Here is a 115343-nt window from a genome sequence, read left to right on the forward strand (position 1 = left end):
TTAGTTTATAAAAAATTTTTTATAGGTGGATTCATCATGGAATATTATAAAATTATTTAAAATAGTGGTAAAGAATCGAAAATAGTGCTTATACTGGTTGTTAGTTTAATAAGAATAACTAAAAAAGTCGATTCCTTGAGATGGAAATCGGCTTTTTTAATAGGTGACATTTCCTTAGCGTTGTAAATCCGCATTTTCCTGACGCTACCCCAATAGGGGGTAGCATCGAGAAAACCTTCAAGAAAGCCACGCTACGAACTGCATCTTAAAATTCATTCCCCAGAAATAGGAATCAAATTTGAAGAAGCCGACCAATAAAGGTCGGCTTTTTTCATACTATTTTAGCAGCAGCCTCCATAACCGCCCCCGTAACCATAGCCACCGCCGCCGTATCCACCAACAAAGCTAGCTCCAACAATGATTAAGAGTATAAACAAAACGACTATAAAGGCGAAACCTCCACCAAATCCAAAACCGTCATCACAACTTGATTCACAACGTGACATATAGAAACATCTCCTTAATTGTTTTTAAGGAGGAAATTAATTGGGTAATATCACCTTATGCTCTAATTAGGAAAATGACACAATAGTCTCCATCTCTGTTCATTGGATAAAAAAACACCCCGTAAGGTGCTAAAAGGGTAATGCGGTATATACTGTACTTGCCATATTTATTGGGTGTCGGACTAGTGCTGGCTTTGATTAATCTTGCGGTACACCTGGCCTGGAGTGAAAATGCTTCAGGCTTTTTTCTTTTTAGGGAAAGTTGGGATTCCTTTTTTTTCTGAATGAGTGAGAATTTTTTTTTATAATTCTTTTCCTTCTTCTTTAGTCATGTTCACTTTTTGTTTAGCCATGATTCATACTCCTTTTTATGTACTTTGATTGTACAAGTATGGTTGAAATTCAGAATTATTAAACATCTTCCTTTCTACTGGAATAGTTCAGATTTCAGGTTCATATGGATAGTGTACATAGGGTATTTTCACTTTTGTGAGGGGAAAGTGCATATGAAAGAGGGAAGCCAAACATTAGGTCAGATAAAAAAAGGGATATCAAACCAACAATCTCACAATCTTTAAATGAATGTGTACATAACTTATCGTACATTTTTACGAAAGTGTTACGTGAGATGGAAGAAGAATTAAAAGAAGTTGAGAGCATGAATGTAGCAGACACAAAAGTGTCTGCTACAAGTGTAAAATAATGAAGGATGACTTGAAATGTCATGTGGTAACAGAATATGCACAATTAAAAAATTCGGTTACTAAACTAAATGAAATGAATAACTATCCAACATGTGTTTTAAGTTGCAATACAACAAAAACCTATGCATCCTGCAGGATCACAGCGATGGCCATTTAGCACAAAACACCAAACAGAAGTTATGACATTACCAAAAAGTAGCCCAGATAGCCTCCATAACATGCCAGATTCGTCATTAATCTCCCTTCTTGCCGACCAGGTATTACGTGAAGCAAGGCATTTACATGATTAAGGCATTGGAAAAACGATTGAATGCTAAGAAAATGTGAACAGTAAAAAAATAACGACCTATATGTATGGAAAAAGTGATAGTTAGGAGTGGTTGGATGGGATTTAACCTCTAACTCAAAGGCATGGAATGATTATCATTCCATGCCTTTATTTGTCTGGATCCTTTTTGATTTGTCCAAAATGAATTCGGATTAGGATACTTCTTCAGCTTTTGTAGATTTTCACTTTACAAGCGCCTGGTTGGCAACCTACATAGGATAGAGAAGATCCTATCATCTCATTTTTAATCAAAGTATCTTTGTTTGTTAATATTTACCAGAATCCAAAGCAACATCTTTGTCGATTTCCAAACAGACAATTCCGGTTCCGGCAACATCGACGGTTCCGGCTGGTGCAGCGGCGTCGATTGTCGCTCGTGCGACGACGATTCCGGCTGGTGCAGCGGCGTCGATTGTCGCTCGTGCGACGACGGTTCCGGCTGGTGCAGCGGCATCGATTGTCGCTCGTACGACGACGGTTCCGGCTGGTGCAGCGGCGTCGATTGTCACTCGTGCGACGACGGTTTGATGTATTGCGCCTATTTGTATTTCTTCTTCTAGAACGGCAGTTTGATCGTGGACTCTGGAACATGAAGTCACTTAAACCCCTTGAATTAGCCCTGTGTACCTCTCTTTGTATATCATTATTGCAAAAATTCGACATACTCATTACCTCCATTTCATAGTTAATGAGACAAAGCATATTAATGCGCTCTTTTCCCTCTATAAACTATGTGGTTTGTACGAGAGTGGTAATAGACAAACGCCTCACTGACAAAAATATCCTTGACAGCCCTTTTGGCATATGAGTATAGGAAAAAGAAAGGGGAAGGATGCCTGTGGATCATGCTAAGAAACTACCTGAATATAAGTTTTTTATTCATCCTTTGGATTTTTCTGAGCTACGCAGGGATATTTGGTGTGATGATCCAATTACTGCAAAGCTAAACGTAAACAATAAAAGGTATGACATCGATCTAGCTTATCGTGGCTCTCATATTCGTGGTTTTCGCAAAAAGTCGTATCATATAGCTTTTCACAAACCAAATACTTTTCGAAACGCAAAAGAATGGCATTTAAACGCAGAATATAAGGATCCATCATTCATAAGAAATAAATTATCTTTAGATTTTTTTAAGGAAATTGGATGTTTATCCCCGAAATCCCGGTTTGTTTTCTTAATGATAAATGGGAAAAATGAGGGCCTTTATCTAGAATTAGAATCCGTCGATGAGTATTTTTTAGAGAATCAAAAACTGCCAAAAGGATCTATATTTTATGCTGTGGATGGTGACGCTAACTTCTCGTTAATGAGTGACCTTGATCAAGATATAAAGAAATCGCTTGAGTTTGGATATGAGAGAAAATGTGGGATAGCTCAGGATGAGAATGCCTTACAGGAATTAATCATAAAAATCAATACGATCTCAAGATTAGACTTTGAAAAGGAGATTGTAAAATATATAAACGTTGAAAAGTATATTTGCTGGCTCGCAGGTGTTATTTTCACGCAAAATTACGATGGATTCGTTCATAACTATGCGTTATATCGGAATGGAGAAACGGGACTTTTTGAAGTCATTCCCTGGGATTATGACGCTACATGGGGAAGGGATATAAATGGAGAAGTCATGGACGAAGACTATGTGAGAATTGAGGGCTTTAATACGTTAACGGCACGGATTCTTGATGTGAAAACATTTCGAAACCAATACAAAAAAAGATTAGAAGATATCTTAAGTAACCAGTTTACTTTAGAATTTATGAAACCTAAAATCCAGGAAACTTTTGAGCTCATAAGGCCCTATGTTCTAAAGGACCCCTATGTAAAGGAACAGATCCATCTATTTGATAAAGAACCAGATTTTATATGCCAATATATTGAAGCGAGGGCAAAGTATATAAGCAGCCAATTATATAAATTAGATTAATTGTACAATAGGCGATACCCCACCACAGAGTGAAAAGGGTTAGTGATAGCAATATAGATCTTGCGGTAAGTCTGCTTAACCTTTAGGGGTTAGGCTTTTTTACGTTATAGCGTAAATCATTCAGAACCTTGTAGAACCGAGAGCGTTAATTAATTAGTCTATGGATTAGGGTTGACTGGATTAAGGTCAGTATCAGTATTGACACTTCCATTTTCATTCTTTGTGGTGAATCGCCGATTTTTGCTATTCATGGATGGCTAACGGGTGCTTAAGCTGAAGATCGGAGCTGCATTTAAGGCAGCCTTTTTTTATGCAACTATCGGGGCAGTTTAGTTGAAGAAGAAATGGTAAGATAAAAAGGATGAGTACCAAAGGGAAAGTAGGATGATATGGAATATATTTATGTAAAATGGATGACCTTTTTATACTTTCTTGGAAGAAATGAAATGGAATAAGAAAAATCCTGCTGCCAACGCTAAGCTCCTCCGAGATCCTAAAAAAATAGAGAAACACTGGAAGATAATGAAATATAGAAAATTGAAGACCTTTTAAAAAAGCAGAAAAAGAAGGAGAATCCTCCTTCTTTTTCTTTTTAATAAATCTTTATATTACCCACAAAGGAAGTTATATTTAATTCCTTATCTCCTTTGTATCTATTAATGACTTTCTTCCCTGGGGGAAGTTGTTCTACATTATAAATGTTTTCTCCTGATAGTTTATTGTTTTCTGAAATTATTCTTCCAGTTTTAGTTGAAATATTTAATCCTACCTCATTAAGAGTCTTTTCACCAGGTATTCCTACTTTTATGGTGCCATTATTAGATTTAATATTATTCTTTCCTTTCATATTAGAAAGGTCTGCGATTTTTATTCTACCAACTAAACTATCTACATTGATATTTCCGTCGATTGTTCCTAAATTAATAGTACCAACATTTGATGATACATTTAGAGATTCACCTTTGAAAGAATCTACATTAATTGTACCCACATCTGAATTTAGGGTTAGTTCTTTTATTTCGCTCGGATATCTAACATCTATTTTTCCAACTCCGGTACTAATTTGAACTTGGTTCATTGATATAGATGGGATGTACAGAACTAAGTTTCCTCTGCTTGTGTTAATTGGTGCAATTCGTCTCCAATTATTTACTTCTCTTACCTTAATAACAACTTGATCGCCTTTATATGTAACATCGACTTTGGGATCACCTAGAATAGATTTTTTACCTGAGTACTCAAAATCCATCCTAGAACCACCAGAACTGAGATGAACGTTGACAACATCACTATCCACAATAATTTTGGAAACATCTTTTAAGTCCTCCTTATGAACGAAGTCTTTTTTAAGGAAAAATTCAATAGTTCCTGCGGCTATTAACAATACTGAAACGCCTCCTGCAATTAGAGCACCCTTCATAATATTTACCTCCCTTTCTTTAGCTTATTCTAATCGTTGAAATATTTGAATCTGCATCCACCCACTTATAATTGATGCTACACCCACTCCGATACAAATCAATCCAATTATTAAATTTCCACATACATATATATGTATGTATATATTCAAAAAAATAAACTGCCTTATGACAGCCTATTTAAATTGAAGATTTCTCTGTGACAAGTTTCAAGAGAGGTTAGTATTTGGTCGTCAATAATTGGCAAACCAATACCGTTAAATAGTTCTTGCAAGTGTTTTACCTTTTGCATATATTCTTCTGTATTTACTGAAAAAATAATTGGACTCAACCAAATGTTCGATAGTATCACAAGTGTTTCAGCAGATTGTTTTGGATAGTGAACGGAAATTGAACCATCCTCTACACCTTCCTCAATAATTGATTGTATACTTGGTGCTCCTATTCTGACACATTCCATTAATTGATTGGCAATAAGTGTAGGACTTTTTAAAATAGATGGGATAGACTTGATCGCATCAACCTGTCCCTGATTATTAGTAAAGGAAAGCTGAAAAGCAGTTTTTAGTTTCTCTAAACCATTTAAACCATCCATTTTCTCTGCTTGTTCAAATGGATTATTTTCCGAAGCCAATCGTTTGAGAACAGCATCTATAATATCTTCTTTAGATTTAAAATGATGGTAGAACGCACCTCTAGTTAAATCTCCCAATTCATCAATAATGTCTTGGATTGTTGTCTGGTCCCATCCTTTTTCAAGGAAAAGTCTAGTTGCAGCATCTAATATTCTCTGTACCGTTATTTCAGGATATTTATTACGTGCCAATTTATCACCTCCACACATTTATACATTCATATGTATGTATTATATTTTGTAATTATTTGGATGTCAATAGATAGTTCCTTGTTAAACTAAAGGGTGCGTTAGCTGAAGATCGGAGCTGTCTTTAAGGCAACTTTTTCTTTATGCAACTAACGGGGCAGGTTAGTTCAATGATAAAAGTGGAAGTAAATCCAATTAATAGTATTTTTATGTTAAAGTTATACAGTTGATATTTTATTACATAATTTCATTAGGAAGGAAGAAAATCTGTATGACTGTATTTTTTAAAGGATATTTTTGTTATAAAGGAAGGGTTACAATGGGGAAAAGAATATTAGGTAGTATGTTGCTTTTATTACTAGGCATGGTTATTTTTACTTTTTTATCTGGCTTAAAAGTTGAAGCAGCAGATCCAGTGCATACTGTATCCTCTCAAGAAACAGTAGAATCGATTGCAGCGACTTATAATATATCGGCAGAGCAATTAATGAAGACGAATGGGTTACCGGATGGTAAGTTATATGTGGGTCAGAAGTTAAGAATCATTCAGACTGCTTATACTCCTTCCATCTATCAATGGGCAGAGAGAGGGAAACAAATTGGGAATTATGCGAAATCTTTTACTGGATTTAAAAAAACGGCTGGAGAAGAGACACCTATAAAAGGGTTTGATTCTAGCGGATTGATTCATTGGGTACTCTCCCGACAAAAGGTGCCCATCGACCGTTTGTCAGTTGAAGGCTATTATAAGCAAGGAATGGATACAGATACTCCTAAGGCTGGAGATGTTATATTTTTTCTGGAAAAGGGAAGTTCAAAAGTCGTGACCGCTGGGATCTATCTGGGGGGAAATCGGTTTGTTAATTCTGGATACGGAGCAGAGACAGTTCAGGTGAGATCTACCACAGAAAAATATTTTGCACAATACCAAGCCGCGTATAAAACGTATACACCTAAGGGAGAGCATGTCGTTCAAAATAATGAAACACTTAAAAGTATCTCGGATAATTACGGTGTATCGGTGGATACAATCAAAAAGCGTAACGCTTTACCAACTGATAGCTTGATGCAGGGGCAGTATCTTCAAATATACAGCAGTCCCTTGTATCCATTTTATGCAAATCAAGAGGCTTCCTATGATAAAGCTTATGATGTCATAAAGTATGCATATACTCTACGTGGATTTACCTATGTTTTCGGAGAATATGATCCGATGATTGGAATGGATTGCAGCGGTTTTATCTATTGGGTCATGAAGGAGCAGGGCATTTCCGTTAAACGTGGTTCGGCATCGGATTACTATTCCTTGCTGCCGAAACTCAAAGATCCAAAGGCAGGGGACTTAGTATTTTTTAGAGATACAGACTTAAGTCAAGAGATAACCCACGTAGGTATTTATTTAGGGGATGGTCGCTTTATTCATACAACAAAGAATACTGGCGTTCATATATCTGATCTTACTTCAAGTTATTTTACTCAGAAGTTCGAAAGTTTTGGGCAAGTCCAAATCAATATGGACTAAGATAGACACAAGAGAATTAGACTACTTGGATTTTCTAGTGATATTATCCCCTTAAGGTAGGCAGTGTAACAAGACCACGAACAAACATGGATGTTACAACTACTATCTAGAGGGGATTTTTAATGGGCTTAAAAAGGGCAAAAGTTTTGAGGAATATACAAATGAAAAGAAAATGAAAGTTGTTCAGATTTATCGGTTATTAATAGATGTTTTAACTGCGTAAGAATCGGAATTGTGGATTAGAAAAAAAGTTGTACTGTTTATAAAAAAGTCGTACCGTTTATAAAAAAGATGAACCGAAATGATCTAATTTCGGTTTTTCTTAATGAACTAAAGGGGCAGGTTAGTTGAAGAGTGCTCTTTGACCTTTGTTCAGCAATTGACCATATTCTTGAATAAAATAGAAGGGATTATTTGTAAGTAAGTCGAAGTTAATGTCAGAAGATGTTATTTAGTTTAGCATTGGGACGTACTACTCAACATTAAGGAGAAAGAAAATTATAAAGAAAGTGGGAAATCTATTGGATACAAAAGAGATATTGAAGCGATTCGAACAGGTGGCTACATACTATATTGAAGAGTTAAGTAAATATTCGCTAGATGAGTTTACAAGGAAGCCTTCTGAGGATGAATGGTTATTAGGACAAATGTACAATCATATAATAAAGAGCACCCTTCATCTTCATTTGAAAGCCATTAAGCAATGTGTTAATGGCACTACTTCCGATGGCGGTAAAAAAACAGAAATAGGCGAATCGATTTTCAAAGAAGGAACGTTTCCTCCAATCAGGTTAAAAGGTCCGGATACACCGGATTTCACACCGCCAAATCCTACAGGAAAAGAAGAAGTAAAGGAAGGACTGCTTCAAATCATTGAGAAAATGCAAGAGATAGAGAGAAAGCTCTCTGACATTCCGGCCAGCCAGAAAGTTCAGCACCGGAGAATGGGATATTTAAATGCAGAGGAATATTTTCAGCTAATCGAAATGCATTTCCGGCACCACTTACGGCAAAAAGAACGTATCGATCAGTTTCTTTTAAAAGTAAGTAATCTTTATTGTTGAAGCAGTTATTGACCGTCGGAATATCAGCAGGAGCCCAGTTGAGGGAGTTTAAAGAGCTGAGAGGATGCCATTCAAATTAAACCAATAAGCAGTTTACAACGAAGGTTGATTATGAAACTGTTGAATGACGAATAGAATTGTTCCGTTAAAAAGCGCTTTAATAGAGTAACGAAAAAATCCCAATTTCTCAATTTTAATGCTGAGAAATTGGGATTTTTAGTATCGAAATTTCCTTAACGATATAAATCCGCATTTTCCTGACGCTACCCCTTAAAAACTCCCATGAAAATTAAAAATGCTCAAAATCCAGAAAAAACCACAACAAAATAGACCCAGTAAAAACGCTTTTTAAAAAAGGCTGAGCCTTATGAGTGATCTGATTGAGTTTGGTAAATCGTTAAACAAAAACCTCCAATCATAGCAAATTAAGTAGAGGCTAGCGCGACGACCCAAAAAGGATTAATCTCCCATGAGTGCTACCCATAAAGGGCACGACAGTCGGTGGTACACCGTGGTCGTCGGAGTCAGACTAACGGATGGGCTCAAAGACACCATAGTTCAACGACCTTCTTCGCCAGCCATAAAAAACATTATCGACCTAGAAACCAATTTTCATTCTCTGTGGTGAAGCGCAGATTTTTGCGCTTCATGGATGGCTAACGGGTGCTTAAGCTGAAGATCGGAGCTGCATTTAAGGCAGCCTTTTTTTATGCAACTATCGGGGCAGGTTAGTTGGGAAAGAGTTAATAAAAGAGGGGAATAACCATATCAAAGAGAATGATTAAAAGTAAATAAAGGTATTTAAATTCTGATAAACCTTAAGAAGGAGTGTGGAGAGCATGTTTCATGCAAAAGACGTCTTATCCGATCAGTTATTAGCTAATGCTAATGATCCTAGCTGGTACCTTCCATTTTCTGACTCGGTCGAAAATTTGTCAGAGGAAGAAGCGTTTTGGAAGCCTAACGAAAATTGTAATAGTATTGCTGAAATTGTGCAGCACCTACTTTATTGGAATGAAACATGGCAAACTAGGTACCAAAAATCTCATGTTAATGCTGTACCTTCCATAGGTGATAATAATAAAAGTTTTATAATTCCCGAAAATAAAAGTTTTAGTGACTTAAAAGAACGACTTTTAGAGGTGTTGTTACAATGGCAAGATTTATTAACGGAAGAAAAAGTTGAGAGTGAAGTAAATGGCTTCCCTGCACATGCGAAGTGGTGGGAGATACTTGGAAATGTATCCACTCATAACGCATATCACATTGGTCAAATCATCTTTATTCGGAAGATACAAAAGAGCTGGAATTATAGCAAGAAGAAAAAGTGAGATATTTTATAGTTATAGAACTAACAGGTACGTTAGTTTAAGACTAGAGGGGCTGCTCTAATGAAGATAATTGGAGAAGATAATGTGAAGATAGATATGGTATTTGATTATGAGATGGGTAATGATTTAACTTCAAATATACAAGAATTGTTAAGCGAATGTTTTCAAGAAGACTTTCCAAAAAACAGAATTTATTTTAAACAATTACCTCATTTTAGATTTGTAGTTTTTAACGAAAAAAATCAACTTGTAGGACAGGTAGGAATAGATTACAGAGTGATGAATCTTAACGGAAATCCTATAAGAGTGCTTGGTCTAATTGATTTATGTGTCAGTCAAAACACTCGCTCACAGGGGATAGGCTCGATGTTACTTTTAGAAATTGAACAGTATTGTAGCAATAGAAATATTGACTTTTTATTGTTATTTGCTGACAACAAAACGTTGTATTTAAAAAATGGGTACAAGTCAGTTACGAACAAATGTAAATGGTTAAAAATTGACCATGTAAGTCAAATTACAAGGGATATAGGTTATGAAGTAATTGAGGGGTTAATGATTAAAGAAGTTGGTAAGTCTGGTTGGCAAGAAGGAGATCTAGATTTTTTAGGCTATCTTTATTAAGGGGTGCGCTAGCTGTAGATCGGAGCTGTCTTTAAGGCAGCTTTTTCTTTATTCCACTATCGGGGCAGGATATTTCATCAATAAAAAAATACATAATTTCTATAAGGGGGGAAATCATGAAAAAATATTTAGGGGTTATTTCGTTTGCTTTAATTATCATGGTTATTTGTTTCTTGGCTGCAAATATAACACAAGTAATTGATTCTGGAGTAACAACTTGAGTTTTAGTGGGAATGGCCAGAAGTGGATCTGACTATTCCCCAGAAAAAGTTTACCCGATCACTCCAGAAGCAGCATGAAACTTACCTTTTGATATTGTCATTCACGAGCATTGGCTTATTCGTAGGAATTCAAAGAAAGCACGAGTACTGGATGTAATGAACAAAAGGGCAATGACCCGTTCCGTTAGCAAAACCGGCCTCCACCCCTTGGATAGGCATGACGAAGGAATGAAAGGGCATATGAATATGACTCGTTAAGACATGGGAGGGAAAGCCTCCAAGGGCAGCGTGGAAAATGCGTGCAGTATATGTAATAATATGGGATTTTAAATAGATCCCCTATTTCAATCTGCCCTCATCTTATCAAAACGGTCCTATCTCTTTCGTTCATCTAAAGCAACCTATACCATGTGGTTTGAAATCCTGCGAATAAGCGAGTATTCGTGAGCATTATCTATTAAACTGAGGGAGTTCATTAAGAAGAATAAGTAAAAAAAGTCGATTCCTTAACGTAGAGGAGATCGACTTTTTAGGTTAATTGTCACACAGATTATGTACGCCAAATAAGCGCGTGATGTTCGAGAAAATGGAATGGAAATAAACAAGAGTTGCAGCTTGTTTTACCGAAGCAGCAACTCTTTGTTTTATAAGATGGGATATAGGAAATCCCATACATTTTAACTCATTATTTTAATGGTTGTCCTTCAAATGCGTTAACATTTAAAGGTGAAGAAAGGAATTCTTTAGCTTTACCAACAAACGAGGTGAAGTGCTCACTTGAATTATGGCTTGCAACCGCTAGATGATCTTGCCAAACTTCAACCATTGTAAATTCATTGTCTTTTTCTGTAGCTTTGTGAAGAGTGTAAGAAACATTTCCACTTTCCGCTCTTGAAGCTACGATTAGCGGTTGAATCTCCTCTAGAAATGCATCTTGTTTTGCTGGATTAATATTAAATACGGCATGAATGATAATCATTAAACGTCATCCTCTCTTTTGTTAAGCATAATAAACTTAATATATAATTAAAGTGAAAATAACATACTCGGTTGAAATTTAATGAATGGATTCTTTATTACATTACTTCCATTGTGCGACTTTATCAATTGGAAGACGAACTGATTGATGGCCATTATCTGCTGCTTTACCGATTGAAATTAGCATAACTGGTACGTATCGATCTTTATCTAATCCAAAAGCTTCTGCGATTTGGTCTTTTTCATAGCCACCGATTGGATTTGTATCATAGCCATAAGCACGAGCCGCAAGCATTAGTTGCATGGATACAAGACCACCATCAACTAGAACGACCTCTTTCATTTCTTCACTAGTGATTTTTTCGAAATATCCAGCAAATGAGGCTAATATGTTTTCTTTTACTTCTAAAGGCATAAGCCCTAAATCTACAGCTTTACCGTAGATTTCTTCGCCGTTATCAAAATTGTTCATATCACCAAATACGGCAATTACTGCGGAAGATGTTTCGACTTGATTTTGGTTAAAGCGAGCAAGAGGTGCAAGTGTTGCTTTTCCCTCAGGACTATCAATTACAAGGAAGCGCCATGGTTGCATATTAACTGAAGAAGGAGCAAGTGTCGCTAAGGTAAGTATTTCCTCCATTTCTTCCCTACTGATTTTTACGGATTTGTCGTAATTTTTTATGGAGCGGCGTCCAGTGACAATTTCTTTGAAATCATTTGTTAATTGTGCTGTAGTAGTCATAGTTGATAGTCTCCTCTTTTTAACTTTAGTAGTTTAATTTATAGTTATTCTCATTTCAAATTGTAACGAATCAAGTGTTAGACTTGGCTTATATTTTTTTGAATGCGTGTCAGCATATCTGTTAACTCTTGACGTTCTTCTTCTTTAAAATCTTTAAGCATCAAAGTGACAAAACGAGCCTTTTCAGCTTGGTAGAGAATAATTTGTTTGCGACCATGATCTGAAAGACAGACAAGAGTAAATCGATTATCCTCCGGATCTTTGCGTCTTAAAATCATCCCAGTCGCTTCAAGTTGTTTTAAATGCCGGGTAATCGCTGCACCGTCAATGTTAACCTCTTTTTGAAGTGCTGTTTGACTAATTTCATCAACTTGATAAAGCTGATATAAGATATCATGTCTTGATTGACTAATGCCCGTACAACTTTCAAATTTTGAACTTATCTGTTTGTTAAGGCAGTTCATTATATATAAAATAAAAGATTCATTAGAACATGAATTCGTCAAGAAACACCCTCTTTTCATACGTTAGACAAAATAATTGATAGCTCAATAGTTGATGTGTCAATTAATATACTATACCCTAAATAATAAAGCAAGTATTTTAGTACTGCAACTTTTGCTTAAATATGATCTAGACCAAAATGTTGCTCTATCTCCTTTTTGATTAGGCAATCTTTTCAAGAAAGCTCAGTAAACCTTTAGAGCTTTTTGCCAAGGTATAAGTATGATAAAACTGCCCTTAAATAAGGTGGAAAAGTTCATCTGATAGTCGTAGACCAAGACTATTCTTCGATTTATGTGCCATAATACAGAAAGTGAAGGAGCGAATGCTTCATCCTTTTCTGTATGCTACTTCAATCAATTAAATTTCATTGAGTACGATGCCTGTAAATGATATTCAAGTTCTTTGTCAGTTAGCTGAAGATCGGAGCTGTCTTTAAGGCAGTTTTTTTAAAGGGGCAGGTTAATTAAATAAAGTGCATGCGATAAGGGAGGATAATGTATGAGAGATAGAGGTTCGGTTGTGCTTGTAGAAAATAACAAGGTTGGACTGATTAAAAGAAATAGGGACGGTTCTGTTTACTATGTTTTTCCTGGTGGTGGAATTGAAGAAGGTGAAAATCCTGAAACAGGGGCAAAAAGAGAAGCCTTTGAGGAATTAGGTGTAAAAGTCAACGTTAATGAGTGCTTTGCAAAGGTTGAGTTTAACGGTACACAATACTTTTTCTTAGCTGAAATTATCGAAGGAACTTTTGGTACTGGACAAAGTGAAGAATACACCAATGAAAATAGAGATAGAGGTACATATTTGCCAATGTGGGTAGATATGAAAAACTATCACTCCTTGACGTTAAACCGAAAGAAGTTGCTTTAAAAGTACAATCCATTTTCAACTAACATGTTCTCAATAAGGAAGGTTGCGGTTGCAGCCTTTTTCTTATAGAACTATAGGGTGCGTTAGCTGAAGAGCGGTGCTGTCTTTAAGGCAGCTTTTTCTTTTATCGAGGCAGGTTTGTAAAAGAATGCAGGCACAAAGATTTTTCTGAAACTGAAAAAATTAAAATCTTGAGGGAGAGTAAAATGAAAGATATTCATGATGAAAGCACATGGCCCGTTTGGGCTAATGAGACAATAGACATTGTCGAACCAAATCCCAAGTGGGTAGAAAAAGGTAATCAGGAAAAAGCACTTCTTCTTAATCTTCTTTCAACTTTCGGCATAACGGAAATTCAACATTATGGAAGTACATCTATTCCAAATTTACCAGCTAAACCAATCATTGATTTAATGGCTAAAATTGATTCATTTCAAAAAATAAAAGAAATATCTTCATTGTTAGCTAATCACGACTGGAATTATGTACCACTTAACATAGACAATCGACCTTGGCAAAGATTTTTTGTGAAAGTAATTAACGACAAACGAGTAGTACATTTACATATTTTACTTGAGGGAGAAGAACGGTGGGATAATCAGCTACTTTTTCGTGATTTATTACGGAATAATCAGCAGTTTATTGATGAATACGCTATTCTTAAAAGAAATTTAGCAAAAAAATATAGCAATGATCGTGAAGCGTACACTAAAGAAAAAACAGAATTTATCAATTATGTTCTTAAATCTTAGTTGCGAACTAATATAAGTTTGTGAAGAAATGTACTTAAACTAACGGGTGCGTTAGCTGAAGATCGGAGCCGTCTTTAAGGCAGCTCTTTTCTTATGGAACTAAAGGGGCAGTTTAGTTCAACAACAAAGGGAAGTTTCCTTGAAGAGAACCGTTATTCTATTTACTTAGATTTTAATGATGAACCTTATTAATTCCTTTTTGGAATAAAGAACAATAAAATCTTAAATGGTAAAATGAATTTATTGAAAATTGCAATAAACACAGGGAAGGGGAATCACGTTTGGATACAAAAATGGCTCGAAATCGTGCTGAATTATCTGGAAAGTTAACAAATGTAATAGATTCCAGAACGTTAACAAACTCACACAAAAGGCTTGCAGAAATTATTACGGAAGGCATGGCAATTCTTGATGGAAATCGATTTTTCGATAAGTGTATTTGAGACGCTTTAAAGGCTTGATGACAGGGTAGCTGTTCTAGTCCATAGGGTTACTACCAATAAAAGTAAATTGATTCTATAAATTTGTGAAGTATTGGTGATAACTCCCTAAAATTCAAAAGGTGTTCTAAAAATACCAATCAACGAAGTTTATTGGGAACTTTTTCAGTTCCTTTGTAATATTCTTCGAATAATGACCTGCTCTGAGGGTAATCTAACTATTGGTGATATTTCATTTTGTTGAAATTTCATTATCACATTAATAGGAGGAAAATATTAATGACACAACATCAACACTCTCACAAAACAGGTGAATCAGTTATGGAAACAGGTCACTATATTGACGCGGATGGTGATCATGTTGAATTAACAGCAGGACAAAAATTTCCTAGTTGCCCTTCTTCAGGACAATCTACAAGTTGGAAACATGAACAATAAAAAATCGTTTTAAATAAAAAGACAGCTTACGATAAAGTAAGTCTGTCTTTTTATGTAGATAGAAATACATAGAAATATAAATAAACAAAGATTAGTCCTAATGACATTTTTCTCATTTCATCTCTTACTCTTAACTCACTCTCTCCTACTTCCCCTCACACTCACTTATACTCGGGGTTTGTGTAGTAACGGAATGTATTTGATTAGGGATATTTTCAGAATACTTTTTGAATTCTACGGATTTTTCATCAACAATTCTCCAAATTTATAATTTATTTTATTAATTCCATAATTTTTGCATATTTTTTTGTTACAGTTTTTTTGTAATAAACAGAGGGAGGAAGTAAGATGAAATCGAAATTATGGACTTTTACATTATTAATAAGTGCAGCCATCATTGGCGGCTGTAGTGCAAGTGGTTCAGATTCTGATGGAAATGCAATGGACAATTCCAACATGACCGAAGAAGAAATGGCCGATATGGAAGGCATGGATCATTCCAACATGACTGAAGAAGATATGGCTAATATGGAAGGTATGGATATGGAAAATGGCGATGCAAGTCATACAAATCAATTAGCATTAAATAACTCTACTGGAGAAAATGAACTTGCACTTCCGCCATTAGTTGAACCAAAGGATGGAATTGTTGATATTACTGCTCAACAAGGAACAACTGAAATATTTAAAGGAGTTCAAACAGAAACATTAGGATATAATGGTTCATTCTTAGGACCGGTTATTCGTATAAATAAAGGTGAAAAAGTAACATTTAGAACAGGGAATGAGATGTCGGAACCAACAACGTTTCACTGGCATGGAGTCGAGATACCTGGAGAAGGCGATGGTGGACCACATCAAGTAATACAACCTGGTAAAGCTAAAGATGTTGAATTTACAGTAAATCAAGGTGCTGCGACATTATGGTTCCATCCACATCCAGTAGGTGCCACTGCAGAACAAGTATATAAAGGTTTAGCAGGTTTCATTTATGTAGAGGATGAAAATTCTAAAAAACTTAGGTTACCCGATGAATATGGGGTAAACGATTTTCCAGTAGTATTCCAAGATAGACAATTTACTGAGGAAAAACAATTCGATTACCAAGCTGTTCTTAATGAAGATGGTACAATTGGAGATACATTATTAATTAATGGTACGTTGAATCCAAAACTTACCGTTGGGAAAGAAAAAGTTCGTTTACGTTTATTGAACGGCTCAAATGCGCGTAACTATACTTTTAAATTAAATACAGGAGATTCATTCCAACAAATTGCAACGGATGGTGGTTTGGTGAATGAACCAAATGAGATGAATGAAATTACATTAACTCCAGGTGAAAGAGCAGAAATTATTGTAGATTTTTCAAAATATAATGCAGAAAGTGACATTGCTCTTGTAAATGAAGAGGATACAATTTTATTACCATTCAAAATCGAAGGACAAAAAACAAACTCAATTGAGATTCCGGAAACATTAAATGATTATGTTGTTACAGAAGAGGAAAAAAATCTACCTGTTACGAAAAAGCTGGAGCTATTCGGTATGGGAAAAATGGTATATATTAATGGAAAACAATTTGATATGAACCGTATTGATTTCACGCAAAAACAAGGTGAAACAGAAATTTGGGAAATATATAACAAGCCTGATAAGATGGGTGGTATGACTCATCCATTCCATATTCATGGTACACAATTCAAAATTGTTTCAATCGATGGAAAAGAACCACCAATAAGTCAACAAGGATGGAAGGATTCCATTGGAGTTGAAGCTGGACAAACAGTAAAATTGGCAGTGAAATTCAATAATAAAGGTGTCTATATGTTCCACTGTCATATTCTTGAACATGAAGAAAATGGTATGATGGGTCAAGTTGAAGTTATTTAATTAAGCAAACCCCTCTAATTAAATATAGATTAATCTCCAAGCATTCGAGTTGGAGATTTTTTATAAATGATATGCTTATCTTTAACTGATATGAACGAAACTGTCAACCCACCACACCCAAATGGTTTTAAATGGGGTTTCATTCAGAAATGGATACAATCCTAAAAGTTGAAAAGGAAAACCTTAAAGACTTGGCACGAAGGCAAAAATGCTGACGGTGGTATACAAACTGATATGCGTGGGTTGGCTACCACATTTCATTCCATCCGTCACGGAGCTGCTGATCAGCGGCAGGTTAGTTCAACAAGCGTAGTGTATACGAACTGTGCATATTTAGATTTATTAACTTATCGATTTCCTCTCTTTCAAAAGTTGAATAAAAAGCACTTTCTATTCAACTTTTCTAGAAATATAATTAAACGGAAAGGAGGCAATAAGAATGAAACATAATTCTATGCACCAATGGCATAAAGAGCATAATAAACGGGTAACAGAATTTCACAAAAAACACGCTGCTCAAGTAGCTAATGGAGAAAACGGAAACGGTTGGTTAGCCAAGCTCGAAACGTCTTTTTTTAATAAAGTACTTGTTCCTCTTAAAGTTGTGAAATAACATCTTTTTTTCTGCTCCTGTTCTTTGAGGAGCAGTTATTTTTTGATTTTATGTAAATACTTTGTGACACAGTATGTGTCAACTCTGCAATAAGTCTTATAGAACTAACGGGTGCGTTAGTTGCGTAAGGAACACAAAAATGATCAATCTTTTTTATAAGAATAATCCAATTAATTAGTATAAAGGTATGTTTTGATCAATCTTTTTTCAAAACATGCCCTTTCTATTTATTCATATATCAAGGTTTCTTGTATTAATTTGATCAAACTTTGTTTCAAAGCTACAATTACGATCAAAAACAACATTAAAGTTCATAAAAATAATTAGAATGAATAATTGACAAAAAATGAGAATAGTAGTAATCTAACGTAAAACATACGCTACCGTATTTTACTGGAGAGATGACATGCAATTAACGAGGGAAGATTGGATAAAAGCAGGATTACAACAATTAGCTGTTGAAGGAATACATAAAGTTCGCATTGAAGCACTTGCTCGATTGCTAAAAATAAGCAAAGGGAGCTTCTATCACTATTTTCGTGACCATCAAGAGCTTTTAGATTCTATGCTCGACTATTGGGAAATACATGCAACAAAACTGATTGTTCAAAGTATGGAGCAACAGGATGCCTCATTAGAACAGCTATTACAGTTTAGTTTTAATCGAGATAAAAAAATGGAGATTGGCATTTATACTTGGGCTAAATATGATCCTGTTGTGGCAGCACGTTTAGTAGATATGGAAGAACAAAGAATTTCTTGTGTTGCAAAATTGTATCAAAAAATCGGTATAGACGAAAATGAATCAATTGATCGAGCGAGACTTGCCTATTTAACGTATGTAGGTTGGATGACAAGGTTTGAAGCAAATCCTAATTTTGATATTGATAAAATGGTTGAGTTTTTAATAAACGATAATAAATGTCCCTAATATGGTTATAAAACCTGAAGGGACAAAATTTTCACTATAACATACGGTGGTGTATGTTTTGTTTGAAGTTACGACATTGGGGGCGAATAAATGAAATTACTATTAATATTAGTAGCTGTAGGGCTCCTTTGGTTTATCAGTTTTTTGCATATTTATTGGGCTTTTGGAGGTCGATGGGGTTCTGCCGCTGTTCTCCCAGTAAAAGAGGGAGAGCATAAACCTGCTTTTACTCCGAGATTATGGGGAACATTATTCGTAGCCATTCTTATTCTAATGGCTAGTCTCATTATTGTTGTTCAAGGAGGTTATTTGCAGGGGTTCCAAGCAAATAGTTTTTCTAAAATCGGAAGTATTGTTTGTGCTTTAGTTTTCATTATTAGGGCAATTGGTGATTTTAAGTTTGTTGGATTTTTTAAAAAAATTAAACATTCTCAGTTTGCTAGATACGATACTTGGTTCTATAGTCCATTATGTTTATTCTTTTGCTTTGTCTATATCATTCTATTGTTTTAATATGAGTTATAGTTGTCGAGAATAAACTCTGATACTTTGAAAGTGATTGAACTTTTTTATAAAGACCAAACTTAAATATACTGAATAAGAATCTATTTTGATCGATCTTTTTTCAAAATAGATTCTTTTTATTTATCGTAAAATTTTGGTTTTCGAGATATATTTGATTAACCTTTATTTAAAAGCTACAATTACGGAATAGCAAAATTTCACAATATGAAAGTTGGAAGATTTGGTAGATATTCGTGATAATTTTACAGGGCAATGGGTAGAAGGAAAAAACAACACTTATAGGGGTATCGTCAGGGTAGAGTCAGGAAAATGCGCATTTACAACGCATTTTGATATAAGTCTTATTAGACATTATAAAGCCTAATTTAGAGGTACTTTGAATGTCTCTCAATAGTTTCTACTCTATTGAGATTGTGAAGGTTTCTACTTAAACTAACGGGTGCGTTAGCGTCATAAGAAGGCAGCCATTTGGCTGCCTTTTGAACGTGCGATTCTTTACATTATCATACATTCAAATCAAGTAAAAAAAAATTCCCTTGTTCAGCTAAAGTGTGCGTCGTACTAGAAAAGGGTCATTGATTATCAAGACCGCGATCTATATGAGCGAGCAAAAAATGAAGGCATCCTCATAAGAGAAGAAGAAGTCGTGTCAGAAAATAAATAATTCCCTATCAAAAAACCACACATCATGGTGTGGTTTTTCATTTTTCTTCCTTTTATGCTTCTTTTACATCTATTCCTTTCATCATCGAACGGTCTTGGAGGCTTTCGGAACGCATGCTATATGCCACAAGCTTCTTCTTGTCCTGTTTTACGACATCCACATGGTCGCCGTACACGAACACCAATAACCGAATATCCTTTTTGCCTTTTTTCGTATCGATGACCAATGGCTTCACACCGCTCTTTGGCTGTAAAAACAAGGAATCGTTTCCAGGAAATATATGATTTTTCTTCAAAACCATCGCGTGGTTAACATCCTGAATCACTTGGTACTTCTCTTCCCCTTCCAATCGTTTTCCGTCCATCGTGATCACGGTATTCCCGTCACTAAGTGTTGGATGCATCTTAAATTTATTCAAAAGCCAATTGACGACATCGGTTGGAAGGCAGGTAACAACTAGTTTAAATATCGTTAAAATAATGGTCAAAATTAAAACGGGTCCTGTCATTTTTTCATCATCTCCGTATGTTATAAATGCCTCATTATAAACAGCTGCCTCTATATTACCAAAAGAATGGACATTTTTTCTTCGAAAATATGTCCATTCTCGTAACGTTTTCCTTTTGGGCCGTGCGATATAAACTAACGGACAGGGGTTGCTTCCGCAAAGGAAAGGGGGTTCAACACATAACCTTGTTTAGACCGGATATCCGCCTGTTGGCGGTGGCCAAGCACTAAATAATCTGCGAATCAGTACAATTTCTCCTAAATGGCCCAAACAACTATGGAATATGAGCTGCTGGCTTCAGTTCCTGGATTAGGAGATGCAACCATTGTTGATTTGCTTTCAGAAGTTGGAAGCTTTTCACTTTATGAAAATCCACGCCAATTGATTAAACTAGCGGGATTAACATTACGTGAAAACTCATCTGGTCAACATAAGGGACAAAAACATATCTCCAAACGAGGAAGAAAGCGACTTAGATATATTCTTTTCAAAGTAATAGTACCACTCATTCGTCACAACGAGGGGTTTAAGCAGCTTCATGAATATTACACAACACGCCAACAAAATCCCTTACGCGGAAAGCAATCGATGGTGGTACTCTGTGGTAAATTGTTGAAAGTATTGCATGGTATTTGTAAAAAGAAAGTCCATTTTAATGAGCAGAATATGATGAAGGATCTCTACTGCCTCTCAGAGGAAGCGTAAGCATTTCTAACTATCGATTTATAACAAGAAGGATGACACGGAGAAGCCAGCAACATTACTAAACTAAGACCAAGAGTCCCCGGGGCAGCTTAAGCAGGCCTCTGCCTTATGAATAGACCGAACGAAGGAATGTAAGCGCAAATGACGCTAAGAGACATGGGAGGGTACGTCATCATAAGTTTCGCAGAGATCTATTGTGCATCACATAGTGGAGAAAATAGCTGATGATTTCCATTAGTTTTAGCGAAGCGTATGCTCAATTTAGTAATAAAAACCAGAATTTCAATACTCTGTTTAAAAGTGGAATGAAAAAATAATTACCCTAATACACCGAGTGGTGCAAACCGTTGATACATCAATGTTTATAGAGGGAGGTTAGTTCAAGAGTGCGTTTTGATCTTTGTTCAACAATTGGGCCAGATTGTTGAATGTTTTTTTTAAAAATTTTTTTTGTTTATATTATTTAAATCATTGGTCTCGGTGGAAAAGTTTAAGAGCATTCAGCTACTGTTTAAAACTTTTTGACATACAAAACAAATGAGGCATGAGTCCGATTGAATACCGAACTCATGCCTCATAAAGGCAGTCTTTTATAACTGTATACTTGACAGGTACCTGTTGATTAATCATATTTTAGTTCTGTATAGTGCAAGATTTTTGGATAACTATTAAAGAAGTATCTGAGCATAGAGTCCCATTTCTTGAATTTAGCACTCCCTACAAAGCCATCAATATGGTCTTCTAAGCTATTCCAATTAACAACGAGTAAAAAATGAGTTGGATTCTCTTTATTTCGAAGCAGTTTGTGAGATAAGTACCCCTCAGAACTGCTTAAGATAGGGAATGCTTCGTTAATTTTTCTGTATAAATTCCTCCACTAACTCTTCTTTGATGAATAACATGGCATGTTCGACAACCATTTGTTTATAAACTCCTTATTTTTTTAAGAAACGTTTTACTCCCTCGACAGCATAATCGTGATCAAGTTGAGGTGTAAGCCCTGCTACTGTTACACTCCCAATTACGCCTATGTCTTTAATACGTATAGGGAAAGATCCGCCTATAGCTTGATAATCAGATGATTGAAGAAGAGAGCTTTCATCATGGGGCGTTCCTTGCTTTTCGAATCTTGCTCCAATATAATGTGAGCTTCTGTTGTAATGATCCACTACGCGTTTTTTTCGATATAGCCAAAATACATTTTCTTCAGAAGTACCATCCATTAGATGGGTGAATAAAGGTACTCGATTACGCTCAATATGAATAGCTACTGCTTTGTTATTTTCTTTGGCATAATTAATTAATGTCATACCAAGATTTAGAGCATCTTCATTTGTAAATGTTTCAAATTGTAATTCCTTTTCTACGTTTTCTAGTTGTTGTAAGTTCATAAATAAACTCTCCCTTAAAATAATTTTTGTTTTTTATCTAATTTATAATTCAGTACGGATAGAAGAAATGCGAATGCCACCATAATGGCACCAATCCATGCCGTATCTAAATACGTTAAATAGTCTACTGCTAATCCACCAAAGGTAGATCCTGCAGCGATCCCTACATTAAAGGCTGATATATTTAGTGCAGATGCAATATCTATTGCAGAAGGAACCAATTTTTCAGCAAGCGTTACAATGTACGCTTGAACTCCTGGAGACATCATAAATGCAAATAAACCTAACAAAATAATAGATAAAATACTTAAACCTTTATTAGGTAGTAATATCATTTGTAATAAAAGTACGATACCTTGGAGTAAAAAGACGAAGCGTAATGATTTAACTGGATGCTGATTGGCCATTTTCCCACCTACTATATTTCCAATGGCAACGGCAACTCCATAAACTAAAAGCAGCAATGAAATAGATCCAGCTGAGTACCCACTGATTTTTTCCAGTATAGGAGCGAGGTAGGTAAATAACGAAAAAGTTCCACCAAAACCTAATGCGGTCATTAATAGTGCCAGTAGAATTCGTTCATTTTTCACAAGTTGCCCTACATCTTTAAGAGTAGGAGGATTTGTTTGTCTATTCACTTTATCAACGGCAAATACATTTACGATTAGCCCAATAATGCCGAGTACAGCTACCACACCAAATGTAGCGCGCCAACCAAACTGTTGTCCGATATAAGTCCCCATTGGAACACCAGCTATGGTTGCTACTGTTAATCCGGTAAACATAATTGAAATAGCTGTTCCTTTTTTGTTTTCTGGTACGATATCGGCAGCAACTGTAGCTGCAATTGCAAAAAATACACCATGTGCGATAGCAGTAATAACTCGTGAGATAATTAATACTTCATATGTTTCTGCAATGGCCGAAACTGCGTTACCTAAAATGAAAACAATCATTAAGATTAGTAAAAATCCTTTTTTCGGAATACGCCCTGTAATAGCTATTACAATTGGAGTTCCAACAGCTATTGCTACTGCATAACCAGAAATTAAAGCGCCAGCTTTTGTCACCGAAATAGATAGATCATCAGCAACTGTTTGAAGTAAGCCTACAATGACGAACTCAGTTGTTCCAATGGCAAAAGCACTAATGGCCAAAGAAAATAATGCAATGTATACTTTTGTTGACATCTCTTTAATCTATTCCCCCTCCTCAAATTTTAGGGTGTTTTCCATCAAAGCATTTTCGATATACGCGAACTACATTGAATAAGTTTTTTACTTAAAGCTTTATCTAATTTTTTATTCAACCGAAGGGCTGGACCAGCTATCGCAACTGCTGAAATCATATTTCCCTCAAAGATGACAGGAGCAGCAATACAGCGTAAACCTATTTCTGTCTCTTCGTCATCTACTGCGTATCCTTGCTTACGAATGACCTTTAGGTGTTCTTTTAATAAATGCAAGTCTGCAAATGTATTTTTTGTATTTTGCACTAATGTTAATTCTTTAAGGATTCTTTCGAGCTTGGTTTTGTCTAAAAAAGCTAATATGACTTTTCCTAGAGCGCTTAAGTGGACAGGAGCCCGGTCACCAACCTCTGAGTGTGCCCTCATAGAATGAGGTCCGTCAACAACTTGTACGGTGACTACATCCGTTCCATAAAGGATTCCAACATAGGCTGTTTCTCCAACTTCGCTACTCAACTCATGTAAAGGTGGAACCGATAACCAATTTGCTTTTGAGTTATAGGAAGTGGATAAAGATCCCATCTTATTAGTAAGACTATAGGAATTATCAATTTTTTTGACATAGCCCATTATTTCAAGGGTATATAACAAACGAAAAGCCGTTGATTTATTAAATGAGAATGTTTGTATAACTTCACGAAGTGTCATATCCTTTTCTTGCAAAGCATCTAAAATTAGAAGTCCTTTTTTCAGTGTAGCTACTTCGTATTGCTTCAATGGATTCACCTCTCTTTCGTACGTTGTTCATAATAAAATATTGAGAAATAAGATTCAAAAAAAGAGAAAAAGTTTCTATATTTGAAACAGAACCTTTGAATAACGATAGTATTAAGTAACATTTTCCTTCATTAGATTTAGCATTCAAAATATAAAATGAATTATTCACCCTTGATGGGATATGAATAGTGGGAGTTCCGGTAGATATTGGATATATTATATAGAGTTCGGCAAGGAAGTAAAAAGGAGAATAGAGAGAATGGAAGATAAACGAAGTACCTATACCTTTAGCTTTTGTATGAATAATATCAATAAATAACTAAACAGTGAAAAGCTATGGGCGACTTTTAACATCGCGCTTGTTTCTTTTGTATATACTCCGATTCCCCCTAATCTATACTGACCCTCCAATAGTGAAGCTTTTTTTTACCTATTAATCCTCCTATATTAAGACAGGTTTATCATCTGCCTGAAAACCTCACTATTCACCGAAGTTAAGCAATCATTTAATGTTTCCTATAGAACAGTTCAGTAAAAACGAAGTCATATCTAGCCGATTGTGATAATTAAGGTATAATGATAGGGGAAGATATTTTTTAACGGATTAGGTGAAGATGAACATGAAGCTAATCATTGCGGAGAAACCAGATCAAGGTTCAACGCTAGCGGCTCAATTTAAAACGAAGAAACAGCAAGGCTATATAGAAATCATGCCGAATGAACTTTTTCCCGATGGAGCTTATGTAACTTGGGCCGTCGGTCATTTATGTCAACTCGTTTCGCCGGAAACCTATCATTCAAAATGGAAAAAATGGTCGATGGAAACGTTGCCGATGATTCCTGAGAAATTTCAATATGAAGTGACCCGACAAAAGGCAAAGCAATTCAATGTTGTGAAGACTTTGCTTAGGAAAACGGAAGTCGATGAAATCATTCATGCAGGTGATGCCGGGCGTGAAGGAGAATTGATTGTCCGCAATATCGTTAATCTATGCAATGTCAATAAACCGATGAAACGGTTATGGATTTCCTCTTTGACTCCAAAAGCGATTTATGAGGGATTCCAAAATCTGAAGAGTGAGGAAAAAACCAGGCCGCTCTATTATGAAGCGTATACGAGAGCTTGCGCGGACTGGGTTGTGGGAATGAATGCGTCGAGAGCGTATAGTATTTTATTGAAACAAAGGGGCGTTTCGGATGTGTTTTCAGCTGGAAGGGTTCAGACACCGACTCTCGCCTTGATTGTGAAGCGGGAAATGGAAATTGAGCAATTCAAGTCTGAACCGTTCTGGGAAGTGTTCGCTGACTTCAAGATGGATGGAAAGAAATATCAGGGAAAATGGCAACAGAACAATGATCCGAGAATCAAGACAAAAGAAATGGCGGATAAAATTGCCGCTTTTTGCAAGGGTAAGGAAGCTGAAATAGCTGAAATGGATACAGAAAGGAAAGAATTTCAGCCGCCTTTGTTATTTAATCTCTCGTCATTGCAAGCGACAGTGAACAAGATTTATAAATATTCGCCGAAACAGACGCTTGATATAGTACAAAGTTTATATCAAAAAGGGATCGTTTCTTATCCTCGTTCAGATTCCAATTATGTGACGGAGGGGGAAGCCGAAACATTTCCCGATATTTTGCAAAAACTAAGCGGATTTTCGGAATATGAATCCCTGTTTCCCTTGCCACAACCGAACATCATGAATAATAAACGGTTTGTAAATGAAAAGAAAGTGACTGATCACTATGCCATCATCCCGACGGAGCAGGTAACCGATCCAAAGCGGCTTTCCGCTGAAGAACGGAATATTTATGACTTGGTGGTACGCCGCTTGATTGCGGCCCATTATGAGAAAGCCATTTTCGATTACACCACCATTAAAACGCTTGTCGATAAGCGTGCCGAATTCATTTCTAAAGGAAAGCAGCAGATTCAAGAGGGATGGCGCAAAGTGATTTTCCAAAATGACAAGGAAGACGATGATGTCATTTTGCCGTCCGTCTCAAAAGGGGATTCTGGAAAGGTCGCCAATATAAAGGTGAAAGAAGGAAAAACCCAGCCTCCTAAGCGCTATACAGAAGGTCAGCTGATCACTTTGATGAAGACTGCCGGAAAGCATCTGGATAATGAAGAGTTAGAAAAGGTGCTGATGAAAACCGAGGGTCTTGGAACCGAAGCAACCCGGGCTGGCATCATTACCATGCTCAAAGACCGTAAATACATCAATGTAAAAAAAAATCAGGTATTTGCGACAGATAAAGGGAAAGTGCTGATTACCGCGATTGGGGAGAAAATCCTGGCTTCACCCGAGATGACTGCCAAATGGGAACAGCGTTTAAGAGAAATCGGGGAAGGGAAGGCATCCGCTGGCGGATTTATGGAAGCTGTTAAAAAGATGTCAGCAAAAATAATCAGTGATGCCGTGGAATCATCGGAAAGCTGGGATTTTCAAGGGCTGGACACCGAGTCGATTCAACGGAGCGGCCCTAATAAGAGAAGTTCAGCATCTGTGGGCAGCTGTAAACTATGCGGTTCTAAGATTGTCGATAAAGGGGAATTCTATGGATGTGTAAGTTATCAAAAAACAAAGTGTAACTTTACAATCTCCAAAAAAATCCTTAATAAGAAAATTAGTCAAGCAAATATAAAAAAGCTGTTGGCGAGCGGTGAAACGGATTTGATAAGCGGTTTTAAAAAAGGGGAAAAGACCTTTGATGCCATATTATCTTGGTCCGACTCTGAAAAGAAGATCAGTTTTACATTCCCAACAGAACAAAACGTCAAGCAAACTTGAGAAGAAACATCATTAAAGGCGCCCTGAGACTTATATCATCTTGTTTCAGGGTCGTTTATATAGTAAAATTTTTAGATATGCGTTTGAATGGGAGGATTCCGAATGCCTACACCGAGCATGGAGGATTACATAGAACAAATTTATTTACTTATTGAAGAAAAAGGATATGCAAGAGTTTCCGATATTGCCGAAAATCTTTCCGTCCACCCTTCTTCAGTTACAAAAATGGTTCAAAAACTTGATCAAGAAAAATATTTGATATATGAAAAGTACCGAGGTCTCGTTTTAACTGCAAATGGGAAAAAAGTTGGTAAAAGGCTCGTATACCGGCATGAACTTTTAGAACAGATGCTAAGGTTGATTGGGGTCAAGGAAGAAAATATTTATCATGATGTAGAGGGGATCGAACACCACCTTAGCTGGAATGCCATCGATAGGATTGGAGACCTGGTTGAATTCTTTGAAGAATCTCCTGACCGTGTCGAGGATTTACGAAAGATACAAAAAAGAAATGAAGAAAATTCAAAATAAGCTGCCGCTGGCAGTTTTTTTTTATGTATTTGAAAATCATCTGTATTCCTGAACGAAGTTATAAAAGAGGATTTTTTAATTTTGAGCAGAATAGCTATAAAGAAGCCCCGTTATTTTGATTCTGGAAACTGAGTGTTTTTAATATAGTAGGAACTTGCTTAATTAGGAGGGGGAATTTCTGATGAATTTACATACATGGCATAAAGAATCGAAAAAGGAATGGGATGTTTTTGCACCTATGTGGGTGAAGAATTCGCAAGAAATGTGGGAAACGGGGAGCCGGAAAAACATTATTCCTTTCTTTTCTGAATATGTACCTTCGAAAGTGAAGGTGGCTGACATTGGCTGTGGAGATGGAGTTGGTTCCTTGAAATTGGCCGAAGCGGGATTTGAAGTAACCGGAGTTGATTTATCCAATGTGATGATTGAATTTGCAAAGGGGAAAACCGCTCAACAACCAGAACTTTCTTTCCTGCAAGGGGATTTTTATAATCTTCCATTCAAAGATGAAGAACTGGATGCGGCAATGGTCATTAATTCTTTGGAATATACGGGTGAACCATTAACGGTGATGAAGGAAATTCAACGGGTAATAAAGCCTGGCGGTTATGCCTGTTTTGGTATACTTGGTCCAACAGCTGAACCACGAAAAAAATTCAGTTTTCAACGGTTATTAGGAGATAAAGTCATCATGAATACAATGCAGCCTTGGGAATTTGAAAAAATGGCTTTAGAAACCGGATGGAAGGCAGTGGCTGATACCGGTGTTGCAAAGAGAGGGGTGGACTATACAAAACTGGGGCATTTTTCAAAGGAGTTAAAGCAAGCTGTATCGTTCATGTGGCTTTTCCTCCTTCAAAAAGAGGTGGGGCAGTGATGGAGAAGTATCAAATCGATCAATTTGTTGAAAAGACGAAACAGCAGGATAAAGGGCAAGGTTTATTCGAACTTGAAACGGAACGAATCCTGGAGATTAATTTGGAACAGCAGATCTGGGCAAAAATGGGGACGATGGTTTCTTATCGCGGACATATTAAATTCGAACGGGAAGGTATCTTGGAGCATGGTCTTGGTAAGCTCTTCAAAAAGGCTTTGACAGGTGAGGGTGCATCTTTGATGAAAGCGACTGGAAGCGGAAAGCTATACGTCGCGGATCAAGGAAAGAAGATTTCCATTTTACAGTTAAATGGGGAATCGATCTGTGTTAACGGAAATGATTTACTTGCATTTGAGCCGGGGATTCAATGGGATATAAAAATGATGCGGCGCATTGCCGGATTATTGGCGGGGGGATTGTTCAACGTAAGGCTCGAGGGGAGAGGCATGGTCGCATTCACTTCCCATTATGAGCCGCTTACTTTAATGGTGGAACATGGGAATCCAGTCTATACTGACCCGAATGCCACAGTGGCTTGGTCTGGGGAATTGCAGCCTGAATTCGTAACGGATGTTTCACTGAAGTCGTTTTTTGGTAGGGGAAGCGGAGAATCCGTTCAAATGAAATTCGAAGGTCAAGGATTTGTGGTCGTCCAACCTTTTGAAGAGGTTTATTTCGGCAATAAGGAATCATGAAACAAACAACCTGAGTCAGAAACTCAGGTTGTTTCCCATGATAATCGGAAGTGGCTGACCAAAAAACGATTCACTTAAACGTGAAAGCTTCTTTTTTCTTACCCTTTCAATCCCACTCATAAGGGGTTGATTGGTAGACATAATAGTTCAGCCAATTCGAGAACATCAGGCTGCAATGGCTCTTCCAGCGGTGAAGTGGTACCTTGGTCGGATCGTTATCAGGAAAGTAATTTTCAGGGAGTTGCGTATTGATTCCACGCTCCCTATCGCGCTTGTATTCTTCACCAAGGGTATCGGCATCATACTCAAAATGGCCGGTAACCATAATTCTTTTTCCATCAACTGAAGCAGCAATCAATACACCAGCTTGATCGGACTGTGCGAGAACCTTCAGTTCTGGATGGTTAACTAATTTTTGATAGTCAATATCCGTATGGCGAGAATGAGGGGCCATAAAATAATCATCGAATCCGCGGACTAGATTTTCATTCGGTTCAAGGACCTCATGGGTGTATATCCCGAAGCATTTCTCTGGAAGTTCGTATTTGCCTATTCCATAATGATGGTACAGGGCAGCTTGTGCCCCCCAACAAATATGTAGGGTGGATGTGACATTTTCACTTGACCAGTTCATGATACTCTGCAGTTCTTCCCAATAATTAACATCTGAAAATTCCAGCTTTTCTACTGGAGCACCTGTAATTATCAAGCCGTCATACTTCTTCGTGCGGATATCATTAAATGATTTATAAAATTGATCTAAATGAAATTTACTTGTGTTTTTTGATTCATGTGTGCTCAAGCGCAGGAATGATATATTTACTTGAATCGGAGTATTGCCAAGAAAGCGCAGTAACTGGGCCTCCGTTTTTTCTTTCTCTGGCATTAGGTTTAATATTAATATATTCAATGGACGGATTTCCTGATTGGTAGCTCTTTCCTCATCCATTACGAAGATATTTTCCTGTTCTAAAATTTCCCTTGCTGGCAGTTGTTCCGGAATTCTGATTGGCATGATTAGCCTCCTTCTTCAAAAATCATAATATTTTAATTATATAGAAAATTATTGAATAGAAAAGCTATTTTAATAATTTCTTGTAAATCCCGAAGGAAATGGCCTGGGAATGGTAAAATGGGAAGTTCATGAATACATAAACTATGAAGTTGGAGAGGTGTTTGGAGATTGTTTGATCCTACAGCATTTGAGAACATGAAAGTGGTTTTGGAAGGAGCGGTTTACGATCGTGACTTCATTGGAGATATATTGGTCATAAAACGTGATGATATAGTTAATCTCTCGACTATGTCCAGATCATATAAGATTGAGATGGAACTGAAAAAACCAAACGCGCCTATTTCGATTAGCGGTGCGATTGAGTTACAGGCTTCACTCAAGAACTTAAGTTCGGAGTTACTCGATGCAGCTATTGATGAAACTCATTCGGGCTGCACAGTCGATATTTTCATTACTTTTCCCAAAAAGCTGGATGAAGTGAATGCTGAACAATTGTTGAATGAACTGGAAAAAATTTGGGGAGATCAGAGGATCATTACAGTGACGACCAGCGATACGGTGAGTAAAAAAATGCAACACGTTACTTCTTCTATATATAAAGTTTCATTTGGAAGGCTTGTAAAAGAAGAACAAATGGATGATTTGGAAGACATGGTAGAGTATTTGATTCAATCCATACAAGCAGTGAAGATTCAGGGATGAAAGGAAAGGATAAAAGTTGGTAAACCTACCTTTAAATACGGTAAAATGAATCATCATACTAAAGGGAGAGATCATACATGTCCATTTACGAATTTGAAGTCAATAAAATCAATGGCGAAACCATCTCGCTTGAGGAATATAGAGGGAAAGTGATGATTATAGTGAATACCGCAAGCAAATGCGGTTTTTCGCCACAGTATGATGATTTGCAAAGCCTGTATGTGCGATATAAAGAGGATGGGGTAGTCGTGCTTGGTTTTCCTTGTAATCAGTTTTTGAATCAGGAGCCTGGTGATGATCTGGAAATCGACTCATACTGCAAATTGAATCATGGTATAACATTCCCGATGTTTGCAAAAGTGAATGTCAATGGCAAGGAAGCCCATCCCTTATTCAGCTACCTGACTGAAAATGCTCCTGGAGTGATGGGGTCCAAATCGATAAAATGGAATTTTACAAAGTTCTTGATTGATCGTAATGGAAATATAGTGAGCCGGTATGCACCTAAAACAAAACCTCTGGAAATGGAAGAGGATATAAAAAAATTATTATGAAGAATGATATCGAGTCCAACGGAAGCTCCAGTTGGGCTCTTTTTTTGAGGTAAGATATTTATATGCATCCGTATTTAAAATGGGACAGATGGTTGGGATGTTGAATATAATGGAAGACACAAATGAGGGGGGAAACCATGGAACGAATTGCATGGGTAATAGATAGTACGGGAACTTTGGACGAAGAATTATCATTGAATGAACACGTATACGTCGTTCCGATGGTCGTCATCATTGATGGGAAGGAATATGAAGATGGTGTCGACCTATTACCTGAGGAATTATACCGGCGGATGAGTGAGGAAAAAATCACCGCCACTACTTCACAGCCCTCGGTCGGCAGATTCCAAGAGTTATATAAGGAGCTTGAAAAACGCTATGATCGAATCATAGCCGTACATCTTTCAAGTGAATTGAGCGGGACAGTTTCCGCAAGCAGGCAAGCTGCACAAATGGTTTCGATCCCTGTTGACGTTTTTGATACTTTACTTATTTCCTTTCCAATGCTATTAATCTTGAAAAGGCTCATGCATTATATTGATAATGGCGATTCCATCAATGAGGCTTTCGTCAAAACGAGAATGTATGCGGATAACCAGGAAACCTATGTATTAATTGGTTCTTTAGATCAGCTTCATCGCAGCGGCAGGTTAACGAACGCACAGTATATTCTAGGAAGCCTATTGAGCTTTAAACCCATTATTTCAATCGAAAATGGTGTGCTTCATACTAAATCTAAACCTCGGAACCTTAAAAAAGCGGAAAAACAGATCTTCGCTGATTTTCGCAGATCAGTCGAGGCGGGAAAAGTAAAAGAATGCACCATATTATATGGTGCAGTGTCGGAGCAGGCACAAAGATGGAAAAAGATGATTACCGAAGAATTTCCTCATGTGTTGATCCATGTATCCCCACTGGGCAGTGCCATCGGGGTGCATACCGGTGAACAGACGATTGGGATCAGTTGGTTCAATGAAGATTAAAGCACACCATTTTTGAGAACCATGGTAAAATAGAAGGGACTTGGAGTGGTGATATGAAACAAACGATGATTGAATTGACGGAGAAGTATGTATATGACCAATTGAATTCTGATGCCAGCGGCCATGATTGGTTCCATATCGATCGTGTTCGTAAGCTGGCTTTACATATTGCAAAAGAAGAACGAAAAGGAAATGAGTTTATCATTGAATTGGCGGCTCTGCTTCATGATATCCCGGATGATAAACTAAACCAGGAAGCCGATGAAGGCTGGAAAAAGCTTGACGTTTGGTTTGATGAAATAAAGTTGGATATTGATAGTGTTGATGCCATCAAACAGATCATCAATACAATTTCATATAGTGCAGGGCAGTTGAAGCTTCCTTCGATCGAGGCTGAAATTGTTCAGGATGCGGACCGCTTGGATGCAATTGGTGCCATTGGCATAGCCAGGACATTTGCATTTGGCGGAAAAAAGGGACAACTTATGTATGATCCTTCATTGCCCATAAGGGAAAACATGACCAAGAAGGAATACAGGAGTGGCAAAAGCTCATCCATTCATCACTTTCATGAAAAATTATTGCGTTTGCAAGATATGCTCAATACTTGTACAGCCAAGAAGATTGCAAGTGATAGGCATGAATATATGGTTGGATTTTTAGAGGAATTTAATAAGGAATGGGATGTACGATTATGAAAGTTTTTAGCATGGAACATGTAATGAAAACCCAAGGGGAAAAGCTGCTTTTTAAAGATGTCTCTTTTTCCATTACCGAAGGGGAAAAAATCGGGATCGTTGGTATAAACGGCACCGGCAAATCGACATTATTGAATATCATCGCAGGCTTGGAAGACAGTGATTTAGGAACGAAGGATCATCCGAATGATTACACGATTTCCTATCTATCCCAAGATCCGCATTTTGATGAGAATTTGACGATCATGGAATATATGTATGAAAGTTCAACTCCTGTATTTTCATTGATTAAGGAATATGAAAAGACGCTCGTTCAACTCCAGGTAGATCCACAGAATAGTGTAATTCAGGACCGTTTGTTAAAGCAGCAACAGGATATGGACACGCTTGGTGCCTGGGATACAAGTGCCAATGCCAGAACGATACTGACCAAGCTTGGTCTTCCTGATCACTCAAGAAAATTGGGGGAACTGTCAGGTGGCCAAAAAAAGCGTGCGGCCCTGGCAAAAACCTTGATTGAGACCCCTGATTTACTGATTTTGGATGAGCCGACGAACCATCTCGATTTTGAAAGCATCACTTGGCTTGAAGAATATTTGGGGAAATATCAAAAGTCCGTTTTATTTGTGACCCATGATCGATATTTCCTTGATCGAGTGTCCAATAAGATTTGGGAAATTGCCCAAACGCAGCTTTTCGAATACAAAGGAAACTATGCGGATTATTTAGAATCAAAGGCCATTCGTGAAGAGAATGAAACGGCTGAAAGATCGAAAAAGGAAAGTCTATTCAAAAAAGAACTGGCTTGGATCCGGAAAGGCGCAAAGGCCCGTACAACGAAACAAAAGGCCAGGATCCAACGCTTCGAAACATTGGAATCAGGTGTAAAGGATAAGCAGAAAACAGAGAACCTGGAAATGGAATTAAGCGGTGCCCGCCTTGGGAAAAAGGTACTCGAGATGCAGGATGTTTCTAAATCCTTCGGGGATCGAACCATCATCAACCATTTTTCCTTCCTCTTCAAACCGGGTGATCGAATTGGGATCGTCGGTAATAATGGCAGTGGAAAATCAACCTTGTTAAATATCCTGGCCGGACGGGAATCTATAGATGAAGGAAACCTGGAAAAAGGGCAAACCGTGAAAATAGGGTACTATACGCAAGAAAGCGTCGATATGGATGAGAATTTGCGCATGATCGAGTATATTCGGGAAACGGCGGATTCAATCGCCCTTAAAGATGGTAGTTTCATATCGGCTGCGCAGATGCTTGAAAGGTTCTTGTTTCCAATGGGCTCTCATGGGACGCCTATTCGCAAGCTTTCCGGAGGGGAGAAAAGGCGTTTATATCTTCTTAATATTTTGATGTCGGCACCTAATGTCTTGCTTTTGGATGAACCGACAAATGATTTGGACACGCAAACCTTGACCGTTCTGGAGGATTATTTAGAAACGTTTTCAGGTGTAGTCATTACTGTATCACATGATAGGTATTTCCTGGATAAGACGTGCCATCAGCTTCTTGTTTTCAAGAATAAAGCTGAAATTGATTTCTATTACGGCAGTTATTCAGAGTTCTTGGAAGAAAAGACTGAAGAGGCCGTGCCAGTAAAAGCACCAGAACCTCAGATGAACCGGACCGAAAAGAAAAAGAAAAAACTAACTTATGCGGAAAGTAAGGAATGGGAAGAGATAGAAGGGAACATGGAACGGGTCGAGTTGCGCCTGAAAGACATAACATCAGAAATGTCAGCAGCGGGAAGCGATTTTGAAAAAGTCCGCCTGCTGCTTGAAGAAGAAAAGGAACTAACGGATAAATTAGACCATTTGATGGAAAGATGGACGTATTTAGCGGAAAAATTGGAAGAGGAATGAGCGGGATGACCGGTCCAAGGGAGCAAACTTGGACCGGTCTTTTTTTAGCCAATCTCAATTGCATGAGAATCTGTTGCCGATGTGATAATATCTAGTACATGGAAACGTCTTGTTAAAGGAGAGAAATGCATTGAAAATTAAGTCGATAGAACCTACACCAAGTCCGAATACAATGAAAATCAATTTAACTGAAGAGCTATTAGCTGGTAAAAGCAATAATTATAAGAAAGATCAAGCTGACCAAGCACCCCAGCTGATTAGAGATTTATTTACGATCGAGGGAGTGAAAGGGGTATATCATGTTGCGGACTTCTTAGCCGTTGAGCGAAATGCAAAATATGATTGGAAAGATATCTTGGTCCAAATCCGTCAAGTTTTCGGGGAAAAAACCGAAGAACAAAATCAACAAACGGCATTAAATGAACATTACGGTGAAGTAACTGTTGCCATTCAACAATTCAAGGGCATTCCGATGCAAATTAAAGCAAGTGATAGCCAACACGAAAAACGTTTTGCCTTACCGGATTATTTCATAAAGGGCATTTCCGCTGCTCAAAAAGAAGATGACAATGTAGTACTGCTTCGAAAATGGAAGGATTATGGCGTAAGATATGGTGATATGGAAGATATCGTGAAGGAAGTATCCGATGAGTTGATTGCAGCTTACCCGGAAGAACGAATTAATCGGCTGGTAGCCGCTGCAAAAGAAATGGTGGATACGAAGGAAGCAATTTTGAAACGACCAAAAATTAAACTGACTGCAGAAATGCTGAATGACGAAAGCTGGGAAAAGCGTTATCAGGCTTTAGAACAAATGGAAGATCCAACGGTTGATGATATACCCGTATTGGACATGGCACTCTCCGATAGTAAGGTCTCCATTCGAAGGCTCGCGGTAGTATACTTGGGTATGATCGAAGATAGAAAAGTGCTTCCGAGCTTGTATAAAGCATTGAATGATAAAAGTGCGGCCGTAAGACGTACGGCTGGGGATTGTTTATCCGATCTTGGCTTTGAAGAAGCGATGGGAGAAATGTCTCAATCACTTTCGGATAAAAATAAATTGGTTAGATGGAGGGCGGCGATGTTTTTATATGAAGTGGGAAATGAGACGACCCTCCCTTATCTTAAGCAAGCGGAACAGGACCTTGAATTCGAAGTGGCCCTGCAGGTCAAGATGGCCATTGACCGTATAGAAAATGGGGAAGAAGCAAAAGGTTCGGTTTGGAAGCAGATGACAGAATCAAGACAAGCGAATGACAAGTGATATTTGATGGGAATAACTTAATGGAATCTAAAATGGTTACAGGCAAAAGGCATGCGGATGATTTAATCCGTATGCCTTTTTATTATTGAAGCGGATCTTCAAGTCATTTGACATTCGTTCCCCTAGGTCGGAATCCAAAACATTCAAAATGGCTAATTTTTCGATATACAGAAGTTTTTATGATATAAATTTGATCTCTATTATTTTAGTAAAATGATTTTTGTAGATATTTTGTGTTGAATGGTTGCATTTGTATGTGAATATGTTAGAATTTTTAGAGTATACTAAAAATTATATTATATTGAATCATTAAACATTTAGTGAAAATTGGGGGTACAACAAATGTCTACATCAAATATGAGAAGTGACATGATTACAAAAGGGGTCGATCGAGCTCCACATAGAAGTCTGTTGCGGGCAGCAGGGGTTAAAGAAGAAGATTTCGGTAAACCGTTCATCGCGGTTTGTAATTCTTACATCGATATCGTTCCAGGTCATGTCCACCTTCAGGAATTCGGAAAAATAGTGAAGGAAGCGATTCGCGAAGCTGGCGGTGTTCCTTTCGAATTTAATACGATTGGGGTAGACGATGGAATTGCAATGGGTCATATTGGTATGCGCTATTCTTTGCCAAGTCGTGAAATCATAGCGGATTCCGTGGAAACTGTTGTATCAGCACATTGGTTTGACGGTATGGTTTGCATTCCAAACTGTGACAAGATAACGCCGGGAATGATGATGGCAGCACTTCGAGTCAATATTCCAACAATATTCGTAAGTGGCGGACCCATGAAAGCAGGTAAAGACAAAAACGGTAAGTCCCTTTCATTAACATCCGTTTTTGAAGGTGTGGGCGCTTATCAAGCAGGTAATATCAATGAAGAAGATTTGCAGGAAATCGAGCAAGTTGCCTGCCCTACTTGCGGTTCTTGTTCAGGAATGTTCACGGCAAACTCCATGAACTGCTTGGCAGAAGGCTTAGGACTTGCGCTTCCGGGAAATGGAACGATTTTGGCGGTAGCCGAAGAACGTAAGGAATTCGTTAAGAAATCCGCTAAACAGTTGATGGAGATAATCAAACAGGATATCAAGCCTCGTGATATCGTAACGATTGATGCAATTGATAATGCATTTGCATTGGATATGGCGATGGGCGGTTCGACCAACACCGTTCTTCATACACTTGCATTGGCACATGAAGCAGGTTTTGAATATCCAATGGAACGCATAAATGAAATAGCTAACCGAGTACCACATCTAGCGAAAATCGCACCGGCATCCGATTATCATATTGAAGATGTACATAATGCCGGTGGTGTAAGTGCCGTCATTAATGAGTTACTCAAAAAACCAGGTGCCTTTAATGGGGACTGCCTTTCTGTCTCAGGTAAAACGCTCCGCGAAAATGTTGCCGGTTGTGAAATATTGGACAAGGATGTTATCCATCCGTTAGATAATCCGCATTCTGAGCGTGGTGGGCTTGCGGTATTATTTGGTAACCTTGCTCCTCAAGGCTCCATCGTAAAAGTAGGGGCGGTTGACGAGTCAGTTGGTGGCTACCACAGGGGTCCTGCCATTTGTTTCGATTCCCAGGAAGATGCACTTTCAGGAATCATTACTGGAAAAGTAAAAGAGGGGAATGTAGTTGTCATTCGTTACGAAGGACCTAAAGGAGGGCCAGGTATGCCGGAAATGTTGGCACCCACTTCCCAAATCGTCGGGAGGGGACTTGGAGCTAAAGTCGGTTTGATCACTGATGGCCGCTTTTCAGGCGCATCTCGAGGTATCAGCATTGGTCATATATCCCCTGAAGCAGCTGAGGGAGGCCCGATTGCCTTTGTTGAAGATGGAGATATCATCGAATTGGATTTGAATAATCGTAAAATCGAATTGGAAATTTCCGATGAAGAATTCGAAAAACGCAAAGCCAATTGGAAAGGCTTCGAGTCAAAAGTCAGGACAGGCTATTTAGCACGTTATTCCAAACTTGTGACGAATGCCAGCTCAGGCGGCGTGATGAAAGTTTAGTTAAAAGGAAGATTAAAACATGGGGGCAGAATGAAAGTGGATTCTGTCACCATGTTTTTTTGTGAAGAACAATGAAATTTTACAAAGCTTTAAGCGTCATTTTTGCATATGCGCTCAAGAATATAGTATGATTATACTAATTGAAGAATTGTAACCAAGGAGGTTTTTTTATGTCGATGGCATATGATGAATATATGAAACAAATGGTGAAGCCAATGCGCGCGGAACTGGTGCAAGCAGGTTTTGATGAGTTGGAATCCCCTGAAGCGGTTGAAAGCTTTATGGAATCGGTAGAAGGTACGACACTTGTGGTCGTGAATTCAGTTTGTGGCTGTGCTGCCGGGTTAGCCCGTCCAGCTGCTACTCAAGCCGTACTTCAATCAGACAATAAGCCAGATCATTTGGTAACTGTATTTGCCGGCCAAGATAAGGACGCGACAGCTAAAATGCGGGAATATTTCGATGGAATAGAACCTTCTTCACCATCCATGGCTCTTTTAAAGGGAAAAGATGTTGTACATTTCATTCCACGCCATGATATAGAAGGACAGCCAATGGAAGCTATCATGGAAAATTTATTGGCAGCGTTCAGTCAAGTAAATAAGTGATGAAGCGGAATGCCCTGGAAACAGGGCATTCTTTTCAAATTTTAGAGAGTATGAAGGGGTAGGGTACATGTTTGTCACAACAGTAGGAAGAGCCGGTAAAGAAACGATGATATTAGCTAAAAGTTTAGCTGAAGAATTACAAATCCCCTTTATAGCCAGAAGAAAAAGATCGGTCAGAGATATCCAAGCGGAACAGAATGAAGATGATTGCCTTGTTTTTGGTAAAAAGCGGATGGAGTTATATCGATACCAGGAAAAAGAACCATTCTTTTTTCACCCGAACCTAGCGATGATCCGTATAAAAAGAATAATTCGCGGAGAGAGTGACCCATTTCTCATTGCCGGAGATATAAATGAAGGGACCGCTGTGCTTGATTGTACCATGGGTTTGGGCTCGGATGCGATAGTCGCAAGTTTCGCAGTGGGCGAATATGGACAGGTTGTCGCATTGGAAGGAAATCAATATTTGGCATTGCTCGTGGACCATGGGATGAAGACATGGGAGGATGCAGAAGAAAAGATGATTTCTGCGATGCGAAGAGTTGAGGTCATGTACGGTGATCATTACGAAATTTTGAAAGCATTGCCGGATAATCATTTTGATGTCGTATATTTCGATCCCATGTTTGAAGAAACGATTCAGGAATCGAATGGAATCAGGGGACTGACTCATTTTGCGGTAGGTAAGGATTTATCTGTGGAAATAATGAATGAAGCCAAGCGGGTTGCACGCAAGAGAGTCGTGTTGAAAGACCATTTTCGCAGCTCCCGCTTTGAGGAATTTGGATTTGAGATAATAAAGAGAAAAACATCCAAATTCCATTTTGGCTTCATTCAATCCAGTGATCACGATTTATAATCTGTTTCGTCCAGACCCATGGCACAGCCTTCTCGGCTTGAATCGGCAGCACCATAGTTCGAGCCATCAGGGTTGATTTGAATCGCTTGGACATTCCCTATAGAGTGGGGAACTTCATTAAAGGCGAAGCCCATCGCTTCCAAGTGGCCTTTGCTAGTCATATCCATTCCAGGCTCCCATTCAATATGAGGGCCCATTGGAGTGAAAATTCTAGGTTCCTCGATGGCTGCTTTCAAATCCATTTTTAAATCTAGTACATTAATGATCGTTTGTACGACTGAACTGATGATGGTCGGTCCACCAGGTGAACCTAACGTCAAGATCGGCTCGCCGTCTTTAAAGATGATGGTCGGGCTTTTACAGCTGACGGGGCGTTTATTGGGCTGTACTTCATTCATGCCGCCTGGAATGGAATCGAAATCAGTCAGTTCGTTATTCAGCATGAAACCATAATCGGAAACCATGATCCCTGATCCGAATGGATGTTCCACTGTAGAAGTGCATGCTGCGATATTACCCCATCTGTCACGGACAGTGAAGTGTGTCGTTTCACTGATATCTTCTTCATTAGGCTGCGGAATGACTTCCCTTTGTTTCACGGAATCATAAATCCAAGGGTTTCCGAAGTCAATGGCATTATTTCTTGTTTTGAAATTAATGAATGAGCGGCGTTTAGCTATATACTCATCATGCATGAGACCCGCCAATGGCAATTCGGCAAATTCAGGATCAGCGAGAAATGCCTTTTTATCTGTAAATGCCAGTCGCATCGCTTCTGCTATTAAATAATATTTTTCCCAAGAACGGACATCATATTGTTCTATATGGAAGCTCTCCAATATTTTCAGGATTTGGATGACCGTGAATCCGCCAGCGCTTGGTGCATTTGATGATGCAATTAGATAATCCTTATAAGTCCCATACATGGGTACATCGATTGTAGCTTTATATTCCTTTAAATCAGAAAGTTCCATGAACCCTCCAAGTTCCTGTATGCAGGAAATGATGCCCTCTCCGATTTCACCTTCATAAAAAGCGGAAATACCTTCACGTTGTAATATCCGATAGGTATTCGCCAGTTTTTCTTTTATGAGCAGATCGCCATCTTGATATGCTTTTCCATTTGGCATGAAGAACTTACGCGCTTCATCACCCAATCGATATTCAAAATTTTTAAGAGCATCGCAAAGAACCCAATTGACGGGAACTCCTTTTTCTGCAAATTCAATGGATGGCCCGATGAGGTCCGCTAATGGCTTGCTTCCATGTTCGTTGAGTGCTTCATCCATAGCTTTCAGTATTCCGGGGATGCCAACCGCTGTAGCTTTGATTGATCTTTCTTTAAATGGGATGACCTCCCCTTTATCATCAAGAAACATGTCTCGATGAGCGGCTTTAGGTGCCCTTACATGGCCATCGTATATTTTCGTTTCCTTATCTTTTGCGTTATATACCATAAGGAAACCACTTCCTCCAATACCAGTCATCATGGGTTCCACAATATTTAGGGCAAATTGGATGGCAACCGCCGCATCGACAGCATTTCCACCTTCACGTAATATTTTTTCCCCAATGGAAGTGGCTACGGGATGAGCTGTAACGACCATTCCGGCGTTCCCTTTATCTGTTTCCCTTTTGTAATCCTTATCTTTAATGATTTCATTGTTGTTTTCCAAAATGATTCCCCCATTATTCAGTCCTTTTATCTGCCAAAAGGTTAGGCTTATGTTTGAGTGAAAAGAAAACCTTGTCATTGTAGAAAAATGACAAGGAGATTTTTCGTAGGTATTCATTTATTCTTAATCAGCAAATGATAAATATACGAAAAATGCTAATGTTACAAGACATAAAGCCACCATGGCAGTCGAAGCCATATAAGACCCCTCCTTAAAAAGACTTGAATCTAATTAATTTCTCCAATAATCGTCAAAATCCTTCATTAAAATGTAAAATTGTTGATATTTAATAAAAAAGTTCTGGTTCATAAAGTTTATATAGGTATATATCCTTTTTTTTGATTTTCAAAACATGGGTAACTATATATTCGTAATTACCAAAAAATAAAAGTATACTAAATATAAAGACAATACAAAAAAAGGAGGGGGAGTGTGAGTTGAAAGCAGCGGTTTGGTTCAGGAAAAGTCTCGTCATTTTAGTATCCGTTTTGACGTTTGGTCTTGTCACTCCTTCAGATCTGGCGTGGCTAGCGGAAGCCGATTCGTTAAAGGATACTAAAAAGGGATTAGTGGAAGAAGAGGGATTAGCCTATCTTCCTTCGCAGAATTCAACTGAACGTGAGGAAGAATTCAACCGGGAAGAATTTTTATCGGACATTCTGAATAAAGCAGAGGAAAACGCATTTATGAAATTTGGCGAAAAGATCAATCCTAAAATTGGCGATGAGTTCAAAATGGCTATATTACCAAAAATGGAAGAAGCCATTACAGAAATGGCTGCACAATTTCCAGATGAAAAATTACAGCAATTAACCATCACTGAGCAGCCGAGTGCAGGCAGGGCCGAGAAGATATTTCATATTTATGATTCAATCAGCGGGAAGGATATCATCAGATTCCATGTCAGGCAGGAAAATCCTCCACTGGAAGGCTATTGGTTCAATTTTCACTATCATACCCATCATGATTCATTTGCCACCCATTATAATATCGGGAAAATATATTGGGATAAAAATACGCCGCCAGAGTGGACGAGTAAACAAAGGCTCTCATAGTGGTTGGTTTCGTTGATTTTATTTAAATGTAAGAGTAAGATGAAATGTAAATGATTTTCTAATAAGCATCAAATGATACGTTGTCATGCAACGTATTTATTTTGTGTTTAAATAAAAGTAGAGTTTTTATCATAACGGGGAACAATGTTATTTTAAAAGGTTTTCTAATTTTGCTGTTATAGTAGCAGAGGAGTCTTTATCATGTCAGAGTTGTTAAATAACATCATGCAAACGTATGCTCAATTTTTTGACTGGCATATGTGGGTGGAGGTTTTATCCGACCCGGTGAGCTGGGGATTGATTGGAACGCTCGTATTAATGGAAGGATTACTATCAGCGGATAACGCTCTGGTATTAGCTGTAATGGTCAGGCACCTTCCTGAAAAACAACGGAAAAAAGCCCTTTTTTATGGTTTATTAGGTGCTTACGCTTTTAGATTCATTGCGATAGGAATCGGTGTTTTCCTCATTAAGCTTTGGTGGGTGAAGGTGATTGGAGCCGCTTACCTTGGCTGGCTCTCATTTAAATACTTTAGGAATAAAAGAAAGAAACAAGATGGGATCGATGAAGATATCCAGGGAATGAGTAAAAACAGCATACTGATCCGTATGTTTGGTACATTATGGGGAACGGTTGCGGCAGTGGAATTGATGGATATAGCATTTTCCGTCGATAGTGTCTTGGCCGCATTCGGGGTAAGTGAAAAAGTCTGGGTCCTTTTGACAGGCGGTATGATTGGTGTCTTGATGATGCGGGGAGTGGCGGGGTTATTTCTAAAATTGATAGATAAGGTTCCTGAATTGGAAACTGCCGCATATGTCCTTATCGGATTCATCGCTATAAAAATGCTAATGGCCGTTGCAGGGATCGAAATCCCGTCTGCGATCTTTTTTGCCTTTATTTTGCTGATTTTCGGCACCACGATTGTACTTCATTTGAAGAAAAGTAAAAAGCTCAAGGAACATGGTTGAGCACAATTAAAAAAAGCTGACATCAAAAATGATGTCAGCTTTTTTTTAGGAAAATATCAAGTAATTGAAGAAGTCCGGTAAATGAAGTGAAGAAAAGCAAAGGCAATAAAAAGTTAAGCCAAAGAGAAGACATTAGCGGATGCAGCAGTATGCCAAAGAAAATGGAGAACAGAAAAAGGTCGAGAATGATGAACACTTTTAAACTGTAGATATCAAGGACTTCTTCAGCAAGTTCACGGTGCTCATCCAAAATGGCTTTTTTATTGTTGGTTTCCATGCGATCACCTTAAACCTTTTACGATTATATAATGTTGATATATGAAAAGACTGGATCAATTGTTCTTCTCCGAATGAATGTGCAACCGAAAATACCAAAAAAACATAGATTTTTAACACTAAGTCAATATGTTATACTAATATAATAGTATGTAAGGTTTAGAGATTTTAAATTACTTATATTTTCTTAACGATAATGAGCAATGAAGAAAGGGGAGAAGAGTGTGAAAAGGAAGAAATGGATATCCATAATTGCATTATTTGTCTTTTTATTCTCCTTGCTCTCCTATACGTTAGCGAAGGATGAATCGGTAAAATGGCGCAATTTAAACAAAGATAATCTTTTAAGACAAGCTGAACTTTTTAAGGGGAATAAAGAATTACAAAGGATATTTTTATTTCCGGAAGAGGAGTTCGATCAAAGGGAAGCACTCAAAATTGCTGGAACCATTAATAAACTGCCTCATTCCCTTTTGGTGAAAACTGCTGAAAGTGGTGTGAGAATCAAACTATTTGATGGTGATATAACAGAAAATCAATCCGCGGCCAAATTAAAGGGGAAAACTCCGCGTGGTTATTTGAATAAAGAAACAACTTGGGATGATGTGCCTGGTATGGGCGGATCACATACGGTATTGGTTAAAATCGGAGCAAGTGACAAGGGCAACGGACATGGCTCCGTTAATTTGGAACTGCATGAGCTGGGGCATTCAATTGATAATATAGTGTTTGATGGAATCCGTGAAGACATGGATTATTTGAAGATTTGGGGTAAGGAAGTGGATGGGCTGTTTCCTGGACAGACGTATTTTTCCAATTACCCTGAGGAATACTTTGCAGAAACGTTTGCCATGTTTTATGTGAACAATGAACAAAATCAATTGCTTAGACAAAAAGCGCCCGAGACTTATAATTTTATTAAACAATTAGATTAAACATTGGGCAATAATACGTTAAAATAAGGAGAATGAAAGTAGAAAAGGTGGTTTATCATGAAGCAATATTTAGATTTATGTAAGCATGTACTCGAAAATGGAACGCAAAAAGGTGATCGTACGGGAACGGGAACGATCAGCACCTTTGGATATCAAATGAGATTCAATTTAAAAGATGGATTCCCTGTACTTACAACGAAAAAAGTTAGTTTAAAAGCGATTATCCATGAATTATTATGGTTTTTGAAGGGTGATACAAACGTTGGCTACCTTCAGGAAAATAGCGTGCGGATTTGGAATGAATGGGCTGATGAAAATGGAGAATTAGGTCCGATTTATGGTCATCAATGGCGTTCATGGGGAACGGCCGATGGAAGGCAAATCGACCAAATCAGTGAATTGATCGAACAAATAAAAACGAATCCAAATTCAAGAAGATTGATAGTCAGTGCTTGGAATGTTGGGGAACTGGACGAAATGGCCTTGCCGCCTTGCCATGCTTTCTTTCAATTCTATGTCGCTGATGGAAAGCTTTCATGCCAGCTATATCAACGTTCAGCGGACGTCTTTTTAGGTGTTCCTTTTAATATAGCTTCGTATGCGCTCTTAACGATGATGATCGCCCAGGTGTGTGATTTGGAAGTTGGCGAATTTGTACATACTTTCGGGGATGTCCACATCTACTCTAACCACCTTGAACAAGTGGAACTGCAGTTGACCCGTGATCCCAAACCATTGCCAATCATGAAAATCAATCCAGATGTAAAAAATATCTTTGATTTTAGCTTCGAGGACTTCGTTTTGGAAAATTACGAAGCCCATCCCCATATAAAAGGTGAGGTTAGCATATGATATCGTTGATAGTGGCTATGGATCAAAATCGTGTGATAGGTAAAAACAATGAACTGCCATGGCATTTACCGGCAGATTTGCAGTATTTTAAAAAAGTGACGATGGGACATCCGATCATCATGGGCCGAAAAACATTTGAATCGATCGGCAGGGTCCTGCCTGGCCGGGAAAATGTCATCGTTACCCGCAATCAGGATTTTAAAGCGGAAGGCTGCGTAGTTTTACATGATATCGAACAAATCAAAACGTTTGCAGATAGCCGTGATGAGGAAGTTTTCGTGATTGGCGGAGCCGAAATCTTCAAGGAAATCCTTCCTGTTACCGATCGCCTGTATATAACGGAAATTCATGAAACCTTTGAAGGTGATACTTTCTTTCCCGTGATTGATGAAAATCAATGGGATAAAATCTCCTCAAACTCAGGCAGCATCGATGAAAAAAATCGTTATGCACATGATTTTATTATTCTACAAAAAAAATAAAGTGCTAATCCGATTATGGGAAAATGACCATAATCGGATTTTTTTGGTATGGAACGAACAAAAGCAAGAATTTTTAGAAAAATCAATTACATTAATAACAGTAAAGTGCTATAATGATTGAATTCATTAAGGGAAGGAAATGAGGGATTGTTATGAATCAGACTGCATCTAAGAATAGGGGGATTCAATTGGAAGATATTCTAATTGCCTATAGAGAATTGAAAGAAATCGTTTTGCATACTCCTTTACAAAAAAATCAGAGGCTCTCTGAAAAATATGATTGTAATGTTTATTTAAAACGCGAGGACCTACAACACGTACGTTCCTTTAAATTAAGAGGGGCTTACTATAAAATGAAAAGCCTGACCGAGGAAGAGACGAAGAATGGAGTCGTTTGTGCCAGTGCAGGAAACCATGCACAAGGAGTAGCTTTTTCCTGCAGCCAATTAGGTATCCATGGGAAAATTTATATGCCTGCTACAACTCCAAGGCAAAAAGTCGATCAAGTGCAGTTATTCGGAAGGGATAATGTGGAAATCATCCTTGTCGGGGATACTTTCGATGATGCATTTGCCATGGCGATGGAATGCTGTGAAAAAGAAGAGCGTTCCTTTATCCATCCATTTGACGATGAAAAGGTAATCGCCGGGCAGGGTACAACGGCTGTAGAAATCCTGAATGATTGTGAAGATGGAATCGACTATGTATTTGCCGCTATGGGCGGTGGCGGTTTAATGGCCGGAGTATCGAGTTATTTCAAATCGGTTTCCCCAAATACGAAATGCATTGGAGTTGAGCCGCAAGGTGCTGCTTCGATGGAATACTCCTTCAAGGAAGGAAAAGTTTCTGAACTTGAAAACATAGATACATTCGTTGACGGGGCAGCTGTCAAGTGTGTGGGACAGTTGACATATCAGCTTTGTAAGGAAAACCTGGAAGATATCGTTGTCGTACCTTCGGGCCAAATCTGCACGACGATTCTTGATTTATATAATCAGCATGCGATTGTCGCTGAACCGGCAGGGGCTATATCTGTAGCTGCGTTGGATTTATACAAAGAACAAATCAAAGGCAAAACGGTTGTATGCATGGTCAGCGGAGGGAATAACGACATTGGGCGTATGCAGGAAATTAAGGAGAAATCCTTATTATATGAAGGGCTGCTTTATTATTTTATCGTGAATTTTCCACAACGTGCTGGAGCTTTAAGGGAATTCCTTGATGAGGTGTTAGGACCGAATGACGATATAAGCCGTTTTGAATATACGAAGAAAAATAATAAAGAAAGCGGACCGGCCCTGGTTGGTGTAGAATTAAAAGATAAAAATGATTATGAAGGGCTCATTCAGAGGATGAACAAGAAAGGATTCTCTTTCGTAGAGGTCAATAAAGACAGTAATTTATTTCACTTATTGATTTAATCATGGATTAAATGTTAAATTAGGATAGAATAATACCTATGTTTTTACATTTAATTCTGCCGGCCAGTCGTATATGGGTGTACTGTCGATAATTGTTACCATTCTATGACGAATTGCCAGTTCCCTTTCTATTGGTTGGAAATGGTATTATAATCGGAGTAGGTCTAATTACAACACCAAAGGGGATGTATCCATGTCGAACATTGGAGTACCTGGTCTAATTCTCATCTTAATATTGGCTTTAATTATCTTTGGTCCGAAGAAACTTCCAGAAATTGGACGTGCTTTTGGACAAACACTTCGTGAGTTTAAAAAGTCCACGAGTGATTTAACAAAAGGTGATTATGAAGAAGATAAGAAGCTACAACAAAAAAATCATGAATGATTGAATGCTGGGCGTAAGATGCAATCGTCTTGCGCCTTTATGCTGGAACAAAGATACGGATTTTCAGATGAAGGCGTGATCAACTTTGGAAGATAAAGAATTAAATATCATCGATCATCTCGATGAATTGAGAAAACGGCTCATCATTACTGCTGTTGCTTTTGTGATCTTTTTTATCGCCAGTTTTATTTATGTTGAGGAGATTTATAATTGGTTCGTGAAAGATCTCGATTTTGACCTGATGGTATTGGGACCGAGTGATATTATCTGGATTTACTTTATGCTTTCAGGTGTCGTAGCCATTGCGGCAACCATACCTGTAATTGCTCTGCAAATCTGGTTATTCGTCAAACCCGCTTTGATGCCAAATGAAGTAAGGGCCACCCTTGCCTATATTCCATCACTTTTCCTGCTTTTTATCGGAGGGCTTGCTTTCGGTTATTTTGTCATCTTCCCGACCATTCTTCAATTTTTGATTGAACTGGGCGATGGGATGTTCATAACCAGTTTTACAGCGGATAAGTACTTTTCATTCGTATTTAATATGACGATACCTTTTGCTGTTTTATTCGAGCTTCCTGTCGTTACCATGTTTTTGACTTCCCTTGGCATAATAAATCCTTATGTGCTTCAAAAGTTAAGGAAGTATGCATACTTTGTATTGGTTGTCATAGCGATATCGATTACGCCGCCTGACTTTATGTCAGACTTTATGGTGATGGTTCCATTGCTGTTATTATACGAAATCAGTATTTCGTTATCAAAAGTCGTCTATAAACGAAGGGTGAAACGTGAAAGCTTGCGGGAAGACACCTATGAGGAAGGTTTATAAGAAGAAGCCCATAATGGCATTTTGCCCTTATGGGTCTTTTTTTTTATGAATGTCAATCTGATTTCTCTGTTTTTTTACACATTTGAATATTTATACTTTTGGATTTATTGTGTATAATATAAGCAATCGGTTAAAAATGAGGATTGATATTTTGATGTTCAAATGCTTGGAATTCAAAGATTGTTTTGGACATAAGGTCACAATTTCAGAAATACCTGTCTTACTGCCTAGTGATCCGAATTTTTTTATGTTGACCGTGCGTTTGGAAGTTTTTGTTAAGAAGGTTTTTGCCAATAAAGATCATAAAGAAAATTACTCATTTAAGCATTATTTAGCATCCGTACTCAAATGGCCCGTTTATAACAAGCTTTTTTTTGGAAGTTTACTCAATAATGCTTAATGCGGACTATTCCATAGCTAACTTCTCCGTTCAAAGAGATGACACAATGCCATGCAATATCGAATGAATCGGCGTGTGTTCAGGTTAGCTCATGGAACGGTCTTTTTTTGTGTATTCATTTCAATAGAAAAGTATCACTTCACTTGAAAAAGAATACCTTTGGTTTGAATGCGTACCTTGAATAGGTATAATACAATAGATATGTTAATTTAGGGATGTGTAATGATGAATAAAGTAAAGATAGTAACAGACTCGACAGTAGATATGACACCAGAGGAACTGAACTTTTATGATATAACAATGGTCCCTTTATCAATCTTTATAGATGGGGAGACTTTTTTGGATAAGGTTGAAATCGAACAAGAAGAATTCCTGAAAAGGATGAACCAGTCAAAAGAACTGCCAAAAAGCTCACAACCAGCCGTAGGTACCTTTGTGGAGGTATATGATGAGCTCGGAAAAGACGGCAGCGAGATTATTTCCATACATATGACTGGTGGCATGAGCGGCACAGTTCGCTCAGCGGAAAGCGCAGCAAGCATGTCTGAAGCGAAGGTTACCGTTCTTGACTCGAAGTTCATTTCTAAAGCGATGTCATTTCAGGTGATCGAGGCAGCGAAGATGGCGAAGGAAGGGAAATCCGTTGCTGAGATAATTGAACGATTGGAACATATTAAAAAGCAGTCAAGTTTAATCATTGTCATAGAAACACTTGATAACCTCGTTAAGGGTGGAAGGATTGGCAAAGTTTCTGCTTTTATCGGTTCATTGCTGCACATAAAGCCGATTGCACTTCTGGATGATGGTGTACTGAATCCTGTATCCAAAGCCAGGAGCCAGTCACAGGTCGTGAAGTTCATCATCAAGAAATTCAAAGAAGATACACAAGGAAAAAAAATTAGAGGCATTGGTTTTGTACATGCGAATGGTCTTGAAATAGCGGATAAGGTCCGCCAGGCCATTGCAGACTTAACAGGATATCAAGACATAAAGATAGAAGCAACAACGGCCGTTGTCAGTACCCATACAGGTGAAGGCGCCATGGCAATCATGTATTACTGGGACTGATATGGATGAACCATATGAAACTGCATATTGCGGAGGTTTTGTCACTTTTACAATTGTCTTTAATTCGTAGAAATAGTTGCTGTTCTCATTACGATTGGTCTGTTAGAATAAATGAAGTAACAGAATATTTTATACATAAAGGACGGGGTAGGGATGAGAAAGCTGCATTTGCTTATGGCAGCTATGGGAGCATCAATTGTTTTGCTGTTGACAGCATGCGGTTCCAATGGTGTACCTGATGCCAAAAATTGGGATCTTGAAGATTTCAGTTACATTGATCAGGAGGGTAAACCTTTCTCAAAAAGCGATCTTAAAGGAAAGGTTTGGGTAGCGGATTTTATATTCACAAGCTGCGAGACTGTCTGTCTCCCCATGACTTCGAATATGACGAAGCTGCAGCAGCAATTGAAGGATGAAGGTATTACGGATGTTGAGTTCGTTTCATTTTCCGTGGACCCGGAAATTGACAAACCTGATGTTTTAAAAAGGTTTGGCGACCAATTTAATGTGGATTACGGCAATTGGCACTTTCTGACCGGTTATGGTCAGGAAGAAATCGAGCAGTTTGCATTGGATAACTTTAAAACGATCGTCAAAAAACCTGAAGCAGAAGATCAGGTGATTCATGGGACCAGCTTTTTTCTAATTGATCAAGAAGGAAAGATCATCATGGATTATACAGGTCTGCAAGATATTCCCTTTGATGAAATCATTAAGCATATTAAAATTTTACAGAATTATTGAACAGGTTAAATGACCTGTTCTTTCTGTTTTCATCCATCATTTAATAATGATTTCATTAGGGCTTTAGCGATGGTGAAAATAAGGCAATTTGTTTTTGAAGAAACAGCGGAAGTGAAGAATGATTTTGCATGCTCAGTACATGCTAATTTTTATAGGACTAGCTTTAATTCACTGCATTTTTCATATTGTATAGTAAGGAAGGCTCAAGCTAAAAGTACAATGAAAATGAAGGTATATTGTTTGCAATCATTCGTTTTCTGCATGATATAATATATGGGTAGGAAGGTGAGGGTCATGAGGTACAGAATCACCTGTCTTTTCATATGCCTAGTTTGGATCTCAGGCTGCGGCCAAAGTGAACCAGCCTCAAATCAGCCATCTGTTCAGCAGAAAAGCATAGTTGAGCTGAGTAAAAAGGAAACCATTCCTGCCAGCTTTTTTCCGGACCCTGTGAAAATCGTATCGATTGGCGATTCCTTGACTCAAGGTGTCGGTGATAGTAAAGATAATGGCGGGTATCTGCCTTATTTACAAAATAAGCTGGAAAAAGAACCATCGATTACTTCCGTTGAGATGATTAATCATGGCATACGTGGAAATAGGACCGACCAACTATTGAAAAGACTGGATAAAGCTAGGATTAAAGAAGACATAAAGCAAGCTGATTCGATTGTCGTCACAATCGGTGGAAATGATATCATGAAGGTCTTTAAGCAGAATTTCTCGGACTTGGAACTGAATCAGTTTGATTCGGCAAAAATAGGGTATGAAAAAAGATTAAGGCAGATACTTGATAAGGTTCGTTCCGAAAATGATCATGCGCAAATTTATCTTGTGGGCGTCTATAATCCATTTTCCAAATGGTTCGCAGATTTTTATGAACTTGATATGATCATGAATGATTGGAATGAAAGCGGGAAAGAGATTATCGAAGAATATGATTCAGCCTATTTTATTGATATAGCAGACATTTTCGAGAATTCCGAAGAAGATTTGCTGTATGCCGAGGATTATTTTCACCCAAATGACCGCGGATATGAATTAATCGCGACAAGAATCTATAATGATATGGATATTACCACAATCGGAAAGGACACATTGGAAGCGAGTGCCAAAGGAGATGATGACCAAGAATGACAAATGTCAAATGGAAGACTTTGTTTATTTCCCTATTAGCCCTAAACATCCTGGTCATCCTGTTTGTAACGATTTTAGTTAATCTGCCGACTAAAGATAAAGAGCTGATACCCAAAGTAAGCCATGAAGAAGATATCCAATTTCAAGTTCACACGAATCGGGAAGATTTGACGAGATTAATCAACCAATATCTGGATAAAGAGGGGTTGACGGGATCCATTCACTACGAAGTGTATTTGACGGATGAGGTCGAGTTATATGGAACGATGCCATTTTTCAACCGTGAAGTGGAAATGAAATTGACTTTTGAACCAATTGCCCAAAAAAATGGGGATTTGATCTTAAAGCAAAAATCAATTGCAGTCGGAAAAATGAACCTTCCTGTTTCATATGTAATGAATTTAATAAATGAGCGTTATAATATGCCGGATTGGGTTAGCATCAGTCCCAATGACGAAAGTATTTATGTGTCATTACAGGATATGGAACTGAAAAGTGATATCAGGGTGAAGGCGAAAGAATTCGACCTTGAAAATGATGACATTTCATTTTTATTGACCATCCCATCATCTTTACAGTGATAGCGAATAAATGGATATAAGACCAGGTTAGATGTGTTAAATATTTGTTGATAAAAGGACCACACATTTTAGATATGTCTAAAATGCGCGGTTCTTTTTTTACGCCCCCTTTGGTTGATAAAAACCTAAAACCTTGATTATTAGATAGATTTCTTATCAATTTCTGAGATAAAGTAAGGGATAAGCACAGGCTTTTATAATTTATTTAAATCACAAGAAATATCAAAAAAATGAAATGGATCCCACTTATAATTTCCATTAGAGGTGAATTATATGATTATACAAATTATGATTGGATTTAAAACCATATAAAATATAAATTTTCTTTAGATGAACTTGCCAATGATCTGGGATACTCGCCTTATTATTGTTCGTTTAATTTCCACCAAATGACAGGTATAAATATTAGGCGCTATATGCTTCTTAGAAGGCTTTACTTATCTACAAATGATTAGAAAGTGGTAAGAGAATAATTGATATTGCTTTTGATTATGATTATTCTTCGCAAGAAGCATATAGTCGGGCGTTTAAAACTGTCTTTGGTATTAGTCCTAGAGAATTTCAACTTAACAGGATGCCGGTTCAATCATTCAATAAGCTCACTATTCATAAAAAAAAAGGGTGGTGCAGAATGGATTTTTCGAGAAAAATCGAGGTTGATCAGATACAAAACCAACAAAGAGAGTTGTTTGACGAATATGTACTCAATATATTGAATGGCCAAGCTATGTATGATGAGTTTAAAGATAAAAAACTAATGAGGAATACAGACTATGCTCCATTTAACGAAGCTATGTGTGTAAATACAACTACCAAGAATATTTTTAATGAGGAATTCATAAAAACAAGAGCAATAGGACACCATGAATTAGTTGTAAATTATATCGACAAGGTAATTAATCCATTAAATAATCTATTTAACAAAGATTATGAATGCATCGTTTTGTGGTTTGGTGAAGATATGTTTTGCCAAATGAACCTTCTTACAATCCTTGCTTACCTTGAACAGGCCGATTATAGAGGTAGAGTGTTCTTGAACAGTTTTAGAGAGGATGAATTTAAAGTAAGACAAATTGAACTTAGATTAGGCAACTATTTAACTGTATATGAAGATGTATTATTAAATCATAAAAAAACATCAATTGAAGTATTGCCAGTAATGTATCAGGCAATAGACATATATTTAGAAATGTTAAAAGAAGATAATCCAGTAACAAATTATATTTCTAAAAATATAAGCTTGCCTGAATCACAATTGATTAACAGGCTATTTATCCACTTCCCAACAATAGGATATGGTGATTTACAGTATAAAAAACTTATTAGTAAAATTAAATAACAGCCCAAAATAGATGTTGGATCTGAACAAATGGTAAGTTACCTTACTATTTCCATACTAATGCTTTTTATCCATATTTTTAACGTTATGCATTTGGTGAAATATGAAAAAAGGATGTTTAGCCCCATTATAGACTAACTATCCTATGTTTTGTTATCTAAATATATCGATTCGTCCTGGTTTTTTATCCATTTATGGAGAGAGCGTTAGGGTTTCTAGTGAGGATGATTCCCGATTCGATCCGATTATATAAATGGTTGAGGGAGTATTATCTTGGAAAGCCTTGTTTGGCAAAGGGAGTGCGATTTCTTTTGTTCCCGCTATCCTCACTTCGAAGTCTACTATCATTGGATGAATATTAAGATATTCGCTTGCTTTCCTGAAATGGAGTTGATCAAAAACGACATCTCCATCTTTGACGGCAATATCCACCGAGAGTAAATCATGTGAAAGCTGGATGAATCGAATCTTTGCTTCATTCGGAGGAACAAATGGATTATCTTCGAAAGGTAACATTTTCAACGATTCATTAGCCTGGGTAGGTGCTAGAGCAATGGTATAGGAACTTCCGCTTTCGAGAGCCAATTTACGGCTTAAAAGAGGTAAGGTGCTTTGCCCGCTGCGGTATATGTCCAATTGGCACTTGCCAGGAAGCAGTGGTAAATAACCATTGTTCTCTTTATATGAGAATCTTTTGAGGATACGCATTTCATTTACATAAACATCAAATGAGGAAGCTGCCGGGTCAGCATGTAAAAAGCGAACTTGTGCAGGCAGTATGACATTCATTTGTTCATATCCCAAATGTTGTGTTGCTTTTTCGAGACTTTTCAGATGCTTATGGTAATAATAATCATGCAATTGCGGATCGCTGTTTTTATTATAAGACGATAGTAAATCATATGTTACCGATTTTTGTGAATATGATTGTTTATCGCTCATTTCCAACACCTCTCATTTTTCCATTATGTTTTTACCATATGTAATTATGCTTGGGCATGTGTCTCCTTTTTAAAAAGGGAATGGACCATTTGCGTAAATAGGTTCGATCGGCATATTATTTTACAGGGTAAAATAAAAGCGTTAAAATGCATTCAATGGATTGTTTGCAAAAAAGGAGGATATTCATTTGACAAAGCAATTAGAGAAAGCAACATTCGCAGGTGGATGTTTCTGGTGCATGGTGAAACCGTTCGATGAACAGCCTGGCATCGAATCCGTTATCTCTGGCTATACAGGCGGGACTACGGAAAATCCCACATACAAAGAGGTTTGTTCTGAAACCACGGGACATTATGAAGCTGTTCAGATCACCTTTGATCCAAACGTATATCCATATGAGAAGATAATCGAGTTATTTTGGCAGCAAATTGACCCGACGGATGCTGGCGGGCAATTTCATGACCGGGGAAGTTCTTATCAAACGGCTATTTTCTATCATGACGAAAACCAACGGGAAATTGCAGAAGCATCCAAAGCCAAGCTGCAGGCGAGCGGGAAATTTTCTGGACCGATCGTAACTCCGATAATACCAGCCAAAACGTTTTATCCAGCTGAGACATACCACCAGCATTATTATAAAAAACAACCTGAACATTATGAAAGATATTCGATCGGCTCAGGACGCAAAGCATTCATACAACATCACTGGGGGGAAAAAAATGAAAAGTAAAGAAGAATTAAAAAAGAAACTCAATCCGATTCAATATGAAGTCACACAAAATAATGGAACGGAACCAGCGTTTAACAATGAATATTGGAACTTGAAGGAGGAAGGATTATATGTGGATATCGTTTCAGGTAATCCTCTTTTCACTTCAAAGGAAAAGTTCGATTCAGGCTGCGGTTGGCCAAGCTTCACTAAACCGCTTAAAGAAGAGGAAGTGGTGGAAAACCTCGATACGAGTTATGGTATGAGAAGGATCGAAGTTCGCTCAAAAACGGCCGATTCCCATCTGGGTCATGTTTTCAATGATGGGCCGGGACCGTCGGGATTACGTTATTGCATCAATTCTGCTTCATTAAGATTCATCCCGCTCCAAGATCTTGAAAAAGAAGGATACGGAGAATACAAAAAGCTTTTTGATTGATTGGAAAACCCCCTATCAGAAATTGATAGGGGGTTATTTTAATATTAGGTGGGATTCAATCCGTGATGATTGATGCGATCCGGACAAATGGAATGGTGGTAACTTCCATTGCTTTAGTCCTGCCAGTCACCTCAAAACGGACAGTATGTGAACCTGGACGGAGCCCATTCGTGACAAATAAATATCTTTCACGGGCAAATGGCCACCACGTATTCAAAGTTGTAATTTCATTTCCATCGATCCATACATTCACTTCCCCGCCATCAGGACTTCTAAGCAGTTTCACACCAAGCATACTCCCTTTGAAGTTATATTCAATCACACTGCCCTTTTCACTACTAGTGAAATAGCCGCCCCTTGGACGGAAACCGCTCATTTTTTCATAGTGGTCAATTTCCGATAATTCAAATCCAGAACGGACATGCAGCTTAGATGGAAGGCCTGCTACAGCCTTTTCCCGTTTGATGTTATCAAGGAACCGTTCATAAATTGCATCAGCATATAATTTATATCCAAGTCCATTTGGATGAATCAAATCTCTGGTCAGCTGTTTTTCCGTATATCCTGAATTTTTGAATATTGGTCGCATATCCACATTCGTTGCACCGTAGTGTTTGGATAAAAGTCCGATGGCTGAAGCAAATTCCTTATATTTCAAGGAACTCTCTGTTATTGTGAATAATTCAGCATTAGGGTGGAGACGTTTAGCCTTCCTCATTAACGCTTCATATGTCATGGTAAAATCATCGACATTCATATATTTGCGGTCATTTTCACCAAAAACGAAGAAAATCAGATCTTTATGATCATGCTCCCTTCTTTGGGAGAGCTTGAATAGACCTTCAAAAGCAGTGGATCCGCTTTGGACCACGTAGTCACCGTGTAAAGGAATATCATTGGCATCATTCATCTTATTTTCTAACTGTTTGAACCATGTTAGATTAGGATTTTCAGCTCCGGACCCTCTTCCGATACTGTCACCAATGACGAGATACTGAATGGGCTGGCCTGATTGGAATTTTTGATAAACATTTATCGAATCATCTGATCCATATGTTTTAGGGACTTTTTGAAGGATATAGCTGATTAGAAGGATCGTGGCAATTGCAGCGAAAGGGATGAAGGATTTTGCGTTCGTGTTCAATTATGTTCCCCCGTATTGCCTTTTATGTATCCATGTAGGTATAAGATAGCTTAAAAAGGCTAAGAATTGTTTTTTTCCTTATTATATCCCAATTTTGAAGTAACACAATAAATATAAAACGTTTTTTTGACATTTTTCATGGTTAATCGTAGTATTTCAGACACTGAATGATTAGCGGTGAAGATAGTGTTGATGAAGTTTTTTCTTAAATTCAGAAAAATAGGCAAATGCACAGACCGAGGCGGGCGTATTGACATATGGTAAGGTGTAAAGAGAAATCAGAATTCTAAAAGGAGTGAAACTTTATGTACGGATATGGTGGAAATGTTGCAGGACCAGGGTACGGTTATGGTGGAGGTGGATACGGATACGGCGGCGGTTGCTGTGGATTTGGATCAGGTTTCGCATTAATCGTTGTCTTGTTCATTCTATTGATTATCATCGGTGCTTCATTCTGCTGCTAAGACAATAACCCAAAGACCAGCTGAAAGCTGGTCTTTTCTTTATGTAAGGAAATTGGTGGGGTGACGGTAGACCTTTTAGATTCCAGGTGTCTGACTGAAAAAACATGTAATCCAAATGGGACAGTAGATGCATAACCATTCCTTTTTCCAATCCTGATTATGGCACAATGGGAATGACGAGAGATTGCCATTGAGGAGGGGAATTAGGCCAATCAGGAAGGAAAATGAGTTGTGTGAATGACATTAAGGGTCTTGGTTTTTCTTTGTTCACCATTTCTGCTAAAATAACGACAGAATGTAATTAATTTAGGGGGATAAAGATATGAAACCTTCCCGTTTAAAAGCAGGGGATGAAATTCGCGTAATCGCTCCTTCAAGAAGCTTGGCGATTGTCAAAGGGGAACAACGCAGATTGGCAGAAGAAAGATTGACTGAGCTTGGTTTTAAAGTGACATATGGTGAAACGGTTTTGTACCATGATGACTTTTTCTCGAATTCGATCGAAGACCGGATCGAGGATTTGCATGATGCGTTCAGGGATCCGAATGTGAAGGGGATTTTTACAGCCATCGGGGGATATAACGCTAACCAATTGTTACGGTATATCGACTATGATTTGATTAAGGAAAATCCAAAAGTGTTGATGGGGTATAGTGATATAACCGCAATTTTATTGGCCATATATAATAAAACAGGCTTAACTACATATTCAGGTCCTCATTTCTCGACGTTCGGGATGAAGGCTGGTCTGGAATATACGATGGAATATTTTAAAAAGGCTGTAATTGAAAGTGAAGGCTTTTATCTTGATCCAAGTGAAACGTGGAGTGATGATTCTTGGCATTTAGAACAGGATGACCGCACTTTCCACCCGAATGCTGGATACATGGTCATTCAGGAAGGTGAAGCTGCTGGGACAATCATTGGGGGAAATCTTTGTACACTCAATCTATTACAAGGCACAGAGTACATGCCATCTTTAAAGGACAGTATCCTTTTCATAGAAGATGACGAAGAAAGCCATCCATTCAGTTTTGACCGGGATTTACAATCCCTGCTCCATCAGCCAGGTGCAAGTGGGATTAAAGGAATAGTCATCGGCCGTTTCCAAAAGGATTCAGGAATGACTGAATATGCGTTACAGGAAATCATCGCCGCCAAAAAGGAGATAAATGGCATACCCGTGATCGCTAATGCCAACTTTGGTCATGTTCATCCATTTGTAACGGTGCCGGTTGGTTCAAAAGCAGTAATGAAGGTGAAGAACGGAAAAGCGATGATCCAGATCCATCCATGACACAGTTTGAAGACGCCGTTCAAAAGTGGACGGTGTTTTAATCTGTTCGGGATATGTATGAATATATTTTGCATTAGGGTGTATTTTAGGAGTCTTTCCTCTTGTCAGCCCTGGAAATAGTCCTATTTTACAAGCATTATTAGGGAATATGAGTCTAATAGTTCAAATTCTATATTTTTCTGATATAATACTAAGAGATTTAAAATAGAAAAGGTGATTATGTGTTATTAACAATTCCAGCATCCATTCGTTTAGAAGGGGCATTGGCCGAGTATAATAAAAAAGGCCGTGTGAGCCATACATGTTTCGTTTGTAACGAAGATACTTCTAATGGGGATGCAAGTAACTTGAACTACTATAAGTTAGGAACTAAAAAAGTTTGTCATTCCTGCATGAAAAATGTTTTGCGTCATCCGTCTTTAAAAGAGTATGAATATGTGCATACTTCAGTTATCGATAAAACTGCTTTTTATAAAAATGTGCTGGCTGTTTTAAAGGATGAAAGTTTTTTGGAGTCAATTCGTGAAGAAAAACTAAATAGCGCATTGTAAGAAAAAAGTGTATCTCTTGCGGATACACTTTTTTTGTCGCCATTTTTGGACGATCACCCATGAAAGCAAGAAATTTATCCGTTAACATGCTTAGGCCAATTTCTTTAGCAAGATTGCTTTCATCTGGACATACACTTTACTATATTGCATTTGTTTTTAAAGAGAAGGAGTGTGTGGGCTTATGGAGCAGTCTTCATTGATCAAACCGGTCCTGGGAGGAGCCTACCCGACTATCAGTCATGGTCAGGGAGTTTTTTTATACGACAAAGATGGAAAGGAATACCTTGATGCTTCTTCAGGTGCTGTTACAGCCAATATTGGCCATGGAGTCCAGGAAATCATTGAAGCGATGGTAAAACAGGCTAAACAGGTTTCATTTGTGTATCGTTCCCAATTTACCAGCGATGCTGCAGAGAAACTTGCCGGAAAAATTGCAGAATTGACCAAAGGGGAACTGACATACAGCTTTTTTGTAAACAGCGGCTCCGAAGCGACTGAAACGGCATTGAAAATTGCCATTCAGCATTGGCAGGAAAAAGGGAAGCCGAAGAAACAGAAAATCATATCGAGATGGATGAGCTACCATGGCATCACGATGGGAGCTCTTTCAATGTCTGGACATCCGATTCGCCGGGAAAGATTTACTCCTATGCTTGAATCATATCCTTCTGTATCTCCTCCATATTGTTACCGATGTCCACTTCAACTTGATCCACATACATGCGGAATGTCCTGTGCTTCGGAATTGGAAGCATCAATCCGGCGTATTGGCAGTGAAAATATAGCGGCTTTCATTGCAGAACCTGTTATCGGCGCAGCCGGAGGGGCCATTGTTCCTCCTGATGGTTATTTTCGAAAACTCAAGAAAATCTGCGAAGAGAATGATATTTTATTCATTGCGGATGAAGTAATGACCGGATTTGGACGCACAGGTAAGATGCTTGCTTCCGAATATTGGGATGTGGATCCTGATATTGTAACATTCGGTAAAGGTATGAGCGGGGGGTATACACCGATAGCGGCCGCAGTAATGACCAAAAACGTGATGGAGCCCATAATGAAAGGCTCGAAGTCAATTATAGGAGGCCATACTCTAAGTGCAAATCCGTTATCGTGTGCGGTATCTTTGGCCGTTTTAGAATATGTCGAAAGGAATGAACTTGTCGAAAAATCAGCCGACAGAGGGAATTACCTGATTAGGGGCCTGAAAAAGTTGGCAGGGAAGTATTCCTTTATCGGAGATATACGCGGGAGAGGTTTATTGATTGGCATCGAATTTGTCCAGGATAAAGCAACGAAGGCTCCATTTCCGAAGGAGGCAGACGTGACTAATGAAATCATTGAATTGGGAATGAGGAATGGAATACTTCTTTATCCCGCAGCTGCAGGCCTTGACGGTGTAACAGGGGCAGCGATCATCATCTCCCCGCCGTTAACGATATCGGAAGTGGAGTGTGCTGAATTGTTAATGAGGGTCGATATAACTTTTTGGCAATTTAATGAATTGATAGGTAAACGGGCATCACAACAAGGAAGTGAGTCATAGTGGTGGAAAATACATTCCAGAAGATTTGTTGTTTGGAGGATGTCCGCCATCACTTTAAAGATAAACAGTCCATCCTGTTTGGGGGATTCGGTGGCATAGGGACGCCTCCGGGATTGATCAATCTGATTTTGGAATCAGGTATTAAGGATTTAACCTTGATTGGGAACGATACAGGTTTCCCCGATATCGGAATCGGAAAACTGGTCACCCAACGCCGTGCGAAAAAAGTCATCGTTTCCCATATCGGTTCCAATCCAAATGCAGGACTATTAATGAACAATGGAGAACTCGAAGTGGAGTTCTCTCCCCAAGGGACACTTGTCGAACGCATCCGGGCCGGAGGGATGGGACTCGGCGGGATATTGACTGATATTGGAATTGAGGCTGGTATCGTCCGGGACGGCAAGCAAACCGTAAAGCTAGGTAAGAAAAATTATCTGGTGGAACCGGCATTAACTGCGGATATCGCCATTGTTTACGCAGAAATGGCAGATCCTTATGGAAATCTTATATTTGATAAAAGTGCCAGGAACACGAATCCAATCGTTGCTGCGGCCGGTCAAATCACTATAGTCGAAGCCATGCAAATCGTTCCGCTTGGCACTTTGGATCCAGAGGACATCATTGTACCCGGTGCCTTTGTGGATTATATCATTCCATCAAAAGGAGTCGATTGGAAATGGGTTTGGGAACCGGAGATAGAAACAGAATAGCGAAACGGGCAGCAGCAGAAATAAGCGATGGGATGCTGGTCAATTTGGGAATTGGCATTCCATCACTTGTACCGAATCATCTTTTGAATGATCATAAAGTTATGTTTCATGCAGAAAATGGCCTCGTGGGAATTGGCAGTACTCCTGAAATGGGGAAGGAAGATGCGCATCTTTGCAATGCTGGGGGACTGCCGATCACCATTAGAGCCGGGGCTTCTTACTGCGACAGTACTGTTGCATTTGGGATGATACGGCGAGGCAGGGTGGATATCACGATTCTAGGAGCCCTTCAAGTAAGTCAAGCGGGGGATCTCGCTAATTGGATTGTCCCGGGAAAGCGGGTGCCAGGCATGGGCGGTGCAATGGAACTGGCTGCGAAGGCAAAAAAGGTCATTGTCTTGATGGAACATAACGATAAAGCGGGCATGTCTAAATTAGTCAAAAAATGTACGTTGCCGTTAACTGCCAAAAAATGCGTACATATGATCATCACCGAATTAGGCGTGTTTTCCGTAACTTCGGAGGGCCTCCTATTAACTGATGTATTTGATACGTCCAGCATTCAGGAAATCAGCAATCGGACCGAAGCCTCGTTTACCGTCTCTGAAAACATCCATAATTTAAAAGAATGAGAGAGGAGAATGGATATGTATGAGGAAAAAATAAGTACATGGTTGAATGAACATCGGATGAATGGGGTTCAGCTTTTGCAGAAACTGGTTCAGGAACCGAGCAAAAGGGGGCAAGAAGGAAGTGCACAAGCCATAGTGGTCGAGAAGTGCAGACAACTTGGACTAGAAATAGATCTTTGGGAGATCGGGGATGAACAATTAAGAAAACATCCCCATTTTTATTGCGACCGAAGGGATTTTAAAGGTAATCCGAACCTTGTGGCTATTAAAAGAGGAACAGGCAAGGGGAAATCCCTTATTTTAAACGGACATATTGATGTAGTTCCTGAAGGAGATCATGCAGCATGGCACGATGATCCGTATAGCGGCAAGTTGATAGACGGGAAAGTCTTCGGGCGGGGAACGACGGATATGAAAGGCGGCAATGTATCCTTATTACTGGCCATCGAAGCGATCGTCGAATCTGGAATCAAATTGAAGGGAGATGTGATATTCCAGAGTGTGATTGAAGAAGAAAGCGGTGGTGCCGGCACACTTGCGGCAGTCTTACGGGGGTACAAAGCTGATGGTGCAATCATTCCGGAGCCTACAAATATGAAACTATTCCCTTTACAGCAAGGTTCGATGTGGTTTCGACTGAGAATAAAAGGCAAGTCTGCACATGGAGGCACGAGGTATGAAGGAGTCAGTGCAATAGATAAAGCGGTTGGTGTAATGAAAGAAATCAAGTTGCTTGAACAAGAACGGAATGAGTCACTCCGTCATCCACTCTATAAAAATGTCCCTATCCCGATTCCAATCAACATAGGTAGCATTCAAAGCGGGAATTGGCCTTCCTCTGTGCCGGATACAGCCGTTCTAGAAGGTAGATTCGGCATCGCCCCGACAGAAACCATGGAAGAGGCACAAAAATCGCTGAAGGAGCGAATAGATGCTTTAAACCGGAGTGATGCATGGTTCGAAGAAAAACCTATTGAATTAGAATGGTTTGGGGCCAGGTGGCTGCCTGGCAATCTCGAAATAAATCACCCGCTAATGAAGACAATTGGCACATACTATGAAAAAGTGGTAGGGGAAGAACCGCTTGTCGAAGCGTCCCCTTGGGCGACGGATGGAGGGTATCTATCATCGGTTGGCTCTACCCCCGTAGTTGTGTTTGGACCAGGGGAAACGAAGATGGCCCATGATTCGAACGAATATATAGAGGTCGATAAAATGATGGAGGTTGCGAAAATCATCGCATTGACCATTATTGAATGGTGTGGGGTGGACCAGGAATAATCATTTTTACCAAGGTCTGATTCCAGGTAGGGTCAGGCCTTTCGCAACACATTTTCGAAGATGTGAAAGGAGCGGACAAATGGAGGCTGGAATCATTGAAAAAAGAATTCAAAAGCCAAGATGCACCATACATATTACGATCGATCATTTTAATAAGCGAATCAGGGTTGATGATTATCTAGGTCATTTTCAAGATTGCGTGGAGGAATCTTTGAAGGTGGCTAAAGGCATATCAGCAGAAAAAATCATCTTCAAGTCACGCAGGGAAAACGTTATGGCATTGCTTTCTCAAGGCTTTCTATATGAAGGAAGCATCGATAAATTCTTCTTGGGAAGCGATTGTTTCTTCCTTGTTAAATATAACCGGAATGAAAGGCGCAACAGTGCAGAATGGGAGAAGGAAGATCAAATCCTTAACGATGTTCAGAGACTGCCGACAAAATCCGGACTAGATGATCCGCCGTCAGCTTATCAAGGCCGTAAAGCAGAAGTTACCGATGCACTTCAGCTGGCCCAATTGTATGGTAAGGTATTCGAAGTGTATCCCACACCGATGAATGATCCGGTATATGTGAAAAAGTGCATGGAAATGGGAACGGTTTTTTATATTTATGTCCATGAAGAGAGGATCGTCAGTGCTGCTTCCGCAGAAATTAATTCCTTTTACCATAATGCAGAAATAACCGATTGTGCGACAATGCCAGAACATCGGCAGTACGGCTTGATGAAACACTTGATTTCCTCGCTTGAAGACTATCTTATTTCACAGGGCATTTATTGTATCTATTCGATTGCCCGGTCGCTCTCATTCGGCATGAATGCTGCATTGCATCAGCATGGTTACTCGTACCGCGGACGTTTGGCCAATAATTGTTATATCTTTGATAAACTGGAAGATATGAATCTTTGGGTGAAAAATTTAACTTGAATGCTCATTTTTAGGCGGTTGATGACAAGTTTTTGGCATTTCCTCATATACATTTAGCAAGAAGGTCTTGAGGAGGGATATCTTGCCAAGTGAATTTTTTAATACAAGTGAAGTGTTGGAAGCGATATTAGAAACCATTGATGAAGGCATTCATGTGATAGATCCAAAAGGACAGACCATCTTTTATAACGGAGTGGCGGCCAATCATGATGGGATGAAAAGAAGTGAGGTGCTTGGGAAACCGTTGCTTGAAGCCTTTCCATCTTTGAATCATAAATCATCAACCTTACTCCGGGTCATTAAATCTGAAAAACCAATCTACAACTATAGTCAATCGTATGTAAATGCACATGGGCGAATCATTGAGACGCTAAATACGACACTTCCCATATATGTTGATGGGTTTATGATAGGTGCAATTGAAATTGCCAAGGATTATTCAAGCTTGAAGCAATTATCTGAAAGGTTAGCTGATCTGGAAAGCTCGCTCAAGACGATCAAAAGTCCTGAAAGGAAAACGCCTGCGAACGGCGGATTGTATTCTTTCACGGAAATCCTGACAAATGATAGTGAGTTTAAAGGTTTGATATCACAAGGGAAAAAGGCTGCCCGCTCCTCCTCATCGGTATTGGTTTATGGGGAAAGCGGTGTAGGAAAAGAGCTTTTTGTTCAAAGCATCCACCAGGATTCGAGCCGAGGTAAAGAACCTTTCATCGCGCAAAATTGTGCTGCCCTACCAGAAAGTTTATTGGAATCGCTTCTATTCGGTACGGCAAAAGGAAGCTACACTGGTGCTGTGGAACGTCAGGGATTGTTTGAATTAGCCAACGGCGGAACCTTGTTTTTGGATGAATTGCAATCGATGCCGATTGACTTGCAGGCAAAGCTTCTGCGTGTACTTGAAGATGGGTTCATCAGGAGGATAGGCGGCACAAAGAGTGTACAGGTGGATGTCAGGATCATGGCAGCGATGAATATAGATCCGAAAAAGGCGGTATCGGAAAACAGGCTAAGGCCGGATTTATTTTACCGATTGAACGTATTGAGCTACGAGCTGCCTCCGTTAAGGGAGCGGATTGATGATATAGAGCTTCTTTCTGAACATTTCATATCAATATTTAACAGTAAATTAGGACTGTCGATAAAAGGCATGGATGAGAAGACTAAGGTTTTTTTTCGGAAATATCATTGGCCTGGAAACGTCAGGGAGCTTAAACATACGATAGAATTCATGATGAACCATACGGAGAATGATGTTTTGAATCTTGAAGATTTGCCCCAATTTTTAAAAAAGCCCACCTCATCAGAAAAAATACTTCCGCTTCGTGAGGCCATGATTGAGATGGAAACAAAATTGATTACCGAGGCCCTTCTACAAACGAAGGGTAACGTTTTCCAGGCATCGAAGCTATTGCAAATTCCAAGACAGACCTTGCAATATAAAATAAAAAAACATATTTGAATGAAAAAATCCGGATGCAGCCAGCAGTCCGGTTTTTTTTATGGGCACTCGAATTTTTAGGTCATTTTGGCACCCTTCTTGCATTTAATACTACTATCATAACTCAGGAGGTATAACCATGTTATTTGACTTATATAAGCCAGATCGCAACTGGAAAGATATAGAGCTATGGAAAGATGTAACCGAAGAACAATGGAACAACTGGCTTTGGCAGCTTACGAATACGATCCGAACTGTTGATGATTTGAAAAAAGTGATAAACCTGACTCCGGATGAAGAGGAAGGTGTGAGGATTTCCACAAAAACCATTCCATTGAATATCACCCCTTACTATGCTTCTTTAATGAATAAAGATGACCCAAGGTGTCCAATCAGAATGCAATCGGTCCCAATCTCGGAAGAAATGCATAAAACCAAATATGACATGGAAGACCCCCTTCATGAGGATGAGGACTCCCCTGTACCGGGACTGACCCATAGATATCCGGATCGCGTTCTTTTTTTGGTGACGAATCAATGCTCCATGTACTGCCGTTATTGTACGCGAAGACGCTTTTCAGGCCAAATTGGCATGGGCGTGCCAAAAAAACAATTGGACGCAGCAATCGGTTATATACGTGACACGCCGGCAGTTCGGGATGTCCTTATTTCCGGCGGGGACGGATTATTGATCAATGACACGATCCTTGAATATATCCTCAAAAACTTAAGGGAAATTCCTCATGTTGAAATAATCAGGATAGGTACGCGGGCTCCGGTTGTTTTTCCTCAAAGAATCACTGAAAATTTATGTGCCATTTTAAAAAAATATCATCCAGTTTGGCTGAATACTCATTTCAATACCTCGATAGAAATTACCGAGGAGTCAAAGAAAGCATGTGAGATGCTTACCGATGCAGGTGTACCTGTGGGCAACCAGGCAGTTATTTTAGCGGGGATAAATGACAGTGTCGCAATCATGAAAAAGCTGATGCATGATCTTGTTAAGATCCGTGTCCGCCCTTACTATATTTATCAATGCGATCTCTCGGAAGGCATCGGTCATTTCAGGGCTCCCATTTCAAAAGGGATTGAAATCATCGAGGGGCTGCGAGGCCATACATCCGGGTATGCTGTACCGACATTTGTTGTAGATGCACCAGGGGGTGGCGGGAAAATCACACTGCAACCGAATTATATTCTTTCACAATCACCGACAAAAACAGTGCTTCGTAATTTTGAAGGAGTGATTACAACATATCCCGAACCTGAGAATTACGCACCAGGACTTGCTGATGATTATTTCAAAGGGGTATATCCTGATATGGAAGAAAAACGGTCAGATATAGGAATAGCTGGTTTGATGAACGACAAGCAATTCAATTTAGTGCCAGAAGGGCTGAAGCGAATGAATCGCCGTGAAAATTACGTTACCAACCCGGAGCATGCTTCATTAAAAAATCAACGTGAAAAGCGAGATCAATTAAAAGAAAAGAAATTCCAGGCACAACAAAAGAAGAGTACTCCAAAAGGGGATGAATAGCATGGAAACTTGTCCATGGTGTGAGTTAGGAAAACTTTCATCGGTAACTGGTACGGTCTATTGGGAATTACCAGATGGGACGCGAGCCGTTGAAATTACTGAAACTCCATCTTCCCATTGCGAGAATTGTAAAGCTCTTTTTCAGAGTGATGAAATTGTAAAAGAAATTGAAGATCAGTTATTTTTAATTGATTCGAAACAGTTAGGGAAACAGACGACGTATGACGAGTTATTGAAGATGAAGCGGGTGTTAAAGCGGAATTATTTTGATTTTGGGAAATAACAAAATAATTAGAAGTTGCCTCATCTACTTTTTTTTGGTGAGGTTTTTCTGTGCGCCCGGCGGTGCGGTCTATAGGGTGTACATCTCGAACGGTGAAGGCATTAGTAGCGATTGCTTTCCGTGGTGACGCGGAATTCCGAAGGAAGCAAGCGGTAAATTGAGATATATTATTTTGGAAGCCTCTTTTGGAGAGGTCTTTTGAAATTTCTTCAATGGGTATTAGGGTAGATGAAAAAGCACTGTTAAAACAACTAATTTTTATTTTCAAAATACGAAGAGCAGAAATAATAATGAAAGACCAATTGAACAAAATTAAGATACCTGCGGCTGTCGTAATGTACTCGTAAATTTAATGAAGGAAGAGGGAGTTCCTTAAACTTTTTTAGCTTTTTAGAGAACAAAGCTTGAGCATCACCGCCATCTGCGATGGTCACAAGGAGTGTTGTTACCTGAAATAATGAAACGGTCATCGTTGAAAAACCAGCTAAGATAATAGTTGCATTAAATACATGTGGAAAAAAGAAAAATGATATTTATCTAGTGCCGTTACAAAAGGACTTTCCTTTTCATTAAACTCCCTATGTGCAGTCATATAAACTGCAAGTCCGAGTGAAATGATATAAATCACCACTAGTACTATTAACATTATGATTCCCGCTTTGGGAGCATCTTCTTTCTTTTTTAAGTCTCATGGCCATAAGTCCAATTACTTCTATTCCTCCATAAGCGTAAAAGGCATAGATTAAGGAAGACCAAATACCTTTCCAACCTTCGGGAAATAGTTCATTGACTGAATTAGGAAAACCAGCATGTTTTACATCCCCGTGAATCCATCCGAACACGGCAGCCGCTGCAAGAATAATAAATATAACAATAGCCGCCGTTTTGATAACGGCCAGTAAATTCTCTACTTTATCAAAACCCTCATTGCCGGTTAAAACGACAATAATCGTGAGAATGGCGTATCCAGCTGCAAAGAGCCAAAGAGAAACATTTGGAAACCAAAATCTTGATAAGATCGATGAGCCGTTAATTGGCCACCCATAATCAGGATGTTTGAACTCCAATAGTTCCAGCCGCAGCTTAATCCGGCCCAACGCCCATAAGCTTTGTTAACATAGTAGCAGAAAGATCCATCTTGAGGATCTTCAGCCGTCATTTTAGCTAATAGGCTGTATACAATATAGGTTCCAATAGCTGCTAAAATAAAGGAAAGGACAATTGAAGGGCCTGTTATTTATATACCAATGGCCGATCCAAGAAAAAATCCAGTACCAATCGTGCAGCCAACACCTATTAAGGACAATTGCCACCATTTTAAATTTTCATCTTCACTCACTCCCTTTACTTTGACCACTATGAATAAAAATATCCATGCAGTATCTCCTCACATATTCAAATTCCTTTTCAAAGCAAGTAGGTATTTAGATTACCTGTTTCTCTGAACATGAACATGCCCTCAAATGAATTCATGCATTTTTATCACGCCTTAAAGTGTCTATGTTAGAAATTACCATCATCGATAAACATTATTTGGGATAACTTAGAAATGAAATCTTAAAAGAAAGGATACATATATGAAAATAAAATGGGTTTTATTAGCTATTCTTTCTACCATAGTTAATGTGCTTTCTGGCTGTGAATCATTAGCGGTCTTAGATCCTAAAGGACCTCAAGCCCAAACGCAAGCCAATGTGATTTGGCTATCAATTGCGATCATGGCGGTTATTGTTATTGTTGTTTGTGCCATTTTAGTCTTTGTGTTAACGAAATACCGTGACTCTAAACTACCTAAAGATTATGAACCACCCTACATTGAAGGGAATCATGTTGTTGAAACGATTATTGTTGGGGTGCCAATTTTAATCGTCATTTTCTTCTCCGTTGTTTCTGTAATTTCCAATAATAAAGTGGAAGCCACTCCGGAAGGGTACAAAGGTCAAGATCCATTAGTTATTTACGCTTCGTCATCTGACTGGAAGTGGCATTTTAGTTATACAGAAAACGATATCGAGACAGTAAACTACTTGTATATTCCAACAAATCGACCACTTGAATTTAAACTTTATTCATTCGGGCCTATCACGAGTTTCTGGATTCCACAACTTGGCGGTCAAAAATATGCCATGTCTAACATGGTGACCACATTACACTTAGCAGCGGACGAATCAGGGGAAATGATGGGACGAAATGCAAACTTTAGTGGGAAAGGATTCGCTGAAAATACGTTCCACGTCGAAGCGATGTCTCAAGATAAGTTTGATGAATGGGTAAAGGAAGTTAAAGACACTGCGAAACCTATTACTGAAGTAAGATTCAATGAATTATTAAAACCGGGTCATGAGGGACAGTTAACGTTCACTGGAACCCATTTAGACTTCTCACCAGCTCCAGAAGGTGAAAATGCTGGACATCATCATGGCTCAAGTGACTCTAACGCGAATTCAAAAGGTGAACATATGGAGCATGATCATAAGTCAAGTAATAGTAAGGAAAAATCAGCACACAATCATGAATAATTTCTTAGTCTATCTCAAGAAAAATATGTTCAGAAAGGAAACACAAAAGTATGGGTTTTTTCTCTAGATTTCTTATACCTAATCCTAGTCCCGTCATTTACTCATCAATGGTGGCCATTGGTGTTACTGTTCTCTTGATCATTGTTGGTATAACCCACTTTAAAAAATGGTTTTATTTATGGAGTGGCTGGCTAACAACAGTCGATCATAAAAGAATAGGTATTATGTATTTAATATCTGCTTTGTTGATGCTGTTTCGTGGTGGGGTAGATGCTGTGATGATGCGTGCGCAACTTGCCGTACCGGATAATAAATTATTAGATTCACAGCACTATAATGAAATTTTTTCAACACACGGGGTTGTGATGATTCTCTTTATGGCGATGCCGTACATTATGGCCTTAATGAATTTCGTAGTGCCATTACAAATTGGAGCCCGAGATGTAGCATTCCCACGTCTAAATGCCATAAGTTTCTGGTTATTTTTTATGGGTGCGATGCTATTCAACATCTCTTTTGTAATTGGTGGTTCGCCTGATGCAGGGTGGTCATCTTATTTCCCGCTTGCAGGTAATGAATTTAGCCCGCATGTTGGAACGAATTATTATATGATTGGTATTCAGATAGCCGGAATAGGTACATTAATGACGGGGATTAACTTTTTGACGACTATTCTTAAAATGAGAGCACCCGGTATGACATTAATGAAAATGCCAATGTTTACATGGTCTGCTTTAGTCACAAGCATTATTATCATTTTCGCATTCCCTGTATTAACAGTGGCGCTGATCATGGGAACAATGGATCGACTATTCGCAACCAAGTTTTTCACAATGACTGATGGCGGTATGGATATGCTTTGGGCTAACCTGTTCTGGGTTTGGGGACATCCTGAAGTATATATCTTAATCTTGCCTGCATTTGGTCTTTTCAGTGAGATTATCCCAACCTTTTCACGACGTAACCTATATGGCTATCGATCAATGGTTGCTTCAATGGTATTTATCTCTATATATTCATTCTTCGTTTGGACGCACCATTTCTTTACAATGGGGCAAGCAGCATATGTTAATAGTATTTTCTCGATTACAACGATGGTAATTGCTATTCCGACTGGAATCAAGATCTTTAACTGGTTGTTCACGATGTGGAAAGGTAGAATCAGATTTACCGTACCAATGCTTTATTCAATAGGTTTCATACCTCTCTTCACAATCGGTGGAGTTACCGGTGTTATGCTTGCGATGTCAGCGGCGGATTATCAATACCATAATACAATGTTTTTAGTAGCTCATTTCCACAATGTCATTATTCCGGGTGTAGTATTTGCTGTGCTTGGTGCCGGAACTTACTACTGGCCGAAAATGTTTGGTTTCATGTTGAATGAAAGGATTGGGAAATGGGCGTTCTGGTTTCTAACCATTGGTTTTTGCTTAGCATTCTTCCCTATGTATATCACTGGTTTAGATGGTCAAGCACGTCGTATATACACATACTCTGAATCGACTGGATTTGGACCATTGAATATGATTTCGTTTATCGGAGCAGCTTTTATGGCAATCAGCTTTGTATTAATCGTATATACGATTTACTATAGCATTCGCCATGCTCCAAGAGATGTTGTTGGTGATGATCCGTGGGATGCACGTTCCCTTGAATGGGCTACTCATAATCCAGTACCAGAATATAACTTTGCTATTATTCCACAAGTGAACTCAAGGGAAACGTTTTGGGATGCTAAATATAAAGGTCATGAATTATTCAAGGGTGACTATGAAAAAATTCATATGCCCAATAACAGCGGCGTACCGTTTATCATGTCCTGTATCTTCTTTGTCTTTGGATTTGCTTTAGTATTCAGCATATGGTTTCTTGCGATTATTGGGTTAATCGGTATCTTTGTTTGCATGGCTCATCGTTCATTCGAAATAGATCATGGGCATTACATTTCTGTAGAAGAAATTAAAGAGACAGAAGCAAAATTCGGGGGTGTTAATAAATGGAAATAGATCACTCGCAACCTCTTGAATATAGTACGGAACAAAATCGCCTAAATATTTTAGGCTTCTGGATTTTCCTTGGAGCCGAAATTATGCTTTTTGCAACACTCTTTGCATCATATTTTACATTAGTTGATCGTACGGGTAACGGTCCTACTGGAGCAGAAATTTTTGAAATCACTCCAGTACTTGCTGAAACATTCTTGCTCTTAACAAGCAGTTTTGTCATCGGGCTTGGAATTCATGCCATGCGACTCGGCAACAAGAAAGCCATGTTGACATTCTTCGTAATCACTCTCCTTCTTGGATTAGGATTCTTAGGATTTGAAATTACTGAGTTCATTACCTATTATCGCGAAGGAGCTACACTGCAAACTAGTGCATTTACATCGATGCTCTTTACAACATTAGGGACACATGGAGCACATGTTACATTAGGACTTTTCTGGGGGTTATTTATTATCCTTCAAGTGAAAAAACGTGGGTTGACACCTGAAACAGCCAATAAATCCTTCATTTTCTCTCTTTACTGGCATTTCTTAGATATCGTTTGGATATTCATCTTCACCTTTATCTACATGAAAGGAATGACATAAACATGAAGGAATTATTCCCGGCTAAACAAGTATGGGGTTTTGTATTTTCATTGATTTTGACGTTTGTAGCTCTTTTGGTTTACTTCTTCAGTATGTCAAAAGTAACAGGCATGACGATTTTTATATTGACAGCATTCATACAAGCAGCTGTTCAACTAGTTGTGTTTATGCATGCTCGTGAAACTGATGATAGCAAATCAATTTTTATGACTCTATATTGCGCTATATTCCTAGCTCTAATTACTGTCTTCGGTACAATACTATGTATGGTCTGGGGTTGGAGTTATTGATTCGAAACAGCTTGAAAAACAAACGAAGTACAGTGAGTTAATGAACATGAAAAGACTGTTGAAACGTAATTACTTTGACTTTTAGTGGCAGGGTGTATTACTTTTCCATAAATGAATAAATCCCCTCATTTTAGACTGAACAGTGTAAACCACTATTTCTATCTTAGATGAAGGGGATTTTCCCTTTTGCATAATGAAAGCCTGCGGGTAAATTGGATAATGAGGTTTTGTAGAAATTCCCCCATCCTTCAAGCGGCATGACAGAACATGCTTAGCGTATTTATTATGGGACCTGTGTATAGGTTAAACAAGATTGAAGCACTTCGTTTCCTTTATCGAATCATGAAGAACTAAGTCGTTAAAAGTAAAAAAATTCTTTAAAAGGATGTAATAAATATGGAATGAGTACGATATTTTAGTGTAATTCCGAAATATAACGAATGCATTTTGTGTTGAAAAATCGTGGATTTCTTAAAATGAGGAAGAAAAAACCAAATTGATTTTAAAAAAAGTAGACGGAAGCGAAAGTTTCCGATATATTAAAGCAGAAATCATAGTTATTTTAGGGGGGCTCGACATCATGAGACCATTTTATTTATATTTAATGAAATTTCGACAACCGAAGGAAATTGATGCAATCACTAAATTTGCCAATCATGCCTATGAGGACCATGGCTTCCCAAAACAATCGACTGATTATAATGAACTGAGCAGTTATTTAGAATTGAATGCAGACTATCTCGAAAGTATGTCAGTATTCGATCAAGCGTGGGAACAGTATGTCCAAATAGAAGAAGGGCTCATATTGGGAGATCAGGAATAGGGAGGATCGGAAGGATGCTTAAAAGCCTTCAAACCCGAATTTTGCTTTACTCTTTACTTATTGCAAGTGTTCCTCTTCTGATATTGGGAATCATATCCTATGGATCACAACGATCCCTTCTGGAGAAGGAAGCAAAAAATGCCCTGAATGCAGGTTCACTGAATATTGTAAATGAAACATACAACTATTTGAACGAACGAATCAGTGATGTGAAGTTTATGAGTGCAAATTCGTTAATCATCAATCCTGGCTATTCAAAAGAAGAGAAATCAGATGAACTAAAAAAGTTTATCGATGCAAAAGGTAATTATTATGGTGTCTTGCATTTGGATATGGAAGGCAATGTCATTGCAGATACATCAAATAAAATGATCGGGGACAACCTCTCGAAGAGAATATGGTTCAAAGAGGCCATAGAAGGTCATGAATTCCTTTCTGACGTTTATAAAACCCGGACTTTTTCAAAACCCATAATGGTTCTAAGTGCGCCGGTATATGATGATGCAGGGAAAATGATCGGTGTCGTATCCCCAGCTTTCCGGTTGGAAGGGCTTTGGGAGATGATGGAGAAGAAGGCTAATGAAATTAGCGATAAATACCCAGTGAACTTTTTCATGATCAATCAAGAAGGCATCATGATTTCGAAAAAGGACCCGCATGGCGTCATGCAGGATTCTGCCTTGAAAGAAATGGGATTAACTAAAGGTAAGCTGATGGAAGCTTCGTTATCGGATGATTTGTACAGTGCAGAGAATGGGGAAAAAATATATTCCATCCAGCCTGTCCATACGATTGCAGAAACGGAGAATAAATGGTTTGTTGTTGTGGGGGCTGATAAGAAACAGGTGTTTCAACCTTTGAATGACCTATTAACACGGTACCTGACAATCTACAGCATCGTTTTTGTTTCTATCATTCTGGCTGTCTATTTACTAACAAAGACCCTCGTACGGCCAGTTCAAGAACTTGTCGAAGCGACAGAGGATTTCATAGGGGGAAAGGAATTCATCATATCCGACAAAAGAAGCTTCGAGGAAATGGAAAAATTGAACCTTGCCTTTCTAAGAATGATGGAAACGATAGAAGAACGTGAGAAGGAAATCGTCCGTACGGAAAAATTGAAATATGTTGGCCAGCTTGCTGCCGGTGTCGCCCATGAAATCAGGAACCCGTTGACGACAATAAAGGGCTTTTTCCAATTAATGAAGAGCCAAGATCATGATAAAACATTAATAGAAAAATATAGTGATGTCATGCTTCATGAAGTAGATCGGGTCAATGCATTCGTGACACAACTTCTTGATTTGGCAAAACCGCATCAACTGGAATGGGAGAAATTCGATTTAAAGGATTTCCTTGAAGAAATTATAGATACCTATACCCCCTCAAATCCGAGTTATCATGTAAGAATAATTAATGAGGTGACACACTCCGTCTTTGTTTATTCAGACAGAAATCGGTTAAGGCAGGTTCTCTTGAATGTCTTGAATAATTCTTGTGAAGCCATTGAAGCAATGGGGCAGATTGAACTGCAACATACTTCCATGTCCCAATATGTAAAATTAGTGATCAGTGATGATGGAAAAGGCATCAGTCCCGAGGATTTAAAAAATATCGGTATGCCCTTTTATACCACCAAACCGGATGGTAACGGATTAGGTGTGGCGACGTGCATTCAGATAATGGAGGAATTAAAAGGTAAATTCCAAATGGAGAGCGTCCGCGACGAAGGAACGAAAGTGACTCTCATCATTCCCACTACGAACCGTCTCATTAAATGAGGCGGTTTTTGTTTGGTTGCAGTGCCCTTTAATAAATGGGCCGGTTACTTAGTTAAATGAGCAAAATGCCCTCTCATTTCCATTAACCTCCATGTTTGTTTGTGCATATAATTTACTAATCAAACGATAAGGACCATATTGGGGGATGTCTCTTATGGGCAAAAAAAAACAGCCGAAATTTAAATTAGGCGATACAGTCGTAATAACAATGTATGGGACAGTCGGGAATATAACCGATGTAAAATTTCTCGATGGTGCTTATGTGTATGAAGTGAACTATAGTGAAGGTCTTTATATCGAAAAAACATTGCAATCGATAAATGAATATGAAGGAGAAATCCTTTATCCAAAAGAACAAATCGATATTGAATATAAATATTTATTAGGTGACTTGGTCCAAGTGGATGGATATGAACAGGATTATTTCAAGATTATTGGCTATCGAACGGAAATTTGGCGCTATAAGGAAAATGCCTGGGAGGATGTAATCTATGAGTTATCAAGAATCTCGGATGGTGAATGGCTTGAAGCGCATGAAGAAGAACTGACTTTGATAGCCGATGCTAAACGTGCAGATGGAATTATAAAAAAGTTGGGTCTGCTGCTTCCTAAAAAGAAAAATGAGCTTGCTATCATTTCTAAACAAAACAACCCTGGTAAAGGTGAGCGAGATATGACAATGACAAAAAATGAAAAAAAGGAAATGATTGATGGACTGTTAGATTTATATAATGATTATTGTAAGCTCTACGAACATTTTGGAGATGATGAATACCGCCATATCATGAAGATTGCCCTAGCGAAAATTGAAAAAGCGGCAGAGGAAATTTATCCAGATCATAAAAAGAAGCAAACGAAGTGAAAGGTATCCCAAACTTTTTAAAGGGCAATTTCCAAATTCCCTATAGAAGCTTCCATTCAAATTGAAAAGAAATGGACCATGATGACTATAGGCCCTTCATATGATTTTCCATTATGGGATGCCTTACTGGTATATTTGTCTCTACACATTCATAGACCTTTAAATAAGGGGGCGATGATTTGCGAGAAATTGAGGTTTTTATTGATACAGAAGAGATAGCGGAATTCTTTTTTCAAGAATTAATAAGACGGGGCTATCTTCCAACAGAAGCTGAAGTTGAAGATCTTGCTGACATCACATTCGAATATCTTCTTGAAAAATGCATAATTGATGAAGAAGTCGATGAGTAACCTGTCATAAGACGGTTAGCAGCTTCCTTTCCCTTAATTTTATTAACGATTTAAAAAAAGACGGCGGACCACCGCCGTTTTGTTTGCGGTTTAGAGTAAGGGTGCCAAAAGTCTTTTCGTGATTTCCAGTTTTTCAAGTTCTAGGATAAGGTTCAATTTTCCTAACTTGTGGTTGATATGGTATAGTAGTTTTTGAATATCATTTCAACCACAAGTTAAGGAGGACATAGTCGTATGAGCGTACATATTGGTGCAAAAGAAAATGAAATTGCGGAAACGGTCTTACTACCAGGGGACCCGTTGCGTGCAAAATATATTGCTGAAACATTTTTAGAGGATGCTAAACTTTATAATGAAGTTCGTAACATGTTTGGATATACAGGGACATATAAAGGGAAACGAATTTCTGTACAAGGTACAGGCATGGGGGTTCCATCCATTTCCATTTACGTGAATGAATTGATGAATAGCTATAATGTCCAGAAGCTGATTCGTGTGGGAACTGCAGGAGCGATTCAAAAAGATGTAAAAGTCAGGGATGTGATCCTTGCCATGAGTGCTTCCACCGATTCCCAAATGAACCGCATGACTTTCGGTGGGGTGGACTTTGCCCCAACCGCTGATTTCGAATTACTAAGAAAAGCGTATGACGCCGGTACGGCTAAAGGCTTGCAATTGAAGGTCGGTAATGTATTTACGGCCGATCAGTTTTATAACGATAATAGTGAATTGGAAAAATGGGCAAAATACCAAATACTTGCAATAGAAATGGAATCAGCTGCCCTATACACGCTTGCCGCTAAATTTGGCCGCCAAGCTTTATCTGTATTAACCATTTCCGATCACATTTTAACCGGTGAAGAAACGACGTCGGATGAGCGCCAGTCAACTTTTAACGAAATGGTTGAGGTGGCATTGGAAGCAGCTATCAAGGATTGATAATCGGATGTAAATGTCAGGCGGGTTACCAGGAATAAGTGATGCTGTAGAATGACAGTCGGGATACAGGCTCAGTTATTCCTTGGTATCCGTATTGTTGTAATGTCAGGAGATAGCTGTTGCCCTTGGAGCTTTCTCTATATTAACGTTTGCGAAGCGGTAAAAAAATACATATGGTCATAAGTTGTTATTTTTGATAACTATTATTTTTCGATTGGCATGAAAGCTGATAAAATAGGAATGAAATCGTTTATATCGTCATGAAGAATGAAAGTGGTGAGGCTTCAGTGGAAGAAGAAAATCAAAAACAGCCAAAAGAGGCAGGGAAATTCATTAAAATAAAGAAGTTTACGTTCATTATGGGGATTTTCTTAGTCATATTTCTAACTGCAGGGATTACTACAATAGCCTTGACCTTTGGAGATGAAAAAGTAGAGTCATTAGCACCGGATAAACATTCGGAATTTGAAAAGCTGTATTCTACATACGATACGATAAAAGATAACTATTATGAAGAGATTGATCAAGATAAGCTGGTTGACGGGGCAATTAATGGAATGATCAAATCATTGGATGATCCCTACTCTGCTTATATGGATAAAAAGGAAGCATCGAGTTTCCATGAGAGCATCTCTTCATCCTTTGAAGGAATCGGTGCCGAAATTCAGGAGCAGGATGGAAAAATCATGGTCGTCTCACCGATAAAAGGGTCCCCAGCAGAAAAATCAGGGGTAAAACCGAATGATATCATTTTAAGTGTGGACGGTAAAAGCGTTGAAGGACTAAGCTCTTCTGAAGCTGTCCTGAAAATAAGGGGCGAAAAGGGAACGAAAGTGGATTTATCCATCTCAAGAGCTGGTGAGTCGGAACCGCTTGAGCTCACAATTAAACGGGATACAATTCCAATTGAAACGGTTTATGCGGAAATGCTTGATGATGGAGTTGCAAAAATTCAAGTGACCAGTTTTTCCGAACATACAGTCCAAGAGCTGAAAACGGCGCTTGAAGAAATGTCGAAGAAGGATATGAAGGGTCTCGTATTGGATTTGCGCGGAAACCCAGGGGGACTTCTTGACCAAGCAATAGAAATGGCAAGCCTGTTCATACCTAATGGGAAAGTGGTCCTTCAAGTAGAGGATCGCAGCGGGAAAAAAGAAGTCTATAAATCGAAGAATGATGGAGAACTGAAAATCCCGGTAGTCGTGTTGATTGATGACGGAAGTGCCAGTGCTTCTGAAATCGTTGCAGCGGCTGTCAGTGAGTCTGCGGACATTCCATTGATCGGTGTCAAGTCATTTGGGAAAGGGACAGTTCAGACTGCCCAAGACTTTAAAGATGGATCTAACTTCAAATATACGGCAGCTAAATGGTTGACTCCTGAAGGCAATTGGATTCATAAAAAAGGGATCAAGCCGGATATTAATGTAAAGCTTCCTGATTATGCCAGCCTTCCGTACATTTCACCTGATAAGGAATTGAAAGCATCCGATTCTTCGAGTGAAGTGAAAGCAGCTGAAGAGATGCTGAAGGAAGCAGGACATGATCCAGGAAAGATAGATGGATTCTTTGATGAAGCAACCACGAATGCGGTCATAGCATTCCAGAAGGAACAAAAAATTAAAGAAACTGGGACTATTAAAGATGATACTACCGTGAAATTGATGCAGGTCATCCGCGAGAAGATCCTTAAAAACGACACACAAGTGAAAAAGGCAGTAGAAGTATTAAAGAAAGAAATCAAATAAATGATTATGCCCGAAAAGCCTGTCAGCGATTATCGTTGGCAGGCTTTTTGTCGTTAAATGCATAAAATTCCAATATTAGACAGAGAATAGAGGTAATTTTCCGATGAGGTGAGGTAATGAAAGAAAAGGTATTTTTCATATATCTATTGATCTTGATTCTGGCAGGCTGCACCTATGCCCCTTTACCCAAACAAAATGGAAATGCAGGTACGGAAAAAAAACTAACCAAAGAAGAGGACCAGGAAAGCGTGAAAACATTTCTGTTAATTGGTGTTGATACAAGGGGAGAGCAAAAATCTCGATCAGATGCGATTATCCTGGCAAAATACTTTCCTGAGCAGGAGAAACTGAAGCTGGCTTCCATCATGCGTGATAGTTATGTGAAAATGCCCGGGAATAAATCAGGATATAACAAAATAAATGCCGCTTATTATTATGGTGGAAGGGAACTGCTCAAGAAAACCATACAGGAGAACTTCGATATCAAGGTCGATCATGTAGCGGTAATCGACTTCCAGGGATTTGTGAAGATGGTCGATTTACTTGCCCCTGAGGGGGTAGCGGTGAATGTGGATCAGGAAATCATTGATGATATGAGCATTCAAGCAAGTGTTGGTAAAAATGTTTTACATGGTGAGGAAATATTGAAATATGTCCGTTTTAGGCATGACGATGAAAGTGATTTTGGAAGGGTAGAGCGTCAACAAGAAGTAATGGTCCAATTAAAAACAGCGTTCATTAATCAAATCTCATCCTTCGAAGGGATGGCAGCCCTTCCTAGTATCATCGAACAAGGACTCTCGTACCTGGATACAGATATTGGACTGAAAACAATAATGGAAATGGGTCCAAAAGCCGTCTTCCATACACCGGACACCGTCGAAACCTTAAGGGTTCCAGTGGAAGGAAGCTTTAAGGATGAAACATATCCCCAGTCCGGAGCCGTTTTGGAAATGGACTACACTAAAAATAAAAAGGCACTTCAGGAGTTCTTTTCAAAATAATAAGATCTATTATTGAAAACAACCTTATACTAAGTGAATATGTTCGAATTCACTTGAATTATTGTATTATAGACCTCGTAAGAATAATCATGATCATCTTTAAAAAACGAGAGGGATACGAAATCCTTCTCGTTTTTTTATCATCAATAAGGAACCTGGATCAATTAACAAAATGAGGAATGTTTTTAATGAAGTCCGGTGTTATGATGCCGTTTTCGGTAATGATGCTCGTAATAAGATGATTTGGTGTAACGTCAAAGGCTGGGTTGAAAGTCTTCACGTTTTCCGGAGCGATCCTTACACCTTGAATGAAGGTGATTTCCGCTTCATTCCGTTCTTCGATCGGGATGGATGTGCCGGATTCGATAGAAAGGTCGAATGTGCTTGATGGTGCGGCCACATAAAAGGGGATGCCAAAGTGCTTGGCTAGTATGGCCAATCCCAATGTCCCGATTTTATTGGCTGTATCTCCATTAGCCGCAATCCTGTCGGCCCCGACGATAATTCCATTTATTTGTTTCTGGTGAATCGTATGTGCAGCCATATTATCTGAAATTAAGGTGACATCAACCCCCGCTTGCATCAATTCCCAAGCCGTCAAACGCGCACCTTGCAGGACAGGCCTCGTTTCACATGCGAACACTTTTAGCGGAAAGTCCCTTTCTTTAGCCAGGTGGAAGGGAGCTAGGGCTGTGCCATACCGAGCTGTGGCAATTCCCCCAGCGTTGCAATGAGTGAGAATGGAATCTCCTCTAGTGAATAAGGATAAACCATGTTCCCCGATTTTCCTGCACATTTCTTCATCTTCAGCAAAGATGGCTTTAGCCTCCGATACAAGTGCTTCCTTTGCAGCTGAAATGCTTTGCGCAGCATGCAAGGTGTTCTCCATCCTCCTTAACGCCCAAAAAAGGTTGACTGCAGTTGGCCGTGAAGAGGCGAGTTTTTCAATATGCCTCGTTACATTTCTCTTGAAATCCCCTAATTCAGCGGTTGTTTCCTGTTTGGCACCAAGAGCAACACCAAATGCTGCCGTCAGTCCAATTGCTGGGGCACCGCGAACTTTTAATGTCAAAATGCTGTCATATACATCATCAACAGAATGAAGTTCTATAAATTCAGTTATGGAAGGAAGGGCTTGTTGATTTAATAATGTAATATGGGTATCATCCCATTGTACCGAATATGGTAAGGGTGCTAGTGTAGTCATGTGCAGGTCTCCTTTTAAATGGTTGAATAAGATGGCAGTGTACGTTGCTTCAATGCTTCAATGACTGCTGGAACATCCAATTCTTCCCGGTTTTTAATTAAAAATGCACCAATTTCCAATGTTGCCGTTTTGGCAGCAAACCTTGTTTCTTTATTTTCAATGACGTTTAAATCGGCAACATGGGAAAGGCCAATGGTTCGCCGAATCAGTTCACAGCCGGCAAAACCGAAAGCATCTTTTTTGAATTTTGTCAGTAAGTAAGGCAGATAACCTTTCACATGGCGGAATGGGCTTTTATTTTGACCTTCCCATAATTCGGTATAAGTTTCTTCAAAGGCATTCCAAAATTCATGAAGGTGTGTGAAAATCTCTTCCTTTCCAGCGCCATTGCGTGTGACTGCCTGGAAGAGAAGGTTCGCGGTGTATTGACCAAGGTCAAAACCAACGGGCCCATAAAAAGCGAATTCCGGATCAATAACCTTTGTTTCAGTTTCACTTGCAAATATACTTCCAGTATGTAAATCTCCATGAAGTAAGGCCTCCTGCTCGGTTTCAAAGCCTTGTTTCAGCTTAGCGACCTCAAGTATTACTTCTTGATCATTCCAGATATTTTTGGCGGCATCAGTCAATTCCACCTCGAAGTCTCCCGGGAGTTCCTCAAAAAATGGATCCGTGAAAATAAAGACCTCAGTGATTTTGCAGAGTTCCGGATTCGTGAAATGTCGGGCCACTTCCTTTTTCGCAGATGGTTCTAAATGATAATCGGATGTATAAAATGCCGTCTTCGCAACATACTCACCAATATGCTGTGAAAGCAATGGATATGAATCGCCATCGATCAATCCTGTCCTAACGATTTTCAAGTGAGATAAATCCTCCATGACCGTGATGGCAAGCTGTTCATCCGAATAATAGACTTGCGGTACGAATTCGGGGCAATAACTTCTGAAATGAATCAGCGCATTCGCTTCAATGGCAGCCCTTTTCAATGTCAGCGGCCAGCTTTCACCAAGTACCTTGGCATAAGGGACCGCTTGTTTGATGATTATTCCTTTATTTGTGTGCGTGTCTGTAATATGAAAAACATAATTTAAGTTACCATCGCCGATTTCTTTACATTTTAAACTTGCATCCGCATTGACCAACCCAAGTTTTTTTGCAAGGGTTATAGCTGTTTCGTTTGTCAATCTCTTAAAATTTGAATGGTTTTGCGTCATTCTTTTCCCCTCCAGATTCAAAATAAGAATAAAAAAGCCTCTTTCATATAGAAAGAGGCAGAAGTTTTGGCTTCGGACCTCTTATCTTCCAGAATATGAATTCTGGTGGAATTAGCACCGTGCTCTGTGGATTTTATAATCCGGCGGTGAATCCGCCCCATTTCACAATGGTATTACAGTCGGTTGCTGGGCTTCATAGGGCCTTTATCCCTCAGCCTGCTCTTGATAAGAGTAAATGTTTTCTGAAATTTTAATCTTCGGGAAAATAATAACAACTTTTTAAATAGTTTGTCAATGGGTAATTTAATAAAAATCAGGGCGGCGATCTTCGAATACAGGTATTTTGTTACGGGCTTCCGTAACTTTTTTGAAGTCCAGGGTGCCTGTCAAGAGTTCGTTTTCTTCTCCGGCTTCACTTATGATATTCCCCCATGGATCAATAATCAAGGAATGACCCGCAAATATATTATTGACATCCGAACCTGAACGATTAACGGCTACAACATAGGCTTGGTTCTCGATGGCACGGCTAATCAACAAGGCTCTCCAATGATCGAGTCTCGGCTTCGGCCATTCAGCCGTTACGAATAGAACTTCGGCGCCTTGAACGGTATGGGCTCGCTGCCATTCAGGGAAACGGATGTCATAACAAACGAATCCAGCACATATTTTTTCATCAAGAGTAAATAAACCATCTTTTTCTCCTGGCTGCAGGAAATGATGTTCATCCATTAACTGAAATAAGTGAAGCTTATCATATTCTTTAATGAGATTTCCATGTTTATCGATGATGATCATGGTGTTATAGATTCCCTTGCTTGTTTTTTTCGCAATGGAACCGCCTATGATGTGAATCTGGTGTTTCTGTGCCTGTGTTTTAAAAAATTCAATCGTTTTTTCTGCCTCATGATCAGCAATCTCATTTAACCTGGTCAAGTCGTATCCTGTTGTCCAAAGTTCCGGTAAAATGATGATATCGGGTTCTGAGCGTGCCGCTTTTTCCATCCATTGTTCTGCAACCTGAAAATTGATATCCGGTTGCCCGAAGGCTATATCCATTTGAATACAAGCTATTTTCCACTTCATCGTTTAAAACCCCCACATGTAAAAAATACTTTACAAGACTATGATAAACATATATCATTTGTGACTAGAATTTCAAGAAATTTCAGAGAAGGTGTATAAATGGTGCAATTCGAAAAATCCGGCCAGCTTCAGGACCTGCCCAAGCAGTTTTTTGCTTCACTAGTCGCAAAAGTCAATGCGATCACGGAGCAAGGACATGATGTCATTAATTTAGGCCAGGGAAACCCTGATCAGCCGACGCCAGAACATATCGTGAAAAGTTTGCAGTCTGCCGCTGAAAAAACGATAAATCATAAATATTCGCCATTCCGGGGGCATCAATATTTAAAAGATGCTGCCGCCGTCTTTTATGAACGAGAATACGGTGTCAAGCTGGATCCGAATAGTGAAGTGGCGATTCTCTTCGGGGGGAAGGCAGGTCTTGTAGAACTGCCGCAGTGTTTATTGAATCCAGGTGATACGATCCTTGTTCCAGATCCAGGCTATCCGGATTATCTTTCCGGAGTTGTTTTAGCCCAGGCAAAGACCGAACTCATGCCCTTGACAGAAGAAAATGATTTTCTTCCGAAATACGGTGACATACATAAAGAAGTACTTGATAAAGCCAAAATGATGTTCTTGAACTATCCGAATAATCCCACAGGTGCTTCTGCAACTGAAAGTTTCTTTGATGAAACCGTCACCTTCGCAAAAGAGCATTCCATTTGTGTGGTCCACGATTTCGCTTATGGTGCGATCGGATTCGACGGAAAAAAACCGATAAGCTTTCTCCAGGCAAAGGGAGCGAAGGATGTAGGAATAGAAATATACACACTATCGAAAACATACAATATGGCAGGGTGGAGAGTCGGCTTCGCAGTGGGGAATAAGAGTGTAATAGAAGCTCTTGAACTATTACAAGACCATCTTTATGTGAGTCTTTTCCCGGCGATACAAGAAGCTGCGGCAAGCGCTTTGCTTGACTCGCAGAGCTGTGTAGAGCAGTTAGTGCAGATGTACGAAGGACGAAGGAATGTTTTCATTGAGGGATTGAGGGCAATCGGCTGGGATGTCAAAGCGCCTGCGGCATCGTTTTTTGCCTGGCTCAAGGTACCTAAAGGTTTTACGTCAGAGAGTTTTGCAGACTATTTATTAACGCATGCCCACGTAGCTGTTGCCGCAGGGAATGGATTCGGTGAATTTGGCGAAGGTTACGTCAGGGTAGGGCTATTGACTTCCGAAGAACGGCTTGAAGAGGCTGTGGAACGAATACGTACATTAAACTTATTTTAACGATGGAATGAGGTATCCGATTTATTCACCGTTAAATAGTTAAAACTTATTGACAAAGTAGGGATTACCTGTCAGAATACAAAATAAATTCTTAATCTTTCGATACTTGAATGCAATTTATATATCAGCGTTTTCTTATTTTGAGCAGGTGGAGGGACTAGCCCTATGAAGCCCAGCAACCGACCGTAATTCCATTGTAAAATGGGGCGGAATTCTTCGCCGGATTTTCTTTAAATCCACAAGGCACGGTGCTAATTCTTGCAGCCAATGGCTGGGAGATAAGAAGATGGCTTTTTAAAGCCTCTTCTTTATGAAGGGGCTTTTGCCATTTTGAGAACATTTCAGGTTAATGACATCGAGAGTTTACTAACGTGTTATAGGAGTGATTCAGATGAGCGAGATAGTCGCTACTTATTTAATTCATGACTTCAATGGAAATCATGAGAAAAAAGCAGAGAGCATCGCCTTAGGTTTGACTGTCGGGACATGGACGGACCTGCCACATTTGGTCCAGAAACAACTGGAAAAACATAAGGGGCGCGTCGTATCGGTGACACCACTATCTGAAGAAGAGAGGGCAAACAGCTACTTTAATCGTAAAGTATACCGTTCACTTATTAAAATTGCCTATCCGGCAGGGAATTTCTCTATTGATTTACCTGCAATCCTCACGACGGTCTTCGGCAAACTTTCATTGGACGGAGAAATAAAACTTATCGACCTGGATTTTGTCGGTGATATTCAAAAAGCTTTTCCCGGGCCGCAATTTGGTATTGGGGGCATAAGGGAAAAGATTGGCGTATTTGACCGGCCCCTGGTGATGAGCATCTTTAAAGGTGTATTAGGAAGGGACCTGACATTCCATAATGAGCAACTGAGGCAACAAGCATTAGGGGGTGTCGACCTAGTTAAAGATGATGAGATCCTCTTCGACCAGGAACTGACTCCATTTTTCGATAGAATAAAAACGGGAAAAAGAATATTGAATGAAGTCCATGAAACCACTGGCCACCGAACTTTATATGCTGTCAATCTATCAGGGAAAACATTTGAATTACTGGATAAGGCAGAGCAGGCGGCTGAAGCAGGGGCAGATGCTTTATTGTTCAACGTTCATACATATGGTTTGGATGTATTGCAGGCCTTGAGTGAACATGATCGTATCAAGCTGCCGATCATGGCGCATCCCGCATATAGCGGGGCATTGGCATCTTCATCATTTTATGGGATCGGCTATCCGTTATTGCTTGGTAAATTAGTAAGGTTATCAGGTGCGGATTTATCCTTGTTCCCATCCCCTTATGGAAATGTCGCACTAGAAAAAAAGGAGACCTTGGCGATTGCTGAAGCTCTGACAAAAGATGAACTTTCATGGAAAAAAGCCTTCCCTGTTCCTTCTGCAGGCATTCATCCAGGCATGGTTCCGGACTTAATCAAGGATTTTGGGCTCGATAGCGTGATTAATGCAGGGGGCGGAATTCACGGGCACCCTGACGGAGCAGAGGGCGGGGCCAAGGCTTTCCGTTCTGCTGTGGAAGCCGTTCTAGCAGGAAAGGACCTATCTGAAGCGGCGGCTGAGGAAGAAACACTAAAAAAAGCTCTTGTGTTATGGGGAGGCTTATAAGAAATAATGAAACCGATCATCTTTTGTGATTTTGACGGAACGATCACCAACACGGACAATATCATTTCCATCATGAAAAAATTTGCGCCTCCGGAATGGGAAGCGTTGAAAGACGGTGTCCTTCAGCAAAAAATCAGTATATCTTCAGGAGTTGGGGATATGTTTTCACTGCTTGATAGTGGCATGAAGGATGACATCATCCAATATGTAAGAAAAACGGCCGGCATTCGTCCAGGTTTTTATGAATTCGTTGAGTATACGAAACAAGCCAACATCCCTTTATATATAGTAAGCGGGGGCATGGATTTTTTCATTGCACCGCTTTTAAATGATATCTTGCCAACAGAGTCCGTTTATTGCAACCATGCATTTTTTGATAAGGAAAAGATTTATATAGAGTGGCCACATGCTTGTGATGATCAATGTAATAATGATTGCGGTTGCTGCAAGCCATCCATTATGAGGGAAATAGCGGGTGCGGAAGATTTTAAATTCGTTATTGGAGATTCAGTAACGGATTTTGAAGCGGCTAAACAGGCCGATTTTGTCATAGCCCGTGACATACTGCTTGAAAAATGCGATAGGGAAGGAATTCCACATCAAGGATTTGAAACATTTTTTGATGTAATTGACATTTTAAAGCGGCAGGAGGCGGTTAAAGCGTGAACAATCATTCTAAAGATTGGCGGGAGTTGGCAGATATTAAAGCTGAACTGGCCGAAAGGGATTGGTTTATGGGAACAAGCGGGAACTTGTCCATCCGCGAGCCCAAAAGCCCTTTCTTTTATATTACGGCAAGCGGTAAGGATAAAAGGAAGCAAACGGATTCGGACTTTTTACTGGTGGATTTAAAAGGAAAACCAGTTGAAGAAACGAACCTAAGACCATCGGCCGAAACTTTACTTCATACAGTCATTTACCGGAAAACAAATGCGAACTGTGTACTCCATGTCCATACAGTTGAAAATAATGTGATATCAGAATTGTACGGAGATGAAGGCCAGGTTTCCTTTTGTAATCATGAAATCATTAAAGCGACCGGTCGGTGGGAGGAAGATTCGGAGCTTCGGATTCCAATCATATATAATCACGCTGACATTCCGCTGTTATCCGATAAGTTCAAGCCACATGTCGAAGAAGACTCTGGCGCCGTGCTGATCCGCAATCATGGCATTACGGTTTGGGGTAAAAGCGGACTCGAAGCAAAAAGAATACTTGAAGCTTGCGAATTTTTATTTCAATACCAACTGTTGCTTAATCAACAAAAGGCGTTTGCAGGTTCTTTAAGATAAACACTCATAGAGGAGGTATGAATGATGGCGACGATCAAATTCCATGAAACAAACGAGGTTATTGAAAACGGTGAACAGGTAAAAGGGTTTTTAGAAACACAAGGGGTTATTTATGAGCAATGGGACATTTCTAAATTACCGGCCCATCTTGTGGAAAAATACGATCTAACAGATGCTGACAAGGAGGAAATCCTTGTAACATTCCAATCAGAGATAGCGGAAATTTCTGAAAGAAGAGGCTATAAAGCACATGATATCATCACATTATCAGATGCAAATCCGAACTTGGATCAAATGCTTGAAAACTTTAAGCAGGAACACCACCATGAAGATGATGAAGTGCGTTTCATAGCGGGAGGTACGAGTATCTTTGCCATTGAAGGCAATGATAAACAGTGGTTTGATGTACGTCTTAATCCCGGAGATCTTATTAGTGTACCAGAATCAACAAGACATTATTTCACGCTCGCAGAAGATAGGAAAACTGTTGCTGTCCGTATTTTCGTAACAGCGGCAGGATGGGTGCCGATTTACGAAAAAGATGAAGTTCAAGCATGAATCATTGTTGAAAAACCAGCTTAAGGGCTGGTTTTTTTATGTGGATCCGGCAAGTGCTTTAGTAAGATAAGTATGATAAAATTTAACGGAATCGAATTTAACCGGATCATAGGAGCAGATAAGAATGAAAACAACCGAAGTATACATATTGGGCGGCTTTCTCGGCAGCGGGAAAACGACGCTTCTTCGAAATATTTTAAAACAGGAAAGTGAAGCGGGTAGAAAAGTGGCCGTGCTTTTAAATGAGCTTGGCAGTGTATCGGTTGACAGCGGACTCCTTGGTGATGGAGTGCCACTTAAGGAGTTGTTTGACGGATGCATTTGCTGCACAATTCAAGATAAACTGGAGGTTCAGCTTCATGAATTGCTAACGGAAAATGAACTGGATGCGGTTTATATTGAAACGACGGGCGCAGCTCATCCAGTTGAAGTATTGGATGGCATCATGTCGCCGATTTTCGCCAAAAGGCTGGAGTATAAAGGGATTATCACTGTCGTCGATTTATTAAGGTGGCGCGATCGGGAGGAACTGTCTCCGCAGCTTCGGCAGTTGCTTGTCGAGCAAATCCACCATGCCGATTTCATATTATTGAATAAAGCGGATTTAGTAAGTGAGATGGAGGCCGCACAGCTGATTTATACGATACAGGCGCTGAATCCGGATGCCGTATGTTTATTGACGGAGTATGCAGCCGTATCCTTGGCATCATTGCAGCAGATGCAAAGAAAACGGCATAATGGCCATCAAAAGCTTGATGTACATGACCATTTGCATTTAACTGCAGTCGTTCATACATTTGAAGGTGCCGTGGCACAAACCGACTTTGAAGAGTGGCTTAGGGCTCTCCCGGAAACGGTCTATCGAATGAAAGGATACATTTCCTTTACACATTCACAATACCCCCATTTATTTCAATACTCCTACGGAATGCCTATGTATATGAATGAAATGATGAAAATGCCATTGAATATCGTCATGATCGGGGAAAAGTTGGATAAGGAAATGTTGATCGCTCAGTTGAAAGCTTTGGAATTGAAAGCGGCCCGATAAAAGTTTACCGCCCTTTAAAGAAGGGAAACATAAAAAGGAGACTTTTTTATCAAGGAGGCGGTATTAGTGCCATGGAATAAGAACGATTACCCAAACTCGATGAAGAATCTAGATAAAGATGTAAGGGAAAAGGCTATAGAAATCGCCAATGCATTATTAGATGAAGGATATGAGGATGGAAAAGCCATTCCAATCGCCATAGACCGGGCTAAGATGTCAGTAGGAAAAGATTGAAAAAATGGTCAGACCCATTTAGGGGTCTGACCATTTTTATTGTTGCATTCCAAAGGCGGCAAATGTCTTTTCGTCTTCTATTAATCCGCAAGCAGCACATTGAACCCGAACTTCAGGACCATTATATGCTAGATGGAATGGCTGAAGGGAATCATTCGAATATTGTTCAATAATCTCACCTGACTGCGGATCCTTTTTAATGGGGGTTGCTACTTGCTGAATGAGATTGAAGCGAGATTTATTTGTCCGGCAATTCGGACAGCGGTATACTTGAGACATTGTACTCACTCCCTTTTTGAATTTTAAAAAGCGTAATCGTATTATTAAGATAGTCTTTACAAACTCGAACATTAATATGTATAAATTAGTAATGGATGGAAGGGATACTATGAAAGAAAATGTCAGGCAAGAAGAATTACTGGTGGCTTATTTAAGCATATGGAATAATCGTAAGATTACCGATGGAGGTGGAGGGGAAGTGTTGTCGGAACTCATCCGCCGTGAGCTTTTGGATGAAAATGCCCATCCCCGTGCCCGAAAACCAGTATTGGAGAAATTTTACCTCTGTATTAAACGCGTGATGGAATCTTCGCTTTCTGAAGAAATGAAAAATGCGATCGTCATGGCCTATATCACTGAATTGGAAAGAATATGATTTCCGAGGTGTAACAGATGCTTGTTAGCAAATATTCTTTTCTGCTTCATACTTTTTTCACAAATCATTGTTAAAATCTTTAAAAAATAGATATTTAATGAATAAGGAGCTTAAAATATGAAGTGGGGCATTGGGCTTTTTCTTGCCATCGTACTGCTTACTGGGTGTAATAGCGGTAATGCATTTACTAAAATCAATAAAAGTGAATCTTTCCTGGCGACTGTCAATATCAAGGATACCTCACTGACTTTCATAGATGAAAACTATCATCCATTTGCAAAATGGGATATTTCAGAACCATTTACCGGAGCACTGCTCCTGGCAGACAAAGATACTATCCTGCTTTATGGAAAAGAGATGGAGAAAGTCCAAGTGTACTCTTTATCAGCAGGAAAACTGATAAACAGTTGGGAAATTGGCAAAGGGATCGTTAATATGCAGTTGTTACGTGATGGAAAAAGCATCGTGGCGGTCAACCAATCGAATCACTCCATCTATTTTTTAAATACAGATGGGGAGAAACAGGATATTGTCAAGGTTGGTAAAAGCCCCCTGACCGTTCTTCAAGGAGAGCAATCGAATCGTTTGTATGTTATTAATTTTGGTGATACCAAATGTTCTGTGATAAATCTTGAAACGAAAAAGGTCGATTTTGAATTTCCCGTACATAGTTCCAGCACAGGCACATTATTAAGGGAAGAAAAGGATGAAATATGGATCGGAGGACACGGTGATGGGGACAAAGTGGAAGAAGATCTATATATTTATTCGGCACAAACGGGAGAGTTGAAGAATAAGCTGAAGGCCCCAACCATGCCGATAAAGTTCCTTGAGAATGCAGAAGGCATATTTGTCCTTAGTCATGGTACAAGCTCCTTATATAAATTGAATGATCAATATGAGGAAGTGAAAAGCAAAGTGGTCGGCGTCAACCCTTTTGAAATGGCTAGCTTTAACGAAGATGTGATCGTGGCGGGATATGATAGTGATGAAGTGTATGTAATGGATGCTGAAACAGTCGATGTTAAAAAAACGATCAAAGTCGGCGAAGGTCCGTTCCAATTGATGTTGAGGGAGTAGATGACATGCATGTTTACACCATTTTAGTCGTGGATGATGAAGAAGATATGCGAAATCTAGTTGAAATGTATTTACTGAACTCAGGTTATCGATGCCTTCAAGCTGCGAATGGAAAAGAAGCTATTAGTATGGTTGAAACAGAGGAAGTTGATTTAATTCTATTGGATATCATGATGCCAGGTATGGATGGTTTCTCCGTTTGTGAAGAAATTCGTGAAAATTGGGAGATTCCTGTGATATTTGTCAGTGCGAAAGGTGAAGAATGGGATAAGGTGAAAGGGCTGAAGCTTGGCGGCGACGATTATATCGTCAAACCGTTCAATCCAGGAGAATTGGTTGCAAGGGTCGAAGCGGTATTGCGGAGGACAGGGAAATTATCATTGAATGAAGAGAGTCAAAACCATGTCCGGTTCGGTAAAATTAGCTTGAACTTACAATCCAGAACGGTTTTGGTGGAAGGGAAGCCAATCAATTTAACCTTGAAGGAATTCGAATTGCTTTTATTCCTCATGCGTCATAAAAGCCAGGCACTAAGCCGTGAACAACTGCTTGAAAATGTATGGAGCGGGGAGTATGGAGGATCTTTACGGACCGTGGATACCCATATCAAAACGTTACGAATGAAATTAAGAGCGGCCGATTACATTCAAACCGTCTGGGGAATCGGTTATAAGATAGAGGAAAAGAAATGATCAATAAATGGAGAACCCTCTCTTTTAAATTATGGCTCACCATCATCACCGCCATCATCCTATCCGTGCTGTTCGCTTATTCACTTTCTCAATATTATTATAAAAATCTATATGTGGAGAAGCTTAAAACAGATTTAGTCAATGAAGCGTCATTGCTAGGGGCGGATTACTCCGGCGGTGAAATCAGCGAAGATTTCAAGGGAAAAGTTGAATGGTTTAACAGTAAGAATGACAGCGAGATCTTTGTCGTCAACAATCCGAGGGAATTGAGTGCCTGTCTGCCTTTTGAAATCAATTATGACACCCTTATTTCTGAAGAAGAACGGCAAATGCTTTTAGATGGGAAAGCCGTTGAAAAAGAGGGATATGAGAAAAGATTTGAAAAGAACATCGTAGCGGCGATCATACCCCTGATTGACGAAAATCGGCTCGAAGGTATCATCTATACATATATTCCTGTAGATTCCATTACGGTATTACTCAAGGAATTTGCCGCAAAATGGATGGCGGCCGTTCTATTTTTTTTGATTGTCGCGATTTTGTTTACTACGAAATGGTTGAAAAAGCTAGTCAGTCCGATTAAGGAAATCGAGACTGCAGCCCATCGTGTCTCAGAGGGGAATTATGACATACAGGTCGAGGTAAGGAGTCATGATGAAATAGGGAAACTGGCAATGGCCTTTAATGATATGGCCAATTCCATCCATATGGAAGAAGAAAGAAAAAAAGAATTTTTAGAAAATGTTGCACATGAGCTCAGAACCCCGCTTAGTTACGTAAAGGGCTATACGCAGGCCATATTGGATGGTGTCGTGAAAAATGATGAAGAGCAAGGGAAATACCTTCAACTCATTTCAAGGGAGGCTCTTAGGCTGCAGCGGCTTGTGGGAGATCTGATGGACTTATCAAAAATGGATAGTGATCCATTCATGTTAAATAAAACCCCTATTGCCTATGCGCAATTCATTGAAGACGTACTTGTGAAATATGAACCGATAATAAAAGAAAAGCAATTGGGCTTGCAGCTAGATCTGGATCCAGACCCGATTATTTTGGGGGATGAAGGAAGGATGGAACAGATCCTACATAACATTATTGATAATGCCATTCAGTACACGGATCCTGGAGGGGCGATCCATATTACCTTAATTCAGCATAAAGATGATTGCGAACTGCTGGTTACTGATACGGGTAACGGGATTCCGGAAGCGGATCTGCCATATATCATGAATCGTTTTTACCGAGTGAACAAGGCACGCAGCCGTTTTGATGGCGGGTCAGGGCTTGGACTGTCCATTGTTAAAAAATTGGTGGAATTACAAAATGGTAAAATCGAAATTGAAAGCAAGGAAAAAAGGGGCACAAAAGTCAGGGTCATCCTACCGATTATAAAAGAAGAATGGAATTCATAAAAAGGGGATACGTTCAAAAATGAAAAAAATCCTGTTATTTTGCATGGCGTTAATTTTTTTGGCTGGATGCAGCAAGGAAGAGGAAATTCCGAAAATGTTAAATGTCGATTTAGCTGTCGATCCAATTCAGGGTAAAGTGAATGAGCCTGTGAAATTTCAGGCAAAAGTAACATATGGGGACGAAGCCGTGACAGATGCGGATGATGTCAGTTTTGAAATTTGGCTTGCGAATAGCGATGATCATTACAAGATCGCGGTGAAACATAAAGGGAACGGCATATATGAATTGGAAAAGAATTTTGATAAAGAAGGAACCTACTATGTATATGCCCATGTAACTGCAAGGGATATGCACAACATGCCAAAGAAAGAATTCATAATAGGCAAACCAAGCACTCCTGAACAAAGTGGCGAAAAAAAGGAAATGGACGAGATGAATGATGAAGAAATGAAATGATGAATATACCATCGAAATCAAAACAATTCGGGTTTAAAACCGGATTGTTTTTTTTATTTGGAAAAATATTCAAGGTGATAGGGAGAATATGACGAAATGTCGAAGTTAAACCGAAAAATTTGTAACATAAAAGTAAAGAAAGTCATAAAAATCAGGTTGGAAATGATATGTCAATTAAAATTTATTAGTATTCAATGGAAATAGTTCTATGTAACTACCATTGACAAGAAATTACTGGGAAAATATGAGTATTTATACTACTGGCAGAAACATAGATAGTTAAAGCATTTTTGCAAGATTTCTCTGAAACTGGATCATAAATATATTTTCATTCGCACCCCGTGAATTTGATGGAAATTGATGGAGCCTTTATTACAAAAAGTGCATGTTATGATAATTCCAGAAGCAAAGCACAACAAAAAATGAACATCACAGGAGGAAATACGAATGAAAAAGAAAATGTTTATGTCAGCAGCAGCGGCTGCAGCTATTATATTCACAGGAGTAGGAGCTAACCAAGCTGAAGCAGCCAACTGTGATACTGTGAAACAAGTAACTTTTAAATCTACTAATAAAGAGGATATGCAACAAGTCCTTAACCAATACCTAGCTAAATACAATATCACTTTACCGGCAGCGCAGGCACAACAAACGCCACAACAAACGCCAGTTCAAAAACCAGTTCAAAAACCAGTTCAAAAACCAGTTCAGCAAGAAGCTGGAACAACGAACCAAGCAAAACCTGAAGCAAAACCAGTTACACCTAATAAATCAACTGATGAAAAACAAGAGACAAGCTCTGAATTAAGTGCTTTTGAACAACAAGTTGTTAAATTAACAAATGCAGAACGTGAAAAACAAGGTTTGGCAGCTCTTAAAATCGACACTGAGTTGAGCAAAGTTGCACGTATTAAGTCTCAAGACATGAAAGATAAAAACTACTTTGATCACAATAGCCCAACTTACGGCTCACCATTCGATATGATGAAACAATTCGGAATCAGCTATACAACAGCTGGCGAAAACATCGCACAAGGTCAACAAACACCTGAAGAAGTGGTACAAGCTTGGATGAATAGCCAAGGACACCGTGAAAACATCATGAACCCTAGCTTTACTCATATCGGAGTAGGTTACGTAGAATCTGGTAACTACTGGACTCAACAATTCATCGGAAAATAATAGATTAATAGAAAAGAGCATCCCATTAACATGGGGTGCTCTTTTTTTGCGAGAATGGAACATTCCATTCCATGAAATAAAATACAGCGAAATCTAAAAAAGGTTGGCACCAAGAAAATAACAGGAACCGCACCTTATTATCAGCGAGGTCCCGGTGTGTAGCAGCTTATATCTCGGATACATCGATTTCTGAATACTGGGTATTGAAACTTTTCTGAAGACGTATTTCCAACGTTGATTCTTTATATTGGGCCGATGCCCCTTTTTTCTTAACAAGTGCGGGGAGTGTAATGACATGCCGATCTGACTCTTCAGGAATCCCCTCGATGATGGATTGGTTAGATGTATGGTAAAGTTTCATATTTTTTAGCCAAGATTCATCTTCTATAGGAATTCTTACAAAGACATATAAGTGGGTTTCAAATACTTCTGCATGTAAAGGATGTTCAGATCTGGCATTTACTGTTTGTGAGCCGCCATCATTTTGGTTCATCATACCTTGCATATTGTCAGGGATGACTTGTGAAAATACTTTTTCGATGAACGATTGTACATCACTTTGCTGCATATTTTTCATGAAGTCCTTCTGGTTCGGGTTATTCTTAAAAGAAAAAAGTGAATTCCAGGGAATCATATTGAATTCCTCTCTCCTGCTTTTGGTCTGGCAGGTTTATTTGTTATATTTTATGCAGCTAAAGCCCATAGGTTCTTTTTTATAATTACTAAATTATAGAAAATGGAATAAACTTATGTATAATTAAGTAAAATCCATTAGATAAAGAGGGTAAAGCCTGTGGATGACAAAGTAGCTTTTATTACTGGTGGAGCAACGGGAATCGGCAAAAGGATGGCACTTTCACTCGCGGATAATGGAATGTCCATTATCATTACTTATCGAAAAAGTAAAAAGGCAGCTTTAGCATTAGTGGATGAATTACAGGATAAGTACCATGTTAAGGCAATTGCGATTCAAGGTGACTCGTCAAGTGAGGAGGATTGCCTGAATATTTTGCAAAAGATTTCGGAGTCATTTGGCCATGTTGATATTTTCATTCATAATGCAGGGCCATATGTGCATGACCGTAAGCCCATGACTGAATATGGCGGTGATGAATGGAAGTACATCATGGATGGAAATTTAAATGGTTTTTTCTATTTTGCGAAAGAGCTTATTCCACATATGCGCAGTAGAAACTGGGGTAGAGTCATTACATTAGGGTTTGAACGGTGTGAAACTGCACCAGGTTGGATCTATCGTTCTGTATTTGCTGCTGCAAAGAGCGGCTTGACCTCCTTGACAAGAACTTTAGCTGCCGAAGAAGCTACACATGGCATCACCGTGAATATGGTCTGTCCCGGTGATATCGTAGGTGACTGGAAAGAGGAGGAAATTAGGGTCGCGAGAGAAGAAAAGGATGATACGGTTCCAGTCGGCAGACCGGGTACAGGGGAAGATATAGCGAGGGTCATCACGTTCCTTTGTGATGAAAAATCAGATTTCATTACCGGCAGCATCATACCGGTAACAGGCGGTAAGGATGTTCTTGGGAAAATATATAAAGCCTAGTGGTTTAGGGGTTGAATTCAGAATGAAAAAGGGTGAGGCCGGTATAATCCAGCCCCACTCTTTTTTTACGCCATTTTTTTATATTTTACTTGTTGTATGAACCGTAAGCGAGCCGCCAAGCCTATAGCTCCGAGAGCCAAGCCGGAAATTAAGCCGATCCAGTACCCAAAGGCTCCCATATCCGTATACTTTGCAAAGAAATAGCCAATGGGAAGCCCCAGAATCCAGTAGGAGACAAGTGACATCGCAAATGTGACATTTACATCTTTATATCCACGCAAAATACCCTGAATAGGTGCCTGCAGGGCATCCGATATCTGAAAGAAGATGGCATATATCAAGAAATGTGATGTCAGCATCATAACCTCATGGTCTTTTGTGTATAAAGCGGCCACAGGTTCGCGGAAGAGGAATAGGATGGTCGACAAAACGAGCGACATCGTCAATGCCATCGAAATGCCAATCCAGCTATACTCTTTGGCGTCTTTATAACGGGCCGCTCCAATTTCAAATCCAATGACGATCGTCAATGCCATGGAAATACTTAGCGGGATCATATAAAGCAGTGACGCAAAATTCATGGCAATCTGATGCGATGCAATTGTCACGGTATCATACTTACTCATTAAAAGGGTGACGGCCGAGAAAATGCTTGTTTCAAAAAAGATAGCCAGTCCGATGGGTACCCCAATCAATAATAAGGCCTTCCATTCTTTCCAGGAAACCCGGAAAAATTCACTGAAAACCTCATATGTCGAAAATGGGTTGATTTTTATCACAACAAGGATGGCCACAAGGGCAATTAACCAATACGTAATGGCAGTGGCGTAACCGGAACCGACACCGCCAAGTTCAGGGAATCCAAACTTCCCGTATATTAACAGGTAATTAAAAAGGACGTTTACCGGGAGTGCACATAAGGTGATGATCATGGAAATCCTAGTCTGTCCCAGAGCATCGATGAAAGCTCTCAACGCATTATAAACGAATAAAGGAATGATACCGAGTGAAAGGGCGATCAAGTAATCATGAGCCACCATGTGGACACTATCTTCAAGGTCCATGGCACTCAATACGGGGTTCAAAGAAAACGCCCCAATGATTAAAATGATCAAGGCTAAAGCAACAGCTAAATAAATGGCCTGCATCACGGAATAGGAAACGGATTTAGACTGCCTGGAACCTACCAGCTGTGAAACCACCGGCGTCAAGGCAATCAATATCCCGCTCAGCCCCGTGTACACTGGTGTCCATAGCGAACTGCCGATGGAGACGCCAGCAACGTCCTGAGTGCTGTATTGTCCCGACATCATCACATCAAAAAAAGTCATGGCATACATGCTGATTTGGGTGATCAGGATAGGTATCAATATATAAAATAACAAGCGGAGCTTTTGTGATTTAGTATAAGTCTGATTCATCAAAGTACCTCAATATCAATATTTGGAATTTTCAACACAATGAAAGAATTATATCACATAAGCATGTGATGTTTTAAGAGTTTTTATTTGAAGCTAAAAAAGACTTGCCGTATTGGGCAAGTCCTTTTGTCAGTCACGCATGGATTCAAAATCATTCATGGCTTCCAAATTTGAATCTTTTTGAAGAATGAATGCCTGTGAGGGAATGGCAATTTGTACATCTTCCTGTTCCAATATCTCCATTATTTTAAAGTTCACATCTTCTTTGATTGATAAATATCCCCCAAAGTCCGTCGCTTTCGTGAAGAAATAAAGGTAAAGGTTGAAACCGGAATGACTGAACTCATCAAATTTAACCAAAATCGTTTCTGGATGTACTTCAGGATGATCAATGAGCATTTTTTCAATTTCCTTAATGACATTTTCCAATTTTTCTTTTGGTGTCGTGACATTCACTCCCAAATGAAAGGCAATCTGTCTTTTGCCCATCTTGGACCAGTTGATGATCGGTTCATTCGATAGGGTCGCATTTGGGACTGTAACTAAAGCTTGGGCAAAAGTCCGAACTTTTGTGCTTCGGAATGTGATGTCTTCAATAGTTCCCTCCACACTTGGAGTTTTGACCCAATCTCCTATGGTAAAAGGTTTTTCGGTAACGATGACGATACCTCCAAAGAAATTGCTGACGGTATCTTTAGCGGCAAGAGCGAAAGCCAATCCACCCAAACCAAGCCCTGCAACAAATCCATCGACATTAAATCCCCATTCTTCCGCAATGATGGAGGCACCAAAAGCAATGATGATTAATTTTATGATTTTCGTAAAGAACGGCATGACGATTTCATCGACTTCAAGTCCGAATTTACCTACCAATTTCGGAAATAATATAGTTAAGATCGAACTGATATTAAAAATCGTCCAAAAGAATAAGAAGACAAAAAACGATCTGTATATTTTCGATCTGAATTCAACCGAAGGTGAGTCGATCGGAAAATAGTGCATGGATATAATGACACCAATCAAAACGATAAGCAATCTTACCGGCTGTTCTATAGCGAGCATTAAGTTGGCGGCAAATTCTACTTTACGTTTTTCTGCAATTCGTAGAAAGAACTTGAATATATATGTAGTAAATACTTTCCGAAGCAAAAGGAAAATTAGAAAAATGCCAATGGAAATTCCTAATTTGGTCCAGGCTTCGATTCCATCAAATTGATCGAGTGATTCAGAAACTTCTTGCAATGTATTACTCCTCCAATGTATCTTGTAGTATTGTAGAATACTAAGATTATAATATATTCATGCTGAAAAAGGAAAAATAATCGATGATTACATTCATCATTGGGATTTAGCGATTCACTGAATACTTTTTCAAGTTATTAATGGCAAGGATATATGGTAATATGGATGCAAAGTGATTTTTTAAGTTTGGAAGGTGGAAATATTGACTAAGAAAATAGTATTTACCGGAGGCGGTTCTGCCGGTCATGTATCTGTTAATGCAGCAATCATCCCGGAATTTTTAAAGCATGAGTGGGATGTTACTTATATTGGATCAAAAAAAGGCATTGAAAAAAATATCATCGAAACGGAATTTCCCGAGGTCCGTTATGAAACGATTTCAGTTGGGAAATTCCGGCGTTATCTATCTGTTGAAAATATGAAAGATCCTTTCCGGGTCATAAAAGGGATTTTTGATGCACGAAAAATATTAAAAAAGACCAAGCCGGATTTCATTTTTTCTAAAGGTGGATTCGTTTCGGTTCCAGTCGTTTTGGCAGGCAGGATGCTGAGGATACCGATCGCGATACATGAATCGGATTTTACGCCTGGTCTGGCTAATAAGATTGCCATGCCGCTTGCATCTAAAATCTTCACTACTTTCCAGGAAACGGAAAAAGATCTTCCTAAAGAGAAGGCTATGTATCTTGGCGCTGTATTGCGCGATGGGATTTTTACTGGAAACGCTTCTGCTGGAAAGGCATTTTGTGGATTCACGAATAACAAACCGGTGTTGCTCGTTATGGGAGGAAGCCTTGGGGCCGTTAAAATCAATAATTTAATTACAGATAACCTTGATGCCTTATTAAAGGATTATCAGATTATTCACATTTGCGGGAAGGGAAATGTGAAAACGGAATTGAAACAAAGGGGATATGCTCCTTTTGAATTCGTACATGAAGAATTGTTCGATCTATTGGCGGCTGCTGATGTCGTTGTGTCAAGGGCAGGTTCAAATTCAATTTTTGAATTTCTTGCTTTGCAAAAGCCAATGTTACTTATCCCTCTAAGTGCCAATGCATCCCGTGGAGATCAAATCCTGAATGCGTCAAGCTTTGAAAAACAGGGTTTTTGTAAAGTCATCGAAGAAGAAGAGCTAAATGACCGGATTTTTAATGCTACATTAGCGGATTTAGTGAAACAATCGGGTGAATATCAGGAGAAAATGCGTCAAAAACGCCCATTCAAAACGGCAGCTGAAATGTATGAATTACTACTTAAAGTAATGGGTGCAAAAAAATAAGTATCATTCCCCTCTATGTAGCATATCTTTTTCGAACAGAGGAGGGGGTAGAATGGCTTATGAATATTCCAAAGGGTGGTTCATTCAGCAGCTGAAAGCCGCAGGGATTAGCTATCATCCAATTGAGAAAAAAAAACTGGAGCTGTATAAAACGTATATTCTAAGGCGTTTATACGACGATCTGCAAAAAAAATCATAAAAAGAACCGCAACGTCGTTGACGTTGCGGTTCTTTTTTATAGGAAATTACTTATAAAAGGAAAGAAACAGGAAATAAGGATACCTGCGATAGCCATTGCCGCACCTGCGACAGCCCCGGTAAACTCACTTTCCTGGGCAGCTTGAGCCGTACCGAGACCATGAGCGATCGTACCATAAGCGATACCGCGTGCGAAGGGCATCGTAATGTTCAGTTTATCCATCATTTTTGGAGCGATCATCGTACCAAGTACCCCTGTCAAAATGACGAAGGCTGCTGATATATTGGAATTTCCGCCATAAAGTTCGGTGATTTCAACAGCGATGGGCACTGTAATGGATTTAACCGCCAATCCTTGGAGTATGAATTGCGGAAGTGAAAATGCTTTTGCAATGGCAAAGGCAATGATCAATGTGACTAGAAGGCCAAAAATCATGCCGCTAATTGCGGGCATTGCATATTTAACGATTATTTTTCTATTTTTATAAAGTGGTACGGCCAAAGCAACGGTAGCCGGTCCTAGGAAATAGGTGATGATGTCTTTTCCTGGTGAATAGTCTTCGAAGTCCAAACCGCTGATCAGCAGTACTAGAATAATTGTAACCGTACTGAAAAATACGGGCGTCGTAAAAGGTGATGGATGTTTAGCATATATTTTCCTTCCAATGAAATAGGCAAGGATGGTTATCAAGATGCTATAAGTTGTGATGAACGCTGTCATGCTGCTTAACCTCTCCTCTATGGGATAGCTTCTGAACGGTCCAAGCTGAAACGATGAATCCAAAAATCAGGCTGACTCCCAACGTTAGTGCCAATGGCAAACCGAATTCAATGAAAAGCCATCCCATGGTCATTAAACTGATTGAAATGGGAATGAAGAAAAAGGCTAAGTGCTTTACCAAAAATCCTGAAGTAAGTTCAATCCATTCGACTTTTATAACCTTCGTCTGTAATAAACCGAATAATAAAATCATGCCGATGACGTTGCCTGGTATGGGTAAATGAAGTAAATTGGCTAAATAATAGCCGAGCTTGCAAATGATGAGCAGGAAGATAAGCTGCACGATAAAAGCAAATGTTTTTTTCATGATTAAGTCCTTTCAATGACGATTTGAATATATTGTTGAATTGGTCAATTGTATTCATTATAAAAAAATATCCCTAAAAAGAATAGGGATTTGCAGCAATCTATCTTAAACATCCTGTGAAAATGGAAAAAAGAGCTTTCCAGGTTTGGAAGCTCCGGCCATTATATTAAAAGATAAACAAAGACATGCTGAAATGTTCTTCGCTCTATGCTTCAAGTAACTGCTGTTCGTCATCATCATGCTGTCTAAGGATATGAAAGGTGTATAAATCTTTAGGGATTTCATACAAATCGTAGATATCTCCTTCATGATTGATCTGATCATAAAGGGATTTTCTTGTTTCGTTGGCATTGACGGCATAGGGAAGCTTTTCTGCGGCTTTTATAGAGCGGATATTTTTTTTGCGAATACGCATGAAGACCGTTTCCAAACCGAGCTCGAAAAAAAGCTCTTTAAAGAAAGCGTCTTTTGCAATGGCATTATACCCTTTTCCATGATAAGGCTTGCCAAGCCATGTGCCTAAGAAACCTGCACCATTTTCAATATCGTATAAAGAAATACAACCGATGGGATTTTCCCATTCATCCAAGATTGTTCGTGAAATGAGTTGCCCAGCATCTTCGGCTTCGATCGTTTGCTTAGTAATGAAAACATATTCTTCATATGAATCTACCTTATGGCGCACGAAAGGGAAGACATCTGGATGCGTCATTTGTTCATAAAGAGAAAAACAATCTGTGAAATCTCTCTTTTTTAACATTTCCGTCCCTCCGTTTGAGGGCAGTTCTTATGCGTAGTCGCTGCCCACCCTCGAAATTTTTTAAGTCGCTCATCAAAAAATTTCGGGGTGGGAATCGAACCCACTAGAACCGGAAACCGGTGGCGCACCATTTGCCTTCCCTATTTTTATTGTCAGAAAATATGCAAATCAAAAGAACCTTACGAAGGTATAATACTAAAAAAAAAACGGTTTGGGAATAGGTTTTTTGCCTTTTTTTTTCGTCAAATTTCAACTTTTTCAACAAGGGTGAAATCGGAAGGCAAACGCGTGCATTTTTCCATGAAAAACTGCTTTTTTCGTCTGCTTTTTTCTTTAAAATTCACCTGTGAATTGCATGAATAAAATGATTGCGCCGAGGGCCCATACATAAATGGAGAATATTTTCAGTGATCGCTTTTTTAAGAAATCGATCATCCATACTACGGCTATATAACCAAAGATTGCTGCGGCAAGGGTTCCGACGAAAAGCGCAGTGAGTGGCAGCCGTTCAACTTCTCCTGTAAAAATCGGTTTCATCTGAAATACGATGCCCCCGGTAATGGCAGGAATTGATAGCAAAAAGGAAAAATAGGCTGCAGTGGCCCTATCAAGCCTGCAGAATAGACCAGCGGCTATCGTCAGGCCGGAACGCGAAAGGGCAGGCATGATGGCAGCAGCTTGGAAGGTACCGATGATCAAGGCATCTTTAATCGAAATTTCATTAAGGGATTTGCCGCCTTTTCTTACTCCGTCCGCTACCCATAAAATCAGTCCAGTTGCTAAAAATTCCCATCCTATGGTTACACCTGTTTTTGAAAGGCCATCAAACCAATCCCCGAGTAAAATACCGGCAATCACTGCAGGGATTGTCCCGGCAATGAGAAGCAGAGTCATTTTGGAGAAAGGGTTTTTTAAAATGGCAATAATGTCATTCTTATAGACGACCAATAACGCCAGCAAGGTTCCGATATGGAGCATGGTATCCAGAAAAATGCCGGCCTCGTCAAGATGGAAAATATGCCGTCCTAAATATAAATGTCCAGTGCTCGAAATAGGTAAAAACTCAGTCAAGCCTTGAATGATCCCAAGGATGAAGGCTTGAAATTCGTTAAGCAAAAAAACATCACTCCATTCTAGAAGGTATGGGACATCCATTATTTAAACTGTATGCACAAGACAGATGAACATATTCTGATTTTTTGTCATATGTATTGCCAATTGGGTTTTATGAAGAAAAGGTAGTCCAATTTTACCTTTTTCGAATATAATGAGAGGGAAAATGAAACTATTTTGCCCTTGATTCGTAATTATTCATATGAGAAAGGAGGAGAAGACACTATGCCTACTAAAGATGAAAGAGTGTTTGCTGCCCTTATTTATGTGATCAGCTTTTTTACAGCATTTATCGGTCCTTTAGTGATTTGGTTATTGAAGAAGGACTCGTCACAATTTGTGGATTATCACGGAAGGGAATACCTGAATTTTTTCATTTCCTACACCGTATATTCAATAGTTGCAGGGATACTCACTATAGTATTGGTTGGATTCTTGCTATTGCCGGTTATCGGGATAGCTTTAGTCGTATTCACCATCATTGCTGCCGTTAGGGCTTATGAAGGAACGGATTATAGGTTCCCGTTGATTTTCAGGATATTATAGTATTGATGTAAAAGGATTCCGTTCAATTCGGTGTCCTTTTTTATATGAACCAAGTTGGGAATTGCCCTACATTAAAAAGGGAATAGATCACATTAAAGCGAATAAAGTATTATGATAACTACTTCAATGCACTTTTAGGAAGTGGATGCCGGGCGGCTTGTAGTATTGCTAATCAATGTTCGTTCAAGGCGGCAATCTTTCTTGTAAGGAGTGAGGAGCAGAGCAGGATATGAATATACGTGAATATTATCAGAAAACGAGCAATTCAAATTTTCATGCATCTTGGATATCACTTCTTTTGGCCATTGTATTTTTCATTTGCCATATTTTTGCGATGATACCGGGCAATATATTATTGATAACGTCTCCTTTTATTTTCTTTAGCATTGCCCAATTTGTCAGTCATCGTATATATGAAAATAGAATGAAGGAATTGCCTGATGAACACATCGGGACAAATGCTGGGTTATTTAAAAATGAACATGTTTTGTTGACTTTTATGCCAGCACCGACATTGCGCCTGCTTCTCTTTGCGCCGGACGGGTCTCTAATGGGCGAGGTACGGGATTCGAATATGAAGTGGTTCATGTGGATGATACCCAATTTCTTGTCGATGCTCCTGGCCAAGCGTTATGAACTGGTGGACCATGAGGGGCGTTTGCTGGCTAAGTACCATATCAAAAGGGGACTTTTCAATAAATTGACGATCATGGATGATCAGGGCGGCATTATTGGATCGTATCAAGAAAATCGGTCATTCGTGAAGATTAATGGTATGATATATAAGGAAGATGGTACGGAATGGATGCCCATTGAAACGCCGGGAAGTGTGAATTCATTCGAGATTGCCACAAAAGAAGGGGAAAAAATAGTTTCATACCAAGAGGGCTGGATGCCTTTGGAGTGGGGGAAACGATTCAAGACAAATACACCCATACTTTCATTTTCATCAAATGTTGATGAAATTCCTAAAATCATCGTCTTGGGCTTCTGTGCAGCCACTTTAAATCATCGTTCAAATTGACAAGGATAACCCTTTAGCAAATCTTTTAAATATTTGATATAATCATAGTGGAATACATAGATTAAATACTTATAAAAAGGTGGTAAATATGAGTTTACTTAATGAGATTCTTGATTATAATGAACAGTTTGTAGAAAAAGGTGAATATGTTAAGTATAGAACGGATAAGTTTCCTGAGAAACGTATGGTCATCATAAGCTGTATGGACACTCGGCTCGTTGAACTATTGCCAAAATCCTTGAATGTCAAAAATGGCGATGTCAAAATCCTGAAAACTGCCGGGGCAATCGTCTCCCACCCATTCGGAAGTGTCATGCGGAGTATCCTTGTTGCTATTTATGAGCTAAAGGCAGATGAAGTATTGGTCATACCTCACCATGACTGCGGGATGGCATCAGTCGATGCCGATTCTGTAGTAGACAAGATGATCGAACGTGATATACCTAAGAGCACCATCGATACACTGGGAGCTGCAGGAATCGATATCCGCAGCTGGCTTCGCGGATTTGATGATGTTTATGAAAGTTGTAAGAACAGTGTGGAAGTGATTAAAGGACACCCTTTGATCCCTAAAAATATTCCTGTACATGGTCTAATCATTTCGCCTGATACAGGGAAGTTGGAATTGGTAGTCGACGGGTACGCAGAAGGACAAAAATAATAAATTCATCGAGGCTGTCGGGATTATTTCCGGCAGTTTTTTTCGAATTTTGATCTTTTCTATTTATTTTTATCCTTTTTTTTGTTAAAATCGCCAAGTGTAGTTTGTCACTAATACAAACGGGTGGGCGAGGGACAAAATTAATAAGGATACAACATGAAGAAATTAAACTTGGAAACGTTTTTTCATTTTTCCGACTACGGAACGAATGGAAAACGTGAAATCCTTGCTGGAGTGGTCGGCTATTTTACAATAGTCTATATTCTCATCGTGAATTCCCTGATTTTATCGGAAGCGGGCATTCCGATTAATGGTGCAGTGATTGCGACGATTCTTTTATCTGCTTTAAGCTGTGTCATGATAGGACTTTGGGCGAATGTCCCAATTCTCCTCGTTCCAGGAATGGGCGTAAATGCCCTATTTGCTTATACCATGGTTCAAGGAATGGGTCTATCTTGGCAATCTGCTCTTGGTGCTGTGTTTATCTCAGGGTTTATTTTTGTAGTCATTGCTTTTACAAAATTCTCTAAGGTAATCAGTGATTCGATTCCAAGTTCAATAAAAGAAGCCATATCTGTCGGTCTTGGCTTATTCTTGATGCTAATCGGGCTCGAGAAAGGCGGGATAATCACGAGAGGTTCATCATCTATCGTCGCACTGGGAGATTTAAGCGATCCAGCAGTGTGTGCAACGGTGTTGACCTTTTTACTGGCAATCACGCTGTTCATCAAGAATGTCCCCGGTAATTTCATGATTACCATCCTGGCAGGTAGCCTCATAGCCTATTGGTTCGGGACGGTTCAACTGTCAAATATCCATTTTTCAGGCATAGACACAGCTTCCTACGGTGATCTCTTCTTTTCATTATCGTTCTTGGAAGCGAACCGGATTGAATTCTGGATAAGTGTATTTGCGATGACGATGGTTCTTGTTTTTGAAAATATTGGTCTTGTACACGGGCATGTAGACAGTATAAACCGCCAGGATGCTTATAAAAAGTCGCTGCAGGCTACAAGTGTGTCCGTTCTGCTTTCAGGCATATTCGGTTCGAGCCCTACCGTTGCTACAGTTGAAACGGCAGCTGGAATCGCATCAGGAGGCAGAACTGGTTTTACTTCAGTGGTGACTGGTGTGCTATTCATTCTATCACTGCTATTTATACCGGTGATTAAAGTAATCCCTGATAGCGCCATTGCCCCCATCTTAATTATCATTGGCATTTTGATGCTCGGAAATATAAAAAAGCTGGATTTCAGCGATTTAACCGAGAGCATACCTGCAATCATGATTATCACGATCATTCCTTTCACTTACAGTATTGCCGATGGAATGGCATTCGGTTTCATCCTGTACCCGTTCTTGAAGCTTGTAACCGGAAAAGCGAGAGAAGTGTCAGCCCCGATGTATGTGAGTGCCGGAATGTTTATCGTCTATTTCATCATTGGTATGATCGGTTAATATTTTGGAAGAGCGGTTGGAATGAGTTAATTCTTATTCAACCGCTCTTCTGGTTTTTTCGTCGGAAAAAATGGATTTATTGTGATTTACGCGATGACACATCCATCTTGAAAATGCTATGATATAGAATATTAAAAAAATGATAAATGACAAGCAGCATATTAGAGGATGTGACAGGATGATTATTGAAGGTTTAAAAAGCCATGGTTCAGGAAATGATTTCTTAATCATTGATGAATTGACTACGACCCTGACGTTTACTGAAGAAGAGCGGGAAAATTTCGCGAAGGCCCTATGTGATAGGGAGAGGCTTGGAGCGGATGGTATTTTGTTCGTAATGAAAAGTGAACATGCTGATTGCCGAATGCGTGTCTTTAATGCGGATGGATCTGAAGCCTCGATGTGCGGCAATGGACTTCGCTGTGTTGCACGTTACGCGAACGACGTTCTAGGGCTTGATAAAATGATCGTGGAAACGATGAAGGCAAATTTACTCGTGGAAAAAACGGAAGATATTTATGAGGGAATTCCAACTTTCAAGGTGGAAATTTCCCCGGTAAGTTTTAATGTGAAGGATCTACCTCTTGTATTGGCTAAAGAACAATTGCAAAACGAATTATTGCCGGAACTTCATGATACCTTATTATTTTCGGCATTGGCGGTTCCTAATCCACATTTGATCACGCTCGTCGATAGTGAGGTTTTACAAAGTGATTTGCAGGATGAACTTTCAACAAAGGTCAATCAACCGAATGATCTTTTCCCTGATGGTGTCAATGTCAGCTTTGTGAAAGAGCTGGAACCAGGGAGCATTTATGTGCGGACATTCGAACGGGGAGTAGGCTTTACGAATGCATGTGGAACGGCGATGTCGGCTTCAAGCCTAGTAACATGCTTTGTTGGATTGAACACGTTGGAAAGTGAAATATCTGTCTACAATAATGGCGGAAAAGTTAAATGCGTGGTCCACCATGATGAAGAAAGCCAAAAGTATTCAATTGATTTAATCGGGAACGCAACCTATGAATTCAAGGTGTCGATTGACCTAGACTTAGACCACCCGGAAAAATTCAAAATCCTGGAAAAACAGGACTTTGAAGCGGAAACAAGCTTATATGATAAGTTGCAGGATGAAGTTCAAAGTTATTTGAAAACTACATTATAAGGAAAGTACCGACTAGGTATTAATCTAAATTAAAAAGGGATTCGGAATGTTTTAATTCCGAACCCCTTTTTCAATTTGGTTAAAAGTTAGAGATTGTGCAAGGCATTCAATGAACCTTAACAAGTCGAAAACTCAAGAGATTGCGAAACTCACGAGTAAAAGTCCAAATTCACGAGTAAAGGTGCCAAACTCACGAGTAAACGCCTGAAATTCACGAGTAAAAGTGCCAAACTCACGAGTAAACGCCTGAAACTCACGAGTAAAAGTCCAAATTCACTATTAAACGCCTGAACCTCACGAGTAAACGCACGAAATTCACGATCAATCGTAAGCGAGCGTGCCGATCTATTGTTTTTTGATTCATGTCAACAGAAAATTATAAGATATATTCACTACTTTGATCAACAACAAATCAAAGTGCATGCGCCCGGTAGTTCATACCCTAAAGGGCTGCTTTAATAAATGAAGTGTCTAACTTTATCTTCTTTAGTTGGTCTTTTTATGTTTTAGGAACGACAATACTTCCAAAAAGGCTGGTCCATTATCGACGAGTCTGTAATCCATAAATGGACACCCTTCCCTTTTTATTCTATTTGGTATGGTTTCAATCGTAAAGTCCTCTAACTGGAGACTATCGTCCACTTCCTCCCAAAACAAAGGTGTAGCCACACCAGCGAAAGAATTTCCCCGCGGGGAATAAGGAAGGATGATGGTTTTTCCTTCACTATGCTGCACAAAGTCCAAGTATAGTCGATTATGCCGATTAATTTTCATTCTTTCCGTTGTAAAATTATTTGGGTTGGAACTTGTTAAGTAGTCACCGAGAAAGTCGGTGAAAATCCGTGTCTCCTGATAAGTAAATCTGTCTTCAGGCAGTGGGATGTGAATTTGCAGTCCTTTGTTACCTGAAGTTTTTACAAAGGCTTTTATCCTTAATGATTCCATCACCTTTTTTATTTCCTGTGCGGCCTTTTTCGCTAAGGAGAAAAATTCGATGGAAGGAGGATCCAAGTCCAGGACGATTTCGTCGGGTCGTGTTCTACCCGCTTTCTGAAATGGCGCATGGAATTCCAATGCAAGTTGATTGCCAAACCAAAGAAGCGTTTCAATATCGTTACATAGCATATACTCGATATCGTCATCAATGAACGTTTTAATAAAGGACGGCGCATAATCAGGTTTGTTTTTCTGGAAAAATCTTTCTTTATCCAAAGTGCCATGAGGATAGCGGATCGTCGTAAGCAGTTTATCCTTCAAGAAGGGTAAGAAGAAAGCTGAAACCTCCCGTAAATAGTGAAGGTATTCAACTTTTACCACCTGTTCATCTCCTGTTATCCAAAGCGGTTTATCCCTGGAAGTTATTTGTACAGTATCTGGAAATGTGTATTGACCTAGCACGAATTTCTCCCAGGTACATTCTTCGGGAGCCGTTTGTAAAAGCCATTGCGAAAACTGAGGTTCACGCAATTCATTTACCTCATACACGTGTAAGTATTGAACTTCGATGCAAATGGATGGCTGGATATAAAAAAATTGTGCGTCTTCGTCTGATGCATTTTGCTTGATCAGTTCATGCAATATCCTTTTATCTTGAGCGCTCAGTCCATTTTTAACACTTCCGATTTTCGTTACGGCACCTTCTTTGAAAACTGCTAGGGAAACGTAACCATTTTCTTTGTGCAATGCTGTAATGAAACAAGAAACGGTCTTCCAATTTTTCACCTTAATCCAAGAGGTAGTACGTTTTCCTTCTTGCCAAGTACCCCGAATTTCCTTGGCGACAACCCCTTCGCCATCTAATAGGGCGACCTTATTCAAGGCATTATCCAAAACGTCAAAACTCTCTATTAATTGTATCAAAGCCTTATCGTTGGGATCAGGAGGCATAGGAAAGCCAAGATTTGCCCCCATATTCAACATCAATTTCCTTCGTTCTTCCATAGGTTTAGCCGCTACTTTTTTTCCGCTGATGCTAAGCAGGTCAAACGCTATAAACCGGCATGGGGAAAAACGGGCTTTTTCTGAAATTAAGGATTGTTTTCCAAGGCGTCCTCGCCACTGTATTTGAAAAAAGTCGGCTTTCGCCTGATTGGTAAGCCAGACCAATTCTCCATCTAACTGAAGCGGGAGATATTCTTCCAGGTCCAGATCTTTGATGTAAGCAATGATTTCCGGGAATTGTGGTGATAATTCCTTTTCGTTCCGACTTGAAATGCTTATGGTATCGGAGTCTATCGTTAAAATAGCCCTAAAGCCGTCATATTTGACTTCATAACGCCAATCCTTGGAGTTGGGGGCTTCGGGGTAATAGGTTGGCAGCATCGGTTTCATTTTTGTATTTACCTCCGCAAATAATTGATTAACATTATTTTGCCAAAAAAACGAAGTGTTAGAGTTGGCAATTGTTTTTTCGGTTTTTTTTGAACAAAGGGGAATAATAAAATTGTTCTTCTCTTTAAAAATAAGTTATGAGGTGACGAATATGCATACGATGTGGAAGGGGAGCATATCATTCGGTTTGGTGAACATTCCGATCAAACTTCATGCCGCAACGGAGGATAAGGATATTTCTTTGAGGACGTTGCATAAGGAATGTCATTCGCCGATTAAATACGAAAAGGTTTGTCCGGTATGCCAGAAAGAAGTGGGGAAGGATGATATAGTCCGCGCTTTTGAGTATACAAAGGGAAAGTTTGTTGTGTTGGAAGACAATGAACTAGAACAACTGAAAAAACAAAACGAAGAAAAAGCCGTGGAAATCGTGGATTTCGTTAAAATTGAAGAAATAGATCCCATTTATTTTAACCGGAGTTATTATATGTCCCCTAATGACGGAGGGATAAAAGCTTATTCCCTTTTGAGGCAGGCCCTCAAGGAATCGAATAAGGTAGGGTTAGCGAAAATCATCATTCGCTCTAAAGAACAAATGGCGGTAATCCGAGTCGTTGATAATACCTTGGTGATGGAAACGATTCATTATCCGGATGAAGTCCGCTCTACAGCGGATGTTCCGAATATCCCTGCCAATGATACCATTGTAAAAAAAGAAATCGATACTGCCGTATTATTGATAGATCAATTAACGACTACTTTCGACCCTACAAAATACACCGATGACTATCGAACCGCGTTACTTGAATTGATTGAATCAAAGAAAGCTGGACAGACGACGATTACAGCCAAAACAAAAGAACCAGTTTCCAACAATGTAACCGATTTAATGGAGGCGTTACAGGCATCCATTGACCGAACGAAACATGATGAACCGGAAATGAAAAAGACGACCCGAAAGAAAGTGGCACCGAAAAAAAAGAAACAAGCTTAAACAGGAAGCTGAGCGGAAGACACATGATGTCGCTCGGCTTTCTGCTTGTTTTAGCAAGGGGATTTGCCTTCTAATAAGGTAATGAAAGTGAATTAACAGGGGGAGATTTACATAGGTAAAGATAGTGCAAATATGTAAGTGGATCACGATGTAAGGAGCAGAATGGAATTAAAAGAAAATGATAGGTGGAAATGAAGGCAAAAAAATTCGCTCCCTGAAGAGCGACAATGAGGAATTCAATCGTGAAAATCAACATATAGGCGAACGGTTGTAGTTTTCGACTATATATTGTGTTCATATTCTACCATATTTAATTCTGAAATAGCAACAAAATTACTGAAACTAACCTATGAATTTTTCTGGTAATCAATGATATTTCGCCCATTTAACGGCTCATGTGGCTTTTGCATTGTCATATTCTTATAAAAAACTACAGAATAAAATGGATTTTTAGTATAATTTATACATACAGGATGATATACATTAAATATGAATGGAAGATGCAAAATGCAAAATGGAAAAATCAGAGCACTTCATGCCGGGAAGCCGAAGCATGAAATTTTTTCGAATATCGATATCTTTTCAGCAATGGATAAACAAGCAAAGGATAATGTGACAGTGACTAAATCAGGTATAATTGGTGATGGGGTAGGTAATGTAAAGTTCCATGGAGGTCCTGATCGCGCTTTGTGCTTTTACCCCTTTGAGCATTATTCATTATGGAATGAAAAATTCTCTAAAAAGCTGGAAATCCCTGCATTCGGTGAAAATTTAACCATAGCGGGGATGAGGGAAGAATCAACGTATATCGGCGATATTTATCAAATAGGAGAAGTGATTGTTCAAATTAACCAAGGGAGGATACCTTGTTCGACCATTTCCCACTTCAATCAAGAACCTAAGTTTTTGGAACTCGTGCTGAAAACGAGTTTCACTGGTTATTTTGCAAGAGTACTTCAAGAAGGAACGATAACTAAACAAAACGAGATTGTGCTGATAGATCGTTTGCAAGAAAAAATTTCAGTTCATTATGCAGCAGAGGTAATTCTTCATAAACGAGATGGGCTGGAAGGCGCAAAGGCTTTACTTACACTAGACTCGTTAGCGGAAGACTGGAAACAAAGGATCTTGAAGAGGGTTCAAGCTGTAAAAGATTGAATGATTTTTGCAAAAGTGAAAAAAATGTCGATCAGGTATTGAAATTGACAGATTATTAATGTAAATTAAATATAATCAAATTTTGAAATCTTGTGAAAATTATATAATGGATCTTATCGAGAGAGGTGGAGGGACTGGCCCGAAGAAACCTCAGCAACCAGCTTAGGCAAAGGTGCTAAATCCAGCAAGCAGAGCTTGATAGATGAGGAGAATGTTTCAAAAAACCTTCTTCTTTGAGAAGGTTTTTTTCCTTTTCTCTCATACTCATAGAATACGACAAAAACAGGATTGTTTTTGAGAGAGGGTGTAATGATGAATTTTCGTAAAGACGTGAAAGAAAGAATACTGGTTGGGGAAGGGGCAATGGGGACCTTATTGTATTCAAATGGCATCGATCAATGTTATGAGGAATTAAACTGCACGAACCCAGATCAAATAGAGTCCATCCACCGTGCCTATCTGGAAGCTGGTGCAGATATCCTTCAATCGAATACATATGGAGCCAATTTCAATAAATTGAAACGGTATGGACTTGAAGATGAAGTAAGCAGAATCAATCGCCAGGGAGTCATTCTTGCTAAAAAAGCGGCAAAAGGAAAGGCATACGTCTTCGGTACCATAGGGGCACAGCGGAGCATCAGGAAATCGGATTTAAGTATTGAAGAGATAAAACGGGGTTTTCGTGAACAGCTATACAGTCTTTTGATGGAAAACCCTGATGGGATTCTCTTGGAAACATTTTATGACCTGGAAGAACTGGAAACCGTCCTGCAAATCGTTAAAAATGAAACTGGACTGCCGATCATCGCAAATGTTTCGATGCATGAACTGGGAAATCTTCAAAATGGAATCCATTTAAATGAAGCCTTTCAAAAACTCGAGCAATTGGGTGCCGATGTTGTTGGCGTGAATTGCCGTCTCGGTCCACATCATATGATTCGGGCCTTGGAAGAAGTGAGTTTGCCAAAGCAAGCATCAATTGCCATATACCCAAATGCCAGCCTCCCGGATTATGTGGATGGAAGGCTCGTCTATAAAGCTGTGCCGGAATATTTCGGTTCAAGTGCCCTAGAACTTCGTGAGCAGGGTGCCGCGATCATAGGAGGGTGCTGTGGAACGACTCCGCTGCATATTCAAGCTGTAAAGAATGCGATTGGAAGTTTGGCTCCTGTGAAAGAGAAATTTACGAAATCCCGTGAAATAGAAATAATTGAAGTGAATGATAGAGAATTGGAACGTCCCCTGTTCGAAAAGGCCAAAACAGAAAGGACGATTCTAGTTGAACTTGATCCACCGAAAAAGTTAGGCATAGAGAGCTTCATGACTGGTGCCGAGGTTTTGAAAAAAGCAGGGGTCGATTCCATTACATTAGCGGATAATTCGCTTGCCTCACCAAGGATATCGAATGATGCACTGGCTAATTTACTGAAGAACCAATTGAATATAGAGCCGATGG

The 115343-nt window shown here is 39.1% G+C and carries 115 protein-coding genes, 6 pseudogenes and 3 riboswitches (1 of these 124 running past the window's edge); of the genes and pseudogenes, 90 read left to right on the top strand and 31 right to left on the bottom strand.

The genetic code is table 11. The features are described from left to right. Nucleotides 1–389 precede the first annotated feature (389 nt). Nucleotides 390–506 (bottom strand): annotated as a pseudogene (locus FNK51_RS21425) (YjcZ family sporulation protein); the annotation flags it as partial. Nucleotides 507–1804: 1298 nt separating this feature from the next. Continuing rightward, nucleotides 1805–2137 (bottom strand): hypothetical protein, encoded by a 333-nt coding sequence (locus FNK51_RS21430; RefSeq protein WP_141994618.1) that lies wholly within the window; start codon nt 2135–2137, stop codon nt 1805–1807. Nucleotides 2138–2376: 239 nt separating this feature from the next. On the opposite strand from FNK51_RS21430, the gene FNK51_RS21435 reads away from it, so the two are divergent. Beyond that, the gene (locus FNK51_RS21435) at nt 2377–3468 is read left to right on the top strand and encodes a CotH kinase family protein (protein ID WP_397429104.1); all 1092 of its coding nucleotides are present in this window, start codon (nt 2377–2379) and stop codon (nt 3466–3468) included. A 592-nt stretch (nt 3469–4060) separates the two neighbouring features. On the opposite strand, the gene FNK51_RS21440 is transcribed toward FNK51_RS21435, so the two are convergent. Both FNK51_RS21440 and FNK51_RS21445 read right to left on the bottom strand, forming a co-directional pair. After that, entirely contained in the window at nt 4061–4888 is an 828-nt protein-coding gene (locus tag FNK51_RS21440; RefSeq protein WP_141994620.1) for a DUF4097 family beta strand repeat-containing protein, read from the bottom strand. A gap of 164 nt (nt 4889–5052) precedes the next feature. Continuing rightward, nucleotides 5053–5712 carry a TetR/AcrR family transcriptional regulator gene (locus FNK51_RS21445; RefSeq protein ID WP_141994621.1) on the bottom strand — a complete coding sequence of 220 codons (660 nt, stop codon included), beginning with the start codon at nt 5710–5712 and terminating at the stop codon, nt 5053–5055. 316 nt (nt 5713–6028) lie between these two features. Here FNK51_RS21445 and FNK51_RS21450 point away from each other — a divergent pair, with 316 nt between their 5' ends. The 4 genes from FNK51_RS21450 to FNK51_RS21465 all read left to right on the top strand — a co-directional run bounded on the left by FNK51_RS21450 (nt 6029) and on the right by FNK51_RS21465 (nt 10250). Then, complete coding sequence (locus tag FNK51_RS21450) at nt 6029–7231, top strand: C40 family peptidase (protein WP_181762314.1); 1203 nt, start codon at nt 6029–6031, stop codon at nt 7229–7231. Between the two features lie 521 nt (nt 7232–7752). Next, nucleotides 7753–8295, top strand: coding sequence for a DinB family protein (locus tag FNK51_RS21455; RefSeq protein WP_141994623.1), 543 nt, complete (start codon nt 7753–7755; stop codon nt 8293–8295). Nucleotides 8296–9134: 839 nt separating this feature from the next. Next, the gene (locus tag FNK51_RS21460) at nt 9135–9626 is read left to right on the top strand and encodes a DinB family protein (protein WP_141994624.1); all 492 of its coding nucleotides are present in this window, start codon (nt 9135–9137) and stop codon (nt 9624–9626) included. 60 nt (nt 9627–9686) lie between these two features. Continuing rightward, nucleotides 9687–10250, top strand: coding sequence for a GNAT family N-acetyltransferase (locus FNK51_RS21465; RefSeq protein WP_286178812.1), 564 nt, complete (start codon nt 9687–9689; stop codon nt 10248–10250). Nucleotides 10251–11156: 906 nt separating this feature from the next. Here the strand turns inward: FNK51_RS21465 and FNK51_RS21470 are convergent. From FNK51_RS21470 to FNK51_RS21480, 3 genes are all read right to left on the bottom strand, one after another. Next, on the bottom strand, nt 11157–11450 hold the full coding sequence (locus FNK51_RS21470) for a putative quinol monooxygenase (protein ID WP_056529674.1): 294 nt from the start codon (nt 11448–11450) through the stop codon (nt 11157–11159). A gap of 102 nt (nt 11451–11552) precedes the next feature. Then, nucleotides 11553–12194, bottom strand: a complete 642-nt coding sequence (locus FNK51_RS21475; RefSeq protein WP_056529677.1) for a nitroreductase family protein — start codon at nt 12192–12194, stop codon at nt 11553–11555. Nucleotides 12195–12271: 77 nt separating this feature from the next. After that, entirely contained in the window at nt 12272–12700 is a 429-nt protein-coding gene (locus FNK51_RS21480) for a MarR family winged helix-turn-helix transcriptional regulator (RefSeq protein ID WP_056529680.1), read from the bottom strand. 499 nt (nt 12701–13199) lie between these two features. On the opposite strand from FNK51_RS21480, the gene FNK51_RS21485 reads away from it, so the two are divergent. From FNK51_RS21485 to FNK51_RS21510, 8 genes are all read left to right on the top strand, one after another. Beyond that, nucleotides 13200–13571, top strand: a complete 372-nt coding sequence (locus tag FNK51_RS21485) for an NUDIX hydrolase (protein WP_353617943.1) — start codon at nt 13200–13202, stop codon at nt 13569–13571. Between the two features lie 206 nt (nt 13572–13777). Further along, nucleotides 13778–14323, top strand: coding sequence for a GrpB family protein (locus FNK51_RS21490; protein WP_141994625.1), 546 nt, complete (start codon nt 13778–13780; stop codon nt 14321–14323). A 281-nt stretch (nt 14324–14604) separates the two neighbouring features. Further along, on the top strand, nt 14605–14766 hold the full coding sequence (locus FNK51_RS21495; RefSeq protein ID WP_286178813.1) for a hypothetical protein: 162 nt from the start codon (nt 14605–14607) through the stop codon (nt 14764–14766). Nucleotides 14767–15042: 276 nt separating this feature from the next. Then, a complete protein-coding gene (locus tag FNK51_RS26725; RefSeq protein ID WP_157443972.1) occupies nt 15043–15201 on the top strand; it encodes a hypothetical protein in 159 nt (52 codons plus the stop codon). 348 nt (nt 15202–15549) lie between these two features. Beyond that, nucleotides 15550–17091, top strand: coding sequence for a multicopper oxidase family protein (locus FNK51_RS21500; RefSeq protein WP_141994626.1), 1542 nt, complete (start codon nt 15550–15552; stop codon nt 17089–17091). Nucleotides 17092–17530: 439 nt separating this feature from the next. Beyond that, nucleotides 17531–17704 (top strand): hypothetical protein, encoded by a 174-nt coding sequence (locus FNK51_RS26730; protein ID WP_181762315.1) that lies wholly within the window; start codon nt 17531–17533, stop codon nt 17702–17704. Between the two features lie 406 nt (nt 17705–18110). Further along, nucleotides 18111–18635 carry a TetR/AcrR family transcriptional regulator gene (locus FNK51_RS21505; protein WP_141994627.1) on the top strand — a complete coding sequence of 175 codons (525 nt, stop codon included), beginning with the start codon at nt 18111–18113 and terminating at the stop codon, nt 18633–18635. 90 nt (nt 18636–18725) lie between these two features. Then, entirely contained in the window at nt 18726–19148 is a 423-nt protein-coding gene (locus FNK51_RS21510) for a DUF3995 domain-containing protein (protein ID WP_141994628.1), read from the top strand. Between the two features lie 728 nt (nt 19149–19876). Here the strand turns inward: FNK51_RS21510 and FNK51_RS21515 are convergent. Together FNK51_RS21515 and FNK51_RS27810 are read right to left on the bottom strand one after the other, a co-directional pair. Continuing rightward, nucleotides 19877–20332: a YfmQ family protein gene (locus tag FNK51_RS21515; RefSeq protein WP_141994629.1), complete on the bottom strand. Its 456-nt coding sequence runs from the start codon at nt 20330–20332 to the stop codon at nt 19877–19879. A gap of 189 nt (nt 20333–20521) precedes the next feature. Next, nucleotides 20522–20596 (bottom strand): annotated as a pseudogene (locus FNK51_RS27810) (DinB family protein); the annotation flags it as partial. Here FNK51_RS27810 and FNK51_RS21520 point away from each other — a divergent pair. Further along, a pseudogene (locus FNK51_RS21520) lies at nt 20594–21037 on the top strand (transposase); the annotation flags it as partial. The pseudogenes FNK51_RS27810 and FNK51_RS21520 overlap by 3 nt on opposite strands. A gap of 622 nt (nt 21038–21659) precedes the next feature. Here the strand turns inward: FNK51_RS21520 and FNK51_RS27590 are convergent. The 4 genes from FNK51_RS27590 to FNK51_RS21540 form a co-directional block, all read right to left on the bottom strand. Then, complete coding sequence (locus FNK51_RS27590) at nt 21660–21893, bottom strand: antibiotic biosynthesis monooxygenase family protein (RefSeq protein ID WP_141994682.1); 234 nt, start codon at nt 21891–21893, stop codon at nt 21660–21662. Nucleotides 21894–21972: 79 nt separating this feature from the next. Further along, a complete protein-coding gene (locus FNK51_RS21530) occupies nt 21973–22428 on the bottom strand; it encodes a heme-degrading domain-containing protein (RefSeq protein ID WP_141994630.1) in 456 nt (151 codons plus the stop codon). Between the two features lie 14 nt (nt 22429–22442). Next, nucleotides 22443–23621 (bottom strand): MFS transporter, encoded by a 1179-nt coding sequence (locus FNK51_RS21535; protein WP_141994631.1) that lies wholly within the window; start codon nt 23619–23621, stop codon nt 22443–22445. Between the two features lie 44 nt (nt 23622–23665). After that, complete coding sequence (locus FNK51_RS21540) at nt 23666–24397, bottom strand: IclR family transcriptional regulator (RefSeq protein ID WP_141994632.1); 732 nt, start codon at nt 24395–24397, stop codon at nt 23666–23668. Between the two features lie 620 nt (nt 24398–25017). Here FNK51_RS21540 and FNK51_RS21545 point away from each other — a divergent pair. The 4 genes from FNK51_RS21545 to FNK51_RS21560 all read left to right on the top strand — a co-directional run bounded on the left by FNK51_RS21545 (nt 25018) and on the right by FNK51_RS21560 (nt 29295). Then, nucleotides 25018–27192, top strand: coding sequence for a DNA topoisomerase III (locus tag FNK51_RS21545; RefSeq protein ID WP_141994633.1), 2175 nt, complete (start codon nt 25018–25020; stop codon nt 27190–27192). A 102-nt stretch (nt 27193–27294) separates the two neighbouring features. After that, nucleotides 27295–27723: a transcriptional regulator MntR gene (mntR, locus tag FNK51_RS21550; RefSeq protein ID WP_063234342.1), complete on the top strand. Its 429-nt coding sequence runs from the start codon at nt 27295–27297 to the stop codon at nt 27721–27723. Between the two features lie 181 nt (nt 27724–27904). Beyond that, nucleotides 27905–28600: a class I SAM-dependent methyltransferase gene (locus tag FNK51_RS21555; RefSeq protein WP_098369305.1), complete on the top strand. Its 696-nt coding sequence runs from the start codon at nt 27905–27907 to the stop codon at nt 28598–28600. Continuing rightward, nucleotides 28600–29295 carry an AIM24 family protein gene (locus tag FNK51_RS21560; RefSeq protein WP_141994634.1) on the top strand — a complete coding sequence of 232 codons (696 nt, stop codon included), beginning with the start codon at nt 28600–28602 and terminating at the stop codon, nt 29293–29295. The genes FNK51_RS21555 and FNK51_RS21560 overlap by 1 nt, the downstream gene beginning before the upstream one ends. A gap of 106 nt (nt 29296–29401) precedes the next feature. Here the strand turns inward: FNK51_RS21560 and metA are convergent, their stop codons facing one another. After that, nucleotides 29402–30310, bottom strand: a complete 909-nt coding sequence (gene metA / locus FNK51_RS21565; RefSeq protein WP_098369307.1) for a homoserine O-acetyltransferase MetA — start codon at nt 30308–30310, stop codon at nt 29402–29404. 168 nt (nt 30311–30478) lie between these two features. On the opposite strand from metA, the gene FNK51_RS21570 reads away from it, so the two are divergent. From FNK51_RS21570 to FNK51_RS21610, 9 genes are all read left to right on the top strand, one after another. Continuing rightward, a complete protein-coding gene (locus tag FNK51_RS21570) occupies nt 30479–31012 on the top strand; it encodes a hypothetical protein (RefSeq protein WP_141994635.1) in 534 nt (177 codons plus the stop codon). A 77-nt stretch (nt 31013–31089) separates the two neighbouring features. Continuing rightward, nucleotides 31090–31566: a glutathione peroxidase gene (locus FNK51_RS21575; RefSeq protein ID WP_098369309.1), complete on the top strand. Its 477-nt coding sequence runs from the start codon at nt 31090–31092 to the stop codon at nt 31564–31566. Nucleotides 31567–31703: 137 nt separating this feature from the next. Then, complete coding sequence (locus FNK51_RS21580; RefSeq protein WP_141994636.1) at nt 31704–32549, top strand: DegV family protein; 846 nt, start codon at nt 31704–31706, stop codon at nt 32547–32549. Nucleotides 32550–32602: 53 nt separating this feature from the next. After that, on the top strand, nt 32603–33247 hold the full coding sequence (locus tag FNK51_RS21585) for an HD domain-containing protein (RefSeq protein WP_141994637.1): 645 nt from the start codon (nt 32603–32605) through the stop codon (nt 33245–33247). After that, the gene (locus FNK51_RS21590) at nt 33244–35121 is read left to right on the top strand and encodes an ABC-F family ATP-binding cassette domain-containing protein (protein WP_141994638.1); all 1878 of its coding nucleotides are present in this window, start codon (nt 33244–33246) and stop codon (nt 35119–35121) included. Before FNK51_RS21585 ends, FNK51_RS21590 begins: the two co-directional genes overlap by 4 nt. A gap of 130 nt (nt 35122–35251) precedes the next feature. Continuing rightward, nucleotides 35252–36388, top strand: a complete 1137-nt coding sequence (locus FNK51_RS21595) for a conserved virulence factor C family protein (protein ID WP_141994639.1) — start codon at nt 35252–35254, stop codon at nt 36386–36388. Nucleotides 36389–36730: 342 nt separating this feature from the next. Then, nucleotides 36731–38416, top strand: a complete 1686-nt coding sequence (gene ilvD, locus FNK51_RS21600; protein WP_185150912.1) for a dihydroxy-acid dehydratase — start codon at nt 36731–36733, stop codon at nt 38414–38416. A gap of 170 nt (nt 38417–38586) precedes the next feature. Next, a complete protein-coding gene (locus FNK51_RS21605) occupies nt 38587–39024 on the top strand; it encodes a BrxA/BrxB family bacilliredoxin (protein ID WP_098369314.1) in 438 nt (145 codons plus the stop codon). Nucleotides 39025–39091: 67 nt separating this feature from the next. Next, on the top strand, nt 39092–39883 hold the full coding sequence (locus FNK51_RS21610) for a class I SAM-dependent methyltransferase (protein ID WP_098369315.1): 792 nt from the start codon (nt 39092–39094) through the stop codon (nt 39881–39883). Here the strand turns inward: FNK51_RS21610 and ggt are convergent. Continuing rightward, entirely contained in the window at nt 39871–41559 is a 1689-nt protein-coding gene (ggt, locus tag FNK51_RS21615) for a gamma-glutamyltransferase (RefSeq protein WP_260398119.1), read from the bottom strand. The two genes, FNK51_RS21610 and ggt, sit on opposite strands and share 13 nt — an antisense overlap. Before the next feature lie 437 nt (nt 41560–41996). Between ggt and FNK51_RS21620 the strand changes: the two genes are divergently transcribed. After that, on the top strand, nt 41997–42614 hold the full coding sequence (locus FNK51_RS21620; RefSeq protein WP_141994640.1) for a YpjP family protein: 618 nt from the start codon (nt 41997–41999) through the stop codon (nt 42612–42614). A gap of 201 nt (nt 42615–42815) precedes the next feature. Continuing rightward, nucleotides 42816–43586 (top strand): TerC family protein, encoded by a 771-nt coding sequence (locus FNK51_RS21625; RefSeq protein ID WP_141994641.1) that lies wholly within the window; start codon nt 42816–42818, stop codon nt 43584–43586. 34 nt (nt 43587–43620) lie between these two features. Here FNK51_RS21625 and FNK51_RS21630 read toward each other — a convergent pair whose 3' ends face one another. After that, entirely contained in the window at nt 43621–43863 is a 243-nt protein-coding gene (locus tag FNK51_RS21630) for a hypothetical protein (protein ID WP_098369318.1), read from the bottom strand. A gap of 223 nt (nt 43864–44086) precedes the next feature. Between FNK51_RS21630 and FNK51_RS21635 the strand changes: the two genes are divergently transcribed. The 12 genes and pseudogenes from FNK51_RS21635 (at nt 44087) to FNK51_RS21690 (ending at nt 54038) form a co-directional block, all read left to right on the top strand. After that, nucleotides 44087–44797, top strand: coding sequence for an anthrax toxin lethal factor-related metalloendopeptidase (locus tag FNK51_RS21635; protein ID WP_141994642.1), 711 nt, complete (start codon nt 44087–44089; stop codon nt 44795–44797). A gap of 57 nt (nt 44798–44854) precedes the next feature. Continuing rightward, on the top strand, nt 44855–45649 hold the full coding sequence (locus FNK51_RS21640; protein ID WP_098369320.1) for a thymidylate synthase: 795 nt from the start codon (nt 44855–44857) through the stop codon (nt 45647–45649). Next, on the top strand, nt 45646–46131 hold the full coding sequence (locus FNK51_RS21645) for a dihydrofolate reductase (RefSeq protein ID WP_098369321.1): 486 nt from the start codon (nt 45646–45648) through the stop codon (nt 46129–46131). The genes FNK51_RS21640 and FNK51_RS21645 overlap by 4 nt, the downstream gene beginning before the upstream one ends. 152 nt (nt 46132–46283) lie before the next feature. Further along, nucleotides 46284–47552, top strand: coding sequence for a threonine ammonia-lyase IlvA (ilvA, locus tag FNK51_RS21650; RefSeq protein WP_141994643.1), 1269 nt, complete (start codon nt 46284–46286; stop codon nt 47550–47552). Nucleotides 47553–47745: 193 nt separating this feature from the next. Further along, nucleotides 47746–47937, top strand: a complete 192-nt coding sequence (gene tatA / locus FNK51_RS21655; protein WP_034307557.1) for a twin-arginine translocase TatA/TatE family subunit — start codon at nt 47746–47748, stop codon at nt 47935–47937. Nucleotides 47938–48022: 85 nt separating this feature from the next. Next, nucleotides 48023–48769, top strand: coding sequence for a twin-arginine translocase subunit TatC (gene tatC / locus FNK51_RS21660; RefSeq protein ID WP_098369323.1), 747 nt, complete (start codon nt 48023–48025; stop codon nt 48767–48769). A gap of 154 nt (nt 48770–48923) precedes the next feature. Beyond that, nucleotides 48924–49169: a DUF2535 family protein gene (locus FNK51_RS21665; RefSeq protein WP_223255914.1), complete on the top strand. Its 246-nt coding sequence runs from the start codon at nt 48924–48926 to the stop codon at nt 49167–49169. A gap of 225 nt (nt 49170–49394) precedes the next feature. Beyond that, nucleotides 49395–50237, top strand: a complete 843-nt coding sequence (locus tag FNK51_RS21670; RefSeq protein WP_141994644.1) for a DegV family protein — start codon at nt 49395–49397, stop codon at nt 50235–50237. A gap of 153 nt (nt 50238–50390) precedes the next feature. Then, nucleotides 50391–50981 (top strand): SCO family protein, encoded by a 591-nt coding sequence (locus FNK51_RS21675; protein ID WP_098369325.1) that lies wholly within the window; start codon nt 50391–50393, stop codon nt 50979–50981. 294 nt (nt 50982–51275) lie between these two features. Then, nucleotides 51276–52118 carry an SGNH/GDSL hydrolase family protein gene (locus FNK51_RS21680; RefSeq protein ID WP_179890957.1) on the top strand — a complete coding sequence of 281 codons (843 nt, stop codon included), beginning with the start codon at nt 51276–51278 and terminating at the stop codon, nt 52116–52118. After that, nucleotides 52115–52699 (top strand): YpmS family protein, encoded by a 585-nt coding sequence (locus tag FNK51_RS21685; protein ID WP_098369327.1) that lies wholly within the window; start codon nt 52115–52117, stop codon nt 52697–52699. The genes FNK51_RS21680 and FNK51_RS21685 overlap by 4 nt, the downstream gene beginning before the upstream one ends. A gap of 308 nt (nt 52700–53007) precedes the next feature. Then, a pseudogene (locus tag FNK51_RS21690) lies at nt 53008–54038 on the top strand (helix-turn-helix domain-containing protein). Between the two features lie 192 nt (nt 54039–54230). On the opposite strand, the gene FNK51_RS21695 reads toward FNK51_RS21690, so the two are convergent. After that, nucleotides 54231–54980 carry a DUF4397 domain-containing protein gene (locus FNK51_RS21695; protein ID WP_098369328.1) on the bottom strand — a complete coding sequence of 250 codons (750 nt, stop codon included), beginning with the start codon at nt 54978–54980 and terminating at the stop codon, nt 54231–54233. Between the two features lie 238 nt (nt 54981–55218). Between FNK51_RS21695 and msrA the strand changes: the two genes are divergently transcribed. Further along, nucleotides 55219–55710 (top strand): peptide-methionine (S)-S-oxide reductase MsrA, encoded by a 492-nt coding sequence (gene msrA, locus FNK51_RS21700; RefSeq protein ID WP_377414216.1) that lies wholly within the window; start codon nt 55219–55221, stop codon nt 55708–55710. Then, a complete protein-coding gene (gene msrB / locus FNK51_RS21705; RefSeq protein ID WP_098369330.1) occupies nt 55700–56128 on the top strand; it encodes a peptide-methionine (R)-S-oxide reductase MsrB in 429 nt (142 codons plus the stop codon). Before msrA ends, msrB begins: the two co-directional genes overlap by 11 nt. A 55-nt stretch (nt 56129–56183) precedes the next feature. Here the strand turns inward: msrB and FNK51_RS21710 are convergent, their stop codons facing one another. Next, nucleotides 56184–57272, bottom strand: coding sequence for an SGNH/GDSL hydrolase family protein (locus FNK51_RS21710; protein WP_141994646.1), 1089 nt, complete (start codon nt 57270–57272; stop codon nt 56184–56186). A gap of 305 nt (nt 57273–57577) precedes the next feature. Between FNK51_RS21710 and FNK51_RS21715 the strand changes: the two genes are divergently transcribed. The 11 genes from FNK51_RS21715 (at nt 57578) to FNK51_RS21765 (ending at nt 67951) form a co-directional block, all read left to right on the top strand. After that, nucleotides 57578–57736, top strand: coding sequence for a YjcZ family sporulation protein (locus FNK51_RS21715; RefSeq protein WP_098369332.1), 159 nt, complete (start codon nt 57578–57580; stop codon nt 57734–57736). A 322-nt stretch (nt 57737–58058) separates the two neighbouring features. Next, nucleotides 58059–59033 carry a S66 family peptidase gene (locus FNK51_RS21720; protein WP_098369333.1) on the top strand — a complete coding sequence of 325 codons (975 nt, stop codon included), beginning with the start codon at nt 58059–58061 and terminating at the stop codon, nt 59031–59033. Nucleotides 59034–59254: 221 nt separating this feature from the next. Beyond that, the gene (locus FNK51_RS21725) at nt 59255–59584 is read left to right on the top strand and encodes a hypothetical protein (protein WP_076366028.1); all 330 of its coding nucleotides are present in this window, start codon (nt 59255–59257) and stop codon (nt 59582–59584) included. A 181-nt stretch (nt 59585–59765) separates the two neighbouring features. Next, nucleotides 59766–61130, top strand: coding sequence for an aspartate aminotransferase family protein (locus tag FNK51_RS21730; RefSeq protein WP_098369334.1), 1365 nt, complete (start codon nt 59766–59768; stop codon nt 61128–61130). A gap of 23 nt (nt 61131–61153) precedes the next feature. Then, a complete protein-coding gene (locus FNK51_RS21735) occupies nt 61154–61843 on the top strand; it encodes a 3-oxoacid CoA-transferase subunit A (RefSeq protein ID WP_260398130.1) in 690 nt (229 codons plus the stop codon). Next, on the top strand, nt 61810–62475 hold the full coding sequence (locus FNK51_RS21740; protein ID WP_141994647.1) for a 3-oxoacid CoA-transferase subunit B: 666 nt from the start codon (nt 61810–61812) through the stop codon (nt 62473–62475). The genes FNK51_RS21735 and FNK51_RS21740 overlap by 34 nt, the downstream gene beginning before the upstream one ends. Before the next feature lie 9 nt (nt 62476–62484). Continuing rightward, on the top strand, nt 62485–63756 hold the full coding sequence (locus FNK51_RS21745) for a peptidase (RefSeq protein ID WP_141994648.1): 1272 nt from the start codon (nt 62485–62487) through the stop codon (nt 63754–63756). Nucleotides 63757–63835: 79 nt separating this feature from the next. Beyond that, entirely contained in the window at nt 63836–64684 is an 849-nt protein-coding gene (gene ablB, locus FNK51_RS21750) for a putative beta-lysine N-acetyltransferase (protein ID WP_098369336.1), read from the top strand. 82 nt (nt 64685–64766) lie between these two features. Then, entirely contained in the window at nt 64767–66146 is a 1380-nt protein-coding gene (locus FNK51_RS21755; RefSeq protein WP_141994649.1) for a sigma-54 interaction domain-containing protein, read from the top strand. Between the two features lie 118 nt (nt 66147–66264). After that, nucleotides 66265–67668: a lysine 2,3-aminomutase gene (gene kamA, locus FNK51_RS21760; RefSeq protein ID WP_141994650.1), complete on the top strand. Its 1404-nt coding sequence runs from the start codon at nt 66265–66267 to the stop codon at nt 67666–67668. A gap of 1 nt (nt 67669) precedes the next feature. Further along, nucleotides 67670–67951: a YokU family protein gene (locus FNK51_RS21765; protein ID WP_141994651.1), complete on the top strand. Its 282-nt coding sequence runs from the start codon at nt 67670–67672 to the stop codon at nt 67949–67951. 259 nt (nt 67952–68210) lie between these two features. On the opposite strand, the pseudogene FNK51_RS21775 reads toward FNK51_RS21765, so the two are convergent. After that, nucleotides 68211–69308 (bottom strand): annotated as a pseudogene (locus tag FNK51_RS21775) (amino acid permease); the annotation flags it as partial. A 220-nt stretch (nt 69309–69528) separates the two neighbouring features. Between FNK51_RS21775 and qoxA the strand changes: the two are divergent. From qoxA to FNK51_RS21835, 12 genes are all read left to right on the top strand, one after another. After that, nucleotides 69529–70470, top strand: coding sequence for a cytochrome aa3 quinol oxidase subunit II (gene qoxA / locus FNK51_RS21780; protein ID WP_141994652.1), 942 nt, complete (start codon nt 69529–69531; stop codon nt 70468–70470). A 50-nt stretch (nt 70471–70520) separates the two neighbouring features. Further along, complete coding sequence (gene qoxB / locus FNK51_RS21785) at nt 70521–72479, top strand: cytochrome aa3 quinol oxidase subunit I (RefSeq protein ID WP_098369341.1); 1959 nt, start codon at nt 70521–70523, stop codon at nt 72477–72479. After that, on the top strand, nt 72470–73066 hold the full coding sequence (gene qoxC, locus FNK51_RS21790; RefSeq protein WP_098369342.1) for a cytochrome aa3 quinol oxidase subunit III: 597 nt from the start codon (nt 72470–72472) through the stop codon (nt 73064–73066). Before qoxB ends, qoxC begins: the two co-directional genes overlap by 10 nt. Nucleotides 73067–73068: 2 nt before the next feature. Beyond that, nucleotides 73069–73356: a cytochrome aa3 quinol oxidase subunit IV gene (gene qoxD, locus FNK51_RS21795; protein WP_141994653.1), complete on the top strand. Its 288-nt coding sequence runs from the start codon at nt 73069–73071 to the stop codon at nt 73354–73356. Continuing rightward, on the top strand, nt 73352–73441 hold the full coding sequence (locus FNK51_RS27595) for a YokU family protein (protein ID WP_353617951.1): 90 nt from the start codon (nt 73352–73354) through the stop codon (nt 73439–73441). Before qoxD ends, FNK51_RS27595 begins: the two co-directional genes overlap by 5 nt. 495 nt (nt 73442–73936) lie before the next feature. Further along, entirely contained in the window at nt 73937–74179 is a 243-nt protein-coding gene (locus FNK51_RS21805) for a YozE family protein (RefSeq protein ID WP_098369618.1), read from the top strand. 14 nt (nt 74180–74193) lie between these two features. After that, complete coding sequence (locus tag FNK51_RS21810; protein ID WP_141994654.1) at nt 74194–75960, top strand: ATP-binding protein; 1767 nt, start codon at nt 74194–74196, stop codon at nt 75958–75960. A gap of 154 nt (nt 75961–76114) precedes the next feature. Then, complete coding sequence (locus tag FNK51_RS21815) at nt 76115–76822, top strand: hypothetical protein (protein ID WP_098369345.1); 708 nt, start codon at nt 76115–76117, stop codon at nt 76820–76822. 179 nt (nt 76823–77001) lie between these two features. After that, complete coding sequence (locus FNK51_RS21820; protein WP_064505166.1) at nt 77002–77172, top strand: YozD family protein; 171 nt, start codon at nt 77002–77004, stop codon at nt 77170–77172. Between the two features lie 234 nt (nt 77173–77406). Beyond that, nucleotides 77407–78111 carry a purine-nucleoside phosphorylase gene (gene deoD, locus FNK51_RS21825; protein ID WP_076366058.1) on the top strand — a complete coding sequence of 235 codons (705 nt, stop codon included), beginning with the start codon at nt 77407–77409 and terminating at the stop codon, nt 78109–78111. A gap of 287 nt (nt 78112–78398) precedes the next feature. Next, nucleotides 78399–79856: a lmo1851 family serine protease gene (locus FNK51_RS21830; RefSeq protein WP_286178814.1), complete on the top strand. Its 1458-nt coding sequence runs from the start codon at nt 78399–78401 to the stop codon at nt 79854–79856. 116 nt (nt 79857–79972) lie between these two features. Further along, the gene (locus FNK51_RS21835; RefSeq protein WP_141994656.1) at nt 79973–80860 is read left to right on the top strand and encodes an LCP family protein; all 888 of its coding nucleotides are present in this window, start codon (nt 79973–79975) and stop codon (nt 80858–80860) included. Nucleotides 80861–81020: 160 nt separating this feature from the next. On the opposite strand, the gene mtnA is transcribed toward FNK51_RS21835, so the two are convergent. The 3 genes from mtnA to FNK51_RS21850 all read right to left on the bottom strand — a co-directional run bounded on the left by mtnA (nt 81021) and on the right by FNK51_RS21850 (nt 84370). Then, nucleotides 81021–82067, bottom strand: coding sequence for an S-methyl-5-thioribose-1-phosphate isomerase (gene mtnA, locus FNK51_RS21840; RefSeq protein ID WP_141994657.1), 1047 nt, complete (start codon nt 82065–82067; stop codon nt 81021–81023). Between the two features lie 14 nt (nt 82068–82081). Next, complete coding sequence (mtnK, locus tag FNK51_RS21845) at nt 82082–83284, bottom strand: S-methyl-5-thioribose kinase (RefSeq protein WP_141994658.1); 1203 nt, start codon at nt 83282–83284, stop codon at nt 82082–82084. Between the two features lie 78 nt (nt 83285–83362). Continuing rightward, a riboswitch (SAM riboswitch) is annotated at nt 83363–83516 on the bottom strand. A 71-nt stretch (nt 83517–83587) separates the two neighbouring features. After that, nucleotides 83588–84370, bottom strand: coding sequence for a carbon-nitrogen family hydrolase (locus tag FNK51_RS21850; protein WP_141994659.1), 783 nt, complete (start codon nt 84368–84370; stop codon nt 83588–83590). Between the two features lie 99 nt (nt 84371–84469). Here FNK51_RS21850 and FNK51_RS21855 point away from each other — a divergent pair, with 99 nt between their 5' ends. The 7 genes and pseudogenes from FNK51_RS21855 to FNK51_RS26735 form a co-directional block, all read left to right on the top strand. After that, nucleotides 84470–85642 (top strand): pyridoxal phosphate-dependent aminotransferase, encoded by a 1173-nt coding sequence (locus FNK51_RS21855; protein ID WP_141994660.1) that lies wholly within the window; start codon nt 84470–84472, stop codon nt 85640–85642. 132 nt (nt 85643–85774) lie between these two features. Next, nucleotides 85775–85927: riboswitch (SAM riboswitch) on the top strand. 106 nt (nt 85928–86033) lie between these two features. Next, nucleotides 86034–87266: a 2,3-diketo-5-methylthiopentyl-1-phosphate enolase gene (gene mtnW, locus FNK51_RS21860; protein WP_141994661.1), complete on the top strand. Its 1233-nt coding sequence runs from the start codon at nt 86034–86036 to the stop codon at nt 87264–87266. Between the two features lie 6 nt (nt 87267–87272). Continuing rightward, entirely contained in the window at nt 87273–87932 is a 660-nt protein-coding gene (locus FNK51_RS21865; RefSeq protein ID WP_098369353.1) for a 2-hydroxy-3-keto-5-methylthiopentenyl-1-phosphate phosphatase, read from the top strand. Beyond that, a complete protein-coding gene (locus FNK51_RS21870) occupies nt 87929–88558 on the top strand; it encodes a methylthioribulose 1-phosphate dehydratase (RefSeq protein WP_141994662.1) in 630 nt (209 codons plus the stop codon). The genes FNK51_RS21865 and FNK51_RS21870 overlap by 4 nt, the downstream gene beginning before the upstream one ends. Before the next feature lie 24 nt (nt 88559–88582). Then, nucleotides 88583–89116 carry a cupin domain-containing protein gene (locus FNK51_RS21875; protein ID WP_141994663.1) on the top strand — a complete coding sequence of 178 codons (534 nt, stop codon included), beginning with the start codon at nt 88583–88585 and terminating at the stop codon, nt 89114–89116. A 124-nt stretch (nt 89117–89240) separates the two neighbouring features. Next, entirely contained in the window at nt 89241–90167 is a 927-nt protein-coding gene (locus tag FNK51_RS21880) for a CobW family GTP-binding protein (protein ID WP_098369356.1), read from the top strand. 66 nt (nt 90168–90233) lie between these two features. Then, nucleotides 90234–90380, top strand: a pseudogene (locus FNK51_RS26735) (DUF2188 domain-containing protein); the annotation flags it as partial. Nucleotides 90381–90437: 57 nt separating this feature from the next. Here the strand turns inward: FNK51_RS26735 and FNK51_RS21885 are convergent. After that, a complete protein-coding gene (locus tag FNK51_RS21885) occupies nt 90438–90680 on the bottom strand; it encodes a DNA alkylation repair protein (RefSeq protein ID WP_076366082.1) in 243 nt (80 codons plus the stop codon). Nucleotides 90681–90789: 109 nt separating this feature from the next. On the opposite strand from FNK51_RS21885, the gene FNK51_RS21890 reads away from it, so the two are divergent. The 6 genes from FNK51_RS21890 to FNK51_RS21915 all read left to right on the top strand — a co-directional run bounded on the left by FNK51_RS21890 (nt 90790) and on the right by FNK51_RS21915 (nt 95879). Further along, nucleotides 90790–91056, top strand: a complete 267-nt coding sequence (locus tag FNK51_RS21890) for a hypothetical protein (protein WP_141994664.1) — start codon at nt 90790–90792, stop codon at nt 91054–91056. 117 nt (nt 91057–91173) lie between these two features. Further along, on the top strand, nt 91174–92136 hold the full coding sequence (locus tag FNK51_RS21895) for a YncE family protein (RefSeq protein WP_141994665.1): 963 nt from the start codon (nt 91174–91176) through the stop codon (nt 92134–92136). A gap of 5 nt (nt 92137–92141) precedes the next feature. Then, nucleotides 92142–92828, top strand: coding sequence for a response regulator transcription factor (locus tag FNK51_RS21900; RefSeq protein ID WP_098369359.1), 687 nt, complete (start codon nt 92142–92144; stop codon nt 92826–92828). Continuing rightward, nucleotides 92825–94240, top strand: coding sequence for a sensor histidine kinase (locus tag FNK51_RS21905; protein ID WP_141994666.1), 1416 nt, complete (start codon nt 92825–92827; stop codon nt 94238–94240). The genes FNK51_RS21900 and FNK51_RS21905 overlap by 4 nt, the downstream gene beginning before the upstream one ends. Nucleotides 94241–94259: 19 nt before the next feature. Then, nucleotides 94260–94697 carry a FixH family protein gene (locus FNK51_RS21910; RefSeq protein ID WP_141994667.1) on the top strand — a complete coding sequence of 146 codons (438 nt, stop codon included), beginning with the start codon at nt 94260–94262 and terminating at the stop codon, nt 94695–94697. A 447-nt stretch (nt 94698–95144) separates the two neighbouring features. Beyond that, a complete protein-coding gene (locus FNK51_RS21915) occupies nt 95145–95879 on the top strand; it encodes a CAP domain-containing protein (protein ID WP_141994668.1) in 735 nt (244 codons plus the stop codon). A gap of 166 nt (nt 95880–96045) precedes the next feature. Here FNK51_RS21915 and FNK51_RS21920 read toward each other — a convergent pair whose 3' ends face one another. Then, the gene (locus tag FNK51_RS21920) at nt 96046–96456 is read right to left on the bottom strand and encodes an Hsp20/alpha crystallin family protein (RefSeq protein ID WP_260398121.1); all 411 of its coding nucleotides are present in this window, start codon (nt 96454–96456) and stop codon (nt 96046–96048) included. Between the two features lie 216 nt (nt 96457–96672). Between FNK51_RS21920 and FNK51_RS21925 the strand changes: the two genes are divergently transcribed. Then, nucleotides 96673–97446 carry an SDR family oxidoreductase gene (locus FNK51_RS21925; RefSeq protein WP_141994670.1) on the top strand — a complete coding sequence of 258 codons (774 nt, stop codon included), beginning with the start codon at nt 96673–96675 and terminating at the stop codon, nt 97444–97446. Nucleotides 97447–97511: 65 nt separating this feature from the next. Here the strand turns inward: FNK51_RS21925 and FNK51_RS21930 are convergent, their stop codons facing one another. After that, complete coding sequence (locus FNK51_RS21930; RefSeq protein WP_098369365.1) at nt 97512–98867, bottom strand: MATE family efflux transporter; 1356 nt, start codon at nt 98865–98867, stop codon at nt 97512–97514. A gap of 129 nt (nt 98868–98996) precedes the next feature. After that, complete coding sequence (locus FNK51_RS21935) at nt 98997–100109, bottom strand: mechanosensitive ion channel family protein (RefSeq protein WP_286178815.1); 1113 nt, start codon at nt 100107–100109, stop codon at nt 98997–98999. Between the two features lie 193 nt (nt 100110–100302). On the opposite strand from FNK51_RS21935, the gene FNK51_RS21940 reads away from it, so the two are divergent. Next, nucleotides 100303–101391 (top strand): undecaprenyldiphospho-muramoylpentapeptide beta-N-acetylglucosaminyltransferase, encoded by a 1089-nt coding sequence (locus FNK51_RS21940; protein ID WP_286178816.1) that lies wholly within the window; start codon nt 100303–100305, stop codon nt 101389–101391. Nucleotides 101392–101443: 52 nt separating this feature from the next. Beyond that, nucleotides 101444–101590: a DUF2639 domain-containing protein gene (locus tag FNK51_RS21945; protein ID WP_098369367.1), complete on the top strand. Its 147-nt coding sequence runs from the start codon at nt 101444–101446 to the stop codon at nt 101588–101590. Between the two features lie 36 nt (nt 101591–101626). On the opposite strand, the gene FNK51_RS21950 is transcribed toward FNK51_RS21945, so the two are convergent. The 4 genes from FNK51_RS21950 to FNK51_RS21965 form a co-directional block, all read right to left on the bottom strand. Beyond that, entirely contained in the window at nt 101627–102310 is a 684-nt protein-coding gene (locus FNK51_RS21950; protein WP_069981733.1) for an LrgB family protein, read from the bottom strand. After that, nucleotides 102285–102677: a CidA/LrgA family protein gene (locus FNK51_RS21955; protein WP_098369368.1), complete on the bottom strand. Its 393-nt coding sequence runs from the start codon at nt 102675–102677 to the stop codon at nt 102285–102287. The genes FNK51_RS21950 and FNK51_RS21955 overlap by 26 nt, the downstream gene beginning before the upstream one ends. A gap of 205 nt (nt 102678–102882) precedes the next feature. Continuing rightward, a complete protein-coding gene (locus FNK51_RS21960) occupies nt 102883–103437 on the bottom strand; it encodes a GNAT family N-acetyltransferase (protein WP_034307447.1) in 555 nt (184 codons plus the stop codon). A gap of 333 nt (nt 103438–103770) precedes the next feature. After that, on the bottom strand, nt 103771–104553 hold the full coding sequence (locus FNK51_RS21965) for an undecaprenyl-diphosphate phosphatase (protein ID WP_286178818.1): 783 nt from the start codon (nt 104551–104553) through the stop codon (nt 103771–103773). A 222-nt stretch (nt 104554–104775) separates the two neighbouring features. Between FNK51_RS21965 and FNK51_RS21970 the strand changes: the two genes are divergently transcribed. The 5 genes from FNK51_RS21970 (at nt 104776) to dapF (ending at nt 109404) form a co-directional block, all read left to right on the top strand. Continuing rightward, complete coding sequence (locus FNK51_RS21970) at nt 104776–105096, top strand: DUF4870 domain-containing protein (protein WP_034311189.1); 321 nt, start codon at nt 104776–104778, stop codon at nt 105094–105096. Between the two features lie 229 nt (nt 105097–105325). Then, nucleotides 105326–106120, top strand: coding sequence for a hypothetical protein (locus FNK51_RS21975; RefSeq protein ID WP_141994673.1), 795 nt, complete (start codon nt 105326–105328; stop codon nt 106118–106120). An 88-nt stretch (nt 106121–106208) separates the two neighbouring features. Continuing rightward, nucleotides 106209–106781, top strand: coding sequence for a beta-class carbonic anhydrase (locus tag FNK51_RS21980; protein ID WP_098369372.1), 573 nt, complete (start codon nt 106209–106211; stop codon nt 106779–106781). A 156-nt stretch (nt 106782–106937) separates the two neighbouring features. Further along, complete coding sequence (locus FNK51_RS21985; protein WP_141994674.1) at nt 106938–108239, top strand: NCS2 family permease; 1302 nt, start codon at nt 106938–106940, stop codon at nt 108237–108239. A gap of 178 nt (nt 108240–108417) precedes the next feature. After that, nucleotides 108418–109404 (top strand): diaminopimelate epimerase, encoded by a 987-nt coding sequence (gene dapF, locus FNK51_RS21990; protein WP_141994675.1) that lies wholly within the window; start codon nt 108418–108420, stop codon nt 109402–109404. A 486-nt stretch (nt 109405–109890) separates the two neighbouring features. On the opposite strand, the gene FNK51_RS21995 is transcribed toward dapF, so the two are convergent. After that, nucleotides 109891–111735: a DNA ligase D gene (locus FNK51_RS21995; RefSeq protein WP_141994676.1), complete on the bottom strand. Its 1845-nt coding sequence runs from the start codon at nt 111733–111735 to the stop codon at nt 109891–109893. 151 nt (nt 111736–111886) lie between these two features. Here FNK51_RS21995 and ku point away from each other — a divergent pair, with 151 nt between their 5' ends. From ku to FNK51_RS22010, 3 genes are all read left to right on the top strand, one after another. Then, complete coding sequence (gene ku / locus FNK51_RS22000; RefSeq protein ID WP_141994677.1) at nt 111887–112729, top strand: non-homologous end joining protein Ku; 843 nt, start codon at nt 111887–111889, stop codon at nt 112727–112729. A 507-nt stretch (nt 112730–113236) separates the two neighbouring features. Further along, complete coding sequence (locus FNK51_RS22005) at nt 113237–113887, top strand: MOSC domain-containing protein (protein ID WP_181762316.1); 651 nt, start codon at nt 113237–113239, stop codon at nt 113885–113887. Nucleotides 113888–113997: 110 nt separating this feature from the next. After that, nucleotides 113998–114096: riboswitch (SAM riboswitch) on the top strand. 103 nt (nt 114097–114199) lie between these two features. Next, nucleotides 114200–115343: the 5' portion of a bifunctional homocysteine S-methyltransferase/methylenetetrahydrofolate reductase gene (locus FNK51_RS22010; protein WP_098369377.1), read on the top strand. Its footprint extends 704 nt past the window's final position; only the first 1144 of its 1848 coding nucleotides appear in the window; the start codon lies at nt 114200–114202; the stop codon falls past the right edge of the window.

It is taken from the genome of Bacillus sp. B4EP4a (assembly GCF_006680105.1).
Taxonomy (GTDB): domain Bacteria; phylum Bacillota; class Bacilli; order Bacillales; family DSM-1321; genus Peribacillus; species Peribacillus simplex_E.

What these genes read in the sequence shown, in the direction of transcription:
- FNK51_RS21440 (WP_141994620.1), bottom strand. Translation starts at nt 4,888, where the DNA reads ATGAAGGGTGCTCTAATTGCAGGAGGCGTTTCAGTATTGTTAATAGCC.
- FNK51_RS21450 (WP_181762314.1), top strand. Translation starts at nt 6,029, where the DNA reads ATGGGGAAAAGAATATTAGGTAGTATGTTGCTTTTATTACTAGGCATG.
- FNK51_RS21460 (WP_141994624.1), top strand. Translation starts at nt 9,135, where the DNA reads ATGTTTCATGCAAAAGACGTCTTATCCGATCAGTTATTAGCTAATGCT.
- FNK51_RS21465 (WP_286178812.1), top strand. Translation starts at nt 9,687, where the DNA reads ATGAAGATAATTGGAGAAGATAATGTGAAGATAGATATGGTATTTGAT.
- FNK51_RS21470 (WP_056529674.1), bottom strand. Translation starts at nt 11,450, where the DNA reads ATGATTATCATTCATGCCGTATTTAATATTAATCCAGCAAAACAAGAT.
- FNK51_RS21475 (WP_056529677.1), bottom strand. Translation starts at nt 12,194, where the DNA reads ATGACTACTACAGCACAATTAACAAATGATTTCAAAGAAATTGTCACT.
- FNK51_RS21485 (WP_353617943.1), top strand. Translation starts at nt 13,200, where the DNA reads ATGAGAGATAGAGGTTCGGTTGTGCTTGTAGAAAATAACAAGGTTGGA.
- FNK51_RS21490 (WP_141994625.1), top strand. Translation starts at nt 13,778, where the DNA reads ATGAAAGATATTCATGATGAAAGCACATGGCCCGTTTGGGCTAATGAG.
- FNK51_RS26725 (WP_157443972.1), top strand. Translation starts at nt 15,043, where the DNA reads ATGACACAACATCAACACTCTCACAAAACAGGTGAATCAGTTATGGAA.
- FNK51_RS21500 (WP_141994626.1), top strand. Translation starts at nt 15,550, where the DNA reads ATGAAATCGAAATTATGGACTTTTACATTATTAATAAGTGCAGCCATC.
- FNK51_RS26730 (WP_181762315.1), top strand. Translation starts at nt 17,531, where the DNA reads ATGAAACATAATTCTATGCACCAATGGCATAAAGAGCATAATAAACGG.
- FNK51_RS21505 (WP_141994627.1), top strand. Translation starts at nt 18,111, where the DNA reads ATGCAATTAACGAGGGAAGATTGGATAAAAGCAGGATTACAACAATTA.
- FNK51_RS21510 (WP_141994628.1), top strand. Translation starts at nt 18,726, where the DNA reads ATGAAATTACTATTAATATTAGTAGCTGTAGGGCTCCTTTGGTTTATC.
- FNK51_RS21515 (WP_141994629.1), bottom strand. Translation starts at nt 20,332, where the DNA reads ATGACAGGACCCGTTTTAATTTTGACCATTATTTTAACGATATTTAAA.
- FNK51_RS21530 (WP_141994630.1), bottom strand. Translation starts at nt 22,428, where the DNA reads ATGAACTTACAACAACTAGAAAACGTAGAAAAGGAATTACAATTTGAA.
- FNK51_RS21535 (WP_141994631.1), bottom strand. Translation starts at nt 23,621, where the DNA reads ATGTCAACAAAAGTATACATTGCATTATTTTCTTTGGCCATTAGTGCT.
- FNK51_RS21545 (WP_141994633.1), top strand. Translation starts at nt 25,018, where the DNA reads ATGAAGCTAATCATTGCGGAGAAACCAGATCAAGGTTCAACGCTAGCG.
- mntR (WP_063234342.1), top strand. Translation starts at nt 27,295, where the DNA reads ATGCCTACACCGAGCATGGAGGATTACATAGAACAAATTTATTTACTT.
- FNK51_RS21555 (WP_098369305.1), top strand. Translation starts at nt 27,905, where the DNA reads ATGAATTTACATACATGGCATAAAGAATCGAAAAAGGAATGGGATGTT.
- FNK51_RS21560 (WP_141994634.1), top strand. Translation starts at nt 28,600, where the DNA reads ATGGAGAAGTATCAAATCGATCAATTTGTTGAAAAGACGAAACAGCAG.
- metA (WP_098369307.1), bottom strand. Translation starts at nt 30,310, where the DNA reads ATGCCAATCAGAATTCCGGAACAACTGCCAGCAAGGGAAATTTTAGAA.
- FNK51_RS21575 (WP_098369309.1), top strand. Translation starts at nt 31,090, where the DNA reads ATGTCCATTTACGAATTTGAAGTCAATAAAATCAATGGCGAAACCATC.
- FNK51_RS21580 (WP_141994636.1), top strand. Translation starts at nt 31,704, where the DNA reads ATGGAACGAATTGCATGGGTAATAGATAGTACGGGAACTTTGGACGAA.
- FNK51_RS21585 (WP_141994637.1), top strand. Translation starts at nt 32,603, where the DNA reads ATGAAACAAACGATGATTGAATTGACGGAGAAGTATGTATATGACCAA.
- FNK51_RS21590 (WP_141994638.1), top strand. Translation starts at nt 33,244, where the DNA reads ATGAAAGTTTTTAGCATGGAACATGTAATGAAAACCCAAGGGGAAAAG.
- ilvD (WP_185150912.1), top strand. Translation starts at nt 36,731, where the DNA reads ATGTCTACATCAAATATGAGAAGTGACATGATTACAAAAGGGGTCGAT.
- FNK51_RS21605 (WP_098369314.1), top strand. Translation starts at nt 38,587, where the DNA reads ATGTCGATGGCATATGATGAATATATGAAACAAATGGTGAAGCCAATG.
- FNK51_RS21610 (WP_098369315.1), top strand. Translation starts at nt 39,092, where the DNA reads ATGTTTGTCACAACAGTAGGAAGAGCCGGTAAAGAAACGATGATATTA.
- FNK51_RS21625 (WP_141994641.1), top strand. Translation starts at nt 42,816, where the DNA reads ATGTCAGAGTTGTTAAATAACATCATGCAAACGTATGCTCAATTTTTT.
- FNK51_RS21630 (WP_098369318.1), bottom strand. Translation starts at nt 43,863, where the DNA reads ATGGAAACCAACAATAAAAAAGCCATTTTGGATGAGCACCGTGAACTT.
- FNK51_RS21640 (WP_098369320.1), top strand. Translation starts at nt 44,855, where the DNA reads ATGAAGCAATATTTAGATTTATGTAAGCATGTACTCGAAAATGGAACG.
- FNK51_RS21645 (WP_098369321.1), top strand. Translation starts at nt 45,646, where the DNA reads ATGATATCGTTGATAGTGGCTATGGATCAAAATCGTGTGATAGGTAAA.
- ilvA (WP_141994643.1), top strand. Translation starts at nt 46,284, where the DNA reads ATGAATCAGACTGCATCTAAGAATAGGGGGATTCAATTGGAAGATATT.
- tatA (WP_034307557.1), top strand. Translation starts at nt 47,746, where the DNA reads ATGTCGAACATTGGAGTACCTGGTCTAATTCTCATCTTAATATTGGCT.
- FNK51_RS21665 (WP_223255914.1), top strand. Translation starts at nt 48,924, where the DNA reads ATGTTCAAATGCTTGGAATTCAAAGATTGTTTTGGACATAAGGTCACA.
- FNK51_RS21670 (WP_141994644.1), top strand. Translation starts at nt 49,395, where the DNA reads ATGAATAAAGTAAAGATAGTAACAGACTCGACAGTAGATATGACACCA.
- FNK51_RS21675 (WP_098369325.1), top strand. Translation starts at nt 50,391, where the DNA reads ATGAGAAAGCTGCATTTGCTTATGGCAGCTATGGGAGCATCAATTGTT.
- FNK51_RS21680 (WP_179890957.1), top strand. Translation starts at nt 51,276, where the DNA reads ATGAGGTACAGAATCACCTGTCTTTTCATATGCCTAGTTTGGATCTCA.
- FNK51_RS21685 (WP_098369327.1), top strand. Translation starts at nt 52,115, where the DNA reads ATGACAAATGTCAAATGGAAGACTTTGTTTATTTCCCTATTAGCCCTA.
- FNK51_RS21695 (WP_098369328.1), bottom strand. Translation starts at nt 54,980, where the DNA reads ATGAGCGATAAACAATCATATTCACAAAAATCGGTAACATATGATTTA.
- msrA (WP_377414216.1), top strand. Translation starts at nt 55,219, where the DNA reads ATGGTGAAACCGTTCGATGAACAGCCTGGCATCGAATCCGTTATCTCT.
- msrB (WP_098369330.1), top strand. Translation starts at nt 55,700, where the DNA reads ATGAAAAGTAAAGAAGAATTAAAAAAGAAACTCAATCCGATTCAATAT.
- FNK51_RS21715 (WP_098369332.1), top strand. Translation starts at nt 57,578, where the DNA reads ATGTACGGATATGGTGGAAATGTTGCAGGACCAGGGTACGGTTATGGT.
- FNK51_RS21720 (WP_098369333.1), top strand. Translation starts at nt 58,059, where the DNA reads ATGAAACCTTCCCGTTTAAAAGCAGGGGATGAAATTCGCGTAATCGCT.
- FNK51_RS21730 (WP_098369334.1), top strand. Translation starts at nt 59,766, where the DNA reads ATGGAGCAGTCTTCATTGATCAAACCGGTCCTGGGAGGAGCCTACCCG.
- FNK51_RS21740 (WP_141994647.1), top strand. Translation starts at nt 61,810, where the DNA reads ATGGGTTTGGGAACCGGAGATAGAAACAGAATAGCGAAACGGGCAGCA.
- FNK51_RS21745 (WP_141994648.1), top strand. Translation starts at nt 62,485, where the DNA reads ATGGATATGTATGAGGAAAAAATAAGTACATGGTTGAATGAACATCGG.
- ablB (WP_098369336.1), top strand. Translation starts at nt 63,836, where the DNA reads ATGGAGGCTGGAATCATTGAAAAAAGAATTCAAAAGCCAAGATGCACC.
- kamA (WP_141994650.1), top strand. Translation starts at nt 66,265, where the DNA reads ATGTTATTTGACTTATATAAGCCAGATCGCAACTGGAAAGATATAGAG.
- FNK51_RS21765 (WP_141994651.1), top strand. Translation starts at nt 67,670, where the DNA reads ATGGAAACTTGTCCATGGTGTGAGTTAGGAAAACTTTCATCGGTAACT.
- qoxA (WP_141994652.1), top strand. Translation starts at nt 69,529, where the DNA reads ATGAAAATAAAATGGGTTTTATTAGCTATTCTTTCTACCATAGTTAAT.
- qoxB (WP_098369341.1), top strand. Translation starts at nt 70,521, where the DNA reads ATGGGTTTTTTCTCTAGATTTCTTATACCTAATCCTAGTCCCGTCATT.
- qoxC (WP_098369342.1), top strand. Translation starts at nt 72,470, where the DNA reads ATGGAAATAGATCACTCGCAACCTCTTGAATATAGTACGGAACAAAAT.
- qoxD (WP_141994653.1), top strand. Translation starts at nt 73,069, where the DNA reads ATGAAGGAATTATTCCCGGCTAAACAAGTATGGGGTTTTGTATTTTCA.
- FNK51_RS21805 (WP_098369618.1), top strand. Translation starts at nt 73,937, where the DNA reads ATGAGACCATTTTATTTATATTTAATGAAATTTCGACAACCGAAGGAA.
- FNK51_RS21810 (WP_141994654.1), top strand. Translation starts at nt 74,194, where the DNA reads ATGCTTAAAAGCCTTCAAACCCGAATTTTGCTTTACTCTTTACTTATT.
- FNK51_RS21815 (WP_098369345.1), top strand. Translation starts at nt 76,115, where the DNA reads ATGGGCAAAAAAAAACAGCCGAAATTTAAATTAGGCGATACAGTCGTA.
- deoD (WP_076366058.1), top strand. Translation starts at nt 77,407, where the DNA reads ATGAGCGTACATATTGGTGCAAAAGAAAATGAAATTGCGGAAACGGTC.
- FNK51_RS21835 (WP_141994656.1), top strand. Translation starts at nt 79,973, where the DNA reads ATGAAAGAAAAGGTATTTTTCATATATCTATTGATCTTGATTCTGGCA.
- mtnA (WP_141994657.1), bottom strand. Translation starts at nt 82,067, where the DNA reads ATGACTACACTAGCACCCTTACCATATTCGGTACAATGGGATGATACC.
- mtnK (WP_141994658.1), bottom strand. Translation starts at nt 83,284, where the DNA reads ATGACGCAAAACCATTCAAATTTTAAGAGATTGACAAACGAAACAGCT.
- FNK51_RS21850 (WP_141994659.1), bottom strand. Translation starts at nt 84,370, where the DNA reads ATGAAGTGGAAAATAGCTTGTATTCAAATGGATATAGCCTTCGGGCAA.
- FNK51_RS21855 (WP_141994660.1), top strand. Translation starts at nt 84,470, where the DNA reads ATGGTGCAATTCGAAAAATCCGGCCAGCTTCAGGACCTGCCCAAGCAG.
- mtnW (WP_141994661.1), top strand. Translation starts at nt 86,034, where the DNA reads ATGAGCGAGATAGTCGCTACTTATTTAATTCATGACTTCAATGGAAAT.
- FNK51_RS21865 (WP_098369353.1), top strand. Translation starts at nt 87,273, where the DNA reads ATGAAACCGATCATCTTTTGTGATTTTGACGGAACGATCACCAACACG.
- FNK51_RS21875 (WP_141994663.1), top strand. Translation starts at nt 88,583, where the DNA reads ATGGCGACGATCAAATTCCATGAAACAAACGAGGTTATTGAAAACGGT.
- FNK51_RS21880 (WP_098369356.1), top strand. Translation starts at nt 89,241, where the DNA reads ATGAAAACAACCGAAGTATACATATTGGGCGGCTTTCTCGGCAGCGGG.
- FNK51_RS21885 (WP_076366082.1), bottom strand. Translation starts at nt 90,680, where the DNA reads ATGTCTCAAGTATACCGCTGTCCGAATTGCCGGACAAATAAATCTCGC.
- FNK51_RS21890 (WP_141994664.1), top strand. Translation starts at nt 90,790, where the DNA reads ATGAAAGAAAATGTCAGGCAAGAAGAATTACTGGTGGCTTATTTAAGC.
- FNK51_RS21895 (WP_141994665.1), top strand. Translation starts at nt 91,174, where the DNA reads ATGAAGTGGGGCATTGGGCTTTTTCTTGCCATCGTACTGCTTACTGGG.
- FNK51_RS21900 (WP_098369359.1), top strand. Translation starts at nt 92,142, where the DNA reads ATGCATGTTTACACCATTTTAGTCGTGGATGATGAAGAAGATATGCGA.
- FNK51_RS21905 (WP_141994666.1), top strand. Translation starts at nt 92,825, where the DNA reads ATGATCAATAAATGGAGAACCCTCTCTTTTAAATTATGGCTCACCATC.
- FNK51_RS21910 (WP_141994667.1), top strand. Translation starts at nt 94,260, where the DNA reads ATGAAAAAAATCCTGTTATTTTGCATGGCGTTAATTTTTTTGGCTGGA.
- FNK51_RS21915 (WP_141994668.1), top strand. Translation starts at nt 95,145, where the DNA reads ATGAAAAAGAAAATGTTTATGTCAGCAGCAGCGGCTGCAGCTATTATA.
- FNK51_RS21920 (WP_260398121.1), bottom strand. Translation starts at nt 96,456, where the DNA reads ATGAAAAATATGCAGCAAAGTGATGTACAATCGTTCATCGAAAAAGTA.
- FNK51_RS21930 (WP_098369365.1), bottom strand. Translation starts at nt 98,867, where the DNA reads ATGAATCAGACTTATACTAAATCACAAAAGCTCCGCTTGTTATTTTAT.
- FNK51_RS21945 (WP_098369367.1), top strand. Translation starts at nt 101,444, where the DNA reads ATGGCTTATGAATATTCCAAAGGGTGGTTCATTCAGCAGCTGAAAGCC.
- FNK51_RS21950 (WP_069981733.1), bottom strand. Translation starts at nt 102,310, where the DNA reads ATGACAGCGTTCATCACAACTTATAGCATCTTGATAACCATCCTTGCC.
- FNK51_RS21955 (WP_098369368.1), bottom strand. Translation starts at nt 102,677, where the DNA reads ATGAAAAAAACATTTGCTTTTATCGTGCAGCTTATCTTCCTGCTCATC.
- FNK51_RS21960 (WP_034307447.1), bottom strand. Translation starts at nt 103,437, where the DNA reads ATGTTAAAAAAGAGAGATTTCACAGATTGTTTTTCTCTTTATGAACAA.
- FNK51_RS21970 (WP_034311189.1), top strand. Translation starts at nt 104,776, where the DNA reads ATGCCTACTAAAGATGAAAGAGTGTTTGCTGCCCTTATTTATGTGATC.
- FNK51_RS21975 (WP_141994673.1), top strand. Translation starts at nt 105,326, where the DNA reads ATGAATATACGTGAATATTATCAGAAAACGAGCAATTCAAATTTTCAT.
- FNK51_RS21980 (WP_098369372.1), top strand. Translation starts at nt 106,209, where the DNA reads ATGAGTTTACTTAATGAGATTCTTGATTATAATGAACAGTTTGTAGAA.
- FNK51_RS21985 (WP_141994674.1), top strand. Translation starts at nt 106,938, where the DNA reads ATGAAGAAATTAAACTTGGAAACGTTTTTTCATTTTTCCGACTACGGA.
- dapF (WP_141994675.1), top strand. Translation starts at nt 108,418, where the DNA reads ATGATTATTGAAGGTTTAAAAAGCCATGGTTCAGGAAATGATTTCTTA.
- FNK51_RS21995 (WP_141994676.1), bottom strand. Translation starts at nt 111,735, where the DNA reads ATGAAACCGATGCTGCCAACCTATTACCCCGAAGCCCCCAACTCCAAG.
- ku (WP_141994677.1), top strand. Translation starts at nt 111,887, where the DNA reads ATGCATACGATGTGGAAGGGGAGCATATCATTCGGTTTGGTGAACATT.
- FNK51_RS22005 (WP_181762316.1), top strand. Translation starts at nt 113,237, where the DNA reads ATGCAAAATGGAAAAATCAGAGCACTTCATGCCGGGAAGCCGAAGCAT.